Source organism: Saccharopolyspora hirsuta (genome assembly GCF_008630535.1).
Classification (GTDB): domain Bacteria; phylum Actinomycetota; class Actinomycetes; order Mycobacteriales; family Pseudonocardiaceae; genus Saccharopolyspora; species Saccharopolyspora hirsuta.
Map to the genome: position 1 here is coordinate 461,374 of NZ_VWPH01000001.1, position 115,343 is coordinate 576,716.

Consider the following 115,343-nt stretch of genomic DNA (forward strand, 5'->3'; position numbering starts at 1 on the left):
GGAGGGCATTTCCGGCCAGCGAGGCCGAAATGCCCTCCGCGCGGTGTTGGGTCAGATGCGTTCGAAGACCGCAGCGAGGCCTTGGCCGCCGCCGATGCACATCGTTTCGAGGCCGTAGCGGGCCTCCCGGCGGTGCATCTCGCGGGACAGCGTTGCCAGGATCCGGGCTCCGGTGGCGCCGATGGGGTGGCCGAGGGAGATGCCGGAGCCGTTGACGTTGAGGCGGTCGAAGTCGGCGGGCTTGAACTCCCACTCCCGCGTGCACGCCAGGACCTGGGCCGCGAACGCCTCGTTGAGCTCGATCAGGTCGACGTCGGCGAGGGTGATTCCCGCGCGCTGCAACGCCTTCGCCGTCGCGGGCACCGGGCCGATGCCCATGGTGCGCGGCGGCACGCCCGCGCGCGCCCACGACACCAGGCGGACCAGCGGTCGCAGGCCCAGTTCGGCGGCGCGCTCCGGGGTGGTCACCACGCAGATCGCCGCCGCGTCGTTCTGGCCGCTGGCGTTGCCCGCGGTGACCGTCGCACCCGGATCCGACTTGCCCAGCACGGGTTTCAGCGCCGACAGGGTGTCCATCGTGGTCTCCGGGCGGGGGTGCTCGTCGACCTCGACCACGGTGTCGCCCTTGCGGGAGCGCACCGTCACCGGAACGATCTCCTCGGCGAACAGCCCGGCGCTCTGCGCTGCCCCGGCGCGCTGCTGCGAGCGCACCGCCAGCTCGTCCTGCTCGGTGCGGGAGATCTCGTACTCGCGGCGCAGGTTCTCGGCGGTTTCCAGCATGCCGCCGGGGACCGGGAAGTTCGCGCCGCCCGCGGTGACCCGGCCGCGGGCCAGCGAGTCGTGCAGCTCCAGCCCGCTGCCGCGGATGCCCCACCGGGCCTCGGTGGTGTAGAAGGGCGCGCTGCTCATGCTCTCCGCGCCACCGGCCAGCACCACGTCGCTGACCCCGGTCTGCACCTGCATCGCGGCGTCGAGGACCGCCTGCAGCCCGGACCCGCAGCGGCGGTCCAGCTGGGTGCCGCCGACCTCGATCGGCAGGCCCGCGTCCAGCGCCGCCACCCGGCCGATCGCCGGGGCGTCGGAGGTGGGGTAGCCCTGGCCGAGGATCACCTCGTCGACCGCGGCGCCGTCCAGCCCGGTGCGCTCCAGCAGCGCCCTGATCACCGTCGAGGCCAGGTCGACCGCCGGAACGGTCTTGAACACCCCGCCGAACCGGCCGATCGGGGTCCGCAGCGGTTCGCAGATCACCGCTTCGCGCATCGCTTGCTCCTTCGGTTCCACCCCGGCGGGCGTTCCGCCGCCGTTTCTCGTTCGTAGCACAGCGCCGTTGCGCTCCGGAACACGCGACGATTATGTTCGCCAGCGTATTACTGACAGGCCAATTCAGTATTGGACGGTCTTGGCGTGCCGTGCGAGGGTGCGTCGAGGGCAACCTTCCGGGAGGTCGACCATGCAGTGGGCGGAGCAGGTCAGCGCGGTGCGGGTGATCGGCACCGGGGTGATGGGGCGCGGGATCGCGCAGATCGCCGCGGCGGCGGGCCTGGCCGTGGAGCTCGCCGACGCGCGCGCCGAGGCCGTGACCAGCGCGGTCGACCAGATCGGCCGGATGTTCGACAAGCTGGTCGGCAAGGGGCGGATGACCGCCGAGCAGGCGGCGGCCGCGCGGGAGCGGCTGCGCCCGGTGGACAGCCCGCTGGCGCCGACCGAGTGCGACCTGGTGGTCGAGGCGGTCCGCGAGGACCTGGCCACCAAGCGCGAGCTGTTCGCCGAGCTGGAGAAGATCTGCCCGGCGCGCGCCGTGTTCGCCACCAACACCAGCTCGCTGCAGGTCACCTCCATCGCCACCGCGCTGGACGACCCGAGCCGCCTCGCCGGGCTGCACTTCTTCAACCCGGTGCCGCTGATGCGCCTGGTCGAGGTGATCCCCGGCGCCCGGACCGCGGCGTGGATCCCCGACGCGCTGGTGGACCTGGTGCGGCGCCTCGGCCACACGCCGGTGCGCGCCACCGACACCCCCGGCTTCCTGGTCAACCACGCCGGACGCGGGCTGATCACCGAGGCGCTGCAGGTCCTGGCCGAGGGCGTGGCCACCACCTCGGACGTCGACCGGATCTGCCGCGACGTGCTGGGCCTGCGGATGGGCCCGTTCGAGCTGATGGACCTGACCGGGCTGGACGTCACGCACCCGGCGATGGAGAGCATCTGGACCGGCTACTACGGCGACCCGCGCCTGCGCCCGTCGCCGATCACCCGCACCCGCCTGGAGGCGGGGCTCCTCGGCCGCAAGACGGGGGAGGGCTTCTACGCCTACGTCGACGGCGTCAAGCAGGAGGAACCCGAGCCGCAGGCCCCGGAGGCGGTGGCGCGCCCGGTCTGGTCGGACAGCGCGGACCTGCTCGACGTGCTGGCGGGCGCGGGCGTTCAGGTGGAGCGGGGGCCGGAACCCTCCGCTGAGGCTGTCGTGCTGGTCACCCCGTACGGCCACAGCGCCGCAACCGCAGCGCGCTCCGCTGACCTGCCCGTCGCGCGCGCCTGCGGTGTCGATCCGCTCAGCACCGAGGCCCGCTGCACGCTCTCCGTGCACCCGGCGTGCGACGCGGAGTTCGCGCGGTCGGCCTGGGCGGCGCTGGCCGCGACCGGTCGCGCTGTGACGGTGGTGCGCGACAGCCCGGGCATGGTGGCGCAGCGGATCCTCGCCGCGATCGTCAACACCAGCTGCTTCATCGCCGAGCAGCGGCTGGCGAGCCCGGCCGACATCGACACGGCGGTGCGGATCGCGCTGGGCTACCCGCGCGGTCCCCTGGAGTGGGGCCAGCAGGTCGGCCCGCGCCGGGTGCTGTCCGTCCTGCGCGCCCTGCAGTCGGCGACCGGTGACCCGCGCTACCGCCCGAGCCGCTGGCTGGTCGAGCGCGCCGAGCTCGGCCTGGACCTCACCGAAACCGGCACCACCCCGCAAGACCTGCTCACCTGACGACCGCGAAGAGCAAGAGGAACGCAGTGGACTTCGAGCTGACCGACACCCAGGCCGCGTTCAAGGAGATGGCGGCGCAGTTCGTCGACGCCGAGATCGTGCCGCACGTGCGCGAGTGGGACCGCCGCGAGGAGGTCGACCTGGCGATCGTGCGCAAGCTCGGCGAACTCGGGTTCCTCGGCCTGACGCTGCCCGAGGAGCACGGCGGCGTCGAGGCCGACATGGTCAGCTACGCCCTGGTGATCGAGGAGCTCGGACGCGGCGACTCCTCGGTGCGCGGCATCGTGTCGGTGTCGCTGGGCCTGGTCGCCAAGTCCATCGCCGCGCACGGCACCGAGGAGCAGAAGCAGCGCTGGCTGCCGGAGCTGGCCAGCGGTGCGGCGCTCGGCTGCTTCGCGCTGACCGAGCCCGACGCGGGCTCCGACCCGGGGTCGATGACCACCCGCGCGCGCCGCGAGGGCGAGGACTGGGTGATCACCGGGCAGAAGATGTTCATCACCAACGGGACCTGGGCGAAGGTGGCCCTGCTGTTCGCGCGCACCAGCGACGACGGCGGCCGGGGCATCACCGCGTTCCTGGTGCCCACCGATTCGCCCGGTTTCACCGCCAACACCGTGCACGGCAAGCTCGGGCTGCGCGGCCAGGCCACCGCGGAGCTGGTGCTCGACGAGGTCCGGGTGCCGGACTCGGCGCGGCTCGGCGAGGTCGGCAAGGGGCTGGGCATCGCGCTCGGCGCGCTGACCAAGGGCCGGATCTCGGTCGCGGCGGGCGCGGTCGGGGTGGCGCAGGCGGCGCTGATCGCGGCGACCCGGTACGCGGGGGAGCGGGTGCAGTTCGGCAAGCCGATCGCGTCCCGCCAGCTGGTGCAGGAGCTGCTGGCGGACTCCGCGGTGGAGGTCGAGGCGGCGCGGCTGCTGACGCTGCGCGCGGCAGCGCTGGCCGAGCGCGGGGTGTCCCGCCAGGAGCTGACCACCGCGTCGTCGATGGCGAAGCTGCACGCGAGCGAAACCGCGGTCAAGGTGGCCAACAACGCGCTGCAGGTCTTCGGCGGGTACGGCTTCATCGACGAGTACCCGGTCGGCAAGTACCTCCGCGACGCCCGGGTGCTGACCCTCTACGAGGGCACCAGCCAGGTGCAGAAGCTGATCATCGGCCGGTCCCTCACCGGGGTCGACGCCCTCTCGTGAGCGGCGGTGGTCGCGAGAACGACCATCGCCGCGCACGGGCGCAAGTCCCGGTAAAGGGGTATTGACGGTATTTCTCCGCGGTCGCTATCGTGGCCCGCAATTGGAAACTAAGTTTCCGATTTCCCGCCGCCAGAATCATCGCCTTCGACCGAGGAGACGCCGATGAGGTGGCAGAACTGTGTCCGCGCGGCGGCAGTCGCCGCGACCCTGCTCGTGACCGGCACCGCGGCCCAGGCCGCCGCACCGGCACCCGAGCTGAATCCCGTTGCGGAGAACGGGGTTCTGTCCGTGTGCGGCATGACGCTGTGCAACAGCAGCGGGGCGCCCGTGCAGCTGCGCGGGATGAGCACGCACGGCCTGCAGTGGTACAGCCAGTGCGTCAACGACGCGTCGCTGGACGCCCTGGCCCAGGACTGGCAGGCCGACGTGCTGCGGATCTCCATGTACATCCAGGAAGGCGGCTACGAGGAGGACCCGGCGAAGTTCACCGAGATGGTGAACAACTACGTCGAGGAGGCCACCGAGCGCGGCATGTACGCGATCATCGACTGGCACATGCTCGACCCGGGCGACCCGAACTACAACCTGGAGCGGGCCAAGACGTTCTTCACCGAGGTGGCCCAGCGCCACAAGGACAAGCCGAACGTGCTCTACGAGATCGCCAACGAGCCCAGCGGTGTCGAGTGGAGCGAGATCAAGAGCTACGCCGAGGAGCTGATCCCGGTGATCCGGGAGCAGGACCCGGACTCGGTGGTGCTGGTCGGCACCCGGGCCTGGTCCTCGCTGGGCGTCTCCGAGGGCGCCGACGAGAAGGAGGTCGTCGACAACCCGGTCAACGCCGACAACATCATGTACACCTTCCACTTCTACGCGGCCTCGCACGGCGACGAGTACCTGAACACGCTCTCGCGCGCGGCCGACGAGCTGCCGATGTTCGTCACCGAGTTCGGCACCCAGGAGGCCAGCGGGGACGGCGGCAACGACTTCGACATGGCCCAGCGCTACCTCGACCTGATGGCCGAGAAGAACATCAGCTGGACCAACTGGAACTACTCCGACGACTCCCGCTCCGGCGCGGTGTTCAAGGAGGGCACCTGCGACGCGGGCCCGTACCCCGGCACCGACCAGCTCAAGCCCGCCGGTGTGTGGGTGCGCGAACGGGTCGGGTGATCGCCGTGCGGCAGCTGCTGTGCACGGGTCTCGCGGTCGGTGCTGTGCTGCTCCTGTCCGGCTCGGCGGTGCTGGCGCCGGAGATTTCCTGGGAGGCTGAAACCTCGCGCGGCACCGCGGTTTTCGAAGGCGTGGAGGAGAAGCCCGGCAGCATCGAGGTGGTCGAGGACCCGAAGGGCGAGCACGGTTCGGTGTACCGGCTGCACACCTCCGGGGAGCAGCAGGGCTCGGAGCGGGTCCGGGTGGAGAGCCGCGGGCACCGCACCCCGGACGGCGACCGGCTGCGGTTCACCGAGGGCGACACCTACTACATCGGCTGGCGGTCGATGTGGGACCCGCTGCCGACGGCGGAGGGGGAGTGGGTCGCGCTGTGGCAGCTCAAGGACTACGGGTCCGGAGCTGCCACACCGCCGCTGTCGCTGCGCGCCCGCGGTGACGTGCTCGACCTGGAGTACGCCGACCCGGACATGAAGACCACGCGGTTGTGGGAGATCCCGCTGCCGCGCGGGAGCTGGAACGACTTCGTCGTGGGCGTGCACGTCTCCAGCGATCCGGGCCGGGGCTGGGTCCGCTTCTGGCACAACGGCGAGGAGCAGCTCCTCAGTGGACAGGAGCAGTACCCCGCGGCCACCCTGCGCGCGGACTTCGTGACCGACAAGTGGGGCGTGTACCGCTCCGACGGGGTGCGCGGGGAGGCGACCGCCTACCTCGCGGACGCGAAGGTCGGCACCAGCTACGCCGACGTCGCGCCTCGGTCGGGCTCGCCCAGCGGGAGGGTGGTGAACGAGGCGCCCAGGTAGTCCCGTTCGCGGCCGGGCCGGTTCGGCACCACCTCCGCGGCGTGGTCCGCCGCGTCGTCCCGGGGGTGGTAGCCGAGCTGCTCGGCCCCGGTCGGGGACAGCAGCTGGCGGGTGTTGCGGGACGCTCCCCACACCACCCGGAACCCGGGGGAGGGGGTGGTCAGGCAGGCCTCGAACAACCGTCCGGCGTCGTCCGGGGACAACCAGATCGACAGGTCCCGCTCGTCGTGGGGGCGGTCGGTGCAGGCCCCGATGCGCAGGCAGATCACGTCGATGCCGAAGCGCGAGTGGTAGAGGCTGCCCAGCGCCTCCACCGCCGCCTTGCTGAAGCCGTAGTAGGTGTCGGGCCGGGGCGGGGTCTCGTCGGGGAAGCCCTCGGCGCCCGCGTCGGCGACGGGGAGGAAGCCGACGGCGTGGTTGCTGGAGGCGAGGATCACCCGCGGCACACCAGCTTTTCGCGCCGCCTCCAGGAGGTTGTGCGTTCCGTCCACATTGGTGGAGAGGATCTCCTGCCAGGTGTTCTCCCTGCTGTGCCCGGCCAGGTGGATGACCGCGTCGACGTCCTCGCAGGCCTGCTGCACCGCCTCGGGGTCGGTGATCGCTGCGGTGCGCAGCTCGACCTGCTCACCGGGTTCGGCGGCGGCGGGCGGCTGGATGTCGAGCAGGCGCAGGACGCGGTCCGGCCCGGCCAGGCGGGTGCGCAGCATCCTGCCGATCTGCCCGGCTGCGCCGGTGACCAGGATTCGTTGCGGCGGCATCGGTTCCTCCGTGGTGGTGGGTTCCTCCCACGGTAGACCGAGGAGTGGCCGGGTGGGGGCCCGCTCCCGCCGCCAGACCTGAGCGAACCCCCGGTCGGTGGACGCGGGTACCGCGTCGCGCTCCCGGACTTCGAGTTCGAAACTAGGGCAGTATGTGAATGCTGTCAAGTATGTGATTGATATTCGAGCTTGTGAATTCTGGGAAAACCGTCGGCAAATCGGCCGCCGAGAATGTCCACTGAGGACGGTCCACGTGGTGCTGGTCGGAACGAGCTTGGACGGTGGCGGGACAGCTGCTTATCCTTCGGGGGTGGTTGCGGAGCTGGGACTGCGCGAGACCCACGGCATCCTCGGACAGCCCTGGGTCGAGCCGACGCGCACCAGCGCCGGTCTCGGCTGGCCGCACCTCTACCTCTCCACCCAGCGCGAGCTGCCCTACCGGGCCGCGTTCGACGGTGCGGCCACCCACCTGGTGATCCTGCACCTCGACGGCCTGGTGACGGTCCGGCGCGGGAAGCGGTTCGCCGACTCCCGGCGGATCGCGGCGGGCGGGCTCTTCCTGCACCCGGCCGACCGCGAGCTGTCCGTGGAGCTCGGCGGGGAGCTGCGGACCGTGCACGTCTACCTCAGCGACGCCGCGCTGCAGGAAGCCGCTGACGGGCCGGTCGAGCTGGCCGAGGAGTTCGGCGGCACCGACCCGCTGCTGGAACAGCTGGTGCTGTCCCTGGACGAGGTGGTGCGCAACTGGGAGCCGTCCGCCCGCACCTACGTCGACCAGCTCGGCTGCCTGCTGGGCGCGCACCTCGCCCGCCACCACAGCACCCGCCGCCCGGCGCTGCCGGAGGTCGCGGGACTGGCGGACCGGCAGCTCGACGAGGTGCAGGAGCTGATGCGGGCCCGGCTCCGCGAGCCCCTCCCGCTGGCCGACCTCGCCGCGGTCGCCGGGCTGAGCGTCAGCCAGTTCGCGCGCCGGTTCAAGGCGCGGACCGGCATGCCCCCGCACCGCTACCTCGTCCGGCTGCGCCTGGAACAGGCCTGCCGGTTGCTGCGGACCAGCGCGCAGCCGATCGCCGAGATCGCGGTGGCCTCCGGCTTCTCCCACCAGGAGCACCTGACCCGGGTGATGCGGGCGCGGCTCGGCACCACTCCCGCGGAGGTCCGCCGCTCCGGTTGATGCGCGTTTCGTGCCGCGAACACGCGCAGAACGTGCAGGAGCCGCGGTCCGGTCCTGCCCAATACTTCCGTTCACCGTGATGTGAGTTACCCGATGAGCGGAAGGAGGACGGGCATGCGGACCTTCGTCTACGCGGCGAACCCGGCACGCGTGGTGTTCGGCGCCGGGACCCGCGGGCAGGTTCGGGACGAGGTGCAGCGGCTGGGGTGTTCCCGGGTGCTGCTGCTGGGCAGCCCACCGCTGGCCGACGTGGCCGACGAGATCGCCGAGCAGCTGGGGGAGCTGGCGGTGGCGCGGTTCGACGGCGCGGCCATGCACACCCCGGTGGAGGTCACCGAGCAGGCGCTCGCGGTGGTCCGCGAACACGAGGTGGACTGCGTGGTGGCCGTCGGCGGTGGCTCCACGACGGGGTTGTCCAAGGCGATCGCAGTCCGCACCGACGTCCCGCAGGTGGTGCTGCCGACCACCTACGCCGGTTCCGAGGTCACCCCGGTGCTGGGCGAGACCGCCGAGGGGCGCAAGACCACCCGGTCCTCGCCCGCGGTGCTGCCGGAGACCGTCGTCTACGACGTGGAGCTCACCCTCGGGCTCCCGGCGGCGATGTCGGTGACCAGCGGCATCAACGCGATGGCGCACGCCGTGGAGGCGCTGTACTCCGAGCAGGCCAACCCGGTCGTCGACGGCATGGCGCTCGACTCGATCGGCCGCATGGCCCGCGCCCTGCCGCGCATCGCCGCCGATCCCCGGGACCTGGACGCCCGGGCGGACGCGCTGCACGCGGCCTGGCTGGCGGGCACCTGCCTGGGCACCGTCGGCATGGGCCTGCACCACAAGCTGTGCCACACCCTCGGCGGCACCTTCGACCTGCCGCACGCCGAGACCCACACCGTCGTCCTCCCGCACGCCATGGCCTACAACGCCCCGGCCGCGCCGGAAGCGATGCGGCGCATCGCCGAGGCGCTGGGCGTGGCCGACGCCGCGGCTGGCGTGCACGACCTGGTCGCGTCGTTGGGCGGCCCGACGTCGCTGCGGGAACTCGGCATGCCCGAGTCCGGGATCGCGGAGGCAGCGGACCTGGCCGTGGCCAAGCCCTACCCGAACCCGCGCGAACTGGTCCGCGACGACCTCGCCGCGCTGCTGACCGCGGCCTGGCGCGGCGACCGGCCGAGCGCGGGCGGGAGCTCGGCGCTGGCGCGGCTGACCGAGCAGGTCGTGGCCAGCTTCGACCGGACGCCGGACGCGCGGGCCAAGCAGCTGCTCACCGACCTGGTCCGGCACCTGCACGAGTACGTGATCAGCAACGACGTGACCGACGCGGAGTGGCGCCGGGCGATCGACTTCCTGACCCGCACCGGCCAGCTGTGCAGCGACACCCGCCAGGAGTTCGTGCTGCTGTCGGACACCCTCGGCGTCTCCAGCGCCGTGGACCTGCTGACCAACTCGCGCACCCCGGACACCACGCCCTCGGCGGTGCTGGGCCCGTTCTACGTCGAGGGCCCGCCCGCCGCCGAGCACGGCGCGGACATCGCCCAGGGCCTGCCCGGGGAGCCGCTGTGGTGCGACATCGCGATCACCGACCCGGACGGCACGCCGATCCCGGACGCCGTGGTGGACGTCTGGCAGTCCAATGAGGACGGATTCTACGACGTGCAGCTGCCGGACCAGGACGGGCCGGTGCTGCGGGCCCGGTTCCGCACCGGCGCCGACGGGCGGCTGACCTTCTGGTCGATCGTGCCCGCCGACTACCCGATCCCGGACGACGGCCCGGTCGGGCAGCTGCTGCGAGCGGTGGGGCGCCACCCGTACCGAGCCGCGCACGTGCACTTCCTGATCGACGCACCCGGCCACCGCCAGCTGATCACCCAGCTGTTCACCTCCGGCGGTCAGTACCTCGACTCCGACACGGTCTTCGGCGTCAAGGACGAGCTGATCGTGGACATGCCGGTGCAGGACGGCCCGACGCCGGACGGGCGCCAGGTCGACCGCTGGCGCCGACTCGACTTCACCTTCCACCTCGCACCCGCGGAGAACTGATGCACGACTGCGAAACCGACGTCCTGGTCGTCGGCGCGGGCCCGGCCGGTGGCTCGGCCGCGCTGCTGCTGGCGACCTACGGGGTCCGGGCCCTGCTGGTGAACAAGTACGGCTGGCTGGCCAACACGCCGCGGGCGCACATCACCAACCAGCGCACCATGGAGGTGCTCCGGGACCTCGGGGTGGAGGACGAGGCGCTGGCCGTCGGCAGCCCGCCCGAGCTGATGGGCGACACGGTGTTCTGCACCGCGCTGGCCGGTGCGGAGATCGGCCGGATCCGCAGCTGGGGCACCGGCGAGCGCAGCGCCACCGAGTACGGCGCGGCCAGTCCGTGCACGATGATCGACCTGCCGCAGACCTACCTGGAGCCGATCCTGGTCACCCGCGCGGCGGCGCGGGGTGCCAAGGTGCGGATGGACACCGAGTTCCTCGACCTGCAGCAGGACGCCGACGGGGTGACCGCGCGGTTGCGCGACCGCGTCCGCGGCGACGAGTTCACCGTGCGCGCCCGCTACGTCATCGGCGCCGACGGCGCGCGCAGCCGCGTCGCCGAGCAGATCGGGCTGCCGATCGACGGCCAGGCGGGCAAGGCGGGCAAGGCGGGCAGCATGAACATCGTCTTCAACGCCGACCTGAGCCGCTTCGTCGCGCACCGGCCGAGCGTCCTGTACTGGGTGCTGCGCCCCGGCGCGCACCTCGGCGGCATCGGCATGGGCCTGGTGCGGATGGTGCGGTCCTGGAACGAATGGCTGCTGACCTGGGGGTACGACATCGACGGGCCGCCGCCGGAGCTGACCGGCGAGCAGGCCCGGCAGATCGTGCACGACCTGATCGGCGATCCGTCGGTGCCGGTGGAGATCACCTCGACCTCGCTGTGGACGGTCAACCACAACTACGCCGCGCAGTATTCGGTCGGGCGGGTGTTCTGCGCGGGAGACGCGGTGCACCGGCACCCGCCGTCGAACGGCCTGGGCTCGAACACCTCCATCCAGGACTCCTACAACCTGGCCTGGAAGCTCGCCATGGTGCTCGAGGGGCACGCCGACCCGGCGCTGCTGGACACCTACAGCGCCGAGCGCGCCCCGGTGGGCAAGCAGATCGTGGACCGGGCCAACCTGAGCCGCGACCAGTTCGGCCCGATCTTCGAGGCGCTGGGGGTGGCAGGCGGTGCCAACGACGAGGGCATCGAGCGCGGGCTCGCGGCCTGCTGGGCCGACGACGCCGAGGGCGGCAAGCGCCGCCGAGCGCTGCACGAGGCGATCCAGCTGAAGAACTACGAGTTCAACGCGCACGGCGTGGAGCTCAACCAGCGCTACCGGTCCGCGGCGGTCCTGGACGACGGCAGCCCGGAGGAGGTCTGGGAGCAGGACGCCGACCTGCACCACCAGCCGACGACGCGCCCCGGCGCCAAGCTGCCGCACGCCTGGCTGGTGGACGCCGAAGGGCACCGGATCTCCACCCTCGACCTGGTCGGCGGGGGAGAGTTCAGCGTGGTCACCGGCCTGTCCGGCCAGGTGTGGCAGCAGGCGGCGGCCGGGTGCGGCGTGCCGGTCCGGACCGTGGTCATCGGTGCCGAAGGTGCTCGCGACGCCTACGGCGACTGGCACCGGCTGTCCGAAGTGGACGAGGACGGCTGTCTGCTGGTCCGCCCGGACGGATACATCGCCTGGCGCCGCGCGACGTCGCCGGACACACCGGAAGCCGCCGCTGAGGAACTGCGCACCGCGCTCCGAGCGGTCCTGCACCGCTGACCTCGTGAGCGGCGGTGGCGGCTCATGCGGCCATCGCCGCTCACGACCCTGCGAGATCGAGATTTTCCCGCTCACACCGGCACAACGCCGTGCCGTTCCCGGAAGGATCCCGCATGTCCCAGTCCCTGCCCAGGAGATCCGTCCTCCGCGGTTCGCTCACCGCCACTGCGCTCGGCGGTGCCGCGGTGCTCTCCGCCGGAAGCGCCGGTGCCGCGCCGATCGGGCCGCGCGGCGACGTCGAGCTGGTGCTGCTCGGCACCGCCGCCGGGCCACCGGTGGAACCCGGCCGCACCGGCATCTCGACGGTCCTGCGCGTGCACGGCAGGAACTACGTGATCGACTGCGGGCGCAGCTCGGTCACCCAGTACCTGGCCGCCGGGCTGGAGTTCCGCGAGCTCGACTCGATCTTCATCACGCACCTGCACGCCGACCACGTCTGCGACTTCTACAACTTCTTCCTGCTGGCCGGATTCGGCCGCAACGACGCCGACAGCGCCGACGGGATCTTCGAACCGGTGCGGGTGTTCGGCCCGGGCTCGGCCGGGCAGCTGCCGCACGGGGCGCCGGACGCGCCGACGATCGCGCCCGACGCGCCGGTCCCCGGGCTCCGCGAGCTGGTCGAGCAGTGCCACCGCGCCCACGCCTACAGCAGCAACGTCTTCATCCGCGACACCGGGATCCCGGACGTCCGCACGCTGATCGACCTGCACGAGATCGGGCTGCCCGACGTCGGCGCGCACCCGCACGGCCCGACCGCGCCGCCGATGGCGCCGTTCAAGGTCGCCGAGGACGACCGGGTGTCGGTGTCGGCGGTGCTGGTGCCGCACGGCCCGGTGTTCCCGTCCTTCGCCTTCCGCTTCGACACCGACCGGGGTTCGGTGGTGTTCTCCGGCGACACCGCGGAGTCCGACAACGTGGTGGCGCTGGCCAGGGGAGCGGACGTCCTGGTGCACGAGGCGCTCGACCTGGGCTGGTACCGGCGGAGCGGCACCCCCGAGCACAAGATCAGCCACCTGCGCGAGTCGCACACCCCGGCGGACGTGGTCGGCTCGATCGCCGAGCGCGCCGGGGTGCGGACGCTGCTGCTCAGCCACCTGGCCCCGGCCCCGCCGAGCTCGGTCTCCGACGCCCGCTGGCGGCGGCAGGCGCAGCGGGGCTTCTCCGGCCGGGTGCTGGTCGGCCGCGACCTGGACCGGCTGCCGCTGGGCTGACGGGTCAGCTGTTGGCCGCGCGGAGCGTGCGCATGGCCTCGGCGAGCGCGGCGGAGTCCGCCTCGCCGAGGGGGCCCAGCACGTGCTTGCGCAGGACCTCGGCGGCGGTCTTGCGGGAGCGCTGGGCGATGTCCAGGCCGTGCTCGGTGAGCACCGCGTAGGTGACGCGGCGGTCGGTCTCGCACGGTTCGCGGCGGATCAGACCGGCCTTGGCCATCCGGTCGGCGACCTTGGTGAAGCCGCCGCTGCTGAGCGCGGCCTCGTGCGCGAGCTTGGTCATCGGCATCCGGTGCTCGGGCGAGCGCACCAGGCGCAGCAGGATGTCGAAGGAGGCGGGAGCGAGGCCGAACTCCTCGGCGATGGCGGCGGTCAGCTTGCCCTGGGTGACGTGGTAGCCCTCGATGACCAGGCCCCACCAGGTGATGATCTCGTCGTCGTCGGTGCGCGGGTCAGGGCGGGTGCTGCTCACTGCTGCTCCTCGGGGGACGGGTGTTGCCGCGGCCAGTCTACCCCGGAAACGTTCGACAGGAAGTCTCTTGCGAGAAAGAGATAAAAGTTGCAGTATCTCGCTCGTGCTCCGACCGTCCCGCGCCCGGAGGCGCGACGGTCACGTGGCCGGGAGGGCGATGGCGGTGATGATCAGGTCGTTGCCGACAAGCCAGCGCCCGGTGAACTCGGTCAGGGGGGCACCGGTGCGGTCCGCGCCCTTCTTCAGGAGGTGGGCGGTGAAGGTCCCCTCCGGGTGGAGGTGCAGGCGCGCTTCTTCGAAGCCCAGCCACTCGTGGGTGAGCGGGTACCACGTCTTGTAGACGGTTTCCTTGCAGCTGAACAGGATCCGGTCCCAGTGCGTACCTGGGTCTGAAGTGGACAGTTCGGCCAGGTGGGCGCGCTCGGCCGGGAGCGACACCGCATCGAGCACGCCGTCGGGGAGCGCTTCGTGCGGTTCGGCGTCGATGCCGAGCGACTGCACCTTCTCGGTGTGGGCGACAACGGCGGCCCGGTAGCCCGCGCAGTGCGTGATGCTGCCGATGGTCCCCTCGGGCCACTGCGGCGCTCCGCGCTCGCCGGTCAGCAGCGGGGCCGGGGGGATGCCCATGCGGCTCAGGGCCTGGTGCGCGCACCAGCGGCCGGTCGTGAACTCCTGGCGGCGCTTGCCCACCGCGCGCGCGATGATCGCCTCCTCCTCCGGGAACAGCTCGACGTCGGGCGGGTCGGTGAACGCCTCGACGCAGCTGACCTCGTCCGGCAGCAGCTGCTCGATCACCCGCGGTCACCCGCCGTCTGATCACCGAGGTCAGCGCCCTCGGGGCTCACGTGCCACATCGCTAATCCCAATCTGTGGAGTTGGTTTACACGCCCGCCGCGTCCCGGCTACGGTCGTCGGCATGATCCGGACGGTGTCCCTGACGACACGAGGTTACGTCGACCTCGTGCGCGTGTCCTCGGCCCTGTGTCGCCGGTAGCGGTTCCCTCCATTCTTCTCAGCGCGTCCTGATCGCGCTTCCACCCCTTTCACCAGCACCTCGCGCGTGCGACCCGGCACGCGCGAGCGGTTCTCGCCCACGCGGCCCGCCGTTGGCCGCGTCATGCCCTCGTGCCCTGCGGAGTGTGCAGATGACCACGTCCACCGAAGAACTCGCACCCAGCCGAGATCCGATCGCCGTCACGACCGTGCGGACCCGCACGGCCAGGCGCGAGAGCCGGGTCCCCCGCTGGCTTTTCAAGCTCGTCAGCCCGGTCGCCCTGGTACTGGTCTGGCAGGCGCTGAGCAGCACCGGCGTGCTCAGCGACGACACCCTCGCCTCGCCCGCGACGGTTGCGGGAACCGCGCTGGAGATGTGGGAGGAGGGTCGGCTCCAGGAGGCGATCGCCGCCTCCGTGCAGCGCGTCGGCGCCGGGCTGGCGATCGGTGTGCTCGCCGCCGTGGTCCTGGCCACGCTGTCCGGGCTGTTCCGCCGGGGTGAGGACATCATCGACGCGCCGATGCAGATGCTGCGCACGGTGCCGGTGATCGGCCTGATCCCGCTGCTGATCATCTGGTTCGGCATCGGCGAGCAGCCCAAGATCGTGCTGATCGCGCTGGCCGTGACCTTCCCGCTCTACATGAACATCTACGGCGGCATCCGCAACGTCGACGCCGCGCTGGTGGAGGCCGCCAAGACCCTCGGCCTGGGCTGGTTCGCGCAGATCCGGCACGTCATCCTGCCCGCCGCGATGCCCAACGCCCTGGTCGGGCTGCGCTACTCGCTCGGATCGGCGTGGCTGGCCCTGGTGTTCGGCGAGACGATCAACGCCACCGCGGGCATCGGCTACGAGATGAACATGGCCCGCGAGTTCTTCCAGACCGACGTGATCGTGGTCTGCCTCGTGCTCTACGCACTGCTCGGCCTCGTCGCCGACTTCATCGTCCGACTTCTGGAGAGGATCGTGCTGGCATGGCGACCGGCGTTTCGGGGAGCGTAGTGAAACCGGCCGCGGTGCGCGGTCTGACCAGGAGCTTCGGCGACCGGACGGTGCTCGACGAGCTCGACCTGGACATCGAGCCGGGCCAGTTCGTGGCGCTGCTCGGACCCAGCGGGTGCGGCAAGAGCACGCTGCTGCGCATCCTGGCCGACCTCGACCAGGAGGTCAGCGGGGACGTGCGGGTCGCGGAGCGGCGCGCGGTGGCCTTCCAGACGCCGCGGCTGATGCCGTGGAAGCGCGTGTGGCGCAACGTGGTCCTCGGCCTGCCCGGCCGCCCCGACAAGGAGCGGGCGGTCGCGGCGCTGGAGGAGGTCGGGCTCGGCCACCGGGTCGAGGTGTGGCCGAAGGTGCTCTCCGGTGGCGAGGCGCAGCGCGCGTCGCTGGCCCGCGCGCTGGTGCGGGAACCGGACCTGCTGCTGCTCGACGAACCGTTCTCGGCGCTCGACGCCCTGACCCGGATCAGGGCGCAACGGCTGGTCGGCGAGCTGTGGCGGCGGCACCGCTGCGCGATCCTGCTGGTCACGCACGACGTGGAGGAGGCGCTCCTGCTGGCCGACCGGGTGCTCGTGATGCGCGACGGGCGCATCGGCTACGACCAGGAGGTCGACCTGGACCGGCCGCGGGACGTCACCGACCCGGCCTTCGTGGCGCTGCGCGCGGAACTGCTGTCCTGGCTCGGTGTCGGAGAGGGGAGTGCGGAATGACGGTGGAGTTCATCGGGATGATCGGGGCGCAGCACGTCTCGGAGATCCGCGCGGCGGACGGGCCGCCGGTCGACCCGGCGTTCCTCCGCGAGTTCGCCCGGGCCCACGAGGAGGCCGGGTTCGACCGGGTGCTGATCGGCTACGGCTCCAGCAGCCCGGAGAACACCCAGCTGGCCGCACACGCCGCCGCGCACACCGAGCGGTTGGGCTTCCTGATCGCGCACCGGCCGGGTTTCGTGGCGCCGACCCTGGCCGCCCGCACCTTCGCCACCGCCGACCAGCTCACCGGCGGCCGCATCGCGGTGCACATCATCACCGGCGGCGACGACGCCGACCAGCGGCGCGACGGCGACTACCTGTCCAAGGAGGAGCGCTACGCGCGCACCGACGAGTACCTGGACGTCCTGCACCGGGTGTGGACCGCGGAGGGACCGGTGTCCCACGAGGGCGCGCACTACCGGTTCGAGGACTACAACGCCGCCGTGAAACCGGTGCAGCGGCCCCGGATCCCGCTGTAATTCGGCGGATCGTCCGAGGCGGCCTATCGGGTGGGCGGCAAGCACGCGGACGTGTTCGCGCTGTGGGGCGAACCGCTGGCGCAGACCGCCGAGCAGATCGCCGCGGTCCGGGCGGCGGCCGAGGCGGCCGGGCGCACCGAGCCGCCGAGGATCAGCGTGTCCTTCCGGCCGATCCTCGGGGCCACCGAGGAGCAGGCGTGGGAGCGGGCGCACCGCATCCTGGACCGGATCAAGGCGGCGCGCGGTGGTCTCGCGTCGTTCACCGGACCGAAGACCCTCAACCCCGGCCAGCAGGTGGCCAACGTCGGCTCGCAGCGCCTGCTCGCCGCCGCGGCGGCCGGTGAGCTGCACGACCGTGCACTGTGGACGCCGACGGCGGCGGCGACCAACGCTGCGGGCAACTCCACCGCGCTGGTGGGCACCCCGGAAACCGTCGCGGCGGCGCTGCTCGACTACGTCGACATCGGCGTCACGACGCTGCTCATCCGCGGCTACGACCCGTACGACGACGCCGTGGACTACGGGCGCGAGCTGATCCCGCTGGTGCGCCAAGAACTCGCCCGCCGCGAAGCCGCCTAGATACAAGAGGGGACCCGCATGACCACCACCGCACCCGGGCTGTCGGAGTTCGCCCGGAACCTGGCACCCCGGAACAACAGCTTCCCCGCGCGGCCCGTCTTCGACGACGTCGAGGACGAGCGCCGGTTCCGCAAGCAGCGGCTGGCCGCCGCGCTGCGCATCTTCGGCAAGCTCGGCTACAGCGAGGGCGCCGCCGGGCACATCACCGTCCGCGACCCGGAGCTGCCCGACCACTTCTGGGTCAACCCGCTCGGCCGCGCGTTCAGCCGCATCAAGGCCTCCGACCTGCTGCTGGTCAACCACGACGGCCAGATCGTGCACGGCGACCTCCCGGTCAACCAGGCCGCCTTCGCCATCCACTCGCAGATCCACCAGGCCCGGCCGGACGTCGACGCCGCCGCGCACAGCCACTCCATCTGGGGCAAGGCGCTGGCCGCCCTGGGCACCGAGCTGCTGCCGATCTCGCAGGACAGCGCCCAGTTCTACGAGGACAACGTGATCGTGCCGGACTTCTCCGGGGTCGTGCTTGACCTGGAGGAGGGGCGCCGGATCGCCGCGACGCTGGGGCAGCGCAGGCTGGCGATCCTGGCCAACCACGGGCTGCTGACCGTCGGACGCAGCCTGGAGGAAGCCGTGGCGCTCTACGTCGCGGCGGAGCGCAACTCGAAGGTCCAGGTCGTCGCGCAGGCGGCCGGTCCGCTCCAGCTGATCCCGCACGAGATCGCGCGGCACACCTGGGAGCAGTACCAGGAGCACCGCGACCCGGGCTGGGTGACCTTCGCCCCGCTGTACGAGGAGATCGTCCACGAGCAGCCGGATCTGCTCGACTGAGACTGGAGAACCATGCGAATGACCAGAGCTCTGCTCGCGGTGCTGGCCGCCGGGCTGCTCGCGATGACCGGCTGCTCGACGGAGGAGCCGGCGAACTCGCTGTCCGACGTCACGCTCGTCCTGGGCGACCAGGCCGGTGGCCTGCGGGCCCGGGTGGAGGCATCGGGCGCCTTCGACGACGCGCCCTACCGCATCAAGTGGGCCAACTTCCAAGGCGCCGCACCGCTCTTCGAGGCCATGCGCTCCGGGGACGTGGACACCGCGACGGCGGCCGACGCGCCCACCGTGCAGGCCATCGCCGGTGGGGTTCCCGCCCGCCCGGCGCTGGCCACCGCCGCCTCGCCCAGCTCCACGGCCATCGTCGTGCCGCCGGGATCTCCGATCCGCACCGTCGCCGACCTGCGCGGCAAGCACCTGGTGGTGTCCACGGCGCCCGGCAGCGTCTCGCACTACACCGCGCTCGGCGCGCTGGAGGAGGCCGGGCTCACCCCGCAGGACGTGCAGCTGACCTTCAGCCTGCCCACCGACGCGCAGGCGGGCTTCAGCGCCGGGCACATCGACGCCTGGGCCACCTTCGACCCGTACCTGGCGATCGCCGAGCACGCCGGAGCGCGGGTGATCCGCGACGGGCAGGGCATCAACGGCCGCAACGGGATCCTGTCGGTGTCGGCGACCGCAGCAGCCGATCCGCTGAAGCGCGAGGCGCTGGCCGACGCGCTGCGCCGGTTCGAGGCGGCGTGGCGGTGGAGCGACCAGAACCCGGCCGAGTACCAGCGCGTGTACGAGAAGCTGACCTCGCTGGACCCGCCGGTCGCGCAGCAGATCCTCACCCGGACCAAGCAGGAGACCCGGCCGCTGACCGACGACGTCGTCGCCGACCTGCAGGCCGTCGCGGACCGGTACCTGGAGGCCGGTGTGCTGCGGGAACCGGTCGACGTGGCAGGGGCGTGCGAGCGCGACCTGTACCGGGCCGGGTGAGGTGGCGATGACCAGGTGGACCCCGCAGGGGACCAGCCGGGGCACCGTCGCGGTGCTGCCGGGCAGGGGCGAGACACCGGCGCTCTACGAGCGGTTCGGCCGCAGGCTCGCGGCGGACGGCTACACCGTCGTGGTGCCGGAGCCGGGCAGCGGTCCCGGCGAGTGGTTCGAGCCGGGCGCGGCGCGGTTCCTGGCCGGAACCGACACCGGAGCGCTGCAAGCCTGGCAGTGGGCGCTGGACATCGAGCTCGACGGTCTGATCCTGGCGGGCACACCGCTGGCGGTCGGCGCACGGCCAGCCGACCGGACCGAGGAGATCGGCGTGCGCACGTCCTGCCCGGTGCACCGGGAGCTGCTGGAGAACGACCCCGACTTCGGGTGGGGGCTGCTGACCGGCGCGCCCGAGCCGCCGGAGCGGTTGCCCGAGGTGCCGGTGCTGCTGCTGCACGGCGACGCCGACACCGTCGCCCCGGTCGCCCCGGTGGCCGCGCTCGCCGCCCGCCTCCCGCAGAGCTCGCTGGCGGTGTTCAAGGACGGTGTGCACGACGTCCTCAACGACCAGCACCACCGCAGCGCGGCCGCCCGGATCGTGCTGTTCTGCGAGGAGATCGCCAAGGGCGCGGTGGTGCTGCCCGAGGTGCCGAAGCCGCGGCGGTCCGCCCCGGTGCAGGTCTCGGCCCGGGTGGACTACTCGCTGCGGGCGCTGCGCGAGCTGGCGGGCAGCGCCGGTCCGGTCAAGTGCGCGGTCATCGCCCGCAACCAGCGGATCCCGCTGAACTCGCTGGTCAACCTGATGATCGAACTGCGCCGCGCCGGGCTGGTCGGCAGCCAGCGCGGGTGCGACGGCGGGTACTGGCTGACCCGGGAGGCGGAGAAGATCACGGTCGGCGAGGTTGTGCGCGCGGTGGACGGTGGGGTTACCTCGGTGCACAGCGGCTCACCCGACGCCGACCTGTGGCGCGAGCTGGACCGGCAGGTGGCCGACTTCCTCGGCCGGGTGCCGGTGGTCGGCGATCGGTGAACGAGGAAGGACCCAGATGACCCAGCACGACGCTTTCCACCCGGACCTGTCCACGTCGGTGCCCGACGCGCAGCGCGCCTCGCTGCGCACCCGGCTGCACCACGTCCGGGCCGCCGACCTGGACAAGAACACCGCGCAGACCGAGGGCATGCGGCGGCTGGCCGCGATCAGCGGTGAGCTGGTCGGCTCGGAGCGGATCTGGATGGGCGAGACCCACGTGGCCCCGTCGACGGCCTCGGACAACCACCACCACGGCGAGTCGGAGACGGCGATCCACGTGGTCAGCGGCAACCCGGAGTTCGTCTTCCACGACGGCGCCGAGGAGGTGCGCATCAAGACCGAACCGGGCGACTACATCTTCGTCCCGCCCTACGTCCCGCACCGGGAGGAGAACCCGGACCCGGACAACCCGGCGGTGGTGGTGATCGCCCGCAGCACCCAGGAGGCGATCGTGGTCAACCTCCCCGAGCTCTACCACCTCGAACCGGAGGGCTGATCGGAGTTGGCGGGCATCCCGCGGTGCGCGAGATGCCCGCCGACGCGGTCACTCGGTGCTGACCACGGCAATGAGATCGCCCTCGGCCACGCTGTCGCCCTCGGCCACCGCCACGCGGGTGACCACGCCATCCGCTTCGCTGAGCACCGGGATCTCCATCTTCATCGACTCCAGGATCGCCAGCTCCTCGTCGGCCTTGACCGCCGTGCCCTCGGCGACCAGGACCTTCCAGACGTTGGCCACCATCTCGGCTCTGATCTCCATCAGTTCTCCTTCCGCCGGGCGGTGATCCGGTCGACCACGCCGGTGTCGTAGGTCCCGCTGCTGAACTCCGGGGAGTCGAGCAGTTCGGCCAGGAACGGCAGGTTGCACTGCGGGCCGCGCACGACGAACTCCGCGACCGCCCGCCGCGCGCGGGCGAGCGCGTCCGCGCGGTCGGCGCCGTGCGCCACGACCTTGGCCAGCAGCGGGTCGAAGTGCGGGCTCACCTCCGTGTTCGCCGCGTACCCGGCGTCCACCCGGACCCCGTTCGGCTCGACCCACTCGGTGATCCGGCCCGGCCGGGGCAGGAACCGGACCGGGTCCTCGGCGTAGAGCCGCAGCTCGACCGCGTGCCCCCGCGGTGCCGGGAAGTCCGCGGGCACGTCCTCGCCCGAGGCGATGCGCAGCTGGAGCTCCACCAGGTCGACGCCGTGCACCTGCTCGGTGATCGGGTGCTCGACCTGCAGCCTGGTGTTGACCTCCAGGAAGTGGAACTCCCCGGTGGCCGGGTCGAGCAGGAACTCCACCGTCCCGGCGTTGCGGTACCCGACGCTCTCGGCGGCCCGGACGGCCGCCGCGCACAGCCGGTCCCGCAGCGCCGCGCCGACCGCGGGGGAGGGGCACTCCTCGACGACCTTCTGGTGGCGGCGCTGCACCGAGCAGTCCCGCTCGCCGAAGGCGCGCACCGAACCGTCGGGCATCCCCACCACCTGCACCTCGACGTGCCGGGCGCGCGGCACGTAGCGCTCCAGCAGGATCCGCGCGTCGCCGAAGGCACCGCCACCGCGCGAGAGGGCCGTCCGGGCGGCGCGCTGCAACGACTCCGGGGCGTGGGCGACGCCCATCCCGATGCCGCCACCGCCGGAAACCGCCTTGACCATCAGGGGAAAACCCAGGTCCGCCCCGGCGGCCACCGCTTCGTCCGCCGACGCCAGCCCGGACGTGCCCGGCAGCACCGGCACCCCGGCGGCGGCCATGTGCGCCCGCGCCGCCGCCTTGTCGGCGAGCAGTTCCATCGCTTCCGCCGACGGGCCCACCCACACCAGGCCCGCGTCCGCGCAGCGCCGCGCGAACTCGGCGTTCTCGGAGAGGAATCCGTATCCCGGGTGGACGGCAGCGGCACCGGTGTCGCGCGCGGCGGCGAGAACGGCGTCGATCGAGAGGAAGTCGCGCGGTGAGCTCAACGCGACCGACTCGTCCGCCTCCGCGACGTACGGCAGGCCGGTGTCCACTTCGGACTGCAGCGCGATGGTGCGCACCCCGAGCCGCCGCGCGGTCCGGATGATGCGGCGGGCGATCTCACCCCGGTTCGCCACCAGCAGGCTCGGGATCACGATGCACCTCCGGTGGCGCGGCGCAGGGACTCGATCCGCTCCGGCGAGTAGCCGAGCTGGCGCAGCACCTCATCGGTGTGCTCGCCGAGCTGCGGCGGTCGCTGCGGCTCCCGCGCCGGGGTGCCGGTCAGCCGCAGCGCCGGGCCGGGAACCGTCGCGTGCTTGCCGTCGCGCAGCGGCAGGCGCACCGCGATGCCCCGCTCCCGGACCTGCGGGTCCGACACCAGGTCGGCCACCGACTGCACCGGCCCGCACACCACGCCGTCGGCCTGCAGCACCGCCACGACGTCGGCCTTGCCGCGCGCTCGGGTCCACGCGACCACCTCGGCGTCGATCTGCTCGCGCTCGCGCACCCGCCAGCCCGCTTCGGCCCGCTCCCGCTCGGCCCACTCCGGGTGGCCGAGCCGGGCGCTGAAGGACTCCCACATCTTCGGCGTGATCGGCGCGAGGTAGACCCAGCCGTCCGCGGTCGGGTACAGGCCCGAGTAGTTCGTCGGCAGCGAGGAACCCCACCGGCGCGGCTCGTCGATCCCGGCGGCGGCGACCGAGACGTGGTGCGCCAGCAGCGGGAACATCGAGTCCAGCATGCCGACGTCGATCAGCTGCCCCCGGCCGGTGCGCTCCCGGGCCAGCAGGCCCAGCATCGCCGCCATCGCCGCCTGCATGCCGGTGATGTTGTCGGCGACGAACGGCCCGGCGATGGTCGGTGCGCCGTCCGGCTCGCCGGTCATGTCGGCCAGCCCGCTCATCGCCTGGATGATGCCGTCGTAGGCCACCCACGACGAGTACGGCCCGGTGCGCCCGAACCCGGTCACGTGCACCACCACGGTCCGCGGGTTGATCCGGTGCACCTCGTCGAAGCCGAACCCGAGCTTGTCCGGCACGCCGTTGGCGTAGTTGGTGACCAGCACGTCGGCCCAGCCGATCAGGTCGTGGAGCACCGCCTTCCCGGGCTCGGAGCGCAGGTCGAGCGCGATGCTGCGCTTGGTGCGGTTGTTGGCCGCGAAGTAGAGGCTCTCGCCGTCGTGGACCGGTTGGGCCCGGCGGCCCATCTCGCCGTCCGGCGGCTCGACCTTGACCACCTCGGCGCCGTGGTCGGCCAGGATCTGGCAGCACTGCGGTCCGGCGATGTAGTGCGCGATCTCCAGCACGCGCACCCCGCTCAGGGCGCTGGTCATCGCGGTCACCCCCGGAAGTGCCAGCTCGACGGGCCCGCGGTGCGCAGCGGCGCGGCGAGCTCGGCGAACTCGCACAGCAGCGGCCGGGTGTCGCGGGGATCGATGATCTCCTCGATGTTGAACGCCTCGGCGGTGCGGAACGGGGAGCGGATCGCGTTCATCTTCTCGGTGATCTCCGCCAGCAGCGCGTCCCGGTCCTCGGCAGCGTCCAGATCAGCCCGGTAGGCGGCCTCGACGCCGCCCTCGATGGGCAGCGAACCCCAGTCCGCCGACGGCCAGGAGTATCGGTAGTGCACGCGCGCGGCGTTGGTGTGCGCGGCGCCCGCGACGCCGAAGACCTTGCGCAGGATCACCGACGCCCACGGCACTTTCGCCTGGTAGACCGCGTTGAGCGCCCGCACGCCGAAGCGCATCGTGGCGTCCTTCTCGGCCTCCACGCCGATGACGAACCCGGGCTGGTCCACCAGGTGCACCACGGGCAGGTGGAAGGTCTCGGCGAGGTCCACCAGCCACTCGATCTTGCGGCTGGACTGCGCGGTCATGCCGCCGCCGTAGATCATCGGATCGCTGGCCAGCACCGCCACCGGCCAGCCCCCCAACCGCGCCAGACCGGTCACCGCGGAGCGACCGAACCCCCGGCCCAGCTCCAGGAACGACCCCTGGTCCACCACGGCCTGGACGATCGGCCGGATCCGGTACGGGCGGCGCCGGTCGCGGGGGATCGCGCCGATCAGCCAGTCCTCGCGGCGCTCGGGATCGTCGGAGCTCTCGACGCGCGGCGGCAGCTGGTGCACCGACGGCGGCAGGTAGGACAGGAACCGGCGGGTGCGGTCGAAGGCCTCCTTCTCCGAGTCGACCACGTCGAGCACCACGCCGTTGCGGCCGTGGATGTCGCTGCCGCCCAGCTCCTCCTTGGTGACCTCCTGGCCCAGCCGCGCGACCAGCGGCGGCCCCGCGGCGAAGACCTGCGAGATGCCGCGCACCATCACCGAGTAGTGCGCGGCGGCCACCCGCGCGGCGCCGAGCCCGGCCACCGACCCGAGCGCGAGCGCCACCACCGGGACGGTGCCCAGGTTCGCCGCCACCCACTCCCAGCCGGGGTTGGCCGGGACGTAGGTGCGCCCGATCTCCTCCAGCGAGCGGATCGACCCGCCGCCCCCGGTGCCGTCGACCAGCCGCACCAGCGGGATCCGCAGCTCGTTGGCCAGCTGCTCGGCCATGATCTGCTTCTCCCGGATGGAGGCGTCCGACGCGCCGCCGCGCACCGTGAAGTCGTCGCCGCCGACCACCACCGGCCGGTCGTCCAGCCGCCCGCGGCCGAACACGAAGTTGGCGGGCTGGAAGGCGCCGTCGGGCTGGAACTTCCCGGCGATCGCGCCGATCTCGTGGAAGCTGCCGGGGTCCAGCAGCTCGTCGATGCGTTCCCGGACGGTCAGCTTGCCGTGGTCGTGCTGCCGCTTGACCTTCTCCGGCCCGCCCATGCGCCGCGCGAGCTCCTCGCGCCGCCGGAGTTCGTCGATTTCCAATTGCCAGGACAATGTCCCTCCAAAGTGGTCGCAGGGCTGGCGTTCAGTGGTTGCGACGGGGGTCGAGTGCTCGCTGGGCGACGTCGCCCAGCACGTTGAAGGCCAGCGCGGTCGCGGCGATCGCCAGACCTGGCACCAGCATCTGCAGCGGTGCCTGGTAGAGGAAGGTGTAGGCGCGGGCCAGCATCGAGCCCCAGCTCGGGTCGGGCGGCTGCACGCCGAGCCCGAGGAAGCTCAGGCTGGCCTCGGCGATCAGCGCGTGCGCCAGCAGCAGGCCGGACTGCACCAGCACCGGTTGCACGGAGTTGGGCACCAGGTGCCGCAGCACCAGGTGCCGACCGCGGCTGCCGAAGCTGCGCGCCGCCTCGACGTAGGTCTCCTCCTTGACCGCGAGGACCTGCGCGCGCATCAGGCGGGCGACCGACGGGGCGAACACGATGCCCACCGAGATCATCGAGTTGACCAGGCTCGGTTGCAGCGCCGCGGTGATCGCGATGGCCAGGATGATCGCCGGGAACGACAGCAGCGTGTCCACCACCCGCATCACCGCGCTGTCCACGACCCCGCCGAGGTACCCGGCGGCCAGCCCGAGCGGGACCCCGATCAGCAGCGCGACCCCGACGGCCAGGAAGCTGGCCAGCATCGACGCCCGCGCGCCGTGGACCAGTCGGCTGAGGACGTCGCGCCCCAGGTCGTCGGCGCCCAGCAGGTAGCCGGGCGTGCCCGCCGGGGCGAGGACGGCGTCGAAGTTCTGCGCGTTGGGTTCGTGCGCGGTCACCAGCGGTGCCAGCAGCGCGAGCACCGCCACCAGCACGAGGTACCCGAGGGAGGCCAGGCCGCGCCAGTCCCGCACGACCAGCAGCAACCGGTTCTCCCGGCGCGGTGGGGAAAGCGCCGTCATGACATCACTCCCTCGTTCACCGGGTGATCCGCGGGTCGATGAACCGGTAGGCCAGGTCGACCACCAGGTTCGTGAGCAGCACCAGCAGCGCGGTCACCAGCACCACGCCCTGGATCACCGGGTAGTCGCGCTGGGTGGTCGCCTCGACGACGAGCGTGCCGAGCCCGGGGATGGCGAACAGCGTCTCGACCACGACGCTCGCCCCGAGCACCCGGCTGACCAGCAGCCCGATGATCGTCGCCAGCGGCAGCCCGGCGTTCTTCAAGGCGTGCTGCCAGACGATCGTCCGGCGCGCCAGGCCCTTCGCCCGGTGGGTGCGCATGAAATCCGACCGCAGCACCTCGATCAGCGCGGAGCGCAGCTGGCGGCACACCTCGGCCGCACCGACCATGCCGAGCGCGATGGCGGGCAGGACCAGGTGCTGCACCGCCTGCGCGGGGTCCTCGGCGAGCCCGGCGAAACCCGTGGCGGGCAACCACTGCAGCTGGACGGCGAAGACGAGCACCAGCACCATGCCGATCCAGAAGTTCGGCACCGCGATGCCCAGCGTGGCCGCACCGGTGATGGCGGTGTCGGCCGGTCGCCCCTGCCGCAGCGCCGCCGCGACGCCCAGGGGGACGCCGATGCCCACGGCCACCAGCAGCGCCGCTGCGCCGAGCGTCAGGGTGGTGGGAAGTCGTTGCCACACCAGGGTTCCCACGCTCTCGCCGGTGCTCAGCGAGACGCCGAGGTCGCCGGTGACCGCGTGCCGCAACCAGTCCAGGTACTGGACCGGGAACGGCTCGTCCAGCCCGAGCTGGGCGCGGATCTCGGCCAACCGCTCCGGGGTGGCGTGCTCCCCGGCGATGGCCTGCGCGGGATCGCCGGGGATCAGGTGCAGCAGGCTGAACACCACGAAGGTCGCGAGCACCAGCGTCGGCACCGCGACCAGCAGCCGCCGGCCGATGGTGCGCAGCAGGGCCGCGTCCCGGCCCGGACGTACCGCCGCGGCCGTCATCGTTCCACCTGCACAGCGGTGAACTTCGGCTTGCCCAGCAGGTTCGGCTCGAAGCCGTGCACCTGCTCGCGGTAGGCGGCCACCGCGGGCGGGAAGATCAGCGGCACGAACAGCGACCGGTCGGCGACGATCCGGGCCGCCGCACCGAGCTCCGCCGCTCGCCGCGGCAGGTCCGAGGTGCTGTTGGCGGCGTTGAGCGCTTCGTCGATGCCGGGGGTCGCGACGTGCCCGGCGTTGTAGTAGCCGCGCTCGGTGAACATCAGCTTGTAGGTGAGGCTCGGATCGGGGCGCCCGGTCCAGGCCGAGAGCATCGCCGGGTACTTGCGCTCGTTGAAGAACTCGCTGCTGGCCTGGGTGAGCTCGGTCGGGATCAGGTCGATCTGCACGCCGACCTCGCCGAGCTGGTGCTTCAGCACCTCGGCCAGCCGCACGTTGACCGGGTCCGGGTAGGTCAGCAGCGGGAACCGCAGCCCCGTGGCGTGACCGGCCTCGGCCAGCAGCTGCCTGGCCCGCTGCGGGTCGTGCGGGTAGGTGGGGGCCACGGTCGCCGGGAACGCCCAGTGGTCCGACGGCAGCGGTGTCCAGCCGACCTCGCCCTGCCCGAACTGCGTGACCTGCCGGATCTGCTCGCGGTCGAGCGCCAGGTTCAGCGCTCGCCGGACCCGCTCGTCGCGGAACACCGGTGCGCTCAGGTCCAGGTAGATGATCAGCTGGTACAGCTGCGGGCTGGACGAGACCTCCGTGCCCTTCGCGGCGGCGAGCAGCCCGACGTCCTGCGGCGGCGGGTTGAACACGATGTCCTGCTGGCCGGAGCGCAGCGCGTTCACCGCCGTCGAGCCGTCCTTCATGATCGTGAAGGTGATGCTGTCCAGGTGCGGCAAGCCGCGCTGCCAGTAGTCGGGGAAGCGCTGCACCCGCACCGACTGCCCGTAGCGCCACTCGGCGAACTGCCACGGCCCGGCGCCGACGGGATGGCGCTCGAAGTCGTCACCGGCGCGTTCGGCCGCGGTGGGGGAGACGAGCATCCCGGCGCGGTCGGCCAGGGTCAGCAGCAGCGAGCTGTCCGGCCGGGCCAGGTTGAGCCGCGCGGTCAGCGGGTCGAGGACGTCGACGCCGGTCACGCTGGCCACGTCGGACTTGATGTTGGACTCCGGGCCCTTGGCGCGCTCGACGTTGTACTTGACGGCTTGCGCGTCGACCGGCGTGCCGTCGTGGAACCGCATGCCCGGCCGCAGGTGCAGCACCAGCGCTCTCGGGTCGTGCTGGTCCCAGGACTCGGCGAGACCCGGCGCGGGTTCCAGCGTTCTCGGGTCGAACGACACCAGCGTGTCGTAGAGGGTGTACAGGATCGCGTGGTCCGAACCGGAGTTGCCGCGTTGCGGGTCCAAAGAGGACGGATTGGACCGCCAGGCCACCCGCAGGTGCTGGCCGACCTCGGCCGCTCCGCCGCTGCACGCGGTCAGCGCGAGCGCCAGCGACAACCCCGCGGCGACGATGCGCTTCATCCCCGACCTCCTTCGACGCCGCGCAGCGGCAGGGATCCGGCGAAGTGGCACGCGGTCCAGCGCCCGGGACCGACCTCCCGCCACTGCGGGACCTCCTCGGCGCACCTGCGCTCGGCGTACCGGCAGCGGGTGCGGAACCGGCACCCCGACGGCGGGTGCACCGGGCTGGGGATGTCGCCGTCGAGGACGATCCGGTCCCGCTGCCGTTCCCCGATCCGGGGTTGCGCCGAGACCAGCGCCTCGCTGTACGGGTGCAGCGGCCGCTCGACCACGTCGTCGACGGGACCGAGCTCCATCAGCCGCCCCAGGTACATCACCGCGACGCGGTCGGCGATGCTGGACACCACGGCCAGGTCGTGGGTGATGAACAGGTAGGCCAGCCCCAGCTCGGCCTGCAGCCCGCGCAGCAGGTCCAGGATCTCGGCCTGCAGCGCCACGTCCAGCGCCGACACCGGTTCGTCGCAGACCACCAGCGCCGGCTCCAGCACGAGTGCGCGGGCGATGTTCACCCGCTGCTTCTGCCCGCCCGACAGCTCGTGCGGGTAGCGCTCGCAGTGCGCGGCGGACAAGCCGACCGCTTCCAGCATCGCGAGCGCGCGGGCCCGGCGCTCGGCGCTGCTGCCCCTGCTCTGCACCACGAGCGGTTCCTCGACGCTGGAGGCGATGCGCATCCGGGGGTCCAGCGACGCGTTCGGGTCCTGGAACACCATCTGCACCCTGGTCAGCGCGTCGCGCTTGGCGCGGCCTCGCAGCGCTGCGAGGTTCGTCCCGGCCAGGCGCACTTCGCCGCCGGAAGGACGCACGAGCTGCAGCAGCGCCCGGCTCAGCGTGGACTTGCCCGAGCCGGACTCGCCGATCAACCCGAGCGTTTCGCCTTCGCGCAGGGCGAAGGAGACGCCGTCGACCGCGCGGACCCGCTCGCCCCTGCGCTTCGCGGGGAACGCGACCGCCAGGTCGTCGACTTGCAGCAGCGGGCTCACCGGGCCACCCCCGGCAAGGTCAGCTCCGCAGCGCGGGCGCAGCGCACCGACCGCGCGTCGGCGATCGGGAGCAGTTCGGGCCGGTTCTCGCGGCAGGCGTCGGCGGCGTGGTCGCAGCGCGGGTGGAACGCGCAGCCCGGCGGCTGGGCGTCCGGCGGCGGAACCCGGCCGGGGATCGCCTTGAGCTCGGCGTGCCGGGCCTCGATCCGCGGAATCGCCTGCAGGAGGCGGGAGGTGTACGGGTGCCGGGGTGCGCGCAGCACGTCGGCCACCGGACCGCTCTCGACGGTCTCGCCCGCGTACAGCGTGACCATCCGGTCGCAGAGCTCGGCGACGACGCCGAGGTCGTGGGTGATGAACAGGACCGCGGTGCCGTGCTGCCGGGTCAGGTCGCGCAGCAGTTCCAGGATCTGCGCCTGGATCGTGACGTCCACGGCGGTGGTCGGCTCGTCGGCGATCAGCAGCCGCGGGCGGCAGATCAGCGCGATCGCGATCATCACGCGCTGCCGCATCCCACCGGAGAGCTGGTGCGGGTACTCGCCGAAGCGCTGCTCCGGCAGCGGGATCCCGACCGCTTCGAGCATCTCGATCGCGGCCTCGCGCGCTGCCCGCCTGCTGGTGCTGCGGTGCGCGAGCAGGCACTCCACCAGCTGGTGCCCGACGGTGAACACCGGGTCCAGCGCGCTCATCGGTTCCTGGAAGACCATGCCGAGCTCGTCGCCGCGCAGGGCCTGCCGCGCGCGTTCCGGCAGCCGCAGCAGGTCGGTGCCGTCGAACCGGATCCGCCCGGTGATCCGCGCCGGTGGCGCGGGCAGGAGTCCCATGACCGCGAGCGCGGTGAGCGACTTGCCGCTGCCGCTCTCGCCCGCCATGCCCAGGATCTCGCCGGGGGACACCGAGAAGGACACGTCGCGCACCGCGGTGGTGCGGGACTTCCCGGCGGGGAAGGAGATGGTGAGCTGCTCGACTTCCAGCACGTGGTCTGCGGAGCTGCGGGGGAGTGTCAACGCTGGCCTCCCGAGAGGTGTGATGGCGGGCACTCTAAGCAGCATGTAAAACTGACGTCAATATCAGTTTTCTGGATTGCGCTAGGTTGGCGCATCTCTGTACCGAGTCACCAGGAGGACGCGGTGGCCGTTGAGCGGCTGCAACCGGTAGCCAGCCCGAAGACGCCGAAGGGCCGGGGGTCGAAGGAGGCGTTGCTGCGCGCGGCGCGGGCGGTTTTCGGCCGCTCCGGGTTCGCCGCCTCGCGGGTGGCCGACATCGCGGCCGAGGCGGGCATGTCCAGCGGCGCGTTCTACCGGTACTACACCGACAAGCGCGAGGCGCTGGTCGAGCTGATGACCGAACTGCTGCAGGGCCTGTTCGACCAGTCCCGGGCGAAGTGGAACCCGTCCGACGCGGTGGAGTCGGTGGTGATCAGCACGGAGCGCTACTTCCGCTACTACGCGGACAACGCGGACCTGTTCCGCGTGCTGCACGAGACCGCCCAGACGGACCCGGAGATCGAGGCGATGCAGGCGGAGAGCCGCCGCACCTTCCACGACCGGATCACCCGCATGGCCCGCAAGGGCATCGAGCGCGGCCTGATCCGCCCCGACCTGGACCCGGACCTCAGCGCGGCCTTCCTGGGCGGCATGACCGAGCACTACGCCTACACCCGCTTCGTCCTGCACCGCTACCCGGAGCGCGACGTCGAGGAGGTGAGCCGGGAGCTGGCCAACCTCTGGGCCCGCGGCGCGCTGGCCTGACCGGGCCATCGCCCATCCGGGTGGCCGCAGGAATGGGTGCGGAGCGGGCGGCGTTGGTCGTGGACATGTCCGACGAGACCGTTGAGCTCAGCCCCACCAGCTGGGTGCAGGAGCAGACGAAGAAGATCCTCGAGACCGGGACCACCGAGGGCGTCGAGATCCAGGGGTCACCGGTGGTGCTGATGACGCTGCGCGGCGCGAAGACCGGCAAGCTGCGCTACACCCCGGTGATGCGGGTGGAGCACGGCGGCCGGTACGCGGTGGTGGCGTCCAAGGGCGGTGCCCCCGAGCACCCGACCTGGTACTACAACATCAAGGCGCACCCCGAGTTCCGGCTGCAGGACGGGACCGTGACCAAGGAGTTCGTCGCCCGCGAGGTCGAGGGCGACGAGCGGGCCGAGTGGTGGGAGCGGGCGGTCGCGGCCTACCCGCCCTACGCCGAGTACCAGGAGAAGACCGACCGGCAGATCCCGGTCTTCGTGCTCGAACCGAAGTGACCGTCGGGGCCGCGGTCCCGTCACGCGGTCGTGCGGGACGGGGCCGTGGCCGCCAGGAGTTCGTAGGCCTCGTGCTCGGTGTCGAGGACTTCCCGGGTGCGGGGGTTGCGGTGCCAGGGTTCGCCGTCGGCGACCGCGTGCGCGTTGCGGAGGGCGAAGACCGCGCGGGTGAGACGGGCTCTGGCCACAGTGGACTCCTCGGCGCCGCGGAGCTGCTGCAGGGCTTCGCGGCACTCGGCGAGGGCCGCGTTCAGGCGGCGGGCGGACTGGCGGTTGATCAGGACCAGGCTCACCGCCGCGGCGATCAGCGCGCCGAGGACGGTCGTGGTGATGCGCTCGGCGATCAGCTCGTTGTGCGCCCCCGGGTTGCTCAGCGAGGCCAGCCCGAGGGCCAGCGGGGTGACGAACAGCAGGCCCAGCGCGTAGTTGGCCTGGACGAACAGCTCGGCGACCAGCTGGCAGACCACCACCAGCACCAGGATCACCACCGGGCTCGGGTGCAGGCCGAACATCGCGAACGCCACGACGGCACCGGCCAGCGTGCCCAACAGCCGCTGCACCGTGCGCAGCCAGGTGGCCGTGGCGTTGGTCGACTGCAGGACCGCGCTGGCCGACACCACCGCCCAGTAGGCGTGGTCGAGACCCACCGCGATGGTGACCAGCCCGGCGATCAGGCAGGACAGCAGCATCCGCCCCGCGTTGGGCAGGAACGGCGAGATCCGGGCGGACCGCGGTTTCAGTTGAAACTGTGATCCGTCACCCGGGGCCGACCGCGGTTTCAGTTGAAACTGCGGTGCGGACGACGGCTGGGGGATCCGGCCGCGGTGGAGCTTGCGGGCGAGGTCGCGCAGGTGCACCGCGTCGGCGGGGTGGTGCAGCAGGTGCTCGGCGTCGGCGAGGTGTGCGCGGAGGGCGGTGACGGTGCGCCCGGTGCCGCGCAGCGTTGCCGAGGCCCGGTGCACCGCGAGGTGCGCGCGGTGCCGGGTGGCGGGGTTGGGGTTGTCGAGGTGATCGGCGACGGCCACCAGCGCACGAGCGGCGGCGACTCGGTGCGGGCCGGTCGGGTGCAGGAGGTTGCCGAGCAGGCTCAGCGCCGCGGACAGCGCGGCGGAGGCCGCGGTGACCCCGATGTGCAGGCCAGCGGCCGACCAGTCCTGCGTTGCGTAGGCGGCGGCACCGGCCGCGAAGACGAACATCAGGCCGCCGGGCGGGCCGAACTCCAGCACGTCGGCGGCCAGCTTGCCGACGGTCGCGATCGCGCTGAGCACCAGGACCCCGATGAGCGCGTCGTCGGTGGTGGCCGCGATCATCGTTGCCGTGGCCACGCTCGCGACCAGTCCCAGCGCGATCAGCGGGAGCAGACGCGCCCGGCGGGACCAGGTGTCGACCCGGCAGTACAGCGAGGTGAACGCGCCGAACGCGGCGAAGGGCACCAGGTCCGTCCGCCCGGCCGCCGCCAGCGCGGCGATCGGGACGCCGAAGGACACCCCGATCCGCAGCGCGGGGACCGCAACCCCACCGATCGTCCGCGTGTACCTCAGCGCGTCCCGGACGCGCAGCGTCCGGCGCAGGCGGGTCAGGGCGGAGTCGGGTTCGGCGCGGTCGAGAACGTTCACTAGTAAAATATTACCAGATGCTTTACCCGTGAAGGAGTGACGGTGGACGACGCGGTCGGACGGATCTGCGCGCAGTGGCGCGAGCAGCGACCGGACCTCGATGTGTCCCCGATCGACGTGATCGGCCGGGTGCGGCGGCTCAACGCGCTGACCAACCAGCTCGACGACGCCGCGTTCGCCGAGGTCGGGTTGTCGCGGATGGAGTTCGAGGTGCTCAGCGCGCTGCGGCGGGCCGGGGGAGGGCTGCGGCCCAGCCAGCTCACCAGGGAGACGCTGTCCTCCGGGGCGGCCACCACCAAGCGGCTCGCCCGGCTGGAGGGCGAGGGCCTGATCAGCCGCACCGCGTCCCAGCGCGACCGCCGGGAGGTCGACGTGCGGCTCACCGAGCGCGGGCGGGAGCTGATCGACCGGCTCTTCCCGGTGCAGCTGGAGCGCGAGCGGCAGCTGCTCGCGCCGTTGCGGGCTGACGAGCGCGAGCAGCTGGGGGTGCTGCTGGCCAAGCTGCTGGGATCGCTCGACGGAGCCGTCCGGTGACCGAGGGCTTCCGGCGAGCCGTGCGCTGTGCCGGAGATCCGGTGCGTTAAAGTTTTCCGGTTCTTCAAGGGGTATTCCCGCGACCCAGGCGAACGCGGCGTGATCGGTCGATCACGCACCGGTGATCGACGTCGGTCGCCCGATCGAGAGGACCCGGTGTGGCCACGGTGCAGTTCAAATCCGGCCATCCTGTGCTTGACCTCGGTGAACTCCCGGACCGGCTGCGCGGTTTCGTGGTGCGGCGCTCGCGCGGCATCATCGCCGCGTCGGTGCCGCTGCTGGTCATCTCCTTCGTGCTGCTGCTGGTGCTGCGGCGGGCCGGGCTGGACCAGGGCTCGGCCATCGACTACCAGGTCTACCGCTGGGCGGTGCACACCTGGCTGGCCGGCGGCGACATCATGAACACCGCCCCGACGGTCAGCATCGGGCGCGTCCTGCCGTGGGTGTACCCGCCGTTCGCGCTGCTGCCGCTGCTGCCGTTCGCGCTGCTGCCGTTCGTCGCCGGGCTGGCCGCGCTGTACCTGGTCGACCTGCTCGCCATCGGCGCGGCGCTGTACCTGGTCACCCGGCACATGTGGGCGGCCGTCGGGCGGCGCGGTGCGCTGGCGGTGGCGATGGCGCTGCTGCCCTGGACGCTGTTCCTGGAACCGGTCTACGCCTCCTTCGGGCTCGGCCAGATCAACATCGCGCTGATGGGGCTGGTCGTCGTCGACTGCCTGGCGATCAACCCGCGCTGGCCGCGCGGCGCGCTGATCGGCATCGCCGCTGCGATCAAGCTCACCCCCGCCGCCTTCCTGCTGTTCCTGCTGTTCCGCAAGGAGTTCCGCGCGGCGGCGACCGCGGTGGCCACCGCCGCGCTCGGCACCGCGGTGGGCTTCGCGCTGAACTACCAGGCCGCGGTGGAGTACTGGTTCGGCAAGGGACCGGCGCACGGCGTGAGCGGTTCGGCCTTCCACACCAACCAGTCGATCATGGGCGGGCTGGCCCGCCTGGAGCTGGCGCCGTCGGTGCAGAACGGCCTGTGGCTGCTGCTCTCGCTGGCCTGCGCGGCGGTGGTGGCCTACGCGGTTCGCCGCACCGAGCCCGCTCTGGCGGTGATGGCCAACGGTCTGCTGGCGCTGCTGGTCTCGCCGACGTCGTGGTCGGACCACTGGGTGTGGTGCGCCCCGGCGCTGCTGGTGATGGTCGGCTGCGCCGTCCGGCTGCGCAGCCCGTGGTGGTTCGGCGTCGCCGCGCTGACGCTGGCGACCGTGCTGGCCGCCGTGTTCAAATCGTTGCCCGCCGGTCCTCCGTGGACCCCGGCGCAGCACTTCTTCGGGAATCCCTACCTGCTGCTGGGTCTGCTGCTGCTGGCGCTGCTCGGCCTTTTCGTCCGGAATCGCACGATCGCGAGTACTCCGGAGGACCCCTCGGTACTGGTGGACGAGCGGGTCCGGCCGGAACCGCGCTGACGCGGTGGCCTCCGGAGGTGGCCGGGTCGGCCGCCTCCGGAGGGCGGAACTCGTTGGCGATCGGGTGAATTGCGCCTGGTCGGGCGCGAAAAGCCCGGTTCTGAACCGAATCCGAGGCCGCCCGGCGGGGCTTCGCCGTCACCGCAAGAAGATCGTGAACAACGCCACTCGTCGCGCCCGGCAGTCGCGTATGGACAGTGTCGTGGTGCAGAATTCCCCGAGCTCGCAGGGATTGCGACAGCGCTGTCCCAATACCTGGGAGCGGAGCAACATTCGCTTAATTTGGCGTTACTTGACGGTAGCTTTCCGGGCGCTCGATATGTAGAGTGCCTCAAACTGACCAAGAGTGCAACGGCGCATCCTTTTGTCAGTGCCCCCAAAGGTTCTTGCGGCTCCGCCGCGGGTGAGTCATGCCCTGCTGCGGACCGCGGCCTGACGACGGGAGGTACGATGTCCCTTTCCCACCATGCAAGAAGCGTGGCGCAACGCAGCGCCGCGGCGGACGGTCTGTACGACCCGGCCCACGAGCACGACGCGTGCGGTGTCGCCTTCGTCGCCGACCTGCAGGGTCGGCAGAGCCACGAGCTGGTCGAGAAGGCCCTGACCGCACTGCGCAACCTGGAGCACCGCGGTGCCAAGGGCGCCGACCCGGACACCGGTGACGGTGTGGGTCTGCTGACCCAGGTCCCGGACGCGTTCTTCCGCGCCGAAGTGCCCTTCGACCTGCCAGAGCGCGGTGCTTACGCGGTCGGCACGGCGTTCCTGCCCGCCGACCCCGACGACGCGGCGCGGGCGGCGGAGACCATCGAGCGGATCGTGGCCGAGGAGGGCCTGCGGCTGCTCGGCTGGCGCGACCTGCCGGTCGCCCCCGACTGCGCCGGGACCTCGGCGCGCGAGACGATGCCGAGCTTCCGCCAGCTCTTCCTCGGTCACGATGCCGACGAGACGCCGCTGCAGCTGGAGCGGCGCGCGTTCTGCGTCCGCAAGCGGGCCGAGCACGAGGCCGACGTGTACTTCCCGAGCCTGTCGGCGCGCACCATCGTGTACAAGGGAATGCTCACCGAGGCCCAGCTCGGCGCGTTCTACCCGGACCTCGGCGACGAGCGGTTCGCCAGCGCCATCGGCCTGGTGCACAGCCGGTTCTCCACGAACACGTTCCCGTCGTGGCCGCTGGCGCACCCGTACCGGTACATCGCGCACAACGGCGAGATCAACACGGTCAAGGGCAACCGCAACTGGATGCGGACCCGCGAGAGCATGCTGGCCACCGACCTGATCCCCGGTGACCTGCAGCGGCTGTTCCCGATCGCCAGCCCGGGCGCCAGCGACTCGGCGACCTTCGACGAGGTGCTGGAACTGCTGCACCTGGGCGGCCGGTCGCTGCCGCACGCGGTGCTGATGATGATCCCGGAGGCGTGGGAGAACCACGCCGAGATGGACCCGGCCCGCCGCGCGTTCTACGAGTTCCACAACTACCTGATGGAACCCTGGGACGGCCCGGCGCTGGTCGCCTTCACCGACGGCACGCAGATCGGTGCGGTCCTCGACCGCAACGGCCTCCGCCCCGGGCGGTACTGGGTGACCGAGGACGGGCTGGTCGTGCTGGCCAGCGAGGTCGGCGTGCTGGAGGTCGACGCGGACAAGGTCGTCCGCAAGGGCCGCCTGCAGCCGGGCCGGATGTTCCTGGTCGACACCGGGGCCGGGCGGATCATCGACGACGACGAGATCAAGGGCGAGCTCGCCGCCGAGCACCCGTACCAGGAGTGGCTGGACGCGGGCGTGGTGCGCCTGGCCGACCTGCCGGACCGCGAGCGGGAGCTGCCCTCGCACGACTCGCTGGTGCACCGGCAGCAGGTCTTCGGCTACACGCAGGAAGAGCTCGGCGTGCTGCTCAAGCCGATGGCCACCACCGGCGCCGAACCGATCGGCTCGATGGGCAACGACGTGCCCTTCGCCGCGTTCTCCGAGCGCCCGCGCCAGCTGTTCGACTACTTCACCCAGCTGTTCGCGCAGGTCACCAACCCGCCGCTGGACGCGATCCGGGAAGAGCTGGTCACCTCGCTGGGCACCCACGTCGGGCCGGAGCACAACCTGCTCGACCACCACCCGGCGGCCTGCCGCAACCTGGCGCTGCCGTTCCCGGTGCTGGACAACGACCAGCTCGCCAAGATCGTGCACCTCAACGACGACGGCGACCGGCCGGGCCTCAAGCCCGCCGTGGTGTCGATGACCTACCACGTCGCGGGCGGCGGTGAAGCGCTGCGCAACCGGCTCGACGAGATCTGCGAGGAGGTCTCGGCCGCCGTCGCCGACGGCGCGCACGTGCTGGTCCTCTCCGACCGCGCCGCCGACGCCGAGCACGCGCCGATCCCGTCGCTGCTGGCCACCGGTGCGGTGCACCACCACCTGGTGCGCGAGAAGAAGCGCACCCAGGTGGGGCTGATCGTCGAGGCCGGCGACGTCCGGGAAGTGCACCATGTCGCCCTCCTCATCGGTTACGGCGCCGCTGCCGTTAACCCGTATGTGGCGATGGCCACCGTCGAGGACCTGGTGCGCACCGGCGCGATCCGCGGCGTGGACGCCAAGCAGGCCACCGACAACCTCATCAAGGCGCTGGGCAAGGGCGTCCGCAAGACCATGTCCAAGATGGGCGTGTCCACTGTGGCCTCCTACACCGGCGCGCAGATCTTCGAGGCGATCGGGCTCGGCGAGGAGGTCGTGCAGCAGTGCTTCACCGGCACGACCTCGCGCCTCGGCGGCGTCGGGTTCGACGTGCTGGCGGAGGAGGTCGCCGAACGGCACCGCCGCGCCTACCCGTCCGACGGCGTGCAGGCGCCGCACCGCACGCTGCAGGTCGGCGGCGAGTACCAGTGGCGGCGCGAAGGCGAGCCGCACCTGTTCAACCCGCAGACGGTGTTCAAGCTCCAGCACTCCACCCGCAGCGGTCGCTACGAGGTGTTCAAGGAGTACACCAAGGCCGTCGACGACCAGTCCCGCGAGCTGATGACCCTGCGCGGGTTGTTCAAGTTCCGCGAGGGCGTGCGCAAGCCGGTGCCGATCGAGCAGGTCGAGCCGGTGTCGTCGATCGTCAAGCGGTTCGCCACCGGCGCCATCTCCTACGGCTCGATCTCGCAGGAGATGCACGAGGTGCTGGCGATCGCGATGAACCGGTTGGGCGGCAAGTCCAACACCGGTGAGGGCGGCGAGGACTCCGAGCGGTTCACCCCGGACGCCAACGGCGATTCGCGGCGCTCGGCGATCAAGCAGGTCGCCTCCGGCCGGTTCGGCGTGACCAGCGAGTACCTGGTCAACTCCGACGACATCCAGATCAAGATGGCGCAGGGCGCCAAGCCCGGCGAGGGCGGCCAGCTCCCGGGCCACAAGGTGTACCCGTGGGTCGCCAAGACCCGGCACTCGACGCCGGGCGTCGGGCTGATCTCGCCGCCGCCGCACCACGACATCTACTCGATCGAGGACCTGGCGCAGCTGATCCACGACCTGAAGAACGCCAACCCCAGGGCGCGGATCCACGTCAAGCTGGTGTCCGAAGTGGGCGTGGGCACGGTCGCGGCGGGTGTGTCCAAGGCGCACGCGGACGTGGTGCTGATCTCCGGCCACGACGGCGGAACCGGTGCCTCGCCGCTGTCGTCGATCAAGCACGCCGGTGGTCCCTGGGAGCTCGGGCTGGCCGAGACGCAGCAGACGCTGCTGGCCAACGACCTGCGCGACCGGATCGTGGTGCAGACCGACGGGCAGCTCAAGACCGGGCGCGACGTGGTGATCGCGGCGCTGCTCGGCGCCGAGGAGTACGGCTTCGCCACCGCGCCGCTGGTGGTCTCGGGCTGCATCATGATGCGGGTCTGCCACCTCGACACCTGCCCGGTGGGCGTGGCGACCCAGAACCCGCTGCTGCGCGAGAAGTTCACCGGCAAGGCCGAGTACGTGGTGAACTTCTTCGAGTTCATCGCCCAGGAGGTGCGGGAGTACCTGGCGCAGCTGGGCTTCCGGAGCCTCGACGAGGCGATCGGCCACGCCGACCTGCTGGACACCTCGGAGGCGGTGCGGCACTGGAAGACCCGGGGCCTGGACCTCACGCCGATCACGCACGTGCCGGAGCTGCCCCGCGGCACCGCGCGGCACCAGGTCGTCGAGCAGGACCACGGGCTGGAGAAGGCGCTGGACAACACGCTGATCCAGCTGTGCGAGGGTGCGCTCAAGGAAGGTCGGCCGGTCCGGCTGGACATGCCGGTGCGCAACGTCAACCGCACCGTCGGCACCATGCTCGGCTCCGAGCTGACCCGGCGGTGGGGCGGCGAAGGCCTGCCGGACGACACCATCGACGTGACGTTCACCGGCTCGGCCGGGCAGTCCTTCGGCGCGTTCGTGCCGCGCGGCATCACCCTGCGGCTGCTGGGCGATGCCAACGACTACGTCGGCAAGGGCCTGTCCGGCGGGCGGATCGTGGTGCGGCCCGACCCCGCGGCGCCGTTCGCCGCCGAGCAGAACATCATCGCGGGCAACGTGCTGCTCTACGGTGCGACCAGCGGTGAGATGTTCGTGCGCGGTGTGGTCGGCGAGCGGTTCGCGGTGCGCAACTCCGGGGCCACCGCCGTCGTGGAAGGCGTCGGCGACCACGGGTGCGAGTACATGACCGGCGGCCGGGTGGTGATCCTCGGGCCGACCGGGCGCAACTTCGCGGCGGGCATGTCCGGCGGCATCGCCTACCTGCTCGACCTCGACCCGGCGCGGGTGAACCCGGAGATGGTCGACCTGGACCCGCTGGACGAGGCGGACCGGGAGTTCCTGCACGACCGCATCCGGCGGCACCACGAGCAGACCGAATCGGCGGTGGCCCGCGAGCTGCTGGCCGACTGGGACACCTCGGTCGAGCGGTTCAGCAAGGTCATGCCGCGCGACTTCAAGCGGGTGCTCGCGGCGCGCAGCGCTGCCGAACGCGACGGCCGCGACGTCAACGAGGCCATCATGGAGGCGGCTCATGGCTGATCCCAAGGGGTTCATGACGACGCCGCGGGAGACGCCGCAGCGTCGACCGGTGGACGTGCGCATCAAGGACTGGCGCGAGGTCTACCAGGAGTTCGCGCAGCCCAAGCTGCAGAAGCAGGCCGGGCGCTGCATGGACTGCGGCATCCCGTTCTGCCACCAGGGCTGTCCGCTGGGCAACCTGATCCCGGAGTGGAACGACCTGGTCTGGCGGGACGACTGGCAGGAGGCGGCCGAGCGGCTGCACGCCACCAACAACTTCCCGGAGTTCACCGGGACGTTGTGCCCCGCCCCGTGCGAGGCGGCGTGCGTGGTCGGCATCAACGCCGATCCGGTGAGCATCAAGCAGGTCGAGATCAGCATCATCGACAAGGCCTGGGACTCCGGTCTGGTGCGCCCGCAGCTGCCGCGCGCCACGACCGGCAAGAAGGTCGCGGTGATCGGGTCCGGCCCCGCCGGGCTGGCCGCGGCGCAGCAGCTGACCCGCGTGGGCCACAGCGTGGTGGTCTACGAGCGGGCCGACCGCGTCGGCGGGTTGCTGCGCTACGGAATCCCCGAGTTCAAGATGGAGAAGCGGCGGCTGGACCGGCGCCTCGGCCAGATGCGCGCGGAGGGCACGGAGTTCCGCACCGGGGTGAACGTCGGCGTGGACGTCACCGCGGAGCAGCTGCGCGCCGACCACGACGCGGTGGTGCTCGCGGGCGGTTCGACGAAGGCCCGCGACCTGCCGGTCCCGGGGCGCGAGCTGGACGGCGTGCACCAGGCGATGGAGTACCTGCCGCTGGCCAACAAGGTGCAGGAGGGCGACCTGGAGCGGTCGCCGATCCACGCCGAGGGCAAGCACGTGGTGGTCATCGGCGGCGGTGACACGGGTGCGGACTGCGTCGGCACCGCGCACCGCCAGGGCGCGGCGTCGGTGACGCAGCTGGAGATCATGCCGATGCCGCCGTCGTCCCGCCCGGAGGCGAACCCGTGGCCGACGTACCCGATGATCTACCGGGTGTCCTCGGCGCACGAGGAGGGCGGCGAGCGCCTGTACTCGGTGAGCACCCAGGAGATGCTCGGCGACGACGCGGGTCGCGTCCGGGCCCTCCGCCTGGTGGAGGTCCGCCGCACCGACTCGGGCTTCGACCCGGTCCCGGGCACCGAGCGCGAGATCCCGGCCCAGCTGGTCCTGCTGGCGATGGGATTCGTGGGCCCGGAGCGCGAAGGTCTGCTGACCGACCTGGGCGTGGAGCTCGACCCCCGCGGCAACGTGGCCCGGGACGAGAACTTCATGACCACTGTGGACGGTGTGTTCACGGCGGGCGACATGGGCCGGGGTCAATCCCTGATCGTCTGGGCGATCGCCGAGGGCCGCTCCGCGGCGGCCGGGGTCGACGCCTACCTGACGAACCGGAAGATCCTCCCCGCCCCCATCGCGCCGACCGACCGCCCCATCGCGTAGGCGCTTCCCGGTGAAGGGCGCCTCCCGGCAGTGCAGCTGCCAGGAGGCGCCCTTCGTCTTCGCGCCGGGTGATCCGATTGCAAAACGCAATCGGTGGTTGTAGGTTCGGTGGCCAGTCGGCAACCAGACCCCGAAGGTGGCGCATGGCCAGGACCCGAGTGCACAACTTCTTCGTCTCCCTCGACGGCTACAGCGCGGGCGAGACGATCACGCTCGACAAGCCGATCGGTGAGGCCGGGCGGTTGTTCCAGAGCTTCGACGGGCGGTTCATCCACGGGGTGCACGCCGTCGACGCCCCGATCACCTTCGACCGCGCGCTCACCAGCACCTGGGGGCAGGGCATCGGAGCGGAGATCATGGGCCGCGGCAAGTTCGGCCCGCAGACCGGCCCGTGGACCGACGACGGGTGGCGGGGCTGGTGGGGCGACGAACCGCCCTTCCGCACCCCGGTGGTGGTGCTCACCCACCACGCTCGCGAGCCCATCTCCTTCGCCAACGGCACCAGCTTCCACTTCCTCGACGCGAGCCCCGCGGACGCGCTCGAGCACGCCCGAGGCCTCGCCGACGGCCAGGACGTCCGCATCGGCGGCGGCCCGTCCACGGTCCGGCAGTTCCTGCAGGCGGACCTCGTCGACTTCATGCACCTGGTCACCGTCCCGATCGTCCTCGGCCGCGGGGTCTCGATCTGGGACGTGCTGGCGGAGGTCCAGGACCGCTTCACCGTCGAGTCGACGACCTCGCCGAGCGGCCTGACGCACCAGTTCTGGAACCGGAACCGGTGAGCTGCTCCTCAGAGGTTGAGGAGGTGGGGGTTGGTCGCTTCGAGGCGCCAGTAGCGGGCCGGGTCTTCGACCAGGCGGCGGTGGGTCAGGTCCAGAAGTCCTGAAGTGCTCCGGATCTCCGCCGCCAGCAGTCCGTCCGGGTTGCGCAGTTCCTGCCGGACCCGGCTGGTCTTGCCGTCGCGCCAGTGGAACTCGCAGGTCACCTCCACCTCGCCCAGCGGGAGCAGTTCCCGGTGGTAGCGGATGGTGGTTTCGAGGTTGACCGGGCCCACGCCGTGGTGGGTGCGCAGCCGTGCGGGGTCGACCCCGGCCGCGACCAGGCAGGCCCAGCGGGCGTGGTCGCCGTAGGCCAGGTAGGCGGGACCTCGGACGTGGCCGTTGACGTCGAGGTCGTCGCTGCGGATCGCGATGGTGAGGCGGAACGTGGCGGGATCACCGGGATCGGTCGTCATGCTCGCCGAGTTTCCCCGGGCAGCGTCGGGGCGTCTGGAACTTTTCGGCCAGCCGGTCCTGGCGCGCCCAGCTGCGGACCAGGGTCGCGGGCGACGAACCGGACAAGCGGAGGCACTCCCGCCCCAGGTGGGACTGGTCGGCGTAGCTGAGGTCGGCGGCCACCGCGGCCAGCGAGGCGGTGCCGCGCGCGAGCGCGGGCAGGCGGGCGAGGAACTGCTGGAAGCGGTGCACCCGCTGGAGCTGCTTCGCGCTCAAGCCGGTCTCGTGCCGGAGGAGCCGCCGCAGGCCGCGCTCGCTGATGCCGAGCTCGGTGGCGATGTCCGCGGGCTTGGCCGACGTCGTCCGGAGCTGGCGGGCGGCTCTCACGGCCACCGCGCCCGGCCGGTTGTCGTCGCGGAGGCGTTCGGCGATGAGCGCTTCCACGATCGGCAGGTGGGCTGAACGGGGCGACTCGGCCAGCAGCTCTTCGGCCTGCGCGGCTCGGCTGCCCCACAGATCGACCAGCCGCGTCGCCCCTCGGGGGAGCTCGGACAGCGCTGTGCCGAGCACGGAGCCCGCCGCCCCGCACCGCAGTCGCACGCCGGAGGGTTTCGCCGTTGCTGGCAGCGCGCGTCGTTCTGGTGCGTCGGCGATGCGCACGACGGCGAGCTCGTGGCCGTCCCACACCAGATCCGCGCAGCCGTCCGGGAGGATCCGCAGTTCCCGGTCCCACCCGGCGCAGCCCTGCCAACGCCGTCCGACCGCGGTGGCGACGTTCGCGGGCGGAGGCGATTCCCAGTAGCGCGACGCGGGGGACGTGCCGACCGCGGCGGCCCAGGCGCGCAGAGGAACTCCCACCGGTTCAGTATCGCCCGAGATCGGCCGCCGAGCCGTTACGGGGCGGTCGAGGTCGGCTCCGCGGTGGTGGTCGCCGGTGCCTCCGAGCTGGGCGGCGGTGCCGAGGTCGGCGGCGGTTCGCTCGGGGGAGGTGGTTGCTCCGACGTCGGTGGCGGTTCTGAGGACGGCGGTGGTTCTGACGGCGGGGGAGGCGGAGGCTCCGATGGTGGTGGCGGGGGCGGCGGAGCGGTGGTTCCCGGGGGCGGTGGCTGGGGTGCCGGTGCGGGTGGCGGCGCAGGCGCCGGACCCGGCGCTGGTGCCGGTGCCGGAGCTGGGGCTGGGGCTCCGGCGGCTTGGGGCGGTGGTGGTGGGGGTGGGACGTCGCCGGGGAGTGGTTGGGTGAAGGCGACGAGTTCGGCGTTGGGCGGGAGCGCGGTGTCGTTGGGGGTGGGCATGACGCCCCGGGCGTAGGCGTCCGCCCAGGCGAGGACGTTCCGGACGTAGGTCTCCGAGTGGTTGTAGCGGAAGATCGCCGCGGCCAGCTGGGTCCGGTCGCGGAGGTTTCCGCCGCCGCTGCAGAGGTAGCGGCCCGCGGCGAGGGTCGCGTCGAAGACGTTGTGCGGGTCGCGGGCGCCGTCCGCGTTGCCGTCGGCGGCGTGGCGGCGCCAGGTGGACGGGATGAACTGCATCGGGCCGACCGCTCGGTCCCACATCGCGTCCCCGTCCAGCGCCGCGCCGTCGGTGTCGCGGATCGCCGCGATGCCCGGGCCGCCGGTCAAGCGCGGTCCCAGGATCGGGGAGAGGGTCCGGCCGCTGGTGTCCACCCGGCCGGAGCGGGCGTGGTGCGACTCGATGCGGCCGATCCCGGCCAGCACCGACCAGTGCACGCCGCACCGCGGCGCAGTGCTGGCCAACGTCCGGTCGGCGCGCTGGTAGGCCGACAGGACCGTGCCGGGGATGCCGAGCGGGCCGGTCGGCACCCGGTCCGCGGGCTCGGCGCGCTCGGACAGGTCCTGCTGGCTGCGCACCTCGTCCAGGAACTCCGGGCTGAGCTGCTCCTGGGCGGGCAGCTGGCCGTTGATCGCCACGTCCGGCGGTGGTGGCGGTGCCGCGCGGGCCCGTTCGACCTCCTCCACCAGCGCGTCGCCGCCCAGCGCCAGCGCCGGGAGCAGCGTCACCAGCAGACCGGTCGTCACTGCGGTGAACCGCTCGCCGCGGTTGAACTGGCCCACCTTCGTTCACCTCCACGCAACTCGGCGCTCGACCTTGCCCGATCGCGATCACGATGTGAACCACCAGAAGTGGTCGGGCGGGCGAACGCTGGGCGGCCGGGAGGTTCTGCCGATGGGGTGAACCGGCATCGGCCGATCGGCACACGCCTCGCGCTCGCCGAGCTGCCATCCGGATGACGAACTTTGCCGAGATCGCCGGACGCGCGTTGAATGCTGATCCGTCGCCGCATTCCCGGAGGTGCGTGGTGGATCTGTCTCGGCGAGCGCTCTTCGCGCACGGCGGCCGCGCCGCCGCCGGACTCGGCTCCGCGTGGCTGTTGAGCAGGCTGGCGGGTGAGCCGGTGGCGTTCGCCGAACCCGGCGCCCCCGGCACCCGGCAGATCGAGATCGGCGAGGCCACCAACGCCGCGGTCGCGGCCTCGCCGGACGGGCGCACGGCGGTGTTCGACCTGCTCAACATGCTCTGGGTGGTGCCGCTGACCGGTGGGGAGGCGGTCCGGATCACCGACGTGGTGCAGGAGGCCGGGGAGCCGGACATCGCACCGGACGGGCGGCGGCTGGTGTGCCAGTCCTATCAGGACGGACAGTTCCACCTGGCGCTGCTGGGCCTCGACGGCTCCGGGCTCACCTGGCTGACCAGCGGCTCCAGCGACCACCGCGAACCGCGGTTCTCCCCGGACGGCACCCGGATCGCCTTCTCCGGCGAGACCGGCGGCCGGTACGGCATCCGGGTGCTGGAGCTGGCCACCGGCCGGATCACCGACTGGACCACCGGCACCGAGCAGGAGGCGCACCCGGTCTGGTTCCCCGACGGCTCGGCGATCGCCTTCACCAGGGGAGCGGACAACGCGCCGAAGGCGATCGACGCGGTGGACGCGTCCGGCCGCCGGCGCACCCTGGTCGAGGTCGCCGACGGGCAGCTCGCCGGGCCGTCCTTCGCGCCCGACGGCAGGTTCGGCTACGTGCACCTGACCACCGACCGGGCCTCGCTGGTGGTCGACGGCCGCGAGGTGTCCGACCCGGACGAGGACGTGTTCCCGTTCGCGCCGCGCTGGCTGTCCGCCGACGAGCTGCTCTACACCGCCGACGGGAAGATCCGCCGCCGCGACCTGCGCACCGGCGAGGTCCGGGACGTGCCGTTCACCGCCGAGGTCTCGGTGCGCCCGGCGGTCGAGCGGGCGAGCGCGCGCGACTTCGACAGCTCCGCGCCGCGGCCGGTCAAGGGGCTGGTGGGGCCCGCGCTGTCGCCCGACGGGCAGCAGGTCGCCTGCCAGGCGCTCGGCGGCATCTGGCTGCTGCGGCCGGACCGGGAACCCGAGCAGGTGGTGGCCGACGGGAACTTCAACGGCGCCCCGGCCTGGTCCCCGGACGGGCGGACGCTGGTGTTCGCAAGCGACCGGAACGGGCGGCTCGACCTGTGGCTGCACGACCTGACCACCGGTGAGCAGCGCCAGCTGACCGACCTGGACGGCGTCGAGCGCGCACCGGCCTTCAGCCCGGACGGGCGCGCGGTCGCCTTCCTGTCCGGGAACTGGGTGTGCACCGCGGAGCTGTCGACCGGCGCGGTGCGCAAGGTCATCGGACCGCTCAACGCCCCCGGCCGACCGTGCTTCAGCGCCGACGGCACCAAGCTGGGGCTGGCCGGGTTCGTCCCGGTGACCAGGCGGTACCGGGAGGGCGGCAACCAGGTGCTGACGGTGGACCTGGCCACCGGCGCGGCCGAGTACACGCCGCCGCTGCCCGGCAAGTCGCTGGCCAACCGGATCGACGCGGGACCGGTGTACTCGCCCGACGGCCGCAGCGCGGCCTTCGTGGTGTCCGGCACCGTCTGGGTGTCCGATGTGGACGACCAGGCGAGGCCGGTGGGCGCGCCGCGGCGGATCAGCGGGGAGACCGGCGACTGCCCGAGCTGGAGCGGTGATTCCCGCAGCCTGCTCTTCCTGTCCAACGGGCGCCTCCGGATCGTCGACGTGCGCAGCGGCGGGGTGCGGTCGGTGCCGACCCGGTTGACCTGGCGCCCGCGGCGACCGGACGGCGAGGTGGTCGTCCGCGCCGGGGCGCTGTGGGACGGCGAGCACCGGGAGCTGCGGCGCAACGTCGACGTCCTGGTCCGGGGCAACCGGATCGCGGCGGTCGGGCCGGACCTCGCCGCGCCGGGGGCGGAGGTGGTCGACGCGCGGGACCTGACGGTGCTGCCGGGCATGGTCGCGACGCACGAGCACCTGCCGTGGGAGAACAACCGGATCCCCCGGCTGTGGCTGTCCTTCGGCGTCACCTCGGTGCGCTCGCCGGGTTCGGGGCACTACGCCGCGGTGGAGGCGAAGGAGGCTCAGGAGTCGGGGAACCGGCTGGGCCCGCGGCTGTTCACCGCCGGGGAGATCGTCGACGGCAGCCGGGTGTACTACGACAGCAACCGGAGCATCACCGACGCCGACGAGCTGCGCCGCGAGCTGGAGCGGGTCGGCGAGCTCGGGCACGACATGGTCAAGACCTACGTGCGGCTGCCGTACTCCCGCCAGCGGGAGGCGATCGAGCGGGCGCACGCGGCCGGGGTGCCGGTGAGCTCGCACTACTTGTACGGGCCAGCGGCGCTGGGCGCGGACGCGGTCGAGCACACCGGAGCCACCAGCCGCTACGGCCACCGGCACAAGGAGAGCCACACCGGTCGCGCCTACGCGGACGTCGTCGACACCGCGGTGCGGGCGGGGATGTCGTTGACGCCGACGCTGGGACTGGCCGACGCGGCGACCCCGGCGGTCTACCACTTCGCGGAGTGGGCGCTGGACGATCCCCGCCTCAAGGCGCTGCTGCCGGAGCAGATGTACCAGCAGTTCCGCGCCGACGTGCAGGAGGCGGCCGGACGCTACCCGGAGCTGGAGCTGCGGTACAACGCGCGGCAGGTGGCCACCGTCCGCCGGATCGTGGCGGCGGGTGGGCACATCGGTGTCGGCACCGACTCGCCGCTGGTCCCGCACGCGATCTTCCACCACCTGAACCTGGACACCATGGCGCGCAACGGAATCGACCACCACGACGTGCTGCGCGCGGCAACGGTCGGCGGAGCACGAATCCTCGGCATGACCGACCAACTGGGCACGATCACCCCGGGCAAGCTCGCCGACCTGGCCTTCGTGCAGGGCGACCCGCTCACCGACATCAACGCCCTGGCCCAGACCAGGAAGGTGATGCTGGGCGGCGTCCTGCACACAGTGGAAGAACTGATCGGCGACCCCCTCGAACGCACATCCGCCCGACCGACGCACACCATCAGGACCCTCCCGCAACAAGAAGGATTCTGGTGGCACGGAACGGAATACACGTCCGGTCACGCCTGCTGTTGACCGCCTTCGGCCACTCGGCCCCTGTACCACGGCCTCGGGCGTGGTGGTGAGGGCCGCGATTTCGATTGAAATTGGCGCACCTCGCCACCGCAGGTTCCGTCGAGAACGCGACAAAGCCAATTTCGATTGAAATTGCGTCCCACGAGGCGACCCCCTACCGCTTTGAACCCGAACCAACCCCCCGCCCAACCGCACCCCTCCTCGCAAAGCCCACGAAGTATCACCACCGAGCCACCGGGATCCGCCGCGACCGGTGAGACCCTTGTTGTGCTTCGTTCCGCGAAATAAGTTGGTACAGCTCGGGTTCCGCGAACGCGATGTGTCCATAGTGGTGGGCTATCGGTGCGTTCGGGCGTTGCTCTTTGACGGTGTGATCGGGGTCTCCTTCAATGGGTGAGCGGTGGTTCGCCGCTCTCCCCGCGGTATTCGCGCTCCGATCGCCGCTCTCCCCGCGGTATTCGCGCTCCGATCGCCGCTCCGCTCCTGCTGAAGGGACCCCGCATGTCCGTTGACAGAGTGCACGAGGTCGCGCCCGGTACCGCCGCACCGGTCCAGCGGCCGGTGATGGCTTGGACGATCACCGGCATGCTGGTGCTGTTCATCGTGGTCAACTGGGCCGACAAGACCGTGTTCGGCATCGCCGCCCAACCGCTGAAGGAAGAGCTCGGGTTGACCTCCGCGCAGGTCGGGTTCATCGGCAGCGCCTTCTTCTTCCTGTTCAGCATCACCGGGCTGACCGTCGGGTTCATCGGCAACCGGGTCCGGACCAAGTGGGTGCTGTTCACCCTGGCCGCGCTGTGGTCGCTGACCATGGTCCCGGTGCTGGTGTCGGCCAGCTTCGCCACGCTGCTGATCAGCCGGATCGGGTTCGGTGCGGCGGAGGGGCCGTCCGGTGCGCTGGCCAACGCCGCGGCGTTCGAGTGGTTCCCGAAGGAGAAGCGCAGCTTCCCGTCGGCGTGGCTGTCCTCCGGCGCCTCGATCGCCAAGATCGCCATCGCGCCGCTGCTGGCGCTGATCGTCGCGGTGTGGGGGTGGCGGGCGTCGTTCGTCGTGCTGGCGCTGGCCGGGGTCGCGTGGGCGCTGGCCTGGGCGCTGATCGGGCGGCAGGGCCCGTTCGCGGCGCCGCTGGGGCGCAGGTCCGCGCCGGTCGCGGTGCAGCGGGTGCCGTTCCGCCGGATCGCGCTGTCGCGCACCTTCCTCGGCTGCGTGGTCGGCACCTTCACCATGTACGGGCTGGTGTCGGTGATCCTGACCTGGCTGCCGTCCTACTTCGAGGTCGGGCTGGGCATCGACCGGTTGCAGGCGGGGGTGATGTTCGGCCTGCCGAGCATCTCCGGCATGACCGCGATGCTGGCGGTCTCCTGGTTCACCGACCGCCGCGTGGCAGCCGGTTCGAGCGCCCGCGTGCAGCGCGGCCTGGTGCCCGCCGTCGCGCTGCTGGTCGGCGGCCTGCTGCTCGCGCTGCTGCCGTACCTCGCCTCGCCGGTGCTGGCGATCATCGCGGTGGTGGTCGGCTACGGCATCGGGGCGGCGGCGTTGCCGCTGGCCAACGCCGCGGTGTCGCAGATCTGCCCACCCGCCCAGCAGGCCGGGACGCTGGGCGTCTTCCTCGCGCTGCAGTCGGCGTCCGGGCTGTTCGCCCCGGCCCTGACCGGCTGGCTGGTGGACGTCGCGGCCACGCCGGGCGCGGGCTTCGCCCTCGCGTTCCAGGTCTTCGGCCTGGCGGTCGTGGTCGGCGGCATCGCCACGGCCCTGCTGGTCGACCCCGAGCGAGACGCCCAGCGCATCCTCGGGTGATGCTCGTGAGAGCGGCGATGACCGTCCTCGCGGCCATCGCCGCTCGCGGAGGGGGCGGTCCGGTCAGCGGTCCCGGACCAATAGCGGTTGCCTATCCATGTGTTCAGGTCGGCGTCTTTGACCGTGTGACGGGGGTCTCGTTGAATGGCCCTGCCGGCGGGCGAGCGCCGCACGGCCATTCCGACGAAGGGACGGTCCGCATGACCGCTGGCAACCTGGATCGCGTCGTGTCCCCACCGGCCGCGCAGCCGGTCTTCCGCCCGGCGATGGCCTGGACCATCACCGCGATGCTCGTGCTGTTCATGATCGTCAACTGGGCGGACAAGGCGGTGCTGGGCATCGTCGCCCAACCGCTGAAGGCCGAGCTGGGGCTCAGCAGCGCCGAGATCGGCTTCATCGGCAGCGCGTTCTTCTTCCTCTACAGCATCAGCGGCGTGGCGGTCGGGTTCCTGGCCAACAAGGTCAAGACGAAGTGGGTGCTGCTCGGGCTCGCCGTGCTCTGGTCGTTGACGCAGGTCCCGGTGCTGCTGTCGGCGACCGGGGCGGCGCTGCTGATCAGCCGGATCGCGCTCGGCGCGGCGGAGGGCCCGGCGACCGCGATGGCCAACGCCGGGACCTTCGAGTGGTTCCCGAAGGAGAAGCGCAGCCTGCCCTCGGCGTGGCTGTCCTCCGGCGCCTCGATCGCCAAGATCGCGGTCGCGCCGGTGCTGACGCTGATCGTGGTGACCTGGGGCTGGCGGGCGGCGTTCGTGACGCTGGCGCTGGTCGGCGTGGTCTGGTGCGTCGCCTGGCTGCTGATCGGCCGCGAAGGCCCGTACGCGACGCCGCGCGGCAAGGCCGCCGTGCAGCGCGACGACGGCGAAACCCGCGTGCCGTTCCGCAAGATCGCGCTCAGCCGCAGCTTCATCGGCGGCGCGGTCGGCACCTTCATGGTGTACGGCATGGTGTCGGTGGTGCTGACCTGGCTGCCGTCCTACTTCGAGGTCGGGCTCGGGTTCAGCCGGGTGCAGGCGGGCACCATGTTCGGGCTGCCCAGCATCACCGGGATGATCGCGATGGTCGGTGCTGGCTGGCTGACCGACCGGATGATCTCGCGCGGTTCCAGCGCCCGCGTCCAGCGCGGTTTGCTGCCCGCGGTGTCGCTGCTGCTCGGCGGTGGCCTGCTCGCCGCGCTGCCCTACGTGGGCGGGGCTTGGGCCGCGGTGACCGTCGTGGTGGTGGCCTACGGGTTCATGGTGGTGTCGCTGCCGGTGATGAACGCGGTGGTCTCGCAGATCAGCCCGACCCGCCAGCAGCCCGGTGCGCTCGGGTTCTTCCTCGCGCTGCAAACCCTCTCCGGCCTGTTCGCCCCGGCGCTGACCGGTGCGCTGGTGGACGTCGCGCCGACGCCCGGCGCCGGGTACGCGCAGGCCTTCCAGCTGTTCGGGGTGACCGTCGTGGTCGGCGGGATCGTGATGGCCCTGCTGGTCGACCCGGACCGCGACGCCCGCCGGATCCTCGGCGGCGTGCGCGGTTGATCACGGAAATCGGATCGAGGAGGTCGCACATGCCCGTCGCAGCCGGCGAGCTCGGACTGTTCGCCATCGCGCGCACCGACCCGGACCGCCCGGCGGTGGTGGACGTCGCCGGGCGCTCGGTGAGCTTCGCCCAGCTGGCCGAGCGCGCCAACCAGCTCTCGCACGCCTTCCGGTCGCTCGGGCTGCGCCCTGGCGACTGCGTGGCCGCGGTGGTCCACAACGGACTGCCGTTCTTCGAGCTGCGGCTGGCCACCTGGCAGTCCGGGCTGTACTTCACGCCGATCAACCACCACCTGGCCGAACCGGAGATCGGCTACATCGCGGAGAACTGCGAGGCGGACCTGGTGGTCGTGGACGCGGTGCTGACCGCGCGGTGCGGCCCGGCGCTGGACGCGGCCGGGATCCCGCAGCGGATGCGGTTCGCCGTCGGCGGCTCGCCCGGCTGGCGGGACTACGAGGAGCTGTTCAACGGCCAGCCGCGCACCGAACCGCCCGAGCGGACGGCCGGGGAGCTCATGCTCTACACCTCCGGCACCACCGGTCGGCCCAAAGGCGTGCGGCGCGCGCTGACCGGCCGGGAACCGCAGGTCGCGCCGCACTACCTGGACTTCATGCAGCGCCTGGACATCGAGCCCGGTCGCGGCGTGCACCTGGTGCTCTCGCCGCTGTACCACGCCGCACCCGGTGCTTTCGCCTTCATCGGGCTCAACTTCGGCCACACCGTCGTGCTCAGCGAGCGCGCGAACCCGGAACAGGTGCTGCAGCTCGTCCAGGAGCACCGGGTGACCTCGACGTTCACGGTGCCGACCGTGCTGCACCGGCTGCTCCGGCTGCCCGCCGAGGTGCGCGACCGCTACGACACCTCCAGCCTGCGCAGCGTGGTGCACGCCGGTGCGCCCTGCCCGGTGGAGGTCAAGCGCCGCTGCATCGAGTGGCTGGGCCCGGTGCTCACCGAGTTCTACGGCGCCACCGAGGGATCGGTGACCGCGGTGCGCTCGGAGGAGTGGCTCGCCCGGCCGGGCACCGTCGGGTACCCGCTGTCCGCGGCCGAGGTGCAGATCCTCGACGAGCAGGGCGAGCCGCTGCCCGCGGGCGAGGTCGGCGCGGTGTACTTCCGCAGCGGCATCACCGGGATCGAGTACTTCAAGGACCCGGACAAGACCGCGGCCGCCCGGCACGGCGAGCTCATCACCGTCGGCGACATCGGCTACCTGGACGACGAGGGCTGGCTGTTCCTGTGCGACCGGCGCACCGACCTGATCCTGTCCGGCGGCGTCAACATCTACCCGGCCGAGGTCGAGGCGGCGCTGCTGGCGCACCCGGAGGTCGCCGACGCGGCGGTCGTCGGGGTGCCGGACGAGGAGTGGGGGCAGTCGGTGCTGGCGATCGTGCAGCCCGCCCCGGACGCCGCCGACGGCCTGGTCGAGCGGCTGGGGGAGCACTGCCGCGAGCGGCTGGCCGGGTTCAAGGTCCCGCGGCGCATCGAGCTCCACCCGAACCTGCCCCGCACCGACACCGGGAAGCTGCTGCGCCGCGAACTCCGCGCCCCGCACTGGGGCGGATAGGCGCGGCCTATCCGAACGTTCCACGCTCGATCTTTGCCCGCGGGCAGGGCCGGGTGGTTCATTCGAATCCTGGCCCGCCTCCCAGACAGGAGCAGCACATGAGGGACGCAGTCATCGTCGAAGCCGTGCGCACCCCGGTCGGCAAGCGCAACGGTGCGCTTTCCGGGATCCACCCGGCGGACCTGTCCGCCCGGGTGCTCAACGCCCTGGTGGAGCGCGCCGGGGTTGAACCGGCCGACGTCGACGACGTGGTGTGGGGGTGCGTGAGCCAGGCCGGGGAGCAGGCGGGCAACATCGCGCGGACCTCGGTGCTCGCCGCCGGTTGGCCCGAATCGGTGCCCGCCACCTCGGTGGACCGGCAGTGCGGCTCCAGCCAGCAGGCGGTGCACGCGGCCGCCGCCGGGGTCGTCGCGGGCCACTACGACATCGCGGTGGCGGGTGGCGTGGAGTCGATGAGCCGGGTGCCGATGGGCTTCGCCCGCAAGGGCGTGGACAAGGTGCTGCCCGACTCGGTGCTGGACCGCTACGGGGTGAAGGGCTTCAACCAGGGCATCGGCGCGGAGATGGTCGCCGAGAAGTGGGGTTTCTCCCGCCAGCAGCTCGACGAGTACGCGCTGTCCTCGCACGCGCGGGCGGCCGCGGCCATCGACTCCGGCGCGTTCGACGACCAGCTGGTGGAGCTGCCGGAGCTGAGCGTCGACGAGGGCGTGCGGCGCGGGGGAAGCCTGGAATCGCTGGGCAAGCTCAAGACGGCGTTCCGCGAGGACGGCGTGATCACCGCGGGCAACGCCTCGCAGATCTCCGACGGCAGCGGCGCGCTGCTGATCACCACCAGCGACGTCGCCCGCGAACGCGGCCTGCGGCCGATCGCGCGGGTGCACACCGCGGTGCTGGCCGGTGACGACCCGGTGATGATGCTGTCCGCGCCGTGGCCCGCCACGCACAAGGCGCTGCGCAAGGCGGGGCTCGGCATCGACGACATCGGCGCCTTCGAGGTCAACGAGGCGTTCGCCCCGGTCCCGCTGGCCTGGCTGGCCGAGACCGGCGCGGACCCGGCGCGGCTGAACCCGCTGGGCGGGGCGATCGCGGTCGGCCACCCGCTGGGCGGTTCCGGCGCGGTCCTGATGACCCGCCTGGTGCACCACATGCGCGCCAACGGAATCCGCTACGGCCTCCAGACCATGTGCGAGGGCGGCGGCATGGCCAACGCCACCATCCTCGAACTCCTGTGATCGGAGGTTCTGACTCCGTCGTCGGTGCGATTTCATTGAGGTTTTTCCAACCTCGTTCTGCGTGGCGGTGCAAGTGGCGGAACCTCAGCGCCCGCCTGGCTGTGGGTGCCCTGACTGATGTATGACCCGATACACGGCGTCAGGGCCGTCCTCGCCGGAAGGAACCCCGGAGGGGTGGGCACCGTGAACCCGCGGCGGTGCAAGTTGCGAGGGTGGGTTATGCGCCTGCGGCGCATGCGACACCTGCCGACCGGTGCAGTTCGCCCTTCGCGGCTGCGGTCCACGGGCAGGATGAACAAGTTCCATGGAAATCGGACCTTCGAGTGCAATGGAAATCGCGGCCGGTCGGTGCGCCGGGACCCGACACGCCGACGGCTGTGGACGACTTCCCGCGATTTCCATGGAAATCGGACCTCTGATTTCCATTGAAATCGCGTGACCCGGGCTCGGGAGCAGCGTTCGAGAGGACTAGGAGGGGCGGATGCGCAGCACCGCTTACGGGGCGGAACACGAGGCGTTCCGCGAGGTCGTGCGGGACTTCCTGGCCAAGGAGGTCGTGCCGCACTTCGCAGACTGGGAGAAGGCCGGGCTGGTGCCCCGCGAGCTGTTCCACAAGGCGGGCGCGGTCGGCATGCTCGGGTTGCAGGTGCCCGAGGAGTACGGCGGCGGCGGGACGAGCAGCTTCAAGTTCAACGCCGTCATCACCGAGGAGACCGCCCGCGCCGGGGTTTCGCTGGGCGGCTTCAAGGTGCACACCGACGTCGTCGTGCCGTACTTCATCTCGCTGTGCGACGAGGAGCAGAAGCAGCGCTGGCTGCCGGGGCTGGCCAGCGGTGAGCTGATGAGCGCCATCGCCATGACCGAACCCGGCACCGGCTCGGACCTGGCGGGCATGGCGACCACCGCCACCCGCGAGGGCGACCACTACATGCTCAACGGCGCCAAGACGTTCATCACCGGCGGCCACAACGCCGACCTGGTGATCGTGGTGGCCCGCACCGGCCAGGGCGACGACCGCCGCGACGGGCTGTCGCTGCTGGTGGTGGAGCGCGGCATGGAGGGTTTCAGCCGGGGCCGCAACCTCGAGAAGCTCGGGCTCAAGGCGCAGGACACCGCGGAGCTGTTCTTCGACGACGTGCGGGTCCCGGCGGCGAACCTGCTCGGCGAGGAGGGCCGCGCCTTCCAGTACCTGGGCGCGAACCTCCCGCAGGAGCGGCTGGGCATCGCGGTGTCCGGTCAGGCCGCGGCGGAGGCGGCGCTGCGCATGACGCTGGACTACGTGCAGGAGCGCAAGGTCTTCGGCAAGCCGTTGGGCAGCTTCCAGAACAGCAAGTTCGAGCTGGCCGACTGCGCGGTGCGGATCGAGGCCGGGCGGGCGATGCTGGACCGCGCGCTGGACGAGCAGGAGGCGGGGGAGCTGACCGCGGCCGACGCGGCGAAGGTCAAGGTGTACTGCACCGAGCTCCAGTCCACAGTGGTCGACCGCTGCCTGCAGCTGCACGGCGGCTACGGCTACATGCTGGAGTACCCGATCGCCCGCATGTACGCCGACGCCCGCGTGACCCGCATCTTCGGCGGCACCACCGAGGTGATGAAGACCATCATCGCCAAGGACCTCGGCCTCTGACGCGGTTCCGAGCACCGCGGAATGCATCGCTCAGGGCGGAAATGCCTTCGCAGCCGGCAATTGACTCGCCGGTGACGCGAACTTAGAGTCCCCAGCTGTGATCCCGGCCGATCGGGTGGTCCCGGGAGCGCAGTCAGGACGATCCGCGCCTGGGCGTTGCCAGGCCGCTCGGTAGTGCGACGTGCTCGGAACGCGGCGGGATCGTGCGCCGGAACCGCGGGCGTCGCAGCAGCTTGCGATCCGCGAACGGAGATGCGCACTGTGAGTCGAATTCCGCGTTGGAGAAGGTCGTTGGCCCTGGCAGCCGCCAGCTCGGCGGCGGTGGCCGGACTCGCCGCACCGGTGCAGGCGGCACCGCCGGACGGGCCGGATCAGGGGCCGTGCAAGACGTTCGACGATCCGCAGTGGAGCGGGTGGACCGATCACGCAGAGCTGGACGAGAAGCTGCGGAGCATCGAGAGCACCTCGGCCGGTCGGGTCCGCGTGCAGCAGATCGGCACCAGCAAGCAGGGCCGCGAGCTGTGGTCCGCACGAGTCGGCACCGGCGAGCGGGTGCTGATGGTGCAGAGCGCGATCCACGGCAACGAGCGGACCGGGACCGAGGCGCTGCTCGGCATCCTGAAGGACCTCGGCACCAGCCGGGACGCGGCCACCGAGCAGCTGCTGTCGTCGGTCACCCTGGTGGCGCTGCCGATGGTGAACCCCGACGGCGGGGAGCTCAACCGGCGCATGAACGTGGTCCCGTGGGAGCAGGTGGTGGCCGACCACCCGCAGCTGGCCGGTGCGCCGACGGCCTGGTACCACAGCCCGAGCGGGGACGGGATCGACCTGCCGGGCTTCGACCTCAACCGGGACTTCAACCCCGACCTGGACTACGTGCCCGATCCGGCGGACCTGCCGGGCGAGCAGACCGACGCCGGGTTCTTCCTGTCGCCGGAGTCGCGCGCCATCCGCGACACCTACCTGGCGCTGCGCGACGAGTTCGGCGCGGTGGACGCGGTGGTGGACCTGCACCACATGGGTCCGTGCGGGCGCACCACGGGCGGGCCGCAGGACGGCAAGCTCATCTCGGTCGCGCTGGACTACCCGCCGCTCGGCGTCGGCGACGGGGCGGCGTACCAGGAGGAGTACCCGCTGCTCGACCAGGACAAGTCGCGTCGCTACGCGCTGTCCGTGGCGCGCGGCATCCAGGCCGCCTACGGCACCCAGTCGCCGTTGGCCGGGGTGGGGCGGTACCTGCACCCGGACGAGCGCGAGTACGCGGGGCAGGGCCGTTCGGCGTTCGCCCTTAACGGTTCGGCGACCGTGCTGTTCGAGGTCCGCGGTCAGCAGGACGACCTCGGGCAGAAGCAGCGCGGCATGCTCGTCCAGTCGGTGCGGACCGGCGTCGAGTCGCTGATCGCCGCGATGGCCTCGGGCGAGGTCGACCGCGTCGACGGCGACGAGTTCTTCGCCCTGCCCGACTACGGCTGGGACACCGCCGCGACGGACTGAGCGGGGCGCCGCCGATTTCGCGCGGAATCGGCGGGGGGAGCGGTGGCGGTTTCGCGCGAATCCGCCACCGCTCCGGGGCTGGTCGTCGGGCGGGGCGGGCTGTATAAGCTGCCGGGGTGGAGCTGCACCAGGTCGAGTACTTCCTGGCGGTCGTCGATCACAACGGCATCAACGCCGCGGCGAGCGCGCTGCAGCTGGCGCAGCCCACGGTGTCGCAGGCCATCCGCGGGCTGGAGCGGGACCTGGGCGTCGAGCTGTTCCACCGGATCGGGCGCGGCATGGTGCTGACCTCGGCCGGGCAGGCCTTCGTCGGTCCGGCCCGGCAGATCCTGCGGGACGTCGTCGCCGCCGAGGGCACGCTGGTGGACGCGGCCGGGTTGCCGCGCGGGCGGCTGGACATCCACGTCGCCGCCTCGCTGGCGGTGCACCCGGTGGCGCAGCTGGTCGGCCGGTTCCGGCAGCGCTACCCGAACGTCTCGCTGCGGCTGGCCGAGCTGCGCGACGAGGAGGCCGGTGCGGCGCTGATCCGCGAGGGGCACTGCGAGATCGTGTTCACCAACCTGCCGGTCCCGGCCTCGGACCTGCAGGTGGAGGAGCTGGGCGGGCACGAGTTCTGGTTGGTGTTCCCGCCGGGCACCGACGTCCCGGCGAAGGACCCGCTGCCGCTGGCCGAGCTCCCGGACCTGCCGCTGGTGATCGTGCCCAAGAGCACCGGCCGCACCGCCATCGAGAAGGCGCTCAGCGCGGCCCGCAAGCGCACCCGGCCGTCGGCGGTCGTGCAGCACCGCGAGTCGATGCTGCCGTTCGTGCTGGCCGGGGTCGGCGGCACCGTGCTCGCCCGGCCGATGGCCGAGCAGGCCGCCGCGCGCGGGGCGATCGTGCGGGCGGTGGACCCGCCGATCAACCTCGGCTACGGGGTGCTCTACGACCCGGCGGTGCTTTCCCCTGCGGGTCGGGCGTTTCTGCGGATGGCTCGGACTCCGCGCTGACCCCGGCGACCGCCAGGAACGCCTCGGCGGCGGGCGAGAGCGGTCCCGGCCGGTGCACGAAACCCACGCTGCGCCGCAGTTCCGGCGTCGTGGAGCGCAGGACGGCGCCGGGCAGTTCGCGCTCGGCCAGGTTGCGGGGCAGGAAGGTGGCGCCCGCGCCGTGCGCGACCAGGTCCCAGATCGCCTGCCGGTTGGCCGATTCCACCGCGACGGTCAGCGTCGAGATGTCGAGCACGTCGTCGACCAGGGTGCGGGTGTCGGTGAACTCCAGGACCAGCGGGATGCCCGCGACCGCGGACAGCGGCACCGGGTCGGGCAGCGGCTCGGCGAGCTTCGGCGGCAGGGCCAGCACGATCTCCTGGGTGTAGAGCTCGCGGGTGCGCAGCGACGAGCCGCGCGGCCCGGTGCTGCGCGGGGGCAGCTTGGTCAGGCCGAGCTCGGCGCGCCCGCGCCGCACCTCGTCGACCACGCGCGCCGAGCCGCCGGGGTCGACGACGTTGAGCAGCACGCCCGGGTGGCGCCGGTGGAACTCGCCGGCGAGCTCGGGCAGCGGGTGCGCGGCCAGGGTCGCCAGCGCGGCGATGTCGAGCTGCCCGCTGCCCAGCGCGCGCACCTCGTGGGCGGCGCTGCGGGCGCGCTCGACGTCGCGGAGGATCCGGCGGGCGGGGGCGGCGAACGCCTCGCCGTCGGGGGTGAGCACCAGCTGGCGGCCGGTGCGGTGGAACAGCTGCACGCCGAGCTGGCGCTCCAGGCTGCGGATCGCCTGCGACAGCGAGGGCTGCGCGATGTAGAGGGCCTGCGCGGCCTTGGTGACGCTGCCGTGGTCGACGACCGCCACGAAGTACTCCACCAGCCGCAGATCCATCCGCGAAGAATACGAATCCGGCCAGCCGAACGACCACCCGGCCACGAGCGTGGATCTGCAGTTTCAATTGAAACCGTGATCCCCACCCGCGGCGATTCGCAGTTTCACTTGAAACTGCGGGCCATTGGTCCCGGCTATCGGTGCGTGCGATGTTCGGTCTGGGTCATACCGGCCGGTCGGTCTGGACCTGGGCTGCTCGGCGGGCGATACTGGGGCCGCCCTGGCCCGAGACCGGAGGAGATGCACGTGGGTGACAGCGTCCTGACCGAGATCGCCGACGGCGTCGCCGTCATCACGATCAACCGGCCCGAGGCCCGCAACGCGGTGGACCGCACGGTCGCCGAGGGACTGGCCGCCGCCATCGACGAGCTGGAAGAGCGCTCCGACGCGGTCATCGGGATCCTCACCGGCGCGGGCGGGACCTTCTGCGCGGGCATGGACCTCAAGGCCTTCACCCGCGGCGAACGCCCGTCCATCCCGGGCCGCGGCTTCGGCGGGGTCACCGAGCGCCCGCCGTCGAAACCGCTGCTCGCCGCGGTCGAGGGCTGGGCGCTGGCCGGGGGCTGCGAGCTCGCGCTCAGCTGCGACCTGATCGTGGCCTCGCGGGAGGCGAAGTTCGGGCTGCCCGAGGTCAAGCGCGGTCTGGTCGCCGCCGCCGGAGGTCTGCTGCGGCTGCCCAAGACCTTGCCGTACCAGCTGGCGATGGAGGTCGCGCTGACCGGCGACCCGCTGACCGCCGAGGTCGCCCACGCCCACGGGCTGGTCAACAAGCTCACCGAACCCGGCGAGGCGCTCGACGGGGCGCGCGAGCTGGCCGCGCGGGTGGCGGTGAACGGGCCGCTGGCCGTCCGCGCCACCAAGCAGATCGTCTCCGGGGCGGTGCGGTGGACCGACGCCGAGGCCTTCGCCGAGCAGGCCGAGATCGCCGCGCCGGTGTTCACCTCCGCCGACGCCCAGGAGGGCGCGCGGGCGTTCGCCGAGAAGCGCAAGCCGGTCTGGCGGGGTGAGTGACCCGGTGGACGTCGACGACGACCTGGCGCAGCGCCGCCGGGCCGCGCGGGAGCTCGGCGCCGCGCTGCGCGAACTGACCGATGCCGCGGTGTCCACCGAGGTCGACGCCGCGACCCTGACCGACCTCGCCGAGCAGGTCCGCGCGCTGGTCCCGCCGCTGACCGCGGCCAGCCGCGTGCGCGGCGAACCGGCCACCGTCGACGGCGGGCAGCGCGCGCGCCGGATGTACAACCCCGCTTCGGGCCCGGGCAATCCGATCGCGCCGCCGATGAAGGTGGAGATCGTCGACGGCACGGCGATCGGCCGGTGCACGCTCGGCCTGGCCTACGAGGGGCCGCCCAGCTACGGGCACGGCGGCATCAGCGCCCTGCTGCTGGACCAGATCCTCGGACACGCCCACTCCACGCGCGGCAAGCACGGCATGACGGTCAAGCTCGCCCTGCGCTACCGGCGCCCGGTGCCGCTGCAGACGCCGCTGCGCATTGTCGGCCGGGTGGAGCGGGTCGACGGCCGGTGGACGGAGTCGGTCGCCACGATCAGCACCGAGGACGACCCGGACACCGTGCTGGTGGAGGCCCGAGGTGTTTTCGCGGTGCCCAGCGCCGAGCAGGCCAAGCGGCTGTTCGGGGAGTTGGAGCGCCTCGTGAGGTGAGCAGCGGGTGCCGATGGTTCAAGGAGGAGCCGCATGTACCCAGGAGTCCACGCCGCGACCCACCCCGACCGGCCGGCGCTGATCATGGCCGGGTCCGGTCGGCGCCTGACCTACCGGGAACTGGACGAGCGGTCGCTGCGGCTGGCCGACCGGCTGCGCTCCGCGGGCCTGGGCAAGGGCGACGTGGTCGCGCTGCTCAGCGACAACTCCCCGCAGGCCTTCGAGGTCTACTGGGCGGCGCTGCGCTCGGGCATGTACGTGTGCGCGGTCAACAGCCACCTGCAACCCGCTGAAGCCGCTTACATCGTCAACGATTCCGGGGCCAGCGCGCTCGTGGTGTCGGCGGGGCTGGGGGAGCTCGCCGAGGCGGTTTCCGGTCAGGTGCCCGGCGTCGGGCTGCGGCTGGCCTACGGCGGTTCCGTGCCGGGCTTCGACGACTACGAGCAGGCGCTGGCCGCGGCCTCCACCGAGGTGCCCGCTTCGCAGCCGTGCGGCGCTGACCTGCTCTACTCCTCCGGGACCACCGGGCGGCCCAAGGGGATCAAGCCCGCCTTGCCCGACCGCGAGGTGCACGAGCCGGGAAACCTGCTGGTCGACCTGATGCACGGGGTGTTCGGGTTCGACGAGGACACCGTCTACCTCTCCCCGGCGCCGGTCTACCACGCGGCACCGCTGCGGTACTGCGCCGCGGTGCACGCGCTCGGCGGGACCGTGGTGATGATGGAGCGGTTCGACCCCGAAGCGGCGCTGCGGGCGATCGAGCGCTACGGCGTCACGCACAGCCAGTGGGTACCGACGATGTTCGTCCGGATGCTGAAGCTGGACGAGCAGGTCCGGCAGCGCTACGACCTGTCCAGCCACCGGATGGCGGTGCACGCCGCCGCGCCCTGCCCGGTCGAGGTCAAGCGCGCGATGATCGACTGGTGGGGGCCGATCCTGCTGGAGTACTACGCCTCCACCGAGGGGATCGGCATGACGATGGTCGATTCCGCGCAGTGGCTGGACAAACCGGGCTCGGTCGGCCGCGCGGTGCTGGGCGAGGTGCACGTCTGCGACGAGGCCGGGGACGAGCTGCCCGCCGGTGAGGTCGGCACCGTCTACTTCGGACGCGAGGAGATCGGCTTCGAGTACCTGGGGGACCCGGACAAGACCCGGGCGGCCAGGCACCCGGAGCACGACAACTGGGCCACGGTCGGCGATCTGGGCTACCTGGACGAGGACGGCTTCCTGTTCCTCACCGACCGCAAGGCCTTCATGATCATCTCCGGCGGGGTGAACATCTACCCGCAGGAGGTCGAGGACGTGCTGGTGCTGCACCCAGCGATCCTCGACGTCGCGGTGTTCGGGGTGCCCGACGAGGAGATGGGCGAAGCGGTCAAGGCCGTGGTGCAACCGGCGCCCGGCGCGGAACCGGGCCCGGACCTGGAGCGGGAGATCCTCGCCTACGCCCGGGAGCGCGTCGCGCACTACAAGGTGCCGCGCAGCGTGGACTTCGCGGCCGAGCTGCCGCGCACCCCCACCGGCAAGCTCGTCAAGGGAAAGCTCAAGGCGCGCTACGCGCCGTCGTGATCGAAGGGATCGTCAGTGCAACGACGTTGGGGCATCACGGTGCCGTTCCAGGGCATGCCGCTGGCCGAGCAGCGCGACCTGATCGCCGAACTGCCGGATCTGGGCTTCACCGACGTGTGGTCGTCGGAGTCGAACGCCGCCGACGCGTTCACGCCGCTGGCGCTGGCCAGCGCGTGGGCCCCGCAGCTGCGGCTGGGCACCGCGATCGTGCCGGTCTACACCCGGGGCCCGGCGACGCTGGCGATGAGCGCCGCGACGCTGGCCGCGGCGGCCCCCGGCCGGTTCGCGCTGGGCATCGGCACCTCCTCCAACGTGATCGTCTCCAGCTGGAACGGCATCCCGTTCGAGGAGCCCTACAAGCGGGTCCGCGACACGCTGCGGTTCCTGCGCAAGGCCTTGAGCGGGGAGAAGGTCACCGAGTCCTACGACACCTTCCAGGTCCGGGGCTTCACCGCCGGGCTGGTCGCCGACCCGGTGCCGCCGCTGCTGGTCGCCGCGCTGCGGCCGGGCATGCTGCGGCTGGCCGGTCGCGAGGGCGACGGCGCGATCATCAACTGGCTCTCGCCCGACGACGTGCGCACCGTCGTCCCGCACGTGCACGAGGGCGGTGCGGGCAAGGAAATCGTGGCGCGGATCTTCGTCATGCCCGACACCGACGCCGACACCGCTCGCGCGATCGCGCGGCGGCAGATCGCGGCGTACATGAACGTGCCGGTGTACCGGGCGTTCCACGAGTGGCTGGGCCGCGAGGAGCTCACGCCGATGTGGCAGGCCTGGGACGCCGGGGACCGCAAGGCGGCGCTGGCGGCGATCCCGGACAGCGTGGTCGACGACCTGGTGGTGCACGGCCCGGCCGAGCACTGCCGGGAACGCGTCCAGCAGTACGTCGACAACGGCGTGACCACCCCGGCCATCGCGGTCCTGCCGCAGGGCGACCCGGTCGACGCGGTCCGCGCGCTGGGCCTGAAGTGACCCGGCGGTCAGCTCAGCGCGGCGGCCTGCGCGGTGAGGTCGGCGCCCAGGTGGGCGGAGTCGTTGAAGCTGCGGACGATCCAGCGGTCCGCGGTGACCACCAGCCGGGAGATCGAGCCGTTGTCGGCGCCCAGGAATGCCAGCGGGCGGGATCCGGTGGCCAGCGCCAGGGCCTGGCCGATGACCCCGCCGTGGGTGAACACCGCGATCCGCTGGTCCGGGTGCGCCGCGGCCAGGCGCTCGATCGCCCCGCGCACCCGGTCGCCCAGCGCCTCGACGGACTCCGCGCCGGGGATGACGTCCCAGCGCTGCTCGGCGTGCATCCGCTGGATCACCGGGTCGTTCGCGGCGACCTTCTGGCGGAACAGCCCGCCCTCCCACTCGCCGAGGTGCACCTCGCGCAGGTCCGGTTCGACCTGCGGGGTCAGGCCGAGGCGGGCCGCCAGCGGCGCTGCGGTCTGGACGGTGCGGCGCAGCGTGGTCACGTAGATCGCGTCCAGGTCCGCGTCGGCCAGCCGCTGCGCGACGCGCTCGGCGTGCTCCCGGCCCTGCGGGGCCAGCTCCGGGTCGCCCTGCCCGTCGACCAGCGGGAACGGCCGGTCGGGGCGGGCCGGTGCGGATTCGCCGTGCCGGATCAGCAGGATGTCGGCGGCCCCGGCCGGGACCGAGAACCGGGACTGCCGGTACTCCACTTCGGACATGCTGGCTCGCTTCCCTGGGGATCTGGGTCCACCCGGACCCTTCCAGCGCGCCAGGTGGTTTTCAAGTCGTTCCCGAGGTGCGGTTCGCGCCGCACCGGTACCGAGGCGGTGGGTGAGCAAAGTGGATGGTGACGAGGTCCTGGTGACCCAGGACGGCGCCGTGCTGACGGCCACGATCAACCGGCCGAGGCGCAAGAACGCGCTCGACACCGCGGCCTGGAACGGCCTGCACGAGGCGGTGGCGAAGGCGGCGGCGGACGACAGCGTGCGCTGCGTGGTGATCACCGGCGCGGACGGCGACTTCTGCGCGGGCGCGGACCTCAGCGGCGATCGCGGCGGGCAGCACCCGCTGCACCGGATGCACGGCATCAACGACATCGCGCTGGCGCTGCACGAGCTGCCGAAGCCGTCGGTGGCCAAGGTGCGCGGCGTGGCGGTCGGTGCCGGGTGGAACCTGGCGCTGGGCTGCGATCTCGTGGTGTGCACCCCGGACGCGCGGTTCTCCCAGATCTTCGCCAAGCGCGGGTTGTCGCTGGACTTCGGCGGTTCCTGGCTGCTGCCGCGGATCGTCGGGATGCAGCAGGCCAAGCGGTTGGCGCTGCTCGGCGAGATCATCGGCGCCGAGGAGGCGCACGAGCTGGGTGCGGTGACCTGGGTGCGGGAGGACGCCGAGATCGACGGTTTCGTCGCCGACCTCGCCGAGCGCCTCGCGCAGGGGCCGCCGATCGCGCTGGCGCAGAACAAGCAGATGCTGCACGCGGGCAGCCACCAGAGCCTCCGGGAGGCGCTGGAGAACGAGGCCCGCGCGCAGGCGATCAACTTCGCCACCGACGCACCGGCCGCGCGGACGGCGTTCGTGAACAAGACCGAACCGGAGTTCACCGGGGAGTGGATGGTGCGATGAGCTACGCCCAGATCGCCTACGAGGTTTCCGAAGGCATCGCCACGATCACGCTGAACCGGCCGGACAAGCTCAACGCGTTCACCCACGTGATGCGCGACGAGCTGATCGACGCCTTCGGCGCCGCCGACGCCGACGACGAGGTCCGCGCGGTGATCGTCACCGGCGCCGGGCGCGGGTTCTGCGCCGGGGCGGACCTGAGCGCGGGCGCGGACACCTTCAACGCGAGCGCGAACGACGAGCGGGCGGAGTCCCGGTGGTCGGCGGGCCAGATCGACGGCGTGCCGCGCGACGGCGGCGGCACGGTGGCGCTGCGCATCGCCGAGTCGCGCAAGCCGGTGATCGCCGCGTTCAACGGACCGGCGGTCGGGGTGGGCGTGACGATGATGCTGCCCGCCGACATCCGGCTGGCCGCCGAGTCGGCTCGGTTCGGCCTGGTCTTCGCCCGGCGGGGCATCCTGCCGGAGGCGGCCTCGACGTGGTTCCTGCCGCGCGTGGTCGGCATCTCCCAGGCGATGGAGTGGGTTGCCACCGGGCGGGTCTTCGACGCCCAGGAGGCGCTGTCCGGGCGGCTGGTCTCGCACGTCGTGCCGGACGACGACCTGCTGCCCGCCGCTCGCGGCATCGCCCGCGAGATCGCCGACAACACCTCGGGCATCTCGGTCGCGGTGTCCCGCCAGCTGCTGTGGGGCATGCTCAGCGCGGACTCGCCGTGGGAGGCGCACCGCCTGGACTCCAAGGCGATCAACCACCTCGGCGCGGCCCCGGACGCGGCCGAGGGCGTGTCGGCGTTCCTGGCCAAGCGCCCGGCCGAGTTCCCGATGAAGGTCAGCACCGACTACCCCGACTTCATCCCGCCGTGGCCGCCCCGCCCGGAGCGGTGAGGGACACCCGTGCCCCTCACCGCGGACGCCGTCAGGCGGGATCGGTGAACTCCGGGGCGCGCTCGTCCAGGTTCGCGCGGACCGCCTCGGTCTGGTTGGGGCTGCCGATGAGGGCGTTGATCGCCTCCTGCTCGGCGGCGAAGCCCTCGGCCAGGGAGGTGCGGCCCGCCATGTCGAGCAGCTGCTTGGAGCGGCGGATCGCGTCCGGGCTCTTGGTCGCGATCTCGCGGGCCAGGTCGAGGGCGGCGGCCAGCGGATCGTCCTCGACCCGGGTGGCCAGGCCGAGTTCGGCGGCCTCGGTGCCGCTGACGATGCGGCCGGTGAAGGTCAGCTCCTTGGCGACGTCGCGGCCCACCAGCTCCGGCAGCAGCTGGGTGCCGGTCATGTCCGGGGCCAGCCCCCACTTGATCTCCATCACCGACAGCCGCGCGTCGGCCGCCACCAGCCGGATGTCCGCGCCCAGCGCCACCTGCAGGCCGCCGCCGAAGGCCGCGCCGTGCACCGCGGCGATCACCGGCACCGGGATCGTCGTCCACACGTGCGCCGCCTGCTGGCCGCGGGACTTGGCCGGGCCGACCGGTTCGGTGGTCGCCGCGCGCCGTTCGGGGGACCGGCCGCCGTCGGCCATCTGCCGGAAGTTGCCGAAGTCCAGCCCGGCGCAGAACGCGCGGCCCTCGCCGGAGAGCACCACGGCGCGCACGCTCCGGTCCTCGCGCAGCCGCAGCCCGGTGGCCACGAGCGCCTCGAACATGGCCTGGTCCAGCGCGTTGAGCTTGTCCGGTCTGCTCATCCGCACGTCCGCCACGCCGTCGGAGATGGTGCAGCTGACCCGTTGCTCGGCCGTTGTGGTCACGGAACCTCCTGGTGTGCGGCGGTGTTCTCCCGCTCTGCGGCGATTTCCCGCGCGGCACCGGGAACATCCCCTTGTGCTCGCCGCGCGATCGAGCCTAGTGTCACCGAAAGCGCGCTCGCGCGGAACCTCCTCGTGTCATCCACTGTGGACTAATCAGTTCGGCGGAAGGGGCACCATGACCGAGATGCGGCAGATCGCCTCGGGCCTGCAGTTCCCGGAGGGGCCGGTGGCGCTCGACGACGGTTCCGTGCTGCTGGTGGAGATCAAGCGCGGCACCCTGTCGCGGGTCGCCGCCGACGGCTCGGTGTCGGTGGTCGCCGACTGCGGCGGTGGGCCCAACGGTGCGGCGATCGGACCGGACGGCGCGGTGTACGTGTGCAACAACGGCGGGTTCGAGTGGCTGGAGATCCGCGGCCGCGACGTGCCCGGCATGCAACCGGCCGACTACATCGGCGGCCGGATCCAGCGCGTCACGATGGACGGCGCCGTCACCGACCTCTACACCGAGGTCGACGGGCACCCGCTGCGCGGCCCGAACGACCTCGTCTTCGACGCCGAGGGCGGTTTCTACTTCACCGACCTGGGCAAGCGGCGACCGCGCGAGACCGACCGCGGCGGGCTCTACTACGCCACGCCCGACGGCGACCGGATCGAGGAGATCGCCTACCCGCTGGCCGACGCCAACGGGGTCGGGCTGTCCCCGGACGGTTCGCGGATCTACGTGGCGGAAACCTCCACCGGCCGCGTCTGGTACTGGGACGTCGACGGCCCGGGGCGGTTGCGCCGCACCGGCAACGGCCCGGCCGGGGCCGCGCTGCTGCACGGCTTCCCCGGCTACCAGCTGCTGGACTCGCTGGCGGTGGACTCCGAGGGCAACGTCTGCGTGGCGACCCTGATCACCGGCGGGATCAGCGTGCTCGGCCCGGACGGCGAGCTCAAGGACGTCCGCAAGCCGCCCCGGCACGACCCGCACGTCACCAACATCTGCTTCGGCGGGCCGGACCTGCGCACCGCCTACATCACGTCGTCCGGCCGGGGGCTCCTCTACGAGCTGGAGTGGCACTGCCCCGGCCTGGAGCTCAACCACGCGAGGAGGGGTTGATGGCGCAGGACGAGCGGGAGCGGTTGCTCGCCGAGCTCATCGGGCCGGGCGGGGACTTCGAGATCGCCACCCGGGAGGTCGGCGGGATCCCGATGCGGGTCTACACCGGCGGCCCGGCGACGCTGCGCGACGTGGTGCTGTTCAGCAGCGGCCACGGCGAGCGGGACTTCCTGGTCTACGAGGACTTCCGGTGCAGCTTCGCCGAGCACTTCCGGCTGGTGGCCGGGCTCGCCCGGTGCCTGCGGGAGGAGTACGGGCTGGCCACCGGCGACCGGGTGGCCATCGCGATGCGCAACTTCCCGGAGTGGTCGGTGATCTTCTGGGCGATCCAGGCGGCGGGGTTGATCGCGGTCCCGCTCAACGCCTGGTGGACCGACGCCGAACTGCGCTACGGGCTGACCGATTCCGGCGCTGCGGTGGTGTTCGCCGACGCGGAGCGGGCCGCGCTGATCGACCGCGGGATCCCGGTCGTGCAGGTCCGCGGCGAAGCCCTGGCGCTTGGCGCGCGGGCCTGGTCGGAGCTGGTGGCGTCGCTGCCCGCCGACGCGGAGCTGCCGGACGTGACCATTGGTCCCGACGACGACGCGACGATCATGTACACCTCGGGCACCACGGGACGCCCCAAGGGCGCGGTCGGCACGCACCGAAACCACTGCACGAACGTGCTCAACACGGTGGTCGGCAGGCGGGTGCAGGCCGCGCTGGCCAACGGCGGGGTGTTCCCGCCGCTGGGCGATCCGGACGCGCCGCAGCCCGGTGTCCTGCTGACCTTCCCGCTGTTCCACATCGCCGGGCTCACCTCGCTGTGCTTCGCCACGCTGGCCGGGGTGAAGCTGGCGACGATGTACCGGTGGGACCGCGAGGCCGCGGCGCGGCTGATCCTCGACGAGGGCCTGACCACCGCGGCCGGGGTGCCGACCGTGATGCGGGACCTGGTCGAGCAGGGCGAGGCGGTGCGGCAGCTCGAAGGGGTCAACATGGGCGGTGCGCCGATCCCGCCCGACCTGGTGCACCGCATCGACGGCCTGGGCACGGGCGTCGCGCCCGCCAGCGGCTACGGCCTGACGGAGACGACCTCGGCGGTGACGACCAACGCCGGTGTCGACTACCTGGAGCGCGCCGACAGCGTCGGCCGGTGCGTGCCGGGCGCGGACCTGCGCGTCGTGGACCCGGCGACCGGCGACGACCTGCCCGACGGCGAGATCGGCGAGCTGTGCTTCCGCGGGCCCAACGTCGTGCGCGGCTACTGGAACAACCCGCAGGCCACCGCGGAGTCCTTCACCGACGGCTGGTTCCGCACCGGCGACCTCGGCTACGTCGAGGACGGCTGGGTGCACGTGGTCGACCGGCTCAAGGACGTGGTGATCCGCGGCGGCGAGAACGTCTACTGCGCGGAGGTCGAGGCGGCGCTGTTCGAGCACCCCGCGGTGCTCGACTGCGCGGTCGTCGGCCTGCCGCACCCGAAGCTGGGGGAGGAGGTGGCGGCCGTGGTGAACCTGCGGACCGAGGTCGACACCGCCGAGCTGCAAGCGCACGTCGCGGCCCGGCTGGCGGCGTTCAAGGTCCCGGCGCACGTGGTGGTCCGCCCCGACCCGTTGCCGCGCACCCCCACCGGCAAGGTGCTCAAGCGCCAGCTGCGCGAGCACCTCGGCGCGCACGGGAGCTGATGTGGAACTCCGCGGCATCGAACCGGAACCGACCGAGCGCTGGCTGCGCGACAACGTGCCGGGCCTGCGTGCACCGGTGGAGTTCGTGCTGGTCTCCGGCGGGCGGTCCAACCTGACCTACCGGGTCACCGACGCCGACGGCGTGGTGCGCGCCCTGCGCCGCCCGCCCACCGGCGGCGTGCTCAGCACCGCGCACGACATGAGCCGCGAGTGGCGCTTCATCTCCGCCCTGCACGGCACCGCGGTCCCGGTGCCCGAGCCGCTGGCGTACTGCGCCGACCCGGCGGTGACCGGCGCTGAGTTCTACGTGATGGGCTTCGTCGACGGCACCGTGCTGGCCGACGCCGGATCGGCCGGGGCGTTCCCGCCGCAGGCCCGGGAGCGGGCCGGGCTGGCGACCGTGGAGTGCATGGCGGCGCTGCACACCGTCGACCCGGACTCGGTCGGCCTGGGCGATGTCGCCCGCCGCGACGGCTACCTGCAGCGGCAGCTGCGCCGCTGGCAGCGCCAAGTGCACCAGTCCGGCGCGCCCGACCTGGAACTGCTGGACGCGGTGCACGACGCGCTGGCGGCCAACGTGCCCGAGCAGACCACCGGGATCGTGCACGGCGACTTCCGGCCCGGGAACCTGTCGTTCGCGCCGGACGGCGAGGTGCAGGCCGTCTTCGACTGGGAGCTGGCCACCCTGGGCGAACCGCTGGCCGACCTCGGCTGGCTGGTGGCGTCGTGGGCCGAACCCGGCGACCAGGTCCCGGCCGTCGCCCAGGGACCCACCGCCGAGCCCGGCTTCCCCGGCCGCACCGAGGTCGTCGACCGCTACGCGGCGCTGACCGGCCGCGACGTCTCGGACCTGCCGTACTACGTGGCCTTCCAGCGCTGGCGGTCGTGCTGCATCGGCGCCGGGGTGCGGGCCCGCTACCTGGCCGGTGTGATGGGCGACGACGGCTACGTGGCCGAGGAGCGGGCCAAGGACGAGCTGCGCCAGGCCCAGCTGGCCTGGGAAGCAGTGCGGGACCTGGGGCTGGTGTGAGCGCGATGTCGCGCGGAATCGGAGGCAGCACACATGACGCGAGCGATTCGGATCGGCGGGTTCTCCGGCTACCTGGGGGACCGGCGCAGCGCGCTGGCCGAGGCGGTGGCCGGTGACCCGTGCGACGTGCTGATCGGCGACTACCTGGCCGAGTTCACCCTCGCCATGCTGGCGGCCCGCCACCGCAGCGACCCGTCGAAGGGCTACGTCGAGTACTTCCTCGACCAGCTCCGCCCGCACCTCGCGACCCTGGCCGAACGCGGCACCCGCGTGGTGGTCAACGCCGGTGGCTTCAACCCGGCCGGGCTTGCCGACGCGGTGCGCGCGCTGATCGCCGAGAGCGGTGTCGCGCTGCGCGTCGCGCACGTCGAGGGCGACAACGTGCTGTCCACATTGGATGACCTCCTGGCCGCCGGGCACCAGATGCCGAGCCTGGACAGCGGCGCACCCCTGGCGGACTGGGGCCACCGGCCGATCGCCGCCAACGCCTACCTCGGCGGGTGGGGCATCGCCGCAGCCCTGCGCGCGGGCGCGGACGTCGTGGTGTGCGGGCGGGTCACCGACGCGTCGCTGACCGTCGGCCCGGCCGCGTGGTGGCACGACTGGCAACCCGACGACTGGGACCGGCTCGCCGCCGCGGTGGTGGCCGGGCACGTCATCGAGTGCGGCCCGCACGCGGTGGGCGGCAACTTCTCCGGGTTCACCCGCGTGCCCGGCATGGTCGCGCCGGGCTTCCCGATCGCCGAGATCGCCGCCGACGGCACGACCGTCATCACCAAGCACGCCCGCGACGGCGGAACGGTCACAGTGGACACCGTGACCGCCCAGCTGGTCTACGAGATCCAGGGCCCGCGCTACCTCAACCCGGACGTCACCGCGCACCTGGACACCGTGCGGCTGCGGCAGCTCGCGCCGGACCGGGTGGAGGTGTCCGGGACCACCGGGTCCCCGCCGCCCCCGACGACCAAGGTCGCGGTGTTCGCCCCGATCGGCCACCAGATCGTGCTCAGCCTCTACGCCACCGGCCTGGACATCGCCGAGAAGGTGGCGCTGATCCGCGCCCAGGCCGAGGCGCTGCTGGCCGGGGCGGACGCCGAGCTCGACGTGAGCGCGCTCGGCACCGCCGCGGAGGACCCGGAGCGGCAGTGGGACGCCACCGTGCAGGTGCGCATCATGGCCACCGCCGCCGACCGGGAACCGCTGGCGCGGCTGGCCGAGGGGATCGGCGAGCTGTTCCTGTCCAGCATCCCGGGCTTCTACACCGACAGCGCGGCCCGCCAGTCCGCCTCGCCGAGACCGCGCATCGACTACTGGCCCTCGCTGCTGGCCGTCGACGCGGTGCCGCACGAGGTGGTGCTCGACGACGGCACCCGGATCCCGATCGCCCCGCCCCCGGCCACCGAGCAGCCGGACCAGCCCGAGCACCCGGAACCGGCGCGGGCCGAGCTCGGCGAGACCCGCCGAGTCCCGCTCGGCCGCCTCGCGCACGCCCGCAGCGGCGACAAGGGCGGCAACAGCAACGTCGGACTGTGGGTGGCCGACCCGCGGGCCTGGCCGTGGCTGCGCGACCTGCTCAGCACCGACGAGCTGCGGCGGCTGATGCCCGAGGCGAAGGACCTCGACATCGTCCGGCACGAGTTCCCGCACCTGCGCGCGGTGCACTTCGTCCTGCGCGGGCTCCTGGGCACCGGCGGTTCGAGCAACCTGCGGGTCGACCCGATCGGCAAGGCGGTCGGCGAGTTCCTCCGCGCCCGGCACGTCGACGTCCCGGTGGAGCTGCTGGACTAGTCGGACAGCGGGTGCGCGACCTCGTCCGCGGGCAACCGCCCCAGCACGATCGCCACCACCGCGGCCACCAGCGGCACGGTCCCGGCCACGACGAACGTCGCCTGCGTGCCGATCGCCTCGGAGATCGGCCCGGCGACGGCCATCGACAGCGGCAGGAACGCGATCGACACGAAGAAGTCGAGGCTGGTGATCCGGCCGAGCAGCTGCGGCGGCACCCGCCGCTGCAGCAGCGTGCCCCACAGCACCATCGGGCTGGAGAACAGCGCCCCGACCACGAACGCGGCAGCGGCGACGACCCAGATCTGCGTCGCCGCGGCGACCACCAGCAGCGGCAGGCACGCGACGCCCCACAACCCGATCAGCGTGGTCAGGTAGCGGCGGGGCATCCGCAGCGATCCCATCAGCAGCGACCCGACGGCACCGCCGATGCCCCACGCCGCCAGCACCAGCGCGTGCTCCTCTGCCCCGCCGCCGAGGCGGTCCTTGATGAGGAACGGCAGCACCACCTGCAGCGGCCCCATCGTCACCATCACCATCAGCGAGGCGAAAGCCAGCGAAGCGACCAGCCACCGGGTGGCGAGCATGTACCGGAAGCCCTCCGCGATGTCGGCGAGCACGCCACGGGTCGGCCGCCCGTCCCCGCGCACCGGCGTGCGGGGCACCGTCCAGAACGTGCACCAGGCGGCGAAGGCCGTCAGCGCGGCCACCGCCATCGCCGCGCCGGGCGCGAAGGCGCTGATGACCAGGCTGCCGAGCGCGGGTCCGGCGGCCTGCTGGATGGTCGGCCGCACCATGCCCTCGAAACCGTTGGCCGCCATGAGCTCGTCCTCGGCCAGCAGCGCGGGCAGCCACGCGGAATAGGCGGGGAAGTAGAAGGCCACCGCGGTGCCGCCGAGGAAGGCGATCACGACGAGGTGCCAGAGCTGCATCCGGTCGGTCAGCGACAGCACCGCTGCGGCGGTCAGCAGCACGGTGTGCACGGTCTGCACGACGAGCAGGATGGTCTTCTGCGCCACCCGGTCGGCGACCGCCCCGCCGAGCAGCATCGGCAGCAGCGCGCCCAGCGACGCCGCAGCGGCGACGAACGAGAGCTGGCTGGCGCCGCCGCCGAGCCGCACGACCTCCCAGACCTGCCCCACGGTCCAGAACCCGGTGGTGAACAACGCGAAGCACAAGGCCGCGGAGAGCCTGCGGTAGGAGCTGCGGCGGAACGGCAGCAGCACGCGGGGAACCCGGCGCGCGGGCAGGTCCTCGCGCGGCGGTTCCCCGGTCGCCGTCGCGGCGTCGCGGCCGGTCACGACGACCTGCCGGGGAGGTGCGAACCGGTGGAGTTCGCCGCGGGGTGCTGTTCTTCGATCATGCCCCGACGCTAGAACCTCGACGGTACTGGAGGTCAACGAACAGTTCGGGACGAGTTGGCGAACGGTACCGGGCGGTTTCGCGCGAAACCGCCCTCCCGCAGGCGTGGGAGGCGACGATTCCGCGCGAAACCGGCGTCCGTCAGGCGCCGACGACCCGCAGCGCGATGGCTACGTAGCGGTCGGCGAGCTCGGCGGGCTCGACGTCGCCCTCCGGGTCGTACCACTGGGGGATGGCGTTGCACGCGGCCTGGATCGCGCGGCGCGCCTCGGCCGGGTGCTCGCAGCGGAACTGCCCGCGCCGCACCCCGTCGTCGATGATGTCCTGGAACAGCCGCGTGGCAGATTCCCGCAGCTCGGCGAGCCGTTGCGCGTGCGCCGGGTCCAGGTTGCGGGCCTCCCGCGCGGCGATGGTGCTCTCCACCCGCCGCCGCACCCGGTAGTCCACGGTGGCGCGCACCAGCGAGCGCAGCCGCTCACCCGGGTCGTCGCCGCAGTCGTGCAGCGCCGCGTCGCAGGTGCGCACGTAGTCCAGGACGCTGTCCTCCAGCAGCCCGGCGAACAGCTCCTGCTTGCTGGAGTGCCAGTAGTACAGCGCGGAGAAGCTCAGCCCGGCGCGCTTGGCGATGTCCCGGATGGACGCGCCGTGGTAACCGCGCTCGGCGAAGATCTCCCGCGCGGCAACGGAGAGCGCATCTCCGCCCTGACCGCGCGGGATCGCCGGGCCGGTGTGGGACGAGGATTCCGATGCCGTCGTCACGCACCCAGGATACGACCTGCGTCACACCTCAACCCCTCGGACCGCCGAGGAGTTTCGGCGCGTTCGGCGGTCGGACCGTCGTGAGTGCTTTATCTGGCTCTGGCACCTGAAACCGCTCACGACCGGCTCAGGCGGTGATGCGGTCCCAGAGGTCGGCTTCGCCTGCCGCGAGCGCAGTTCGCCCGAGGCGTGCCGACCAGCGCCGCTCGGTGCCGCATTCGTCCCGCCACGCCCACAACTTCCGGGTGACGTGGTGCAGCGGGTGTTCCCGCGTCACGCCCATCGCCCCGTGCAGCTGGTGCGCCGCCCGCGCGATGCTGGTGGCCGTTCGGGCCGCCGTGATCTTCGCCGCCGCCGTCGCGGCCAAAGCGCGATCGGGGTCCTGCTCGTGCACGCGCACCGCGCGGGTGACCGCGGTTTCGGTGGCCACCAGGTGAACGCGCATCTCCGCCAGGGAGTTGGCCACGGCCTTGAGCGCGACGAGCGGCCGCCCGAACTGCTCCCGCTGCGTGACGTGTTCGCGCGTGCGCTCGTACGCGCGACGCGCAGCGCCTAGCAGCGCGGCGGAGTTGAGCAGTGCCGAGCGGGCGAGCACGGCATCGTGCGAAGGGGCGTCCGGCACGGGAATCCTCGTCCCGGTCAGCCGCACCGCGTCGCGGGGTTCGCCCGCCAGGTTCTCCCCGGGCACGATCTCGACTCCGCCGCGCTCGACGAGGAAAGCCGACTCCTGCTCCGGCCGCACCAGGACGTGGCTGGCATAGCGCGCCCACGGCACGGCGCCCGTGCTCGCGGCGGTGACGACCAGGGGAGCGGTTTCCAGCTCAGCGCCGAGGATCCAGCGCGACACCGCCATCTCCACCAGCGGCACGCTCACCCCGCTCGCCGCCGTCGCGGCCACCAGCTCGGTCAGGTCCTGCAGGGTCCCGCCGACTCCGCCGCGCTCCTCGGCCACGCCGACCTGCGGCCAGCCCAGCTCCACCAGCGTCGGCCACAGCGGGTGCAGCGCGTCCGCGGGTGCCTGCGGGTCGACCCCGGACAGCACGTCGGAGGCGACCTCTGTGATCAGCGAGTTGCTCAACGTCGGGCCTCCTGCTTGGCGAGGACGGACAGCAGCACTTCCGAGGAGCCGCCCCGGATGCTGAACCCCGGCGCGGCGAGGATCGCCTCACCCAGCGCGCTCTCCGGCGAGATCGCCCCGGATCCGGTTGCCCGCCGCGCGCATTCGAGCACGTCCCGCTCGAAGGCGGTGCCGAGGTACTTCAAGGTGGCGGCGGCCTGAACCGGTGCCGCACCGGTGTCCAGCGATTCCGCGACCTGCACGCACAACGCGCGCAGGGTGGCCAGCCGCGCGACCAGCTCGCCGACCTCCTCCGCCAGGCCCTCGTCGGCGACCTCCAGCAGCTCGGCGAGCACCGGGTAGGTGGACAGCACCCGCTCCGGCCCGCCGCGCTCGTAGGACAGCTGCTCGGTGACCTGCTGCCAGCCGTTGCCGACCGCGCCGATCACCCGGTGCTCAGGGACGAAGACGTCCTCGAACACCACCTCGTTGAAGTGGTGCGAACCGGCCATGTCCACGATCGGCGACACCGACACCCCGGGTGCGCTCATGTCCAGCACGAACTCGGTCAGCCCCGCGTGCTTGACCTCCGACTTCTCGCTGCGCGCCAACAGGTAGGCGTGCGTGGCGCGGTGCGCGTGGCTGGTCCAGATCTTGCGGCCGTCGATCCGCCAGCCGCCCGGCGCGCGGGTGGCGGTGGTGCGCACCGCCGCGAGGTCCGAACCGGCGTCGGGTTCGCTCATGCCCAGGCAGAACACGAACTCCCCGGCGGCGATGCCGGGCAGGATCTCCCGCTGCAGCTCCTCGGTCCCGTGCCGCAGGATCGACGGCCCGATCTGCCGGTCGCCGATCCAGTGCGCGGCCACCGGGGCGCCCGCGCGCAGCAGTTCCTCGGTGAGCACCAGGCGGGCCAGGTTGGACCGCTCGCCGCCGCCGACCGCCTTTGGCCAGGTCATGCCCAGCCAGCCGCGCTCGGCCAGCTCCTTGCTGAAGGCGAGGTCGAACGACCGCAGCCAGGCGTCCGGCCGCGGCCGGTACCGGCCCGCCTCCCGCCACTCGCGGCACAGCGCGCGCACCTCCAGGCGCAGTTCGCCCAACGACGGGTTCACGACACGGACTCCTTCCCGAGCGCGGATCGCTTCTCGGCCCGGCTCAGGGCCGCCGTCCTGGTCTCGGGCATCAGCACGTAGGTCAGCAACGACACCAGGGCGCAGGCCGAGACGTAGAAGAAGAAGTAGTGCTCGACACCGGCGTTGCGGAACGCCAGCGCGACGTACTCCGCGGTCCCGCCGAAGATCGCCTGCGCCAGCGCGTAGGGGATCGCGACGCCGACCGTGCGGACGCTGGTGGGGAACAGCTCGGCCTTCACGCACGCGTTCACCGAGGAGTACCCGGCCACGATGGTCAGCGCCAGCATGGTGAGCGCCAGCGCGACGCCGAAGCTCGGCCACCGCTGCAGCGCGGTCATGATCGGGTAGGTGCCCAGCGTGGTGCCGACGCCGAAGAAGATCAGCACCGGTCGTCGGCCGATCTTGTCCGAGATCGCCCCGCCGATCGGCAGCAGCACGGTGAACAGGCACAACGCCACGAACATGACCAGCGCGGCGTCGGATTTGCTCAACCCCACCGAGTTCACCAGGTACTTCGTCAGGTAGGTGGTGTAGGTGTAGAACGCGACGCCCCCGCCGAGGGTCAGCGCGAACACCAGCCCGGCGGCGCGGCGGTGGCGCCACACCTCGCGCAGGGTGCCCCGCCGCTGCTGCGCGTCGTGGCGCTCCTCCTCGGCGTAGGCCGTGGTCTCGTGCATCCGGCGGCGCAGGTAGAACACCACCAGCGCAGCGACCGCGCCGATGACGAACGGGATCCGCCAGCCCCAGGCGGTCAGCTGCTGCTCGGTCAGGACCGATTGCAGCACCATCAGCACGACCAGGCCGAGCAGCTGGCCGATGGTGACCGACACGTACTGGAAGCTGGACCCCAGCCCGCGCCAACCGCGCTGCGACACCTCCGTGAGGTAAGCCGCGCTCGCCGCGTATTCGCCGCCGACGCTGATGCCCTGCATGATCCGCGCGATGAGGAGCAGCACCGCGCCGAGGTACCCGGCCTGCTCGTGGTTCGGCGCGATCGCGATCAGCAGCGCGCTGATCGACATCACGGTCACCGACAGGGTCAGCCCGAACTTGCGGCCCTTCCGGTCGGCGATGCGCCCCAGGACCCAGCCGCCCAGCGGCCGGGCCAGGAATCCGACCGCGAACACCGCGGCGGTGTTCATCAGCTGCGCGGTCGGGTTGCCCTTCGGGAAGAACTGCCCGGCGAAGTACAGCGCGAAGTTCGCGTAGACGAACCAGTCGTACCACTCGACGGTGTTGCCGATGGAGCCGCTGAGCACCGCGCGGACGTGGGTGGAACGGCGGGGCTTCGTCGACCCGCTCATGGTCACCTCCGGGAATCGCTGATCACGACGAGGTCGGCGGCCACCGCGCCCGATTCGCGGACCACCAGCGGGTTGATCTCCAGCTCCGCGAGCCGGTCGCCCAGCTCGACCGCAGCGTGGGAGAGCGACGCGATCGCGGCAGCGGCAGCTGCCACGTCGCAGCGCGGTCGCCCGCGGAATCCGTCCAGCAGCGGCCATCCGCGCAGCTGGCGCAGCAGCGCGACCGCCTGGTCGACGTCGAGCGGACCGAGCGCCGATGCGACGTCCCGGTAGAGCTCAGCCGTGGTGCCGCCCATCCCGACGGTCACCACCGGCGGGTAGCCGTGCTTGCTGCCCTGCACCCCGACCAGCAGCTCGACGCCGGGCGGGAGCAGTTCCTGGACGAGAACACCGTCGATGCGGGCGTGCGGCGCGTTCGCCGCGACGGTGTCGAGCATGTCGCGCGCTGCGCTGTCCGCACGTTCGGCGGGAACGCCGACGAGCACACCGCCGACGTCGCTCTTGTGCGCCAGATCGGGGGATTGAACTTTCAGCACGACGAGCTCGCCCAACTCCTGCGCGGCCGCTGCGGCCTCTGCGGGATCGACGACCACTCGCCCGCGCGGCCTGGCCACCTGGAGCGCATCGAGGAGCTGAGCGCCCCCGGACTCGGTGAGCGCCGGACGGTCCAGGAAACGCGCCAGGCCGCGGGGCGGTGCCGGTTCGGCGCGACGGTCGCCCCGCGGTACCAGGTGCGCGATGAGCCGCAGGGCGGCGTTGGTCGTGCTCAGCACCGAGATCCCGTTGCGCCGCAACATCGAACCGGCTTCGGCGATCTGCTCGTGGGAGTACAGCCACGCCACGGCGAACGGTTTCGTGCTGCGCTTGGCCGACCGCAGGATCGCCTCGGCGACTTCCAGCGCCGCCGCACCGCCGATCGTGGTCAGCACGACCAGCACGGCGTCCACCTGGTCGGATTCGGCGACCGCGTCGCACACCGCGCCGAACTGCCCGGCGTCGTCGATGACCTGCGCGGTGACGTCCACCGGGTTGACCGCGCTGCCGAACGCCGGGATGAGCGGTGCCAGCACGTCCTGCGCCGCGGCGTCGAGCTCCGGCAGCACCAGCCCGACGGCCTCGGCCTGATCGGCGGCGAGCCCACCGGCACCGCCGGAACTGGTGATCACGCCGATGCGGCGGCCGCCCGGCCGGGGGTCGGCGGTCAGCGCCACCGCCACGTCGAGCAGCTCGTCCAGGTCGTCCACCTGCACGGCACCGGATTCGCGGGTCAGCAGGTCGAACGCGGTGCCAGCGCGGACCAGCGCCCCGGTGTGCGAGGCGACCGCGCGCTCCCCGGCGGCGGAACGCCCGGAGCGCAGGACCACGACGTGCTTGCCCGCCGCCGCGGCCCGCTCGGTCAGCCGCTGCCACCGGGCTCCGTCGGGAAGTTCCTCCAGGTAGCAGGCGAGCACCCGGACGTTCGGGTCGGCGACCAGCAGCTCGGCCGCCTCGGTCGCGGTGAGGTCGGCCTGGTTGCCCACGCTGATCCAGGCGGTGAGCCCGATCCCGCGATCCCCGGCCTTGCCCAGGAAGCTGCCGCCCAGCGCCCCGCTCTGCCCGACGTAGGCGATCCCGGAGTCCGGCTGCTGCGCGCCGTCCGCCGCGGCGGTGAAGGTCGCGGCCAGCCCGGTGGGGCGGTAGAGCAGCCCCTGGCAGTTCGGCCCGACGATCCGCAGCCCGTACCGCCCGGCCACCTCGACGAGCTGCTCCTGCAGCGCCCGCCCCTCCGCACCGACCTCGGCGAACCCCGAGGACAGCACCACCGCGCAGGACGCGCCCGCGCGCCCGGCCTCCTCGACCACGGACAGCACCCGCGCGGCCGGGACCAGCACGAGCACCAGGTCCGCCGGGCCGGGCAGCTCCCGCAGCGACGGGAAGCAGCGCAGGCCGTGCACCTGCTGGTAGTTCGGGTTGACCGGGTAGACCGGGCCGTCGAAGTCGCGCAGGTAGCGGGTCAGCCGACCGGCCATCGCCGAGCGCTCGGAAGCCCCGACGACCGCCACCGCCCGCGGGTGCAGCAACCCGTCCACGGCGGTCACCGGCCCTGGAACTTCGGGCTGCGCTTCTCCTTGAACGCCCGCATCGCCTCCGCGGAGTCCTCAGTGGACTGGACGACGGCCATGTGCGAGGAGATCAGGTCGAGCGAGGTCCGCAGGTCGGTGCGCGCCGACTGGTACACCGTCCGCTTGATCGCCCGGATCGCCACGGGCGGCCCGTCGGCCAGCCGCCGCGCGAAGGCGTAGGTCTGGTCCAGCAGCTCGTCGTCGGGGTAGCAGCGGCTGGCGATGCCGAGCTCCACCGCGGTGGCGGCGTCCACGAAGTCGCCGGTCCACAGCAGTTCCAACGCCTTCGCGGTGCCGACCAGCCGCGGCAGGTAGTAGCAACCGCCGTCGCCGGGCACCAGACCGACCCGCACGTAGCCCTCGGACAGCCGAGCGGACTCGCCGACGAACCGGATGTCGCACATCAGCGCCATGTCCATGCCCGCGCCCACGGCGACGCCGTTGACCGCGGCGAGGACCGGCTTGTCGAGGTCCTCCAGCGCCAGCGCGACCTGGTGGATCCGTTCGGTCAGCACGGTCTTGTGGTCCAGCACGGACTTCTCGCCCGCGGTGAAGTCGTCCAGGTCGACGCCCGAGCAGAACGCGTCCCCGGCCCCGGTGAGCACCAGCACCCGCACCTCGGGGTCGAACCGGGCGGAGCGGATGGCGGCCGCCCACTGGTCGATCATCTCCATCGTGAAGGCGTTCTTGCGCTTCGGCCGGTTCAGCAGGATCGTCCCGATCCCGTCGCTGACCTGGTACTCGAGGTCCGCCATGTGCATCCCTTCCGAGCTGGGCGAGTCGCGCCGAGTCTGGCACGCCGCCTCCCCGGAGTCCATACAAAATTGAATGCAATCCGAGAATCGGGGATGCCGCGGGGAAAATCAGCGAGAGGAGACCCGCTGCCGCCCGAAATCCCGGGGACGCCGCGAGTTCTCAGCCCGGCAGGGGGAGGCCCGCGGTGAGGGTGGGGGCGAGGTGCGCCGGGGTCGCTTCGCGGTGCGCGTCCATGATCCCGACCGCCTTCTCGGTCTGGCCGCGGCGCAGCGCGTTGATCAGCTGGCGGTGCTCGCGGACGATCCGGCGGCGCGCCGACTCGTCGTAGAGGTACACCGCGCGGTACGCCTCGGTCATCTTCCAGATCCGCTCGATCTCGTCGACGATCAGCTGCAGGCCCGAGGCGCGGAAGATGACGAAGTGGAAGTCGTGGTTGAGCTCGGTGATCCGCAGGACGTCGACCTGCTCGGCCGCCTGCGCGATCTGGTCGTTGAGCTCGCTGAGCCGGATGAGCTGCGCGGTGCTCAGCCGCGGCAGTTCGCGGAGCACGATGGCCTCGAGCGCGCCGCGCATCAGGTAGGCCTGCCGCAGCTCGTCGGCGGACAGGCGGGCCACGGTGTAGCCGACGTTCGGCTGGTGGCGGACCACTCCTTCGGCTTCGAGCGCCTTTAACGCCTCCCGCACCGGAACCCGGCTCACGCCCAGGCGTTCGGCGAGCGCTTCCTGGCGCAACGGCTGCCCGGGCAGCAGTTCCTGGCTGCGCATCATCTGCCGGATCTGCTCGACGGCGCGACCCACCGAAGTCCCCGCCATTGCTCCACACCCCACGCTCTGTTCGATCGGTGACCGAGAGAGTAACGCACCGTGTTCAGCGGGCTGCTGCGGACAACGTATTGACAAACCTGCATGTCCAGGCGCACCGTAGCCCGCAACGGTGCGCAAATAGCGACAGCGTTGTGGATATCGCAACAAGTCTTCGGAGGTCGGTGTGGCGGGGTCGGGTTTTCTGCAGACCGCGGATCGGGCCCTGCAGGTGCTGCTCGCGTTCACCGACGACCGGCCGGAGTGGGGCGTCACCGAGCTCGGGCGCGAGCTCGGGCTGGACAAGTCCGTCACCCAGCGGTTGCTCGCGACGCTGGCCAACCGCGGTTTCGTGCTGGCCGACCCGGAATCCCGCCGCTACCGGCTCGGCCCGGCGGTGTCCCAGCTCGCCCGGGTCGCCGAGCGCAGCGGGGCGCTGAGCCTGGTCGCACGTCCCGTGCTGGCGATGCTGGCGCGGGAGACGGGGGAGAGCGCCGTGCTCAACGTCGCGCACGGCGGCTCCTACCGGACCGTCGCGGCCGTGGACGCCCGCGGCCCGATCAGCTACACCGCCGTGGTCGGGCACGTGATGCCCGGTCACGCCGGGTCCTCCGGGCACGCGCTGTTCGCCGGGCAGCCGCCGGAGGAGGTCCGCGAGCTGTTCGGCCCCGAACCGCTGGCCCGCTACACGCCGAGCACCCCGACCACCTACGCCGAGCTGGAGCAGCGGTGGCAGCAGGTCCGGGACACCGGCGTGTCCGTCTCGACCGGGGAGTTCGACGCGAACGTCGGCGCCGTCGCGGTGCCGCTGCAGCTCTCCGGTGCGACAGTGGCGTCGTTGACGCTCATCGGCCCCGCCGAGCGCGTCACCGGCCGGATCGACGACCTGACCGCTCCGCTGCGCGCCGCGGCCACCGACCTGTCCAGCCGACTGGCGCCCGGCGCCGGGCCGCAAGACGGCTGATCCCCTCCTCGAAAGGCTGCTCATGACCGTCAGCGAATCCCGGGCCGGTGCCGAGCGCACCCACCCGCGGGCTTTCGAGCCGACCGTCCTGGTGATCACCGTCGTGCTGTCCGTGGTCGGCGCGATCATCGGCCTGCACCTGATCACCACGCTGGGCATCTCGGCCAACACCTCGGTGATCGGCGCGCTGATCGCGATGATCATCGGCCGGATCAACGTGGCCGCGCTGCGCAGGATGCGCTCGGTGCACCGGCAGAACCTGGTGCAGAGCGCGGTGTCCGGCTCGACCTTCGCCGCCGCCAACTCGCTGCTGGCACCGATCGCGGTGCCCTTCGCCTTCGGCCGCCCCGACCTGGTGTGGCCGGTGTTCGCCGGGGTCGCGATCGGCCTGTTCGCCGATTCCTTCGTGCTGTACCGGCTGTTCAACTCGCGGCTGCTGCCCGCGCAGGCCGCCTGGCCGCCGGGTGTGGCCGCGGCGGACACCATCATCGCCGGGGACAAGGGCGGTCGGCGGGCCATCGTGCTGGCCTGCGGCGCGGTGGTCGGGTTCATCGGCTCGCTGTTCAAGCTGCCGGTCTCCGCGGCGGGCGTGGCCTTCATCGGCAACATCTGGGCGCTGGGCATGTTCGGCGTCGGCCTGATGGTCAGCCAGTACAGCCCGGCCTGGTTCGGCGTCGACATCGGCGACGTCTACATCCCGCACGGCGTGATGATCGGCGCCGGGCTGGTCGCCCTCGGGCAGGCCGCCTACCTGATGTTCCGCAAGAAGGACGCGAAGACCGAGCGCACCAGCTCGGTGGACCCCAGCCAGCTGCCGCAGGTCGACGAGCGCGCGCTGCGCCGCGGCGTGCTGGAGGGCTACGGCCTGTTCGTGCTCGGTGCCGCCGTGGTCGCGCTGGCCGGTGGGCTGATCTCCGAGCTGTCGGTGCCCGCGCTGGTCCTGTGGGTGCTGGCCGCCGCGCTGGCCGCGATCGTCCACGAGATCATCGTGGGGCTGGCGGCGATGCACTCCGGTTGGTTCCCGGCCTTCGCGGTCACGCTGATCTTCCTGGTGCTGGGCCTGATCCTCGGGGTGCCGCCGGTCGCGCTGGCGCTGTTCGTCGGCTACACCTCGGCCACCGGCCCGGCGTTCGCCGACATGGGCTACGACTTCAAGGCGGGCTGGCTGCTGCGCAAGGAGCACCGCCCCTACGACGCCTTCGAGCGCTCCGGCCGGTTCCAGCAGTACCTGGCCTCGCTGGTGGGCTTCGCGGTGGCGACGGTGGCGGTCGCGGTGTCCTGGCAGTCCTTCTTCGGCGACGGCCTGATCCCGCCGGTGGCCGAGGTCTACGCGGCCACCATCCACGCCGGGCTCACCGACCCGAACATCCTGGTGACGCTGCTGCTGTGGGCGGTCCCCGGCGCGCTGGTCCAGCTGCTCGGCGGCTCCAGCAGGCAGATGGGCGTGCTGCTGGCGACCGGTCTGCTGGTCGGCACCCCGCAAGCGTGCTGGCTGGTCTTCGGCGCCCTGCTGATCCGCATCGCCTACCGCTGGTGGCGCGGCGAACGAGCGGACGAGGACCTCAACCTCGTCGGCGCGGGCCTCATCGCCGGAGACGCCCTGTACTCGACCAGCCGCATCTTCGAGTCCAAGTGATCTGTCACGCAGACGAGCGCCAGGACGATCTGGACATACATCAGTCAGGGCATCCGCAGTCCAGGCGGGCGCTGAGGTTCCGCTACCCGCACTGCCACGCAAAACGAGTTCGTCAGATGGGAAAAGGAGTAGTTGTGGAAGTTGTCAGTCGTGTGGAATCCCGGCCCGAGTACCTGTCCTGGGAGGCTGCGATCGGTGCTCGCAAGCTCGTCGAGCAGGTCATGCTCGTCAAGCCAGGCGAGCAGGTGGTGCTGACCGGGGACACCTCCACCGACCGGCGCGTCGTGGAGCTGACCGCGCAGGCGGTGGCCGCGGCCGGGGCCACGCCGACCGTGATCTGGTACGAGACCCGGCCCAGCTCGGCGATGGAACCGCCCGCGCCGGTGGCCGGGGCGGTGGCCAAGGCCGACGTGTGGATCGAGTTCAGCGTCGCCTACATCATGCACAGCGACGCCTTCCGCGCCGCGATCGCCAACGGCGCCCGCTACACCAACCTGACCGGCATGGACGTCCCGATGCTGGTCGACACCGTCGGCAAGCCCGACTTCGAGGGCGTCATGCGGCTCGGCCGCGCGCTGGTCGCGCTGCTGGAGCAGGCCGACGAGGTGCGCATCACCGCGGCCAACGGCACCGACCTGGTCGGCCGCAACCAGGGCCGCCCGATCAACCTGCGCGGCAAGCCCGCCGAGAAGCCCGGCGAGACCGTCATGCTGTCCGGCCAGATCTCCTGGAACCCGATCGAGGAGACCCAGAACGGCACGCTGGTCTTCGACGGCGCGCTGTGGCCCCCGGCCGAGATCGGCCTGCTGCGCTCCCCGGTGCGCTGCAAGGTGGAGAACGGCGTGGTCACCGAGATCACCGGGGACCGCGACGCCGAGGTGTTCCGGAACTGGATGGAGTCCTTCGACGACCCGAACATGTTCCGGCTGGCGCACTGGTCGCTGGGCTTCAACCCGGGCGTGCTGGTGCCCACCGGCCGCATCGTCGAGGACGAGCGCGTCTTCGGCTGCGTGGAGATCGGCATCGGCACCAAGGGCGCCTGGATCGGCGGCGAGCCGTGGGTCGCGGCGGCGCACACCGACGGCAGCGTCCTCGGCCCGTCGATCTACCTGGACGGCGAGGCCATCGAGATCGACGGCCGCTACGTGCACCCGGAACTCGTGCAGATCTGCAAGGAGATCGGCGCCCCCGGGTACTGATCCCGTTTCTCGTGAGTGGCGATGGTTGTTCTCGCGACCATTTACGCTCACGACGGCTCGTGAGCGGCGATGGCGGTTCCAGCGACCATCGCCGCTCACGAACGAGAGTCCACTTTGGAGGGTTTGATGTCGTCCGTCAGCTACCGCCGTCCGGGGTTGGTGGCCCGGGACCACGTGTTCCGGGTTCCGCTGCGCCACGACGACCCGGGGGCCGGGGAGATCGAGGTCTTCGGGAGGGAGGTGGTCGCACCGGCCAAGCAGGACCAGCAGCTGCCGTGGCTGGTCTACTTCCAGGGAGGACCGGGCGGCAAGGCGGAGCGGCCGCTGAGCACCAGCGCGTGGCTGGGCCGCGCGCTGCAGGACTACCGGGTGCTGCTGCTCGACCAGCGCGGCACCGGGCGCAGCACCCCGGCGAACCGGCAGAGCCTGGCCGGGCTGCCCCCGGAGGAGCAGGCCGAGCACCTCAGCCTGCTCCGCGCCGACTCGATCGTGCGCGACGCCGAGGTGATCCGCGCCCAGCTGATCGGCGACGAGCCGTGGTCGGTGCTGGGCCAGAGCTTCGGCGGGTTCTGCGCGCTGACCTACCTCTCGCTGGCCCCGCAGGGCCTGCGGCAGGTGCTGATCACCGGCGGCATCCCGACCCTGACCGGCCACGCCGACGACGTCTACCGCGCCGCCTACCCCCGCACCCTGCGCAAGAACGACGCCTACTTCGCGCGCTACCCGCACGACGCCGAGATCGCGCGGCGGGTCGTCGAGCACCTCGCCGAGCACGAGGTGGTCATGCCCGCGGGGGAGCGGCTCACCCCGGAGCGGTTCCAGACCCTGGGCATCCAGTTCGGCCAGGGCTCGCAGTTTGACGCGCTGCACTACCTGCTGGAGGAGGCGTTCATCGGCGACACCCTCTCCGACACCTTCCTGCGCGGCGCGGACGCGGTGCTCTCCTTCGCCCCGCGGCCGCTCTACGCGGTGCTGCACGAGTCCATCTACTGCCAGGGCGCCGCCTCGCGGTGGTCGGCGCACCGGGTCCGCGCGGAGTTCCCCGAGTTCGACTGGACCACCGCCGACCGGGTCAACTTCACCGGCGAGATGATCTACCCCTGGCAGTTCGAGCAGGACCCCGCGCTGGTGCCGCTGCGCGAGGCCGCCGACCTGCTCGCCGCCAAGAGCGACTGGCCGGCGCTCTACGACCTCGACCAGCTGGCCCGCAACGAGGTCCCGGTGGCCGCGGCGGTCTACCACGACGACATGTTCGTCGACCGGGACCACGCGCTGGCCTCGGCCGAGCGGGTGCGCGGCGCGCGGGTGTGGGTGACCAACGAGTACGAGCACGACGGCGTCAAGGCCTCACCGGCGGTGCTGGACCGGCTGCTGGCGATGAACCGGGGTGACGCCTGACACGCCGACACCCCCGCTGCACGGGGCGGGCCGTCCCGCTATTGTTCGGTTCTCATGTCCGCATCGGAGCCGAGCGGCGCTGGCGGCGTGCCCTGGCAGCGCATCTTCGACCAAGCGGCCGCGGCGATGGCCATCCTCGACTTGCAGGGCCGGTACCTGCACGTCAACGCGGCGCTGTGCCGGTTGCTCGGCTACCGCAGCGAGGAGCTGGAGGGGCGGGACTACCGCGACTTCACCCACCCGGATGACATCGACGACGAGGGTCCGGTGGAGTCGGAGCACCCCCTGGAGAAGCGCTACATCCGCTCCGACGGGAGCCTGATCTGGGCGCTGGTGGCCCGCACCTTCATCCGGGACCCCGACGGCACCGCGGTGTACTTCCTGTCCCAGATCCAGGACATCACCCAGCGCCGCGAGGCCGAGCTGCTCTGGCAGCGCAGCTTCGCCAACGCGCCGATCGGGATGGCGCTGCTGGACCTGAAGGGCTCGTGGACGGCGGTCAACGACACGCTCTGCTCGATGCTCGGCTACTCGCGCGAGGAGATGCTGTCCATGTCGTTCGCCGACGTCACCTACGAGGAGGACGAGGCGCCGGGCATGACGGCGCTGGAGGACATGGCCTCCGGCCTGGTCGACTCGGTGAACCTGGAGAAGCGCTACCGGCACAAGGACGGCCGCCCGATCTGGATGCTGATCAGGGCCACCGCGGTGCCCGGGGCCGACGGGACACCGGCGTACGTGGTCAGCCAGTACGAGGACATCGGCGAGCAGCGCATGGTGGACGCCCACCTGGCCCACCTCGCGCTGCACGACCCGCTGACCGGGCTGGCCAACCGCGCCCTGCTCGCCGACCGCCTGGACCACGGGCTGCAGCAGCTCGAGCGCGGCAACGGGGTGCTGGTGGTGGTGCTGGCCGACCTCGACCAGCTCAAGCCGACCAACGACCGCTACGGCCACGCCGTCGGCGACCAGCTGCTGATCGCCGCCGCCCGCGAGATCCAGCAGGCGGTGCGCGCGGGGGACACCGTCGCGCGCCTCGGCGGGGACGAGTTCGTGGTGGTCAGCCTGCTGCCGGACGCCGCCGCCGCGGAGCAGCTCCGGAACCGGGTGGAGGACCACCTGAACACCGAGGTCGTGGTGCACGGCGTCATGGTGAGCCTGCAGGCCAGCGTCGGGTACGCGGTGACCTCGGACCCGACGGACGCCCCGGACGCGCTGCTGCACCGGGCCGACCGCGAGATGTACGCCAGCAAGCGCCGCCGCCGCGAGGCCAACGGCGGCCGCTGACCGCCGGCGGGTGTTGCAGTTTCAATGAGGTTTTTCCAACCTCGTTCTGCGTGGCGGTGCCGGTGGCGGAACCTCAGCGCCCGCCTGGCTGTGGGTGCCCTGACTTGTGTATGACCCGATACACGGCGTCAGGGCCGTCCTCGCCAGGCGAACGCTGAGAACCCGCGGCGGTGCGAGTTGCGAGGGTGGGTTATGCGCCTGCGGCGCATGCGACCCTCGCCGATCGGTGCCGGTCGCCCTTCGCAGCTGCGGTCCACGGGCAGGATGAAAAAGGCTCAATTGAAACTGCGATCCGCCGTGGGTGGTGGGCGCGGTTTCAATTGAAACCGCGGTTCAGGCGTCGAGGTCGGCGAGGGCGGATTCGATCGCGCGGTGGAAGGTCGGGTAGGCGAAGATCATCCCGCGCAGCCGGGGGATCGGGACCTCGGCGTGCACCGCCACCGCGAGCGCGCCGATGATCTCACCACCGGCGGGCGCGACGACCGTGGCCCCGACCAGCACCCCGCGCCCGGCGTCGGCGACGAGCTTGATGATCCCGGCATTCCCGGCCTTGTGGATCCAGCCGCGCGTGGAGTCCTGGATCCGGGTGCTCCCGGTGCGCACCTCGATCCCGGCGTCCCGGGCCTGCGCCTCGGTCAGCCCGACGCTGGCGACCTCGGGATCGGTGAAGGTCACGGCGGGCATCGCCCGGTAGTCGGCGGGCTCGCCGTCCTGGCCGAGGATGTCGGCGGCGGCGATGCGCGCCTGGTACATCGAGGTGTGCGTGAACGCGCCGCGACCGGTGACGTCGCCGATCGCCCAGACGCCGTCGGCGGCGCGCATCCGCTCGTCCACCGGGATGGTGCGCGCCCGCTCGTCCAGCCCGACCGCGCCGACGCCCAGCGCGCGCAGGTCCGTGCGGCGGCCGGTGGCCACCAGCAGCCGCTCCGCGGTGAGCAGGTCGCCGCCCGCCAGCCGCACCTCGAACCGGTCGTCGTGCTTGACGTGCTCCACGCCGTTGCCGGTGCGCACCTGGACGCCCTCGGCGAGCAGCGCTGCGGTGATCACCTCCGAGGCCTCCGGTTCGGCCGCGGGCAGCAGCCGGGACTGGGCCTCGACCACCGCGACGGAGCTGCCGAACCGGGCGAAGACCTGCGCGAACTCCAGGCCGACCGGCCCGCCGCCGAGCACCAGCAGCGACCCCGGCACCTCGCGGGTCGGCACCGCGTCCCGGTTGGTCCAATATGGACTCCCGGCGAGCCCGTCGATCGGCGGCACCGCGGGCTCGGTGCCCGGGTTGAGCACGATGCCGCGCCGCGCGCGGAACACCTGGCCATCGACGGTCACCTCGCCCGGGGCGCTGATCCGCCCGACCCCGCGCACCAGCCGACCGCCGGTGCGCTCGAAGCGCTGCGCGGCGATCTCGTCTTCCCAGCCGGTGGTGGCCTCGTCGCGGATCCGGTCGGCCACCGGGGTCCAGTCCGGCCGCACCTCGGCCCGCCCGGCGAGGTCGGGCACCCGGCGGGCCTCGCCCAGCGCGTCGGTGGCCCGCACCATCATCTTGGTCGGCACGCACGCGAAGTACGGGCACTCGCCGCCGACCAGCCGGGACTCCACCGCGACCACGGAGAGCCCGGCGCGGGCCAACCGGGCGGCGACGTCCTCCCCACCCGGCCCCATGCCGATCACCACGACGTCGGCCTCGTCGACCACAGCACCCACCCCGTTCCCGGTCTCGGCCATCTCGTCCCAGGGCACCACCTCGGTGCCCGGCGCGCACCTCGGTCCGGCGCCGAGCGCTAGCGCCAGAGCAGGGCCTCGTCGAGGGGTTTGCGGGTCAGCTCCGGCACCTCGCAGTCGGCCGCCGGGTAGCCGACCGGGAACAGGATGTAGGGCCGCTCGCTGGACGGGCGGTCCAGGATGGTGGTCAGGAACCCCATCGGGTTGGGCGTGTGCGTCAGGGTCGCCAGCCCCATGGTGTGCAGGGCGGTGATGAACATGCCGCAGGCGATGCCGACGCTCTCGTTGACGTAGTAGTGCTTCTGCCGACCGGCGTCGGTCACCCGGTACTTCTGCGCGAAGGCGACCACGATCCACGGCACCACGTCGAGGAACTCCTTGTTCGCGTCGGTCTCCAGCCGGGACAGCGCCCCGTGCCACTGCGGGATGTCCTCGCGCTCGTAGAACGCGCGTTCCTCCGCCTCGGCGGCCAGCCGGATGCGGTGCTTGAGGTCGGGGTCCTGCACCGCGATGAAGGTCCACGGCTGCTGGTGCGCGCCGCTGGGCGCGGTGTTGGCGGTGCGCACCGCCAGCTCGATCGCCTCGCGCGGCACCGGGTCGGAGCTGAAGAACCGCACGCTGCGGCGGCCGTCGAGGTGCTCGAAGAGCTGCTGCCCGCGCCGCAGTCCTTCCGCAGCGGGCAGCCGCGGCGGGGTGTAGGGAACGAACGGGTGGGAGTGGGGGCGGGGTGCTGGCGCGGTCACTGATCCTCCTCGGGCGGTTGGGGTTTCAGCGCAGCGCGGTGGGCCTCCGCCGCGGCTGCGCGGGCGAGGTCTCCGTCGCGTCGGCGGCGGGTCGGCTGTGATGTAAGCCCACGCCCACCGCGGCAGGTATCGGCCGCTCCGGTGAACGTCTTCCCGGATGATGGGAAACCCCGCCCCCGGATCCGCACTGCTGGTCAGGTTATGGGGCAAGTCACAATTTCCGTCGCGCGCCCGCCGCGGTCCGGTCCCGGGCGCCCCGGTGCAGGCGGCACCACCTGCGGCACGAGCGGAACTCGATCGTTCCGGTGAAGATCCGGTCGTGAGGGGCGAGGGGTGCGGATGCGTGCGGAAGGGTGATCGGGCGGCTCCCGGCCGTGATCGGAATAAATGCAGGGGATGTATCGTTCGCCACAGGATGGACGTTGCCTGCAGGTGAAGGGGAACGGATCAAGTTGAGCACCGCGAACGGGCACCGGACCAACGGGGCCCAGAAGCTGAACCGGGTGGTCATCCGGTTCGCCGGGGACTCCGGCGACGGCATGCAGCTGACGGGTGACCGGTTCACCTCCGAAGCCGCGGCATTCGGCAACGACCTGGCGACGCTGCCGAACTTCCCCGCCGAGATCCGCGCCCCCGCGGGCACCCTGCCCGGTGTGTCGAGCTTCCAGCTGCACTTCGCCGACTACGACATCCTGACGCCCGGCGACCGGCCGGACGTGCTGGTGGCGATGAACCCGGCGGCGCTCAAGGCCAACCTGGGCGACCTGCCGCACGGCGGCATCCTGATCGTCAACACCGACGAGTTCAGCAAGCGCAACCTGTCCAAGGTCGGCTACGACAGCAACCCGCTGGAGGGCGACGACCTGGACCGCTACCAGGTGCACCAGGTGGCGATGGCGACCCTGACCCAGGGGGCCCTGGAGGGCACCGGGCTGGGCAAGAAGGACGCCGAGCGCTGCAAGAACATGTTCGCCCTCGGGCTGCTGTCGTGGATGTACCACCGGCCCACCGAGGGCACCGAGCGGTTCCTGCGCGAGAAGTTCGCCAAGAAGCCGCAGATCGCCGAGGCCAACGTGCTGGCCTTCCGCGCGGGCTGGAACTACGGCGAGACCACCGAGTCGTTCGCGGTGACCTACGAGGTCGCGCCCGCCAAGCTGCCCGAGGGCACCTACCGGCAGATCACCGGCAACACCGCGCTGGCCTACGGCATCGTCGCGGCCGGGCAGCGCAGCGAGCTGCCGGTGTTCCTGGGCACCTACCCGATCACGCCCGCCTCGGACGTACTGCACGAGCTGGCCAAGCACAAGAACTTCGGCGTCACCACCTTCCAGGCCGAGGACGAGATCGCCGGTGTCGGCGCGGCGCTGGGCGCCTCCTTCGGCGGGGCGCTGGGCGTGACGACCACCTCCGGGCCGGGCCTGGCGCTGAAGTCGGAGACCATCGGCCTGGCGGTGGCGCTGGAGCTGCCGCTGCTGGTGTGCGACATCCAGCGCGGCGGCCCGTCCACCGGGCTGCCCACCAAGACCGAGCAGGCCGACCTGCTGCAGGCCCTCCACGGCCGCAACGGCGAGTCGCCGGTGCCGGTGATCGCCCCGTGCTCGCCCGCGGACTGCTTCGACGCGGCGCTGGACGCCGCGCGCATCGCCCTGACCTACCGGACGCCGGTGCTGCTGCTGTCCGACGGCGCGATCGCCAACGGGTCGGAGCCGTGGCTGGTCCCGGACGTCGAGCAGCTGCCCGACCTGCGCGTCCAGTTCGCCACCGAGCCCAACGCGCCGGACGGCTCCGGCGAGTTCTGGCCCTACGTGCGCGACCCGGAGACGCTGGCCCGCGAGTGGGCGGTGCCGGGCACGCCGGGCCTGGAGCACCGGGTCGGCGGCCTGGAGAAGGCCGAGGGCAAGGGCAACATCTCCTACGACCCGGACAACCACGACAAGATGGTGCGGATCCGCCAGGCCAAGGTCGACGGGGTGCAGGTCCCGGACGTCACGGTCGACGACCCGTCCGGCGAGGCCCGCGTGCTGGTGCTGGGCTGGGGCTCGTCCTACGGCCCGATCGGTGCCGCCTGCCGCCGGGTGCGCGCGCAGGGGATGTCCATCGCGCAGGCCCACCTGCGCCACCTCAACCCGATGCCGGGCAACCTTGGCGACGTGCTGCGCAGCTACGACAAGGTGATCGTCCCGGAGATGAACCTGGGGCAGCTGGCGATGCTGCTGCGCGCCCGCTACCTGGTCGACGTGCAGTCCTACACGAAGGTGGCGGGACTGCCGTTCCGAGCCGAGGAGCTGCAGAACGTGCTCACCGACGTGGTGCAGGGGGTGTCCGCGTGACGACCACCGATCTGGGAATCCCGGGCCTGGGCGGGCTGGCCGGTGTGCCGACCGCCGACGAGCCGCAGAAGGCCAAGGACTTCAAGTCGGACCAGGAGGTCCGCTGGTGCCCGGGGTGCGGCGACTACGTCGTGCTCAACGCGGTGCAGAGCTTCCTGCCGTCGCTGGGCCTCAAGCGGGAGAACATCGTGTTCATCTCGGGCATCGGGTGCTCGTCCCGGTTCCCGTACTACATGAACACCTACGGGATGCACTCCATCCACGGCCGCGCCCCGGCGATCGCGACGGGCCTGGCGACCAGCCGACCGGACCTGTCGGTGTGGGTGGTGACCGGTGACGGCGACGCGCTGTCCATCGGCGGCAACCACCTGATCCACGCCCTGCGCCGCAACGTGAACCTGAAGATCCTGCTGTTCAACAACCGGATCTACGGCCTGACCAAGGGCCAGTACTCGCCGACCAGCGAGGTCGGCAAGGTCACCAAGTCGACCCCGGTGGGCTCGCTGGACCACCCGTTCAACCCGGTGTCGCTGGCGCTGGGCGCGGAGGCGTCCTTCGTGGCGCGCGTGATCGACTCGGACCGCGCGAGCGTGACGGAGACCCTGAAGGCGGCGGCCGAGCACCGCGGCAGCGCCCTGGTGGAGATCTACCAGAACTGCCCGATCTTCAACGACGGCGCCTTCGACGTGCTGAAGGACAACGACGAGAAGCAGCGCCGCATCGTCGCCCTCAAGCACGGCGAACCGATCGCCTTCGGCCCGGAGGACGAGCGCTACGGCGTGGTCTCCGGCCCGGACGGCTTCCGCGTTGCGAAGCTGTCCGAAGTGGACGAGAGCGAAGTGGTGGTGCACGACGCGCACCGCGAGGACCCGTCCTACGCCTTCGCCCTGTCCCGCCTCGGCGGCCAGGACCTCAACCCGGCGGTGACGGGAATCTTCCGAGCGGTCCAACGCCCCACCTACGACGACCTGGCCCGAGCCCAGGTCGCGGAGGCCCAGCAGTCCAAGCCCGCGAACCTCCAGCAACTCCTCCGCGGCAACGACACCTGGACCATCTGAGCCCGAACCGAAGTGAAGGGCACCGCTGACCATCGGTCGGCGGTGCCCTTCACTGGGACGCCCTGTCAGGGGCGGGTGTAGCGGCCGAGCTTCAGGTCGCTGATGAAACGGTGGATCTCCTCGATCCGTTGGGACGATGCTCCGGGATCCAAGGCCAGCTCGCGAAGGCGGTCGAACGCGGCGCTGTGCACCTGGACCTCCGGCTCCTCCTCCAGGTAGTCCTCGAAGTCTCCGCGGGCCGCGTCGGGGCGGTAGGCCGTTCCACCCGCCGGTTTCGAGTGATGCCGCCGCCAGCTGGACCAGGCGGTCGCGTTCCGATTCCTCGATGCCGAGGACCGTTCCGATGGCGGTGATCTCGGCGGGTCCGGCGATCGTGGCGGCGCGTTCGAAGCGGCTGAGCCGGTGGGTTGAGCCGTTGCCGTGCGCACTTTCCGGTGCCGAGGCGCCGGAAAGTGTGCACGGGCGGGGCGACGGGTGCTGGGGGTGGGCGACAGGAGGGGGCGTGCTCGGCGGGCAGATTGCCCACCTGCGGTTCATTGACTCCGCAATGACGCGGGCTTACTTTCGCCTGGCGGATGATCACCGAGGAGGTCGGCGATGTGCCAGGAGTGTTGTCGGCGTTCCCCGCAGCCCCGGATCTCCCGGGCGCAGTTCCTCAAGCTCGTCGGGCTGGCCACCGCCGGGGTCGCGGTCACCGCGGGGTGCTCCAGCGGTGCGCCCGGTGGCGTCCGCGAGGGCGGACGGGTGCTGATCGACAACGTGCGCGGCTTCACGCTGACCCCGGACGGGCCGCTGGAGTTCTCCAGCCTGCTGGTCGAGGCCGACGGGCGCGTCGGCGGGCTCGACGTGGCCAACACCGGGGGCGCTGAGCGCATCGACGGGCGGGGACGGGTGCTCATCCCGGGCCTGCACGACGCGCACGGGCACTTCGGGCAGCTCGGGGCCAACGTCTCGCAGCTCAACCTGGCCGGGACGAAGTCGCTGGACGAGGCGATGCGGGCGCTCAAGACCTTCGCCGCGGAGCACCCGGAGCGGCAGTGGATCCTCGGTCGCGGCTGGAACGACGTGATCTGGGGCCTGGGGCGGCTGCCGTCGGCGGCCGACCTGGACGCCGCGGTGCCGGACCGGCCGGTGTGGCTGGTGCGGGTCGACGGGCACGCCGGGGTGGCCAACACCGCCGCGCTGCGGCAGGTCGGCATCACCCGGGACACCCCGACCCCGGCGGGCGGGGAGATCGTGCGCGGTCCCGACGGCGCGCCCACCGGGGCCTTCGTCGACGCCGCGCAGGACCTCGTCGAGACCCACCTGCCGAAGCCGACCACCGAGGACCTCAAGCAGAACTTCACCGCCGCGCAGCGCAAGCTCAACGAGGTCGGCCTGACCTCGGTCAGCGACGCGGGCACCAGCGCCGCCGAGCTCGCCGTCCTGCACCAGCTGGCCGCCGCCGGTGAGCTGACGATCCGCACCAACTCGTTCCTCACCTACGACGCCTACCGCGAGCTCGGCGCGCAGGCGCGCGGCGACTCCTTCGCCGACGACATGCTGCGGGTCCGCACCGTCAAGCTCTACATCGACGGTGCGCTCGGCTCGCACGGCGCCGCGATGCTCGCGCCCTACAGCGACGATCCGGAGAACTCCGGGCTGCCGCAGATGGACGCCGCCGAGCTGCGCAACCGGGTCACGCAGGTGATGCGGGACGGCTTCCAGGTCGCCACGCACGCCATCGGCGACGCCGGGAACCGGATGGTGCTCGACGCCTACGAGGCCGCGATGGCCGAGGTCGGCGGGGACATGCGGCACCGCATCGAGCACGCGCAGGTCCTGGCGGTGGAGGACATCCCGCGCCTGCGCACCAACGGGATCATCGCCTCGATGCAGCCGGTGCACGCCACCGACGACATGAACATGGCCGAGGACCGCGTCGGCCCGCAGCGCATCGCGGGCGCCTACGCCTGGCGCACCATGCTGGAGCAGGGCATCACCATCGCCTCCGGCTCGGACTTCCCGGTGTCCTCGGAGAACCCGTTCGACGGGCTGCACGCCGCGATCACCCGGACCGACCGCGACGGCCAGCCGGTCGGCGGCTGGTACCCGCAGCAGGCCATGACCCCGCACGAGGCGCTGCGCTCGTTCACGCTCGGCGCCGCGTTCGCCGCGCACCAGGAGCGGGTGCTCGGCAGCCTGGAACCCGGCAAGTGGGCCGACTTCGTCATCCTCGACCAGGACCCGCTGGACCCGCCGCCCGGCCGGGCGCGCTGGCAGACCCGGACGCTGCAGACCTGGGTCGCCGGGCGCCGCGTCGGCGAGTACGGGGACCTGTAGGCCGTGCTGATGCGGTAGGGCGCGTACTCCGGCGATCGGATCTGGAGGCGCTGATCGCTGCTTAGGCTCGGCGGACCGGTTGGGTGACGCCCACACCGGGCCCCGTTGCCGAGGAGAGCGGCCAGCCATGACGCAGACCGTGAGCAAGCGGACCTGGCGGGACACCGGACGTCCGTTCCCGTACGTGCTGATGTACCACTCGGTCGCCGTCTACCAGCGCGATCCGTACCTGGTGACGGTCGACCCGCGCCGCTTCGACCAGCAGCTGCGCTGGTTGCGGGACAACGGGCTGCGCGGGGTGTCGATGCGCGAGCTGATGCGCGCCCGCCGCGCCGGGGAGGCGCGCGGCTTGGTCGGGCTGACCTTCGACGACGGCTACGCCGACTTCGCGCGCAACGTGGTGCCCGCGCTGCAGCGGCACGGGTGCACCGGCACCGTGTTCGTGATCGCCGGTCGGATCGGCGGGGACAACGAGTGGGACCCGGCGGGCCCGCGCAAGCGGTTGATGACCGCGGACGAGGTGCGGGAGGTCGCCGAGGCGGGCGTGGAGGTCGGTTCGCACGGACTGCTGCACCAGCACATGTCCTATTTGGACGACGACGAGCTGGTCGCCGAGGCGGTCGAGAGCCGGGACCTGCTGCGCGAGCTCACCGGCCAGGACGTCGCCGGGTTCTGCTACCCGTACGGCGACGTCGACCAGCGGGTGGTGGACACCGTGACCGCGGCGGGCTACGAGTACGGCTGCGCGATCTGGCGCTCGGAGGTGTCCGGCCCGCACGCGCTGCCGCGCACCTACATCGGCGACCGCGACGGCGCGCTGCGCCTGCGCGCCAAGCACCTCCGCCACCGCCTGACCGGGCTGCGCTGACCGCGCACCTCGGTCTTCCGGACACACCGCGATTTCAATGGAAATCGGACGTCCGATTTCCATTGAAATCGCGTTCCCGGCGCGGGCGAGCGGCGCAAGCCGGGGGTGTCCTCAAGTTTCGGTAACCGCGCTCACCTCGGTGGGGGAGACCCCGGCGGTCGCTCGGGTGGGACGGTTTTGCGCAGCGAGCACGGCGGACTGGGGGAGGGACCGTGAGCGGACATTCGCTGTCGCTGGCGATCAACGGGCGGGAACGGCTGCTGACCGACCGGCTGATCGCCTTCGAACCGACCGCGCCGGAGCGCACCGAGACGGTGGCGGTCGTCGGGCTCGGCTACGTCGGGCTGCCCACCGCCTGCGCGTTGCACGACGCCACGACGCAGGTCATCGGTTTCGACATCAGCGAGGAGCGGCTTCGCGAGATCAAGGCGGGCGAGGTGGACCTGCCCGAGGAGGAGCGGCGCGGGCTGGCCGCCGCGCTGGACGGCGGCGGGCTGACGCTGACCTGCGACCCGGCGTCGCTGGCCGAGGCCGACGCGGTCATCGTGTGCGTGCCGACTCCGGTGGACGCGGCGCGCGCCCCGGACCTGACGGCCCTGCGCGCGGCCTGCCGGACCGCGGTGTCGCACGCCAAGCGCGGTCAGGTGATCGTGCTGACCTCGACCACCTACGTCGGCACCACCCGGCAGCTGCTGGTGGAGCCGCTGCGCGAGCGCGGGCTGCGGGTCGGCGACGAGGTGCACGTGGCGTTCAGCCCGGAGCGCATCGACCCCGGCAACTTCGACCACGTGCAGCGCCGGACCCCGCGCGTGGTCGGCGGCGTCACGCAGCGGTGCGCGCAGCGCGCCGCAGAGGTGGTGCGGCGGATGACCGACCGGGTCTACCTGGTCAGCTCCCCGGAAGCCGCCGAGCTGACCAAGCTCTACGAGAACATCTTCCGCGCGGTCAACCTGGCGCTGGCCAACGAGATCGCCGACGCCTGCGCGGTGCTCGGCCTGGACCCGATCGAGGTCACCGTCGCGGCGGGCACCAAGCCCTACGGGTTCCTGGGCAGCTTCCCCGGGCCGGGCGTCGGCGGGCACTGCATCCCCTGCGACCCGCACTACCTGCTGTGGCAGCTGGGGCGGCGCGGGCTGTCGGCGCCGCTGATCGAGCAGGCCATGCGCTCGATCGACCAGCGTCCGGGCCGGGTGGTGCAGCGGGTGGTGGAGATGCTCGGCGAGGCGGGCGTGGACCACTCCGGGGCGCGGGTGCTGGTGGCCGGGGTCAGCTACAAGGCGGGGGTGCGGGACCTGCGGGAGTCCCCGGCCCTGCCGATCCTGGCCGGGCTGCGGCGGCTGGGCGTCGACGTGCACTACCACGACCCGCTGCTGCCGGAGATCGAGCTGCCGGACGGTACCCGGATGACCAGCGAACCCGCGCCGCGCGGCCGGGACTGGGACGTCACGGTGATCCACACCGCGCACCCCGGCGCCGACTACGGCTGGGCCCGGGACTGCCCGCAGGTGCTCGACGCGACCTACCAGTTCGACGCCGTGCCGCACCGGCGCGTGTTGTGAGGTGCCGCCGATGTTCGACACGACCACGCCCGCCGTGGTGTTCAAGCTCGACCCGAACGTGCTGCACCACGGCGGGCTCGGGGTGATCCGCAGCTTGGGCCGCGCCGGTGTCCCGGTGTACGCGGTGCACGAGGACTCGCTGGCCCCGGCGGCGCATTCGCGCTACGTGCGCGGCCGGTGGCTGTGGAGCCCGGACCCCGAGGACCCGGAGGCGATCCGGTTCGGGCTGATGCGGCTGGCGCAGCGGATCGGGCGCACCGCCGTGCTGATCCCCACCGACGACGCGGCGGCGATCTTCCTGGCCGAGCACGGCGATCCGCTGCGCATGTGGTTCCAGTTCGCCCAGCCGCCGCACGACCTGCCGCGGCAGGTGGCCGGGAAGTACACGATGTACCAGCTGTGCCGCCGGTTGGGCGTGCCGTGCGCGCAGGCGAGGCTGGTCGGCGCCTGGGACGAGGCGCTGGAGTTCGCCGACCAGGTGGGGTATCCGCTGGTGGCCAAGCTCGCCGCGCCGTGGCAGCCGACCGGGGGCCGGGTGCGCAGCACCACGATCGTCGCCGACGAGGGCGGGCTCGCGGCGCTCTACCGCGACTGCGGGCGCGCCGCCGTCGGCGGCCTGATGCTGCAGGAGTTCATCCCCGGCGGGCCCGGGTACGACTGGTTCTTCCACGGCTACTGCGACGCCGATTCGGTGTGCCGCCCGGCGTTCACCGGGGTCAAGGAGCGGTCCTACCCGGCGCACGCCGGGCTGACCAGCCTGGGGCGCTGCGCGGAGAACGAGTCGCTGCTGCGCTCGGCCACGACGCTGCTGGAGAAGCTGTCCTACACCGGAATCGTCGACCTGGACTTCCGGTGGGACGACCGCGACCAGCAGTACAAGCTGCTCGACTTCAACCCCCGCCTGGGCGCGCAGTTCCGGCTGTTCCGGGACAGCGCGGGGCTGGACGTGGCGCTGGCGTCCTACCTGGACCTGACCGGGCAACCGGTGCCGGTCGGGCGGCCGGAGGTCGGGCGCCGGTTTCAGGTGGAGAACTACGACCCGATCGCGGCCCTGCGCTACTGGTCCAGCGGCGAGCTCGGACTGCGCTCCTGGGCCGGGTCGAACCGCCGGGTGCACGAGCGGGCCTGGTTCGCCCGCGACGACCTGCTGCCCTTCGCCCTGATGTGCACCTGGATGGTCTGCCGCGCGGTGGCCCGCCCGTGGCGCCGGAGGCGCACCCGCCACCCGGAACTGGCCGAACCCCAGTACGTCCCGGGCCGCAACTACGACGGCGGACGAGTCGGGAAGGGGTGATCCGGCCTTGCGAGGACGGAGAAGCGACCCCCGTGCCAACCGCACCTCAGGGGAACGTGGTGCAGCTCAGCCACAAGAAACCGCTCAACGCGAGTTCAACCCCAAACGCAACCACCGCTGAAAAACGCGAAGAGGCGGAACAGGAGTGACTATGAACGATCTCGTGGACGTGGCCGTGGTCGGTGCCGGACCGTACGGCCTCTCGCTGGCCGCGCACCTGCGCCGGTCCGGAGTTTCGCACCGGCAGTTCGGGTTGCCGATGCACCTGTGGCGCGCGCACATGCCGCGCGGGATGTTCCTGAAGTCGCAGGGCTTCGCTTCGAACCTGTCCGACCCGGACGGCGCGCACACGCTGCGCAACTTCTGCCTGGAGACCGGCAAGCGCTACGCCGACTACGGGATTCCGGTGTCGCTGGCCGATTTCGTGGACTACGGCGAGTGGTTCCAGCAGGGCCGCGGGCTGGAGGTCGAGGAGCAGCTGGTGGCCGACATCGCGCAGCGGCCCGGCTGGTTCGAGCTGACGCTCGACGACGGGCAGCGCGTCGACGCCCGCCAGGTGGTGGTCGCGGTCGGCGTCGAGTACTTCCCGCGGATCCCGGAGATGCTGGCGGAGCTGCCCACCGAGCTGTGCACGCACAGCTCGGCGCACGACGACCTCAGCGGTTTCGACGGCCAAGACGTCATCGTGATCGGTGCCGGGCAGTCGGCGCTGGAGACCGCCGCGCTGCTGCACGAGCACGGCGCCCGCACCCGGCTGGTGGCGCGCAGGCCCAGGCTGAGCTGGAACGGCTACCCGCTGCTGCCGGACCGCCCGTGGTGGCGGCGGATGCGGGAGCCGGAGGCCGGGTTGGGCTCCGGGCTGTCCACCTGGTTCTACTCCGAGCACCCGGAGTGGTTCCGGCACCTGCCGGAGCAGGTGCGCATCCAGCGGGCGCGCACCGCGCTCGGCCCGGCGGGCGGCTGGTGGCTCCGGGAGCGCGTGGAGGGCTGCTTCCCGGTGCACGTCGGGCACCGGCTGGACTGGGCGAAGGCGACCGGTGACCAGGTGCGGCTGGGCGTCCGGGCCGGTGGTCAGGTGCGCGAGTTCACCGCCGACCACGTCATCTGCGCCACCGGCTACCCGCCGGCGCTGAGCAGGCTGCCGATGGTCGGTCCCGGGCTGCGGTCCTCGATCGCCCTGGTCGGCGGAACTCCGCGGGTGGACGCGGACTTTGAGTCCTCGGTGCCGGGGCTGTACTTCACCGGTCCGCTGGTGGCGCCCAGCCACGGCCCGGTCATGCGGTTCGTCTACGGGGCCGACTACGCGGTCCGGCGGATCACCTCGCGGATCGAGCGGAGCGCGACGCGCCCGCTCGTCGTCGGCGGTGCCGGATGAGCACGACCGACTCCGCCGCTGCCCGACCGCTCCCGGCGAGCACGCCCGGGGCGCGGCCGCTGGTGCGCAGGCGGGTCGGTGGTCGGCTGCTCCCGGCGGTCGACCTGCTCGCGCTCCTGCCGGTGGGGCCGATCGTCGGGGCGGACTGGCTGCTCGGCGCGGTGTTCGCGCTGCTGGCGTGGCTGCTGCTGGCGGTCCAGGGGCAGCACCGGCTGCGGATCTGCCTGCGGGTGTCCGACCAGGTGCCGCAGCTGGCGATCGCCTCGGGGTTGCCGCTGGTGCTGCTCGTGCCGTGGCTGTCCGGCGGCCTGCTTCTCGCGGCTTCGAGCTTCGGCGGGCTGGTGTTGGCCCGTGCGGGTCTCCACGCGGTGCTGCGCAGCGGCTACCGGCGCGGGGCGCTCGACGAGCCGACGCTGGTCGTCGGGTCGGGGGAGCTCGCCGAGCGGATCGCCGGACGCGCCCGGGAACATCCGGAGTTCGGGTTGCGGCCGCGGCTGATCCCGCTGTCCGAAGTGGACGAACTGGGTGAGCTGGTCGCCGCGCACGGGATCACCCGGGTGCTGATCTGCCCGGACGGCGCGACCGAGACGGCGCTGGCGGCGGTGCTGCGGTCGAACCGCCCGCTGCCCGCCGACGTGTGCGTGGTGCCGAGGTTGCCGGAGATCGGCGCGGCGTTGCCGCGCGCCGCGCTGGACGAGCTCTGGGGAGTTCCGCTGGTCCCGCTGCGCCGCTTCGGGCACGGCAGGGCCGGAGCGGTGGCCAAGCGGGCGTTCGACATCGTCCTCAGCGGACTGATGCTGGTGGTGCTCGCGCCGCTGCTGCTGGCGCTGGCCGTCGCGGTGCGGTTGGACAGCCCGGGACCGGTGTTCTTCCGCCAGCTGCGGGTGACCGGGCCGGGGCGGATCAGCCAGGTGCTCAAGCTGCGGACGGTGCGGGTCGGGGCCGTGCAGGGCTGGGCGGTGCCCGCCGAGGACTGCACCGCGCTCGGGAAGTGGCTGCGCAGCACGCACCTGGACGAGCTGCCGCAGCTGATCAACGTGCTGCGCGGTGAGATGTCGCTGGTCGGGCCGCGGCCGGAACGCCCGCACTACGCCCGGCGCTTCGGCCAGGAGATCCCGCGCTACGGCGACCGGCACCGGATGCCCGGCGGGATGACCGGGTGGGCGCAGGTGCACGGTCTGCACGGCGACACCTCCATCCCGGACCGGGTGGAGTTCGACAACCAGTACATCGAGCAGTGGTCACCGTGGGGGGACGCGGTGATCGTGCTCCGCACGGTCGCGGTCGTGCTCCGGGCGTCGGTGACGGCCTGCCTCCGCTGGGAGCTCGGCGGCGGGAACCCGCGCCACCGGCGCCCGGCACGACCGCGCCCAGGGGACCACCGCCGGACCGGGCGGCGCGTCGGGTTCGCGCGGAACTGACCCGGGACGACATCGACATTGGGGGAGACGGATGAAGGTCCTGCACGTGATCACCGGGCTCGGCGTCGGGGGAGCCGAGCTGCAGCTGCGGCAGGTGCTGCAGCACACCAGGCACGACGCCGAGGTGGTGTCGCTGTACAACCCCGGCGACGTGGCCGGGATGATCGCCGGTGACGGGGTGCGCGTGCGCGACCTCGGCATGACGCGCAACACCCAGGTCAGCGCCGTGCTCAAGCTGCGCGACCTGATCCGCACCGGCCGCTACGACGTGGTGCACACCCACCTGTACCGGGCGTGCGTGTACGGGCGGCTGGCCGCGCGGCTGGCCGGGACGAAGGTGGTGGTCTCCACCGAGCACTCGATCGGCGAGACCCACCTGGAGCGGCGGCGGATGACCTTCGGCGTGCGCGCCCTGTACCTGGGCACCGACCTGTGCTCGGACGCCACCATCGCGGTCTCCGACACCGTCGCCGAGCGGCTGCGCCGGTGGGGGATGCCGGAGCGCAAGATCACCGTGATCCCCAACGGGGTCGACTTCGGCCGGGTCGAGTTCGACGCCGCCGCCCGCGCCCGCGTCCGCCAGGAGCAGGGCATCGGCCCGGACGCCTACGTGGTGGGCGTGCTCGGGCGGCTGGACCCCAACAAGCGGTTCGACCTGGTCATCGAGTCCATGGCGCCGCTGCTGGGGCAGCAGACCAAGCTGCTGGTCGTCGGCGACGGCCCGGACCGGGAGCGGCTGGCGGCGGTGGCCCGCGCGCACGAGGTCGCCGAGCACGTGATCTTCGCCGGGCAGCGGCACGACGTGGCCGCGATGCTCTCTGCGCTGGACCTGTTCATCGCCTCCTCCGAGCAGGAGACCTTCGGCCTGTCGGTGCTGGAGGCGATGGCCAACGGCCTCCCGGTGCTCTACACCACCTGCCCGGCGCTGGTCGGCATCGACACCGACCGGGCCCGCCAGGTGCCGGGCAACGCCGAGCGGATGCGCGCCGAGATCGCCGCCGAGATCACGGCCGCCCGGCCCCGCGCGGACGAGCCCGCGATCCGCGCGCAGTACGGCATCGAGGCGGTCACCGGCCGCATCGACGACCTCTACACCCAGCTCTGGCGGCGGCACCGCGCGGCCGTCCCGGCGGGGAGGGCGTGATGCGCGCACTGGTCACCGGCGCTGCCGGATTCATCGGATCGCACCTGGTCGAACAGCTGCTGGCCGACGGGCACCAGGTCGTCGGGCTGGACGACCTGAGCACCGGGCGGCGGGCGAACCTGCCGGTCGAGCACCCGGACCTGCGGCTGGTGCCGGGCACCATCCTGGACGCGGGGCTGGTCGACGAGGTGATGGCGGGCGCGGACGTGGTGTTCCACCTGGCCGCCGCCGTCGGAGCCTTCGTCATCCAGGAGCGCACCCGGCAGGCCCTGCTGACCAACGTCCACGGCACCGAGAACGTGCTCGACGCCGCGCTGCGGCACGGCACCCGCGCGCTCATCGCCTCCACCAGCGAGATCTACGGCAAGAACACCAAGGTCGGGCTGGTCGAGGGCGACGACCGGATCATCGGCTCGCCGCTGAAGTCCCGCTGGACCTACGCCGAGGCCAAGGCCATCGACGAGAGCCTGACCTGCTCCTACGTGCGCGAGCTCGGCCTGAAGGCGGTGATCGTGCGGCTGTTCAACACGGTGGGGCCGCGGCAGAGCGGCCGCTACGGGATGGTCATCCCGCGGCTGGTCGGGCAGGCGCTGCAGGGCAGGCCGCTGACCATCTTCGGCACCGGCAGGCAGATCCGCTGCTTCTGCCACGTCGCCGACGTGGTGCCCGCGCTGATCCGGCTGGTGCGGCTGGACCGCGCGCAGGGCATGGCGGTCAACCTCGGCAGCACCGAGCAGGTGTCCATCGAGGACCTGGCGGCGCGGATCATCGCGATGACCGGATCGCCCAGCAGCACCGTCCGGGTGCCCTACGAGGAGGCCTACGGGCCGGGCTACGAGGACATGCAGCGGCGGGTGCCGGACTGCTCGCGCGCGCGGGAGCTGATCGGTTTCCGCCCGCAGCGCAGCCTGGACGACATCATCCGCGCGGTGATCGACGAGCAGGTGCGGGCCGGCGAGCCCGCCACGGCGTGAGGAGCCGCGACATGCGACCGATCCGCCGGTTCGTCGAGTCGGTGCGCGAGCGCCGGGAACGCCGCGAGCGGTTCGAAGTGCTCCCGGCCGGGCCCGGCGCGGCGCACCGCGTCCGCGCCTTCAGCCGGTTCGGCGGGTCCGTCTGGCTGCTCGCGCTGATCGCGGTGTCGGTGCTGGTGGTGGCCTTCCTGGTGGTGCCGCGCGGGGGCGGGCCGGTGGCGCAGAGCCCGGTGGTGGTCGCCTCGCTGCCGTTCTGGAACCTGGGCAACGGCACCGAGATGGTGGTCAAGCACCGGGATTCGGTCAACGAGGTCTCGCCCTGGATCTACGGGCTGGACGCCAACGGCCGGGTGCTGGAGCAGTACCCGCCGGAGCAGACCGCGGAGGTCGGCGGCCGGATCGCGCAGCTGCGCGAGGCCGGGATCCCGATCGTGCCGTCGCTGGCCAACATCACCGACGGCAGCTGGGCCTACGAACCGGTGGCCGCGGTGCTGCACGACCCGGCGCGGCGGCACCGGCACGTCGCCGAGATCGTCGAGCTGGTCGAGCGGGAGAACTACGCGGGCATCGACATCGACTACGAGAACCTGCGCGCCGGCGACCGCCAGGTGTTCACCGACTTCGTCACCGAGCTCGGCGCGGCGCTGGACGCGGCGGGCAGGACGTTGTCGGTGGCGGTGTTCGCCAAGGACTCCGACACCGGGTACGACGAGCGCAACGTGGCCCAGGACTACGCGGCGATCGGCAGGGCCGCCGACCAGGTCCGGCTGATGGGCTACGACTTCCACTGGAACACCTCGCCGCCCGGCGCGGTCGCCCCGATCGGCTGGATCCGCGCGGTGCTCGACTACGCCAAGACCCAGATCCCGCCCGAGCGGATCGTCCTGGGCGTTCCGCTCTACGGCTACGACTGGGTGGTCGGCGGGGAGGGCACCGGGGTGACCTGGCTGAAGGCGTTCCAGCTGGCCACCGAGCACCGGGCGCAGCCGCAGTACGACGCGGCGGCCCAAGCGCCCTGGTTCCGCTACACCGACGAGCAGGGCCGCGAGCACGAGGTGTGGTTCGAGAACGCGGCCAGCTCCAAGGCGAAGTTCGAGGCGGCGCGCGGCGCGGGCATCGGCGGCGTCTACCTGTGGATGTTCGGCTACGAGGACACCGACACCTGGCACGAGCTGGCGCGCAGCCTGCCGGTGGAGAAGTGACCGGCCGGGGTTGGGGAGGGCGGGATGGTTCCGTGGTGGCTGCTGGCGATCGCGGTGTTCGGCGCCAACTTCACGCTGTGGGGCGTGATCGGCCTGCTGCGCCTGCTGGACGGCTCGGCTGGGCGCTGGCGCGAGCGGCGGAGCGCCAGCGGCGCGGTGGTGGACCGGGACCGGTTCGAGGGCGGGCTCGGCGTCGACGACGTCGCGGTCCTGATGCCCGCGCACAACGAGGAAGCGGTGATCGTCGACAGCATCGCGGCGATCACCGCCCTCGTGCCGCCGGAGAACGTGCACGTGGTCTCCGACGGCTCCACCGACCGCACCGTGGAGCTGGCCAGCGGGTGCGGCGTGCGGGTGATCAGCACCGCGCGCAACGTCGGCAAGGCCGGTGCGCTGCAGGAGGCGATCCGCCGGTTCGAGCTGGTCGAGCGCTACCCGGTGGTGATGCTGCTGGACGCCGACACCCACGTGCAGCCCGGCTACTTCGACGCGGCGCTGCGGCTGTTCGACGACCCCGAGGTGGTCGCGGTGGCCGGGTGCGTCAAGACGACCTGGCGCGGGCGCGGGCTCGGACCGATCGGCAAGCTGGTCGCCTTCCACCGGCAGCGGATCTACACCATGACGCAGTACCTGCTGAAGTTCGGCCAGACCTGGCGGCGGGTCAACGCCACCCACATCGTGCCCGGCTTCGCCAGCATGTACCGCACCGCGGTCCTGCCGCACATCGAGGTGAACCCGCCGGGGCTGGTCATCGAGGACTTCAACATGACCTTCGAGGTGTACCAGAAGCGGCTCGGCAAGGTCGGTTTCACCCCGGCGGCGGTGGCCGCCACCCAGGACCCGGGCACCCTCGGGGACTACGTGAAGCAGTGCAAGCGCTGGGCGCTGGGCCTGTGGCAGACGGTGCGCCTGCACCCGCCGCGCGCCAACCTGTTCACCGCCATGCTCGCGCTGCTGCTGCTGGAGATGCTGACCAGCAGCGTGCTCCTGGTGGTGCTGCCGATCGTGGTCGCGGTGCTCCTGCTGCCCGCCCTGCTGCCCGGACTGCTCGGCGCACCGGTGATCGGCGAGGCGCACCAGTTCGTCAGCGGGTTCGCCACCCCCTCCGCGCTGCTGTTCGGGGTGCTGGTCCCGGACCTGGTGCTGACCTGCGTGGTCGCCCTGCTGCAGCGCCAACCGCGCTACCTGCTGGTGGCCCTGCTGTTCCTGCCGCTGCGGGTCCTGGACGCGGCGATCGCCCTGTACGCGATCCCCGGTGCCTGGCTGACGCAGTCCTCCGGCCGCTGGCGCAGCCCGAACCGCCGCACCCTCGAACGCACCCCCTCGTGACCCGTCGGACAGGTGTTCTCGTGCGCTCGGACGAGGACTCGTCGTCGCGGATCGCCCATGCTGGGGCGGTGAACGTGTTGCGACTGCTCATGGTGGACGACCACGTGATGCTCACCGAGGCGCTCAGCGCCAGGCTGGCGGAGCTGACCGAGCTGTGGGTCGTGGGTCGCTGCGCCACCAGCGATCCGCGACTGTCCGATGTGGTCCGCCAGGCCAAGCCCGACGTGCTCACCCTGGACGTGGAACCCGCCGGGGCGAGCACCGGGCGCCTGGTGAGCCAGCTGCGGCAGATCCGGCCGAGCACGGCGATCGTCGTGCTGACCGGCGTGCGCGAGCCGGGCCAGGCCGTCGCCGCCGCCCGCGCAGGAGCCGCCGCCTGGGTGCCCAAGGAGCGCAGCCTCGAAGAGCTCACCGAGGTGCTGCTGGACGTGTGCCGCGGGCACAGCTGGTACCCGCCCGACCTGCTCGGCCCGGTGCTGCGGGAACTGCGGGAGGACGCGGTGCGCGCCGCGCAGCGCAACGGACCGCTGGACGTGCTCAGCGACCGCGAGCGGGATGTGCTGACCGGCATGGTCAACGGCAAGCGCGGCGCGCAGATCGCCGAGGAGCTGCTGATCTCGGCGGAGACCGTGCGCACGCACACCCGCAGCATCCTGGCCAAGCTCCAGGTGCACAGCCAGCTCGAGGCGGTCAGCGTCGCCTGCGCGGCCGGGCTGCGCGCCGACGGCGAACCGGACCTCGCCCGGTGAGCCTCCGGGTCGCCACCGTCATCACGCGGCTGGAAGGTGGCGCCGGAACGATGGCGCTGCGCGGGGCGAAGGCGCTGGACCCGGACGAGTTCGAGGTGGCGGTGGTCGCCGGCTCCGGCCGGTTTCTGGCCGAGGCCGAGTCGGCGGGGCTGGAGACCGTCGTCGAGCCCGCGCTGCGCGCTCCGATCTCCCCGGCCCACGACCTGCTCGCCCTGCACCGGTTGACCGGTCTGCTGCGGCGGTTCGACGTGGTGCACACGCACTGCTCGAAAGCGGGTGCCGTGGGCCGGATCGCGGCCCGCCGGGCCGGGGTGGGCCGAATCGTGCACACCTTCCACGGCTTCGGATTCCACCCCTTCCAACCGGCCTACCGGCGCCGCACCTACGTCGAGATCGAGCGCCGCCTCGGCCGCATCACCGATCTCGCGCTGTGCGTCGGCAGCGGTGTCGCCGTCGAGGCGGTGCAACGCGGTCTGCTGCCGCCCGAGCGCATCCGCACGATCGGCGTGGCCGTCGACCACTCCGCGCCGATCCGCGACGAGGCGAGCAGGCAGCGCGCCCGCCACCGGCTCGGACTGGCGGCCGACGACGTCGTGGTCGGCGCGGTCGGTCGGCTGACCTACCAGAAGGCCCCGGAGCACTTCGTCGCCGCGCTGGCCGAACTCCGCCGCCCCGACGTGGTGGGCGTGTGGATCGGGGGCGGCGCCGAAGCCGACCGGATCCGGGCGCAGGCCGCCGCGGCGGGGATCCGCGTCGCGCTCACCGGGGAGCGCGACGACGTGGTCCAGCTGCTGCCCGCGTTCGACGTGTTCGCCCTGCCCAGCCGCTACGAGGGGCTGCCGCTGGCGATCGTCGAGGCGATGATCTGCGGAGTTCCGGTGGTGGCCACCGCGGTCAACGCGGTCAGCGACGTCGTGGCGCCCGGCGAGACCGGGCTCCTCGTGCCACCCCACCGGCCCGACCTGCTGGCCACCGCCGTGGCCCACCTGCTGGACCACCCCGACCGGGCCGCCCGGCTGGCGGCGGCCGCGCGCGCCCGGCTGGACGGCCGTCACGAGATCGGGGCGTTGGCGGCCGCACTGGGCGGGGCGTACCGAGCGGAGTGACGCAACGTAGTCCCCGGGCGCCCGAGGAACCCCCGCCGCGGACTGGACGACTGATGGACTTCTGCACGTGGAGTAGTCGCACTCCCCGGTCTGCAGCAGGTGCAACACCGCGCGTGCAGGAGCCGATGAGCCGGGTAGCACGGACTGCTGTGGGGGAGAGGAGTCGCTGTGCACACGATTACCGGAACGGTCCGGGCACCAGAGCTGCCCGGTCCGCGGAGTTCGCGAGGTGGCGCGGAGCTGCGCAGCCTGCTGCACGATCTCGGGCACGGGCTGGCGACGCTGTCCTACCTCGCGGACGGCCTGCGCGCCGACCCGGGGCTGCCCGGCCACGCGCTGCACCGGTTGCAGCTGATGGAGCTGGAGCTGGACCGGCTGCTGCAGCTGGTCGACCTGCGCGACCGGCCCCGCGAGGACGGCTTCGCGCTGCGCGAGCTGCTCACCCAGCTCGTCGCGATCAAGTCGCTGCGCGGACCGGCCGAGGTGGCGCTGCTGGAGGGCGCCGAGATCACCGTCCGCACCGATCAGACGCTGCTGTGGCGGATGGCGTCCAACCTGCTGGACAACGCGGTGCGCGCCGCGGGACGAGGCGGTCGGGTGACCGTGGCGGCGCGCGAGGTCGCGGGGGAGGTTCGGGTCGAGATCACCGACGACGGACCGGGGTTCGGCCGCGGGCCGCGCGGCTCGGCCTCGCTCGGGCTGGGCATCGTGCTGGCGCTGGCCCGGCGCTGCGGGGCGGAACTGCGCGTCGACCCGGCACCGGGCGGCGGGACCTGCGCGCGGCTGGTGTTCCCCGCGCACCTGGCGGGGTGAGGCGGGATGGCTGACCTGGTACTCGGCGACGACCACACCATCTTCGTCGACGCGCTGGAGGCGACCCTGCCGCGGCACGGCCACCGCATCGTGGGCACCGCGGACAACGTCGGGGCGGTGGTCGCCGCCGTCCGCGCCCACCGGCCGGATCTGTGCCTGCTGGACCGGTTCTTCGCCGACGGCGACGGGCTGGACGTGATCGGCGAGCTGCTCAACGCCGGTGGGCGCACCCGGATCCTGGTGCTCACCGCCGACGGCGACGTCCAGGGCATGCGCGCGGCGCTGGGCAAGGGGGCGGCGGGCTACGTGAACAAGATGTGCGGGCTGTCGGTGCTGGCCGGTGCGATCCGCGGCGTGATGGACGGCGAGGTGGTCGTCGAACTGGCCGCCTCCCGAACGCCCCGGCTGGCCGGAACCACCGACGCCCGCAGGCTCGCCTCCCACCTGACCGCCCGGGAGCGGCAGTGCCTGCGCATGCTCGTCGACGGCGCGCACACGACGGCGATGGCCAAGCAGCTGGGGGTGGCGCCGACGACGGTGCGCACGCACGTGCAGTCGGTGCTGACCAAGCTCGGGGTGCACTCCCGCCTGGAGGCGGCGTCCTTCGCCATGCGCCACGGGCTGCTCGACGACGAGCGGATGCTCGTCGCGGGCTGAGGGCTGGGGGTCCGTGAGTCCCTTCGGAGCCCACGCTCCGAAGGGACTCACTGCGCCGCCTCTCCGCGATTTTCAGTGGTGGTTGCGTTGAGCTTTGAGGTGGCGGTTTCGGGGTTTCTTGTGGCTGGGTTGCGTCACGGTCCCCTGAGGTGGCGTTGCGCAGGGGGCGGCACAGGGACTGTTCTGTGGTGGGTAGTGGCGGATCGCACGGGGGGATTCGCATCTGAGATGCGGAATAGATTGGCGTGCTGGTGTGCAGCTCACCTCGTTCACCGATCTTGCGCTTCGCATCTCCTGGTCGCCGAGGAGGGCCGGACCCCCGGGCGGTGCTGACCCGGATCGCGCACAAGCACGGCTCGCTGGGCATGACCGCGGACCTGTACCCGATCGCGGCCGCGTGGGACGAGGTCTACCGGCACATGGCGCACTCGCTCATCGAGATCGAGCGTGGGTTGTGCCCGGCGAGGTCTGGCGCACGCTCGTGGTCCGCCGACGGGTGCAGGAATCTCCTGACACCGTCAGCTTCGTGCTCGAAACCCCGGACGGTGCACCGATTCCGGCCGCGCAGCCGGGCCAGTACGTGTCGGTCGCGGTGCGGCTCGTCGATGGCGCACGGCAGATCCGGTCGCGGCCCTGGTCGTCCTCGGCGTAGCGGTGCTGTTCCAGCCCGGCTCACAGCACGGCTTCGACCAGGTGGGGGCCGGGTTCGGCGTGCGCCCGGCGCAGCGCTTCGAGGAGTTCTGCGCCGGTGGTCGCCCGGGTGGCGGGGACGCCGAAGCCCTTCGCCGCCGCCGTCCAGTCCACAGTGGGCTCGGCGAGGCTGGTCATGTCCGCGGCCGCCGGGCCGGGCCGGTCGATGCCCGCCCGGCGCAGCTCCGCGCGCAGGATGCCGTAGCTGGCGTTCGCGCAGATCACCGTCGTGACGTCCAGCTGCTCGCGGGCTTGCGTCCACAGTGCTTGGAGCGTGTAGGCGGCGCTGCCGTCCGCCTGGAAGTTGATCACCGGCCGGTCCGGGCAGGCGATCGCGGCACCGGTGGCCACCGGCATGCCCATGCCGATCGCCCCGCCGGTGTTGGTCAGCTCGGAGTGCGGCGGTGCGGCCGCGGCGATCGCCGGGAACGCCGCGCCGGAGGACACGCCTTCGTTGACCACGATCGCGTTCTCGGGCTGGGTGCGCACGATCGCCGCCGCGATGCCCGCGGCGGACAGGGCACCGTCCGGCACCGCCACCTCCGGCGGCTCGGGCACCGGGAGTTCGGTGGCGGCGCTGCCGGTCGCCTCGGCCAGCGCCCGCAGCGCTTCCACCGCGTCCTGCTCGACGTCGGCCAGGGTGTGCACCGCGATCCCGTCGGGCACCGGGAAGCTGGGCAGGCCCTCGTAGCCGAAGAACGACACCGGCGTGCGGGCGCCGACCAGCACCAGGTGCGAAAACCCGTCCAGCACGCGGAGAACGTCCTCCGGGAAGTACGGGATCGGCCGCATCGGCGGGATTCCCGGGGCCCGGTCGATGCGGGCGGGGGAGCGTTCGGCGAACACCTCGCCGCCGACGGTGGCGGCGATGCGCGCGGCGGCGCGGACCCCGTCCGGTGCCAGCGCACGCCCGCCGAGCAGGAGGGCGGGCCGCCCGCGACCGCTGGTGAGCAGTTTGGCGATCGCGGCGATCTGCTGGTCGTCCGCGGCCGGTGGGCCGGGCACCGCCGCGACCTCGGCGGGTTCGCCGCCCTCCGCCCACATGTGGTCGGCGGCGGCGATGAGCGCGGCGGGCAGCCGCTGCTGCCGGGTCGCGCGGTGCGCTTCGGCGAACTCCGCGGCGGCGGTGGCCGCGGACGTGGTGCGGCTCACCCAGCCCGAGACCGGACCCGCCAGCGATTCGATGTCGCTGGTCAGCGGGGCGTCGGCGGACTGGTGCCAGCTGGCGTGCTCGCCGATGAGGTTGATCATCGGGGTGCGGGCGCGGCGCGCGTTGTGCAGGTTGGCGATCCCGTTGGCGAAGCCGGGACCGAGGTGCAGCAGCGTCATCGCCGGGGCACCGGTCATCCGGGCGTGGCCGTCGGCGGCGCCGGTCACCACCCCCTCGGACAGCGCCAGCACCGCCCGCAACCCCGCGACCTGGTCGAACGCCTCGACCAGCGGGATCTCGGTGGTGCCGGGATTGGCGAAGCAGACCTGCACCCCGGCGGCGACCGCGGTGGCCAGCAGGCTCTCGGAACCCTTCACGTGCCCCACTCCTCAGCGCTCCGACCCGTCCGCGCCGACGGATCTCGCAGACATGCTCTCCGCCACCCGACGCCCGGGCAAGGATCTACGGGTCGGTAACGTGGCAACCAGACCTATCGGACGTTGGAGGTGGCGTGTCCCGCGCACGGAGATTCGGAAGCCTGCTCGCGGCAGCGGCGGTGGCGGTGTCCCTCGCCGGGTGCGCGACGCCACCGGCCCCGACGGCTCCTCCGGTCCTCCCGCCCGGCCCCGCCGTCGACGCCGAACCGGCACTGTCCGAACAGGACATGCCGGAGATCCGCACCGAGCAGGTCCACTCCGCGCACCGCGGCACCGACACCCAGCTGTACCTGGCGTACCCGACCGGCCTGGAGTCCACCGAGAACCTGCCGGTCGTGCTCTACCTGCACGGTCGCGACGGCGTGGAACCGACGCCGATCCCGTACGACACGCTGGCCTCGCTGGAGCGGCTCTACCACGAGGGCCGGATCCCGCCGTTCGCGTTCGCGGTGGTCGACGGAGGCTACAACCCGTACTGGAACGACGGTTCGGCCAACGGCGACCTCGCCGCGATGCTGAACGAGGAGCTCCCGGGCTGGCTGGCCGAACGCGGTCTCGGTGACGAGGAGGGCCTGCCGTTCGCAGTCGCGGGCATCTCCACCGGCGGTTTCGGCGCGCTCACCTACGCCGCGGACCGCAACCTGGCGGGCAAGCCCGTCGCGGCCGTCGCCGAGGTCGCCCCGGCGCTGCAGGTCAGCTGGGAGGGCATGCGGGAGAAGGAGGCCTTCGCCACCGAGGACGAGTGGCTGGCGGTCGACCCGCTGCACCGCCTCGACGACCTCGGCGACGTGCCGGTCGGGGTGTGGACCGGTGACGCGGACCCGTTCCTCGACGGCATCAACGAGCTGATCGACCGGCACCACAACACCCCGGTGGTCACCTTCCTGCCGGGCGGCCACGAGGGCGCGGTGTTCGAGGCGGTGGGCACCGAGTTCGTCGAGTTCCTGGCCGACTCGCTGCCGCGCCACCAGCCCTGAGGCCGCCGCTCAGCTCTGGTGCGCGAGCAGGTGCTGCAGGAGCAGGCGGTTGAAGCTGTCCGGGGCCTCCTCCGGGATCCAGTGCGAGACGTCCTCGAGCATCTCGAACCGGTAGGGGCCGGTGACGTGCTGGGCGGTGGCCAGCGCCGCCGTCGAGCCGACGGCCACGTCCTCGGTGCTCCACACGTACAGCGTCGGCACCTCGATCGGACCGATCTCGCCGCCGTCGAAGCGCGCTGCCCGGTACCAGTTCAGCGCCGCGGTGAGCGCGCCCGGCTCGGTCAGCCGCTGCACGTAGTCGTCGACGTGGTGCTCCGGCACGCCCGGGTAGTAGATCTGCCGGAGCTTCTTGGCGTTGTCGGCCAGCAATGTCTTCTCCGCGGCTGAGGAGCGGAAGACCTGCATGTACGCCGACCGCTGGGCCTGGTCCTCGTCGTTGCGCAGCGCCGCGTTGAAGGGGTCCAGGTGCGGCACCGACACGGCGGTCAGGGTGCGGATGCGCTCGGGGTGCGCGGCAGCGGTCGCCCAGGCCACCGCGGCGCCCCAGTCGTGCCCGACCAGGTCGAAGCGCTGCCAGCCGAAGTGCTCGGCGATGGCCAGCACGTCGCCGACCAGCTCCGACATCCGGTAGTCGCTGACCTGTTCCGGGCGGACGCCGGGGGAGTAGCCGCGCTGGTCCGGTGCGACCGCGAAGCACTCGGCACCGCCGAGCACCGCGAGCTGCTCGCTCCACTCCACGGCGGCTTCCGGGAAGCCGTGCAGCAGCAGGACCGGGCGGCCGTCCTGCGGGCCTGCGGTCAGGGCGTCGAACTTCCCGGCTGGCGTGGGGATCTCGATGTACTCGGCCACGCCGATCACTGTACTGGTCGGGCCCGCTGGGACGAGGACGACGTTGACCGGGGAAGGCTTGCTACCAGAAGGCCAGCTTCTCCGGCGCGATCCTGTCCGACGCGCCGTCGCAGAACGCCGAGGAGTTCGGCAACGGGATCAGCTCCGGAGCTGATCGACCAGCCCGATGCCGACGCCGTGTTCGTCACCACCGCGGTCTCGCCGGAGAAGACCCGGCAGAGCGCGGTCGGGGCGAACGCGCTGTGGACCAGGCCTGGGCCGCTGCCTCAACCGGCGATCCGGTAGCCCCAGCTGCCGCGGTGGGTTTCGCCCGGCCGCAGGGTGATCAGGCCGTCGCCGGTGACGAACGCGTTGGGCGCG

Annotated in this window: 96 protein-coding genes and 1 pseudogene (1 of these 97 running past the window's edge); 63 read left to right on the forward strand and 34 right to left on the reverse strand. The window is 72.2% G+C overall.

All coding sequences use genetic code 11. The annotated features are described in order from the left end of the window. Positions 1-51 precede the first annotated feature (51 nt). Complete coding sequence (locus F1721_RS02120) at positions 52-1,260, reverse strand: acetyl-CoA C-acetyltransferase (RefSeq protein WP_150064770.1); 1,209 nt, start codon at positions 1,258-1,260, stop codon at positions 52-54. Positions 1,261-1,450: 190 nt separating this feature from the next. On the opposite strand from F1721_RS02120, the gene F1721_RS02125 reads away from it, so the two are divergent. The 4 genes from F1721_RS02125 (at position 1,451) to F1721_RS34270 (ending at position 6,128) form a co-directional block, all read left to right on the forward strand. Continuing rightward, the gene (locus tag F1721_RS02125; RefSeq protein ID WP_150064771.1) at positions 1,451-2,971 is read left to right on the forward strand and encodes a 3-hydroxyacyl-CoA dehydrogenase; all 1,521 of its coding nucleotides are present in this window, start codon (positions 1,451-1,453) and stop codon (positions 2,969-2,971) included. A 26-nt stretch (positions 2,972-2,997) separates the two neighbouring features. Further along, on the forward strand, positions 2,998-4,158 hold the full coding sequence (locus F1721_RS02130; RefSeq protein WP_150064772.1) for an acyl-CoA dehydrogenase family protein: 1,161 nt from the start codon (positions 2,998-3,000) through the stop codon (positions 4,156-4,158). Between the two features lie 162 nt (positions 4,159-4,320). Continuing rightward, a complete protein-coding gene (locus F1721_RS02135) occupies positions 4,321-5,328 on the forward strand; it encodes a glycoside hydrolase family 5 protein (RefSeq protein WP_150064773.1) in 1,008 nt (335 codons plus the stop codon). 5 nt (positions 5,329-5,333) lie between these two features. Continuing rightward, positions 5,334-6,128 (forward strand): heparin lyase I family protein, encoded by a 795-nt coding sequence (locus F1721_RS34270; protein WP_170301323.1) that lies wholly within the window; start codon positions 5,334-5,336, stop codon positions 6,126-6,128. Here the strand turns inward: F1721_RS34270 and F1721_RS02145 are convergent. Next, positions 6,062-6,886 carry an NAD-dependent epimerase/dehydratase family protein gene (locus tag F1721_RS02145; RefSeq protein WP_150064775.1) on the reverse strand — a complete coding sequence of 275 codons (825 nt, stop codon included), beginning with the start codon at positions 6,884-6,886 and terminating at the stop codon, positions 6,062-6,064. The genes F1721_RS34270 and F1721_RS02145 overlap by 67 nt on opposite strands. 310 nt (positions 6,887-7,196) lie before the next feature. On the opposite strand from F1721_RS02145, the gene F1721_RS02150 reads away from it, so the two are divergent. From F1721_RS02150 to F1721_RS02165, 4 genes are all read left to right on the forward strand, one after another. Further along, on the forward strand, positions 7,197-8,060 hold the full coding sequence (locus F1721_RS02150) for a helix-turn-helix domain-containing protein (protein WP_150064776.1): 864 nt from the start codon (positions 7,197-7,199) through the stop codon (positions 8,058-8,060). Positions 8,061-8,174: 114 nt separating this feature from the next. Then, complete coding sequence (locus F1721_RS02155) at positions 8,175-10,094, forward strand: maleylacetate reductase and hydroxyquinol 1,2-dioxygenase domain-containing protein (protein WP_150064777.1); 1,920 nt, start codon at positions 8,175-8,177, stop codon at positions 10,092-10,094. Further along, positions 10,094-11,845, forward strand: coding sequence for an FAD-dependent oxidoreductase (locus tag F1721_RS02160; protein ID WP_150064778.1), 1,752 nt, complete (start codon positions 10,094-10,096; stop codon positions 11,843-11,845). Before F1721_RS02155 ends, F1721_RS02160 begins: the two co-directional genes overlap by 1 nt. Before the next feature lie 113 nt (positions 11,846-11,958). Beyond that, complete coding sequence (locus F1721_RS02165; RefSeq protein ID WP_150064779.1) at positions 11,959-13,056, forward strand: MBL fold metallo-hydrolase; 1,098 nt, start codon at positions 11,959-11,961, stop codon at positions 13,054-13,056. A 4-nt stretch (positions 13,057-13,060) separates the two neighbouring features. Here F1721_RS02165 and F1721_RS02170 read toward each other — a convergent pair whose 3' ends face one another. Both F1721_RS02170 and F1721_RS02175 read right to left on the reverse strand, forming a co-directional pair. Next, positions 13,061-13,525: a MarR family winged helix-turn-helix transcriptional regulator gene (locus F1721_RS02170; protein ID WP_150064780.1), complete on the reverse strand. Its 465-nt coding sequence runs from the start codon at positions 13,523-13,525 to the stop codon at positions 13,061-13,063. A gap of 138 nt (positions 13,526-13,663) precedes the next feature. After that, on the reverse strand, positions 13,664-14,320 hold the full coding sequence (locus F1721_RS02175) for a 4'-phosphopantetheinyl transferase family protein (protein WP_150064781.1): 657 nt from the start codon (positions 14,318-14,320) through the stop codon (positions 13,664-13,666). A 350-nt stretch (positions 14,321-14,670) separates the two neighbouring features. Between F1721_RS02175 and F1721_RS02180 the strand changes: the two genes are divergently transcribed. The 7 genes and pseudogenes from F1721_RS02180 (at position 14,671) to F1721_RS02210 (ending at position 20,646) form a co-directional block, all read left to right on the forward strand. After that, the gene (locus tag F1721_RS02180) at positions 14,671-15,519 is read left to right on the forward strand and encodes an ABC transporter permease (protein ID WP_150064782.1); all 849 of its coding nucleotides are present in this window, start codon (positions 14,671-14,673) and stop codon (positions 15,517-15,519) included. Then, a complete protein-coding gene (locus F1721_RS02185; protein ID WP_150064783.1) occupies positions 15,492-16,223 on the forward strand; it encodes an ABC transporter ATP-binding protein in 732 nt (243 codons plus the stop codon). The genes F1721_RS02180 and F1721_RS02185 overlap by 28 nt, the downstream gene beginning before the upstream one ends. A gap of 17 nt (positions 16,224-16,240) precedes the next feature. Then, positions 16,241-17,320: pseudogene (locus tag F1721_RS02190) on the forward strand (LLM class flavin-dependent oxidoreductase). An 18-nt stretch (positions 17,321-17,338) separates the two neighbouring features. Beyond that, positions 17,339-18,151, forward strand: coding sequence for a class II aldolase/adducin family protein (locus F1721_RS02195; RefSeq protein WP_150064784.1), 813 nt, complete (start codon positions 17,339-17,341; stop codon positions 18,149-18,151). Positions 18,152-18,169: 18 nt separating this feature from the next. Beyond that, entirely contained in the window at positions 18,170-19,129 is a 960-nt protein-coding gene (locus tag F1721_RS02200) for an ABC transporter substrate-binding protein (protein ID WP_170301324.1), read from the forward strand. Between the two features lie 7 nt (positions 19,130-19,136). Beyond that, positions 19,137-20,150: an Rrf2 family transcriptional regulator gene (locus tag F1721_RS02205; RefSeq protein WP_150064786.1), complete on the forward strand. Its 1,014-nt coding sequence runs from the start codon at positions 19,137-19,139 to the stop codon at positions 20,148-20,150. A gap of 16 nt (positions 20,151-20,166) precedes the next feature. Next, entirely contained in the window at positions 20,167-20,646 is a 480-nt protein-coding gene (locus tag F1721_RS02210) for a cupin domain-containing protein (RefSeq protein WP_150064787.1), read from the forward strand. 48 nt (positions 20,647-20,694) lie between these two features. On the opposite strand, the gene F1721_RS02215 is transcribed toward F1721_RS02210, so the two are convergent. Genes F1721_RS02215 through F1721_RS02255 form a run of 9 tightly spaced genes read right to left on the reverse strand, consistent with a single transcriptional unit; the run spans position 20,695 to position 30,335 of the window. Continuing rightward, positions 20,695-20,910, reverse strand: a complete 216-nt coding sequence (locus tag F1721_RS02215; RefSeq protein WP_150064788.1) for a biotin/lipoyl-binding carrier protein — start codon at positions 20,908-20,910, stop codon at positions 20,695-20,697. Beyond that, positions 20,910-22,241 (reverse strand): ATP-binding protein, encoded by a 1,332-nt coding sequence (locus F1721_RS02220; protein ID WP_150064789.1) that lies wholly within the window; start codon positions 22,239-22,241, stop codon positions 20,910-20,912. The genes F1721_RS02215 and F1721_RS02220 overlap by 1 nt, the downstream gene beginning before the upstream one ends. Next, positions 22,238-23,419 (reverse strand): CaiB/BaiF CoA transferase family protein, encoded by a 1,182-nt coding sequence (locus F1721_RS02225; RefSeq protein ID WP_150064790.1) that lies wholly within the window; start codon positions 23,417-23,419, stop codon positions 22,238-22,240. The genes F1721_RS02220 and F1721_RS02225 overlap by 4 nt, the downstream gene beginning before the upstream one ends. A 5-nt stretch (positions 23,420-23,424) precedes the next feature. Next, on the reverse strand, positions 23,425-24,957 hold the full coding sequence (locus F1721_RS02230; protein ID WP_150064791.1) for an acyl-CoA carboxylase subunit beta: 1,533 nt from the start codon (positions 24,955-24,957) through the stop codon (positions 23,425-23,427). A 31-nt stretch (positions 24,958-24,988) separates the two neighbouring features. Then, a complete protein-coding gene (locus tag F1721_RS02235) occupies positions 24,989-25,846 on the reverse strand; it encodes an ABC transporter permease (protein ID WP_150064792.1) in 858 nt (285 codons plus the stop codon). A 16-nt stretch (positions 25,847-25,862) separates the two neighbouring features. Beyond that, entirely contained in the window at positions 25,863-26,843 is a 981-nt protein-coding gene (locus tag F1721_RS02240) for an ABC transporter permease (protein ID WP_150064793.1), read from the reverse strand. Next, positions 26,840-28,348, reverse strand: coding sequence for an ABC transporter substrate-binding protein (locus F1721_RS02245; protein WP_150064794.1), 1,509 nt, complete (start codon positions 28,346-28,348; stop codon positions 26,840-26,842). Before F1721_RS02245 ends, F1721_RS02240 begins: the two co-directional genes overlap by 4 nt. After that, a complete protein-coding gene (locus F1721_RS02250) occupies positions 28,345-29,328 on the reverse strand; it encodes an ABC transporter ATP-binding protein (protein WP_246154032.1) in 984 nt (327 codons plus the stop codon). The genes F1721_RS02245 and F1721_RS02250 overlap by 4 nt, the downstream gene beginning before the upstream one ends. Then, complete coding sequence (locus tag F1721_RS02255) at positions 29,325-30,335, reverse strand: ABC transporter ATP-binding protein (protein ID WP_246154035.1); 1,011 nt, start codon at positions 30,333-30,335, stop codon at positions 29,325-29,327. The genes F1721_RS02250 and F1721_RS02255 overlap by 4 nt, the downstream gene beginning before the upstream one ends. A gap of 123 nt (positions 30,336-30,458) precedes the next feature. Here F1721_RS02255 and F1721_RS34275 point away from each other — a divergent pair, with 123 nt between their 5' ends. Beyond that, positions 30,459-31,079 carry a TetR/AcrR family transcriptional regulator gene (locus tag F1721_RS34275; protein ID WP_170301325.1) on the forward strand — a complete coding sequence of 207 codons (621 nt, stop codon included), beginning with the start codon at positions 30,459-30,461 and terminating at the stop codon, positions 31,077-31,079. Positions 31,080-31,144: 65 nt separating this feature from the next. Continuing rightward, a complete protein-coding gene (locus F1721_RS02265; RefSeq protein WP_150064985.1) occupies positions 31,145-31,576 on the forward strand; it encodes a nitroreductase family deazaflavin-dependent oxidoreductase in 432 nt (143 codons plus the stop codon). 20 nt (positions 31,577-31,596) lie between these two features. Here F1721_RS02265 and F1721_RS02270 read toward each other — a convergent pair whose 3' ends face one another. Beyond that, entirely contained in the window at positions 31,597-33,192 is a 1,596-nt protein-coding gene (locus F1721_RS02270; RefSeq protein ID WP_150064796.1) for an FUSC family protein, read from the reverse strand. Between the two features lie 42 nt (positions 33,193-33,234). Here F1721_RS02270 and F1721_RS02275 point away from each other — a divergent pair, with 42 nt between their 5' ends. From F1721_RS02275 to F1721_RS02295, 5 genes are all read left to right on the forward strand, one after another. Then, a complete protein-coding gene (locus tag F1721_RS02275; protein WP_170301326.1) occupies positions 33,235-33,726 on the forward strand; it encodes a MarR family winged helix-turn-helix transcriptional regulator in 492 nt (163 codons plus the stop codon). Positions 33,727-33,884: 158 nt separating this feature from the next. After that, positions 33,885-35,177, forward strand: a complete 1,293-nt coding sequence (locus F1721_RS02280) for a glycosyltransferase family 87 protein (protein WP_246154036.1) — start codon at positions 33,885-33,887, stop codon at positions 35,175-35,177. Between the two features lie 450 nt (positions 35,178-35,627). Then, a complete protein-coding gene (gltB, locus tag F1721_RS02285) occupies positions 35,628-40,181 on the forward strand; it encodes a glutamate synthase large subunit (protein WP_150064798.1) in 4,554 nt (1,517 codons plus the stop codon). Then, positions 40,174-41,625, forward strand: a complete 1,452-nt coding sequence (locus F1721_RS02290) for a glutamate synthase subunit beta (protein ID WP_150064799.1) — start codon at positions 40,174-40,176, stop codon at positions 41,623-41,625. The genes gltB and F1721_RS02290 overlap by 8 nt, the downstream gene beginning before the upstream one ends. A gap of 143 nt (positions 41,626-41,768) precedes the next feature. Then, positions 41,769-42,407: a dihydrofolate reductase family protein gene (locus F1721_RS02295; protein WP_150064800.1), complete on the forward strand. Its 639-nt coding sequence runs from the start codon at positions 41,769-41,771 to the stop codon at positions 42,405-42,407. A gap of 8 nt (positions 42,408-42,415) precedes the next feature. Here F1721_RS02295 and F1721_RS02300 read toward each other — a convergent pair whose 3' ends face one another. Genes F1721_RS02300 through F1721_RS34705 form a run of 3 tightly spaced genes read right to left on the reverse strand, consistent with a single transcriptional unit; the run spans position 42,416 to position 44,908 of the window. Further along, a complete protein-coding gene (locus F1721_RS02300; RefSeq protein ID WP_150064801.1) occupies positions 42,416-42,859 on the reverse strand; it encodes an acyl-CoA thioesterase in 444 nt (147 codons plus the stop codon). Beyond that, positions 42,840-43,697, reverse strand: coding sequence for a helix-turn-helix domain-containing protein (locus tag F1721_RS02305; RefSeq protein WP_150064802.1), 858 nt, complete (start codon positions 43,695-43,697; stop codon positions 42,840-42,842). The genes F1721_RS02300 and F1721_RS02305 overlap by 20 nt, the downstream gene beginning before the upstream one ends. 35 nt (positions 43,698-43,732) lie before the next feature. Further along, a complete protein-coding gene (locus F1721_RS34705; protein ID WP_246154038.1) occupies positions 43,733-44,908 on the reverse strand; it encodes a lytic transglycosylase domain-containing protein in 1,176 nt (391 codons plus the stop codon). A gap of 245 nt (positions 44,909-45,153) precedes the next feature. Here F1721_RS34705 and F1721_RS02315 point away from each other — a divergent pair, with 245 nt between their 5' ends. From F1721_RS02315 to F1721_RS02350, 8 genes are all read left to right on the forward strand, one after another. Further along, positions 45,154-48,249, forward strand: a complete 3,096-nt coding sequence (locus F1721_RS02315; protein WP_246154046.1) for an amidohydrolase family protein — start codon at positions 45,154-45,156, stop codon at positions 48,247-48,249. Positions 48,250-48,750: 501 nt separating this feature from the next. Then, positions 48,751-50,046, forward strand: a complete 1,296-nt coding sequence (locus tag F1721_RS02320) for an MFS transporter (RefSeq protein WP_246154047.1) — start codon at positions 48,751-48,753, stop codon at positions 50,044-50,046. Positions 50,047-50,246: 200 nt separating this feature from the next. Further along, positions 50,247-51,563: an MFS transporter gene (locus tag F1721_RS02325; protein ID WP_246154049.1), complete on the forward strand. Its 1,317-nt coding sequence runs from the start codon at positions 50,247-50,249 to the stop codon at positions 51,561-51,563. A gap of 29 nt (positions 51,564-51,592) precedes the next feature. After that, entirely contained in the window at positions 51,593-53,128 is a 1,536-nt protein-coding gene (locus F1721_RS02330; RefSeq protein ID WP_150064803.1) for an AMP-binding protein, read from the forward strand. 98 nt (positions 53,129-53,226) lie between these two features. Beyond that, positions 53,227-54,360: a thiolase family protein gene (locus F1721_RS02335; RefSeq protein ID WP_150064804.1), complete on the forward strand. Its 1,134-nt coding sequence runs from the start codon at positions 53,227-53,229 to the stop codon at positions 54,358-54,360. Positions 54,361-54,841: 481 nt separating this feature from the next. Continuing rightward, positions 54,842-55,987, forward strand: a complete 1,146-nt coding sequence (locus tag F1721_RS02340; protein WP_150064805.1) for an acyl-CoA dehydrogenase family protein — start codon at positions 54,842-54,844, stop codon at positions 55,985-55,987. Between the two features lie 291 nt (positions 55,988-56,278). Continuing rightward, a complete protein-coding gene (locus tag F1721_RS02345; RefSeq protein ID WP_211840284.1) occupies positions 56,279-57,481 on the forward strand; it encodes a M14 family zinc carboxypeptidase in 1,203 nt (400 codons plus the stop codon). A 116-nt stretch (positions 57,482-57,597) separates the two neighbouring features. Continuing rightward, positions 57,598-58,470, forward strand: a complete 873-nt coding sequence (locus F1721_RS02350; RefSeq protein WP_150064807.1) for a LysR family transcriptional regulator — start codon at positions 57,598-57,600, stop codon at positions 58,468-58,470. On the opposite strand, the gene F1721_RS02355 is transcribed toward F1721_RS02350, so the two are convergent. Continuing rightward, on the reverse strand, positions 58,382-59,335 hold the full coding sequence (locus tag F1721_RS02355; RefSeq protein ID WP_150064808.1) for a LysR family transcriptional regulator: 954 nt from the start codon (positions 59,333-59,335) through the stop codon (positions 58,382-58,384). The two genes, F1721_RS02350 and F1721_RS02355, sit on opposite strands and share 89 nt — an antisense overlap. A 246-nt stretch (positions 59,336-59,581) precedes the next feature. Between F1721_RS02355 and F1721_RS02360 the strand changes: the two genes are divergently transcribed. The 4 genes from F1721_RS02360 to F1721_RS02375 are packed head-to-tail and all read left to right on the forward strand — an operon-like array spanning position 59,582 to position 63,539. Continuing rightward, positions 59,582-60,346 carry a crotonase/enoyl-CoA hydratase family protein gene (locus F1721_RS02360; protein WP_211840285.1) on the forward strand — a complete coding sequence of 255 codons (765 nt, stop codon included), beginning with the start codon at positions 59,582-59,584 and terminating at the stop codon, positions 60,344-60,346. Further along, positions 60,339-60,998, forward strand: a complete 660-nt coding sequence (locus tag F1721_RS02365; protein WP_150064810.1) for a PaaI family thioesterase — start codon at positions 60,339-60,341, stop codon at positions 60,996-60,998. Before F1721_RS02360 ends, F1721_RS02365 begins: the two co-directional genes overlap by 8 nt. 33 nt (positions 60,999-61,031) lie before the next feature. Continuing rightward, the gene (locus F1721_RS02370) at positions 61,032-62,567 is read left to right on the forward strand and encodes an acyl-CoA synthetase (protein ID WP_150064811.1); all 1,536 of its coding nucleotides are present in this window, start codon (positions 61,032-61,034) and stop codon (positions 62,565-62,567) included. A gap of 54 nt (positions 62,568-62,621) precedes the next feature. Beyond that, positions 62,622-63,539 carry an LLM class F420-dependent oxidoreductase gene (locus tag F1721_RS02375; RefSeq protein WP_150064990.1) on the forward strand — a complete coding sequence of 306 codons (918 nt, stop codon included), beginning with the start codon at positions 62,622-62,624 and terminating at the stop codon, positions 63,537-63,539. Between the two features lie 8 nt (positions 63,540-63,547). Here F1721_RS02375 and F1721_RS02380 read toward each other — a convergent pair whose 3' ends face one another. Then, positions 63,548-64,240, reverse strand: a complete 693-nt coding sequence (locus F1721_RS02380) for a histidine phosphatase family protein (RefSeq protein WP_150064812.1) — start codon at positions 64,238-64,240, stop codon at positions 63,548-63,550. A 112-nt stretch (positions 64,241-64,352) separates the two neighbouring features. On the opposite strand from F1721_RS02380, the gene F1721_RS02385 reads away from it, so the two are divergent. Beyond that, positions 64,353-65,144, forward strand: a complete 792-nt coding sequence (locus F1721_RS02385) for an enoyl-CoA hydratase/isomerase family protein (protein WP_246154051.1) — start codon at positions 64,353-64,355, stop codon at positions 65,142-65,144. Next, complete coding sequence (locus F1721_RS02390; RefSeq protein WP_150064814.1) at positions 65,141-66,025, forward strand: crotonase/enoyl-CoA hydratase family protein; 885 nt, start codon at positions 65,141-65,143, stop codon at positions 66,023-66,025. The genes F1721_RS02385 and F1721_RS02390 overlap by 4 nt, the downstream gene beginning before the upstream one ends. A gap of 31 nt (positions 66,026-66,056) precedes the next feature. Here the strand turns inward: F1721_RS02390 and F1721_RS02395 are convergent, their stop codons facing one another. Beyond that, entirely contained in the window at positions 66,057-66,878 is an 822-nt protein-coding gene (locus F1721_RS02395) for a crotonase/enoyl-CoA hydratase family protein (protein ID WP_150064815.1), read from the reverse strand. Between the two features lie 175 nt (positions 66,879-67,053). Between F1721_RS02395 and F1721_RS02400 the strand changes: the two genes are divergently transcribed. Genes F1721_RS02400 through F1721_RS02415 form a run of 4 tightly spaced genes read left to right on the forward strand, consistent with a single transcriptional unit; the run spans position 67,054 to position 72,465 of the window. Next, entirely contained in the window at positions 67,054-67,980 is a 927-nt protein-coding gene (locus F1721_RS02400; RefSeq protein ID WP_246154054.1) for an SMP-30/gluconolactonase/LRE family protein, read from the forward strand. Further along, positions 67,980-69,647 carry a class I adenylate-forming enzyme family protein gene (locus F1721_RS02405; RefSeq protein WP_150064816.1) on the forward strand — a complete coding sequence of 556 codons (1,668 nt, stop codon included), beginning with the start codon at positions 67,980-67,982 and terminating at the stop codon, positions 69,645-69,647. The genes F1721_RS02400 and F1721_RS02405 overlap by 1 nt, the downstream gene beginning before the upstream one ends. Position 69,648: 1 nt before the next feature. Continuing rightward, a complete protein-coding gene (locus F1721_RS02410; protein ID WP_150064817.1) occupies positions 69,649-70,677 on the forward strand; it encodes a phosphotransferase family protein in 1,029 nt (342 codons plus the stop codon). 33 nt (positions 70,678-70,710) lie between these two features. After that, entirely contained in the window at positions 70,711-72,465 is a 1,755-nt protein-coding gene (locus F1721_RS02415; RefSeq protein ID WP_150064818.1) for an acyclic terpene utilization AtuA family protein, read from the forward strand. Here the strand turns inward: F1721_RS02415 and F1721_RS02420 are convergent. From F1721_RS02420 to F1721_RS02455, 8 genes are all read right to left on the reverse strand, one after another. Then, positions 72,462-73,763 carry an MFS transporter gene (locus tag F1721_RS02420; protein ID WP_246154056.1) on the reverse strand — a complete coding sequence of 434 codons (1,302 nt, stop codon included), beginning with the start codon at positions 73,761-73,763 and terminating at the stop codon, positions 72,462-72,464. The genes F1721_RS02415 and F1721_RS02420 overlap by 4 nt on opposite strands. Positions 73,764-73,965: 202 nt before the next feature. Beyond that, entirely contained in the window at positions 73,966-74,583 is a 618-nt protein-coding gene (locus tag F1721_RS02425; protein ID WP_150064819.1) for a TetR/AcrR family transcriptional regulator, read from the reverse strand. 127 nt (positions 74,584-74,710) lie between these two features. Beyond that, positions 74,711-75,661 (reverse strand): acyl-CoA dehydrogenase family protein, encoded by a 951-nt coding sequence (locus F1721_RS02430; protein WP_150064820.1) that lies wholly within the window; start codon positions 75,659-75,661, stop codon positions 74,711-74,713. Next, positions 75,658-76,749 (reverse strand): acyl-CoA dehydrogenase family protein, encoded by a 1,092-nt coding sequence (locus tag F1721_RS02435; protein WP_150064821.1) that lies wholly within the window; start codon positions 76,747-76,749, stop codon positions 75,658-75,660. Before F1721_RS02435 ends, F1721_RS02430 begins: the two co-directional genes overlap by 4 nt. Next, positions 76,746-78,074 (reverse strand): MFS transporter, encoded by a 1,329-nt coding sequence (locus F1721_RS02440; protein ID WP_150064822.1) that lies wholly within the window; start codon positions 78,072-78,074, stop codon positions 76,746-76,748. The genes F1721_RS02435 and F1721_RS02440 overlap by 4 nt, the downstream gene beginning before the upstream one ends. Before the next feature lie 2 nt (positions 78,075-78,076). Continuing rightward, positions 78,077-80,152, reverse strand: coding sequence for an acetate--CoA ligase family protein (locus F1721_RS02445; protein WP_211840286.1), 2,076 nt, complete (start codon positions 80,150-80,152; stop codon positions 78,077-78,079). Further along, positions 80,149-80,931, reverse strand: a complete 783-nt coding sequence (locus tag F1721_RS02450) for an enoyl-CoA hydratase/isomerase family protein (protein ID WP_211840287.1) — start codon at positions 80,929-80,931, stop codon at positions 80,149-80,151. The genes F1721_RS02445 and F1721_RS02450 overlap by 4 nt, the downstream gene beginning before the upstream one ends. Positions 80,932-81,091: 160 nt before the next feature. Next, entirely contained in the window at positions 81,092-81,745 is a 654-nt protein-coding gene (locus F1721_RS02455; protein WP_150064824.1) for a GntR family transcriptional regulator, read from the reverse strand. A 175-nt stretch (positions 81,746-81,920) separates the two neighbouring features. Here F1721_RS02455 and F1721_RS02460 point away from each other — a divergent pair, with 175 nt between their 5' ends. From F1721_RS02460 to F1721_RS02480, 5 genes are all read left to right on the forward strand, one after another. After that, a complete protein-coding gene (locus F1721_RS02460) occupies positions 81,921-82,697 on the forward strand; it encodes an IclR family transcriptional regulator (protein WP_150064825.1) in 777 nt (258 codons plus the stop codon). A 22-nt stretch (positions 82,698-82,719) separates the two neighbouring features. Further along, a complete protein-coding gene (locus F1721_RS02465) occupies positions 82,720-84,333 on the forward strand; it encodes an OPT/YSL family transporter (protein WP_150064826.1) in 1,614 nt (537 codons plus the stop codon). A gap of 134 nt (positions 84,334-84,467) precedes the next feature. Next, a complete protein-coding gene (locus tag F1721_RS02470) occupies positions 84,468-85,532 on the forward strand; it encodes a 2,5-dihydroxypyridine 5,6-dioxygenase NicX family protein (RefSeq protein ID WP_150064827.1) in 1,065 nt (354 codons plus the stop codon). 126 nt (positions 85,533-85,658) lie between these two features. Beyond that, positions 85,659-86,930, forward strand: a complete 1,272-nt coding sequence (locus tag F1721_RS02475; RefSeq protein ID WP_150064828.1) for an alpha/beta fold hydrolase — start codon at positions 85,659-85,661, stop codon at positions 86,928-86,930. A 54-nt stretch (positions 86,931-86,984) separates the two neighbouring features. Continuing rightward, complete coding sequence (locus F1721_RS02480) at positions 86,985-88,217, forward strand: sensor domain-containing diguanylate cyclase (protein ID WP_150064829.1); 1,233 nt, start codon at positions 86,985-86,987, stop codon at positions 88,215-88,217. Between the two features lie 333 nt (positions 88,218-88,550). Here F1721_RS02480 and F1721_RS02485 read toward each other — a convergent pair whose 3' ends face one another. Both F1721_RS02485 and F1721_RS02490 read right to left on the reverse strand, forming a co-directional pair. Further along, a complete protein-coding gene (locus F1721_RS02485) occupies positions 88,551-89,939 on the reverse strand; it encodes a dihydrolipoyl dehydrogenase family protein (protein WP_150064830.1) in 1,389 nt (462 codons plus the stop codon). Positions 89,940-89,995: 56 nt separating this feature from the next. Further along, positions 89,996-90,679 carry a nitroreductase family protein gene (locus F1721_RS02490; protein WP_150064831.1) on the reverse strand — a complete coding sequence of 228 codons (684 nt, stop codon included), beginning with the start codon at positions 90,677-90,679 and terminating at the stop codon, positions 89,996-89,998. A 452-nt stretch (positions 90,680-91,131) separates the two neighbouring features. On the opposite strand from F1721_RS02490, the gene F1721_RS02495 reads away from it, so the two are divergent. Both F1721_RS02495 and F1721_RS02500 read left to right on the forward strand, forming a co-directional pair. Further along, positions 91,132-93,009 (forward strand): 2-oxoacid:acceptor oxidoreductase subunit alpha, encoded by a 1,878-nt coding sequence (locus F1721_RS02495; protein ID WP_150064832.1) that lies wholly within the window; start codon positions 91,132-91,134, stop codon positions 93,007-93,009. Continuing rightward, positions 93,006-94,067, forward strand: a complete 1,062-nt coding sequence (locus F1721_RS02500; RefSeq protein WP_150064833.1) for a 2-oxoacid:ferredoxin oxidoreductase subunit beta — start codon at positions 93,006-93,008, stop codon at positions 94,065-94,067. The genes F1721_RS02495 and F1721_RS02500 overlap by 4 nt, the downstream gene beginning before the upstream one ends. A gap of 65 nt (positions 94,068-94,132) precedes the next feature. On the opposite strand, the gene F1721_RS35265 is transcribed toward F1721_RS02500, so the two are convergent. Continuing rightward, positions 94,133-94,258 carry a hypothetical protein gene (locus F1721_RS35265; protein WP_281288734.1) on the reverse strand — a complete coding sequence of 42 codons (126 nt, stop codon included), beginning with the start codon at positions 94,256-94,258 and terminating at the stop codon, positions 94,133-94,135. A 406-nt stretch (positions 94,259-94,664) separates the two neighbouring features. Between F1721_RS35265 and F1721_RS02505 the strand changes: the two genes are divergently transcribed. From F1721_RS02505 to F1721_RS02575, 15 genes are all read left to right on the forward strand, one after another. Beyond that, entirely contained in the window at positions 94,665-96,389 is a 1,725-nt protein-coding gene (locus tag F1721_RS02505; protein ID WP_150064834.1) for an amidohydrolase, read from the forward strand. Positions 96,390-96,516: 127 nt separating this feature from the next. Then, complete coding sequence (locus F1721_RS02510; protein ID WP_150064835.1) at positions 96,517-97,257, forward strand: polysaccharide deacetylase family protein; 741 nt, start codon at positions 96,517-96,519, stop codon at positions 97,255-97,257. A 212-nt stretch (positions 97,258-97,469) separates the two neighbouring features. Further along, positions 97,470-98,816: a nucleotide sugar dehydrogenase gene (locus tag F1721_RS02515; protein WP_150064836.1), complete on the forward strand. Its 1,347-nt coding sequence runs from the start codon at positions 97,470-97,472 to the stop codon at positions 98,814-98,816. A gap of 10 nt (positions 98,817-98,826) precedes the next feature. Further along, on the forward strand, positions 98,827-100,110 hold the full coding sequence (locus F1721_RS02520) for a carboxylate--amine ligase (protein ID WP_150064837.1): 1,284 nt from the start codon (positions 98,827-98,829) through the stop codon (positions 100,108-100,110). 151 nt (positions 100,111-100,261) lie between these two features. Then, on the forward strand, positions 100,262-101,485 hold the full coding sequence (locus F1721_RS02525) for an NAD(P)-binding domain-containing protein (RefSeq protein WP_150064838.1): 1,224 nt from the start codon (positions 100,262-100,264) through the stop codon (positions 101,483-101,485). Further along, positions 101,482-102,906 carry an exopolysaccharide biosynthesis polyprenyl glycosylphosphotransferase gene (locus F1721_RS02530; RefSeq protein WP_150064839.1) on the forward strand — a complete coding sequence of 475 codons (1,425 nt, stop codon included), beginning with the start codon at positions 101,482-101,484 and terminating at the stop codon, positions 102,904-102,906. The genes F1721_RS02525 and F1721_RS02530 overlap by 4 nt, the downstream gene beginning before the upstream one ends. A 31-nt stretch (positions 102,907-102,937) precedes the next feature. Further along, positions 102,938-104,050 carry a glycosyltransferase gene (locus F1721_RS02535; protein WP_150064840.1) on the forward strand — a complete coding sequence of 371 codons (1,113 nt, stop codon included), beginning with the start codon at positions 102,938-102,940 and terminating at the stop codon, positions 104,048-104,050. Further along, positions 104,050-105,024 (forward strand): NAD-dependent epimerase/dehydratase family protein, encoded by a 975-nt coding sequence (locus F1721_RS02540; protein WP_150064841.1) that lies wholly within the window; start codon positions 104,050-104,052, stop codon positions 105,022-105,024. The genes F1721_RS02535 and F1721_RS02540 overlap by 1 nt, the downstream gene beginning before the upstream one ends. An 11-nt stretch (positions 105,025-105,035) precedes the next feature. Then, positions 105,036-106,226 carry a glycosyl hydrolase family 18 protein gene (locus F1721_RS02545; RefSeq protein ID WP_150064842.1) on the forward strand — a complete coding sequence of 397 codons (1,191 nt, stop codon included), beginning with the start codon at positions 105,036-105,038 and terminating at the stop codon, positions 106,224-106,226. A gap of 24 nt (positions 106,227-106,250) precedes the next feature. Beyond that, positions 106,251-107,555: a glycosyltransferase family 2 protein gene (locus F1721_RS02550; protein ID WP_150064843.1), complete on the forward strand. Its 1,305-nt coding sequence runs from the start codon at positions 106,251-106,253 to the stop codon at positions 107,553-107,555. Between the two features lie 68 nt (positions 107,556-107,623). Then, positions 107,624-108,304, forward strand: coding sequence for a LuxR C-terminal-related transcriptional regulator (locus F1721_RS02555; protein WP_150064844.1), 681 nt, complete (start codon positions 107,624-107,626; stop codon positions 108,302-108,304). Further along, positions 108,301-109,410, forward strand: coding sequence for a glycosyltransferase (locus tag F1721_RS02560; protein WP_246154057.1), 1,110 nt, complete (start codon positions 108,301-108,303; stop codon positions 109,408-109,410). The genes F1721_RS02555 and F1721_RS02560 overlap by 4 nt, the downstream gene beginning before the upstream one ends. A gap of 168 nt (positions 109,411-109,578) precedes the next feature. Beyond that, positions 109,579-110,223, forward strand: coding sequence for a sensor histidine kinase (locus F1721_RS02565; protein WP_246154058.1), 645 nt, complete (start codon positions 109,579-109,581; stop codon positions 110,221-110,223). Between the two features lie 6 nt (positions 110,224-110,229). Beyond that, positions 110,230-110,880 (forward strand): LuxR C-terminal-related transcriptional regulator, encoded by a 651-nt coding sequence (locus F1721_RS02570; RefSeq protein ID WP_150064845.1) that lies wholly within the window; start codon positions 110,230-110,232, stop codon positions 110,878-110,880. Positions 110,881-111,334: 454 nt separating this feature from the next. Further along, positions 111,335-111,532 (forward strand): ferredoxin reductase domain-containing protein, encoded by a 198-nt coding sequence (locus F1721_RS02575; protein ID WP_150064846.1) that lies wholly within the window; start codon positions 111,335-111,337, stop codon positions 111,530-111,532. Between the two features lie 20 nt (positions 111,533-111,552). Here the strand turns inward: F1721_RS02575 and F1721_RS02580 are convergent, their stop codons facing one another. Continuing rightward, positions 111,553-113,097: an acetolactate synthase large subunit gene (locus F1721_RS02580; protein WP_150064847.1), complete on the reverse strand. Its 1,545-nt coding sequence runs from the start codon at positions 113,095-113,097 to the stop codon at positions 111,553-111,555. Between the two features lie 134 nt (positions 113,098-113,231). Here F1721_RS02580 and F1721_RS02585 point away from each other — a divergent pair, with 134 nt between their 5' ends. Next, a complete protein-coding gene (locus F1721_RS02585) occupies positions 113,232-114,134 on the forward strand; it encodes an alpha/beta hydrolase-fold protein (RefSeq protein WP_246154065.1) in 903 nt (300 codons plus the stop codon). A 9-nt stretch (positions 114,135-114,143) separates the two neighbouring features. On the opposite strand, the gene F1721_RS02590 is transcribed toward F1721_RS02585, so the two are convergent. Next, on the reverse strand, positions 114,144-114,983 hold the full coding sequence (locus tag F1721_RS02590; RefSeq protein WP_150064848.1) for an alpha/beta fold hydrolase: 840 nt from the start codon (positions 114,981-114,983) through the stop codon (positions 114,144-114,146). A 266-nt stretch (positions 114,984-115,249) separates the two neighbouring features. Beyond that, positions 115,250-115,343: the 3' portion of an aldose 1-epimerase family protein gene (locus F1721_RS02595; RefSeq protein ID WP_150064849.1), read on the reverse strand. It continues 920 nt past the right edge of the window; 94 of the gene's 1,014 nt are visible here — the last part of the coding sequence; the start codon falls outside the window, past its right edge — the gene reads right to left on this strand; its stop codon occupies positions 115,250-115,252.

Excerpts from the sequence above, each read along its gene's own strand:
- F1721_RS02120 (WP_150064770.1), bottom strand. The coding sequence starts at position 1,260 with ATGCGCGAAGCGGTGATCTGCGAACCGCTGCGGACCCCGATCGGCCGG.
- F1721_RS02125 (WP_150064771.1), top strand. The coding sequence starts at position 1,451 with ATGCAGTGGGCGGAGCAGGTCAGCGCGGTGCGGGTGATCGGCACCGGG.
- F1721_RS02135 (WP_150064773.1), top strand. The coding sequence starts at position 4,321 with ATGAGGTGGCAGAACTGTGTCCGCGCGGCGGCAGTCGCCGCGACCCTG.
- F1721_RS02145 (WP_150064775.1), bottom strand. The coding sequence starts at position 6,886 with ATGCCGCCGCAACGAATCCTGGTCACCGGCGCAGCCGGGCAGATCGGC.
- F1721_RS02155 (WP_150064777.1), top strand. The coding sequence starts at position 8,175 with ATGCGGACCTTCGTCTACGCGGCGAACCCGGCACGCGTGGTGTTCGGC.
- F1721_RS02160 (WP_150064778.1), top strand. The coding sequence starts at position 10,094 with ATGCACGACTGCGAAACCGACGTCCTGGTCGTCGGCGCGGGCCCGGCC.
- F1721_RS02165 (WP_150064779.1), top strand. The coding sequence starts at position 11,959 with ATGTCCCAGTCCCTGCCCAGGAGATCCGTCCTCCGCGGTTCGCTCACC.
- F1721_RS02180 (WP_150064782.1), top strand. The coding sequence starts at position 14,671 with ATGACCACGTCCACCGAAGAACTCGCACCCAGCCGAGATCCGATCGCC.
- F1721_RS02185 (WP_150064783.1), top strand. The coding sequence starts at position 15,492 with ATGGCGACCGGCGTTTCGGGGAGCGTAGTGAAACCGGCCGCGGTGCGC.
- F1721_RS02195 (WP_150064784.1), top strand. The coding sequence starts at position 17,339 with ATGACCACCACCGCACCCGGGCTGTCGGAGTTCGCCCGGAACCTGGCA.
- F1721_RS02200 (WP_170301324.1), top strand. The coding sequence starts at position 18,170 with ATGACCAGAGCTCTGCTCGCGGTGCTGGCCGCCGGGCTGCTCGCGATG.
- F1721_RS02205 (WP_150064786.1), top strand. The coding sequence starts at position 19,137 with ATGACCAGGTGGACCCCGCAGGGGACCAGCCGGGGCACCGTCGCGGTG.
- F1721_RS02210 (WP_150064787.1), top strand. The coding sequence starts at position 20,167 with ATGACCCAGCACGACGCTTTCCACCCGGACCTGTCCACGTCGGTGCCC.
- F1721_RS02215 (WP_150064788.1), bottom strand. The coding sequence starts at position 20,910 with ATGGAGATCAGAGCCGAGATGGTGGCCAACGTCTGGAAGGTCCTGGTC.
- F1721_RS02225 (WP_150064790.1), bottom strand. The coding sequence starts at position 23,419 with ATGACCAGCGCCCTGAGCGGGGTGCGCGTGCTGGAGATCGCGCACTAC.
- F1721_RS02235 (WP_150064792.1), bottom strand. The coding sequence starts at position 25,846 with ATGACGGCGCTTTCCCCACCGCGCCGGGAGAACCGGTTGCTGCTGGTC.
- F1721_RS02240 (WP_150064793.1), bottom strand. The coding sequence starts at position 26,843 with ATGACGGCCGCGGCGGTACGTCCGGGCCGGGACGCGGCCCTGCTGCGC.
- F1721_RS02245 (WP_150064794.1), bottom strand. The coding sequence starts at position 28,348 with ATGAAGCGCATCGTCGCCGCGGGGTTGTCGCTGGCGCTCGCGCTGACC.
- F1721_RS02265 (WP_150064985.1), top strand. The coding sequence starts at position 31,145 with ATGTCCGACGAGACCGTTGAGCTCAGCCCCACCAGCTGGGTGCAGGAG.
- gltB (WP_150064798.1), top strand. The coding sequence starts at position 35,628 with ATGTCCCTTTCCCACCATGCAAGAAGCGTGGCGCAACGCAGCGCCGCG.
- F1721_RS02290 (WP_150064799.1), top strand. The coding sequence starts at position 40,174 with ATGGCTGATCCCAAGGGGTTCATGACGACGCCGCGGGAGACGCCGCAG.
- F1721_RS02295 (WP_150064800.1), top strand. The coding sequence starts at position 41,769 with ATGGCCAGGACCCGAGTGCACAACTTCTTCGTCTCCCTCGACGGCTAC.
- F1721_RS02300 (WP_150064801.1), bottom strand. The coding sequence starts at position 42,859 with ATGACGACCGATCCCGGTGATCCCGCCACGTTCCGCCTCACCATCGCG.
- F1721_RS02320 (WP_246154047.1), top strand. The coding sequence starts at position 48,751 with ATGTCCGTTGACAGAGTGCACGAGGTCGCGCCCGGTACCGCCGCACCG.
- F1721_RS02325 (WP_246154049.1), top strand. The coding sequence starts at position 50,247 with ATGACCGCTGGCAACCTGGATCGCGTCGTGTCCCCACCGGCCGCGCAG.
- F1721_RS02330 (WP_150064803.1), top strand. The coding sequence starts at position 51,593 with ATGCCCGTCGCAGCCGGCGAGCTCGGACTGTTCGCCATCGCGCGCACC.
- F1721_RS02335 (WP_150064804.1), top strand. The coding sequence starts at position 53,227 with ATGAGGGACGCAGTCATCGTCGAAGCCGTGCGCACCCCGGTCGGCAAG.
- F1721_RS02340 (WP_150064805.1), top strand. The coding sequence starts at position 54,842 with ATGCGCAGCACCGCTTACGGGGCGGAACACGAGGCGTTCCGCGAGGTC.
- F1721_RS02355 (WP_150064808.1), bottom strand. The coding sequence starts at position 59,335 with ATGGATCTGCGGCTGGTGGAGTACTTCGTGGCGGTCGTCGACCACGGC.
- F1721_RS02370 (WP_150064811.1), top strand. The coding sequence starts at position 61,032 with ATGTACCCAGGAGTCCACGCCGCGACCCACCCCGACCGGCCGGCGCTG.
- F1721_RS02375 (WP_150064990.1), top strand. The coding sequence starts at position 62,622 with ATGCCGCTGGCCGAGCAGCGCGACCTGATCGCCGAACTGCCGGATCTG.
- F1721_RS02380 (WP_150064812.1), bottom strand. The coding sequence starts at position 64,240 with ATGTCCGAAGTGGAGTACCGGCAGTCCCGGTTCTCGGTCCCGGCCGGG.
- F1721_RS02390 (WP_150064814.1), top strand. The coding sequence starts at position 65,141 with ATGAGCTACGCCCAGATCGCCTACGAGGTTTCCGAAGGCATCGCCACG.
- F1721_RS02400 (WP_246154054.1), top strand. The coding sequence starts at position 67,054 with ATGACCGAGATGCGGCAGATCGCCTCGGGCCTGCAGTTCCCGGAGGGG.
- F1721_RS02405 (WP_150064816.1), top strand. The coding sequence starts at position 67,980 with ATGGCGCAGGACGAGCGGGAGCGGTTGCTCGCCGAGCTCATCGGGCCG.
- F1721_RS02415 (WP_150064818.1), top strand. The coding sequence starts at position 70,711 with ATGACGCGAGCGATTCGGATCGGCGGGTTCTCCGGCTACCTGGGGGAC.
- F1721_RS02440 (WP_150064822.1), bottom strand. The coding sequence starts at position 78,074 with ATGAGCGGGTCGACGAAGCCCCGCCGTTCCACCCACGTCCGCGCGGTG.
- F1721_RS02450 (WP_211840287.1), bottom strand. The coding sequence starts at position 80,931 with ATGGCGGACCTCGAGTACCAGGTCAGCGACGGGATCGGGACGATCCTG.
- F1721_RS02455 (WP_150064824.1), bottom strand. The coding sequence starts at position 81,745 with ATGGCGGGGACTTCGGTGGGTCGCGCCGTCGAGCAGATCCGGCAGATG.
- F1721_RS02465 (WP_150064826.1), top strand. The coding sequence starts at position 82,720 with ATGACCGTCAGCGAATCCCGGGCCGGTGCCGAGCGCACCCACCCGCGG.
- F1721_RS02475 (WP_150064828.1), top strand. The coding sequence starts at position 85,659 with ATGTCGTCCGTCAGCTACCGCCGTCCGGGGTTGGTGGCCCGGGACCAC.
- F1721_RS02480 (WP_150064829.1), top strand. The coding sequence starts at position 86,985 with ATGTCCGCATCGGAGCCGAGCGGCGCTGGCGGCGTGCCCTGGCAGCGC.
- F1721_RS02485 (WP_150064830.1), bottom strand. The coding sequence starts at position 89,939 with ATGGCCGAGACCGGGAACGGGGTGGGTGCTGTGGTCGACGAGGCCGAC.
- F1721_RS02505 (WP_150064834.1), top strand. The coding sequence starts at position 94,665 with ATGTGCCAGGAGTGTTGTCGGCGTTCCCCGCAGCCCCGGATCTCCCGG.
- F1721_RS02510 (WP_150064835.1), top strand. The coding sequence starts at position 96,517 with ATGACGCAGACCGTGAGCAAGCGGACCTGGCGGGACACCGGACGTCCG.
- F1721_RS02520 (WP_150064837.1), top strand. The coding sequence starts at position 98,827 with ATGTTCGACACGACCACGCCCGCCGTGGTGTTCAAGCTCGACCCGAAC.
- F1721_RS02525 (WP_150064838.1), top strand. The coding sequence starts at position 100,262 with ATGAACGATCTCGTGGACGTGGCCGTGGTCGGTGCCGGACCGTACGGC.
- F1721_RS02530 (WP_150064839.1), top strand. The coding sequence starts at position 101,482 with ATGAGCACGACCGACTCCGCCGCTGCCCGACCGCTCCCGGCGAGCACG.
- F1721_RS02535 (WP_150064840.1), top strand. The coding sequence starts at position 102,938 with ATGAAGGTCCTGCACGTGATCACCGGGCTCGGCGTCGGGGGAGCCGAG.
- F1721_RS02540 (WP_150064841.1), top strand. The coding sequence starts at position 104,050 with ATGCGCGCACTGGTCACCGGCGCTGCCGGATTCATCGGATCGCACCTG.
- F1721_RS02545 (WP_150064842.1), top strand. The coding sequence starts at position 105,036 with ATGCGACCGATCCGCCGGTTCGTCGAGTCGGTGCGCGAGCGCCGGGAA.
- F1721_RS02550 (WP_150064843.1), top strand. The coding sequence starts at position 106,251 with ATGGTTCCGTGGTGGCTGCTGGCGATCGCGGTGTTCGGCGCCAACTTC.
- F1721_RS02570 (WP_150064845.1), top strand. The coding sequence starts at position 110,230 with ATGGCTGACCTGGTACTCGGCGACGACCACACCATCTTCGTCGACGCG.